107 protein-coding genes, 1 rRNA gene, 1 other RNA gene, 3 pseudogenes and 1 riboswitch (1 of these 113 running past the window's edge) are annotated in these 115,343 nt (G+C 51.3%); of the genes and pseudogenes, 85 read left to right on the forward strand and 27 right to left on the reverse strand.

All coding sequences use genetic code 11. From position 1 onward, the window contains the following. The first annotated feature begins 53 nt into the window (after positions 1-53). From EXW96_RS18935 to EXW96_RS18985, 11 genes are all read left to right on the forward strand, one after another. A complete protein-coding gene (locus tag EXW96_RS18935) occupies positions 54-1,112 on the forward strand; it encodes a TRAP transporter substrate-binding protein (protein WP_074729851.1) in 1,059 nt (352 codons plus the stop codon). 288 nt (positions 1,113-1,400) lie between these two features. Beyond that, a complete protein-coding gene (locus tag EXW96_RS18940; protein ID WP_171006010.1) occupies positions 1,401-2,333 on the forward strand; it encodes a U32 family peptidase in 933 nt (310 codons plus the stop codon). A gap of 36 nt (positions 2,334-2,369) precedes the next feature. Then, positions 2,370-3,155, forward strand: coding sequence for an IclR family transcriptional regulator (locus EXW96_RS18945; protein WP_054816995.1), 786 nt, complete (start codon positions 2,370-2,372; stop codon positions 3,153-3,155). 45 nt (positions 3,156-3,200) lie between these two features. Further along, positions 3,201-4,079 (forward strand): fumarylacetoacetate hydrolase family protein, encoded by an 879-nt coding sequence (locus EXW96_RS18950; RefSeq protein WP_054816996.1) that lies wholly within the window; start codon positions 3,201-3,203, stop codon positions 4,077-4,079. A gap of 19 nt (positions 4,080-4,098) precedes the next feature. After that, complete coding sequence (locus tag EXW96_RS18955) at positions 4,099-4,416, forward strand: UxaA family hydrolase (RefSeq protein ID WP_062410249.1); 318 nt, start codon at positions 4,099-4,101, stop codon at positions 4,414-4,416. Next, positions 4,400-5,575 carry a UxaA family hydrolase gene (locus tag EXW96_RS18960; RefSeq protein WP_054816998.1) on the forward strand — a complete coding sequence of 392 codons (1,176 nt, stop codon included), beginning with the start codon at positions 4,400-4,402 and terminating at the stop codon, positions 5,573-5,575. Before EXW96_RS18955 ends, EXW96_RS18960 begins: the two co-directional genes overlap by 17 nt. A 29-nt stretch (positions 5,576-5,604) precedes the next feature. Beyond that, complete coding sequence (gene gucD, locus EXW96_RS18965; protein WP_062410250.1) at positions 5,605-7,071, forward strand: alpha-ketoglutaric semialdehyde dehydrogenase GucD; 1,467 nt, start codon at positions 5,605-5,607, stop codon at positions 7,069-7,071. 231 nt (positions 7,072-7,302) lie between these two features. After that, positions 7,303-8,715: a glucuronate isomerase gene (gene uxaC / locus EXW96_RS18970; RefSeq protein WP_174351173.1), complete on the forward strand. Its 1,413-nt coding sequence runs from the start codon at positions 7,303-7,305 to the stop codon at positions 8,713-8,715. Positions 8,716-8,816: 101 nt separating this feature from the next. Further along, positions 8,817-10,499: a sigma 54-interacting transcriptional regulator gene (locus EXW96_RS18975; RefSeq protein ID WP_254777645.1), complete on the forward strand. Its 1,683-nt coding sequence runs from the start codon at positions 8,817-8,819 to the stop codon at positions 10,497-10,499. A 274-nt stretch (positions 10,500-10,773) separates the two neighbouring features. Further along, the gene (locus EXW96_RS18980; protein ID WP_082661036.1) at positions 10,774-12,042 is read left to right on the forward strand and encodes an MFS transporter; all 1,269 of its coding nucleotides are present in this window, start codon (positions 10,774-10,776) and stop codon (positions 12,040-12,042) included. A 73-nt stretch (positions 12,043-12,115) separates the two neighbouring features. After that, the gene (locus EXW96_RS18985) at positions 12,116-13,531 is read left to right on the forward strand and encodes an amidase (protein WP_174351174.1); all 1,416 of its coding nucleotides are present in this window, start codon (positions 12,116-12,118) and stop codon (positions 13,529-13,531) included. Positions 13,532-13,736: 205 nt separating this feature from the next. On the opposite strand, the gene EXW96_RS18990 is transcribed toward EXW96_RS18985, so the two are convergent. From EXW96_RS18990 to EXW96_RS19000, 3 genes are all read right to left on the reverse strand, one after another. Further along, the gene (locus EXW96_RS18990) at positions 13,737-15,116 is read right to left on the reverse strand and encodes a sugar phosphate nucleotidyltransferase (protein WP_174351175.1); all 1,380 of its coding nucleotides are present in this window, start codon (positions 15,114-15,116) and stop codon (positions 13,737-13,739) included. 131 nt (positions 15,117-15,247) lie between these two features. Further along, complete coding sequence (locus EXW96_RS18995) at positions 15,248-16,438, reverse strand: glycosyltransferase family 4 protein (RefSeq protein ID WP_174351176.1); 1,191 nt, start codon at positions 16,436-16,438, stop codon at positions 15,248-15,250. Next, complete coding sequence (locus tag EXW96_RS19000; RefSeq protein WP_174351177.1) at positions 16,435-17,259, reverse strand: DUF6492 family protein; 825 nt, start codon at positions 17,257-17,259, stop codon at positions 16,435-16,437. The genes EXW96_RS18995 and EXW96_RS19000 overlap by 4 nt, the downstream gene beginning before the upstream one ends. Positions 17,260-17,564: 305 nt before the next feature. Between EXW96_RS19000 and EXW96_RS19005 the strand changes: the two genes are divergently transcribed. The 6 genes from EXW96_RS19005 (at position 17,565) to EXW96_RS19030 (ending at position 22,839) form a co-directional block, all read left to right on the forward strand. Continuing rightward, entirely contained in the window at positions 17,565-18,584 is a 1,020-nt protein-coding gene (locus EXW96_RS19005) for a methionine ABC transporter ATP-binding protein (RefSeq protein WP_074729844.1), read from the forward strand. A gap of 25 nt (positions 18,585-18,609) precedes the next feature. After that, positions 18,610-19,239, forward strand: coding sequence for a methionine ABC transporter permease (locus EXW96_RS19010; RefSeq protein ID WP_054817054.1), 630 nt, complete (start codon positions 18,610-18,612; stop codon positions 19,237-19,239). A 33-nt stretch (positions 19,240-19,272) separates the two neighbouring features. Next, a complete protein-coding gene (locus tag EXW96_RS19015; RefSeq protein WP_062410258.1) occupies positions 19,273-20,124 on the forward strand; it encodes a MetQ/NlpA family ABC transporter substrate-binding protein in 852 nt (283 codons plus the stop codon). A 239-nt stretch (positions 20,125-20,363) separates the two neighbouring features. Continuing rightward, complete coding sequence (locus tag EXW96_RS28335) at positions 20,364-21,617, forward strand: ATP-binding protein (protein ID WP_309225163.1); 1,254 nt, start codon at positions 20,364-20,366, stop codon at positions 21,615-21,617. A gap of 221 nt (positions 21,618-21,838) precedes the next feature. Continuing rightward, the gene (locus tag EXW96_RS19025) at positions 21,839-22,372 is read left to right on the forward strand and encodes a YceI family protein (protein WP_054817004.1); all 534 of its coding nucleotides are present in this window, start codon (positions 21,839-21,841) and stop codon (positions 22,370-22,372) included. 266 nt (positions 22,373-22,638) lie between these two features. Then, the gene (locus tag EXW96_RS19030; RefSeq protein ID WP_054817005.1) at positions 22,639-22,839 is read left to right on the forward strand and encodes a cold-shock protein; all 201 of its coding nucleotides are present in this window, start codon (positions 22,639-22,641) and stop codon (positions 22,837-22,839) included. A gap of 126 nt (positions 22,840-22,965) precedes the next feature. On the opposite strand, the pseudogene EXW96_RS19035 reads toward EXW96_RS19030, so the two are convergent. Next, a pseudogene (locus EXW96_RS19035) lies at positions 22,966-24,398 on the reverse strand (catalase). A gap of 234 nt (positions 24,399-24,632) precedes the next feature. Here EXW96_RS19035 and EXW96_RS19040 point away from each other — a divergent pair. The 6 genes from EXW96_RS19040 (at position 24,633) to EXW96_RS19065 (ending at position 28,840) form a co-directional block, all read left to right on the forward strand. After that, on the forward strand, positions 24,633-25,460 hold the full coding sequence (locus EXW96_RS19040; RefSeq protein ID WP_174351179.1) for an electron transfer flavoprotein subunit beta/FixA family protein: 828 nt from the start codon (positions 24,633-24,635) through the stop codon (positions 25,458-25,460). Further along, a complete protein-coding gene (locus EXW96_RS19045; protein WP_054817006.1) occupies positions 25,460-26,494 on the forward strand; it encodes an electron transfer flavoprotein subunit alpha/FixB family protein in 1,035 nt (344 codons plus the stop codon). The genes EXW96_RS19040 and EXW96_RS19045 overlap by 1 nt, the downstream gene beginning before the upstream one ends. Then, positions 26,478-27,773: an FAD-dependent oxidoreductase gene (locus EXW96_RS19050; RefSeq protein ID WP_054817007.1), complete on the forward strand. Its 1,296-nt coding sequence runs from the start codon at positions 26,478-26,480 to the stop codon at positions 27,771-27,773. The genes EXW96_RS19045 and EXW96_RS19050 overlap by 17 nt, the downstream gene beginning before the upstream one ends. A 3-nt stretch (positions 27,774-27,776) precedes the next feature. Beyond that, positions 27,777-28,073 (forward strand): ferredoxin family protein, encoded by a 297-nt coding sequence (locus EXW96_RS19055; protein WP_062410263.1) that lies wholly within the window; start codon positions 27,777-27,779, stop codon positions 28,071-28,073. A gap of 5 nt (positions 28,074-28,078) precedes the next feature. After that, positions 28,079-28,267: a hypothetical protein gene (locus EXW96_RS19060; protein WP_054817008.1), complete on the forward strand. Its 189-nt coding sequence runs from the start codon at positions 28,079-28,081 to the stop codon at positions 28,265-28,267. A gap of 141 nt (positions 28,268-28,408) precedes the next feature. After that, on the forward strand, positions 28,409-28,840 hold the full coding sequence (locus EXW96_RS19065; protein WP_074728884.1) for an EamA family transporter: 432 nt from the start codon (positions 28,409-28,411) through the stop codon (positions 28,838-28,840). Between the two features lie 52 nt (positions 28,841-28,892). Here EXW96_RS19065 and EXW96_RS19070 read toward each other — a convergent pair whose 3' ends face one another. After that, positions 28,893-29,525, reverse strand: a complete 633-nt coding sequence (locus EXW96_RS19070) for a DsbA family oxidoreductase (RefSeq protein ID WP_217437424.1) — start codon at positions 29,523-29,525, stop codon at positions 28,893-28,895. 155 nt (positions 29,526-29,680) lie between these two features. Here EXW96_RS19070 and EXW96_RS19075 point away from each other — a divergent pair, with 155 nt between their 5' ends. From EXW96_RS19075 to EXW96_RS19145, 15 genes are all read left to right on the forward strand, one after another. Further along, positions 29,681-30,202, forward strand: a complete 522-nt coding sequence (locus tag EXW96_RS19075) for an RNA polymerase sigma factor (RefSeq protein ID WP_074728886.1) — start codon at positions 29,681-29,683, stop codon at positions 30,200-30,202. Further along, entirely contained in the window at positions 30,195-31,274 is a 1,080-nt protein-coding gene (locus EXW96_RS19080; protein WP_174351180.1) for an anti sigma factor C-terminal domain-containing protein, read from the forward strand. The genes EXW96_RS19075 and EXW96_RS19080 overlap by 8 nt, the downstream gene beginning before the upstream one ends. A 281-nt stretch (positions 31,275-31,555) precedes the next feature. After that, the gene (gene pdaA / locus EXW96_RS19085; protein ID WP_174351181.1) at positions 31,556-32,338 is read left to right on the forward strand and encodes a delta-lactam-biosynthetic de-N-acetylase; all 783 of its coding nucleotides are present in this window, start codon (positions 31,556-31,558) and stop codon (positions 32,336-32,338) included. Positions 32,339-32,522: 184 nt separating this feature from the next. Beyond that, positions 32,523-33,629 carry a Fe(3+) ABC transporter substrate-binding protein gene (locus EXW96_RS19090; RefSeq protein WP_373864990.1) on the forward strand — a complete coding sequence of 369 codons (1,107 nt, stop codon included), beginning with the start codon at positions 32,523-32,525 and terminating at the stop codon, positions 33,627-33,629. Positions 33,630-33,631: 2 nt separating this feature from the next. Continuing rightward, positions 33,632-35,284: an ABC transporter permease gene (locus EXW96_RS19095; protein WP_174351182.1), complete on the forward strand. Its 1,653-nt coding sequence runs from the start codon at positions 33,632-33,634 to the stop codon at positions 35,282-35,284. Then, positions 35,281-35,922 carry an ABC transporter ATP-binding protein gene (locus tag EXW96_RS19100; RefSeq protein ID WP_174351183.1) on the forward strand — a complete coding sequence of 214 codons (642 nt, stop codon included), beginning with the start codon at positions 35,281-35,283 and terminating at the stop codon, positions 35,920-35,922. The genes EXW96_RS19095 and EXW96_RS19100 overlap by 4 nt, the downstream gene beginning before the upstream one ends. A gap of 76 nt (positions 35,923-35,998) precedes the next feature. After that, positions 35,999-36,589 carry a TVP38/TMEM64 family protein gene (locus EXW96_RS19105; protein ID WP_137670999.1) on the forward strand — a complete coding sequence of 197 codons (591 nt, stop codon included), beginning with the start codon at positions 35,999-36,001 and terminating at the stop codon, positions 36,587-36,589. A gap of 174 nt (positions 36,590-36,763) precedes the next feature. Further along, the gene (locus EXW96_RS19110; protein ID WP_174351184.1) at positions 36,764-37,141 is read left to right on the forward strand and encodes a PH domain-containing protein; all 378 of its coding nucleotides are present in this window, start codon (positions 36,764-36,766) and stop codon (positions 37,139-37,141) included. 390 nt (positions 37,142-37,531) lie between these two features. Continuing rightward, positions 37,532-37,993, forward strand: coding sequence for an MFS transporter (locus EXW96_RS19115; RefSeq protein WP_174351185.1), 462 nt, complete (start codon positions 37,532-37,534; stop codon positions 37,991-37,993). Between the two features lie 68 nt (positions 37,994-38,061). Beyond that, the gene (locus tag EXW96_RS19120) at positions 38,062-39,048 is read left to right on the forward strand and encodes a sugar-binding protein (protein ID WP_174351186.1); all 987 of its coding nucleotides are present in this window, start codon (positions 38,062-38,064) and stop codon (positions 39,046-39,048) included. Beyond that, positions 39,045-40,544, forward strand: coding sequence for a sensor histidine kinase (locus tag EXW96_RS19125; protein WP_174351187.1), 1,500 nt, complete (start codon positions 39,045-39,047; stop codon positions 40,542-40,544). Before EXW96_RS19120 ends, EXW96_RS19125 begins: the two co-directional genes overlap by 4 nt. Next, a complete protein-coding gene (locus EXW96_RS19130) occupies positions 40,519-41,895 on the forward strand; it encodes a helix-turn-helix domain-containing protein (RefSeq protein ID WP_174351188.1) in 1,377 nt (458 codons plus the stop codon). The genes EXW96_RS19125 and EXW96_RS19130 overlap by 26 nt, the downstream gene beginning before the upstream one ends. 259 nt (positions 41,896-42,154) lie before the next feature. Further along, positions 42,155-43,477, forward strand: a complete 1,323-nt coding sequence (locus tag EXW96_RS19135; RefSeq protein ID WP_174351189.1) for an ABC transporter substrate-binding protein — start codon at positions 42,155-42,157, stop codon at positions 43,475-43,477. An 82-nt stretch (positions 43,478-43,559) separates the two neighbouring features. Continuing rightward, positions 43,560-44,483 carry a carbohydrate ABC transporter permease gene (locus EXW96_RS19140; protein WP_062410273.1) on the forward strand — a complete coding sequence of 308 codons (924 nt, stop codon included), beginning with the start codon at positions 43,560-43,562 and terminating at the stop codon, positions 44,481-44,483. Beyond that, positions 44,480-45,304 (forward strand): carbohydrate ABC transporter permease, encoded by an 825-nt coding sequence (locus EXW96_RS19145; protein ID WP_054817018.1) that lies wholly within the window; start codon positions 44,480-44,482, stop codon positions 45,302-45,304. The genes EXW96_RS19140 and EXW96_RS19145 overlap by 4 nt, the downstream gene beginning before the upstream one ends. 51 nt (positions 45,305-45,355) lie before the next feature. On the opposite strand, the gene EXW96_RS19150 is transcribed toward EXW96_RS19145, so the two are convergent. Further along, positions 45,356-47,047, reverse strand: coding sequence for a glutamine--tRNA ligase/YqeY domain fusion protein (locus EXW96_RS19150; RefSeq protein ID WP_074728933.1), 1,692 nt, complete (start codon positions 47,045-47,047; stop codon positions 45,356-45,358). A gap of 299 nt (positions 47,048-47,346) precedes the next feature. Here EXW96_RS19150 and EXW96_RS19155 point away from each other — a divergent pair, with 299 nt between their 5' ends. The 9 genes from EXW96_RS19155 (at position 47,347) to EXW96_RS19195 (ending at position 55,843) form a co-directional block, all read left to right on the forward strand. Next, entirely contained in the window at positions 47,347-48,192 is an 846-nt protein-coding gene (locus EXW96_RS19155; protein WP_062410274.1) for a DUF72 domain-containing protein, read from the forward strand. A 185-nt stretch (positions 48,193-48,377) separates the two neighbouring features. After that, positions 48,378-49,364 (forward strand): cation diffusion facilitator family transporter, encoded by a 987-nt coding sequence (locus EXW96_RS19160; RefSeq protein ID WP_062410275.1) that lies wholly within the window; start codon positions 48,378-48,380, stop codon positions 49,362-49,364. Between the two features lie 342 nt (positions 49,365-49,706). Further along, complete coding sequence (locus EXW96_RS19165) at positions 49,707-49,973, forward strand: hypothetical protein (protein ID WP_174351190.1); 267 nt, start codon at positions 49,707-49,709, stop codon at positions 49,971-49,973. A 387-nt stretch (positions 49,974-50,360) separates the two neighbouring features. Further along, positions 50,361-51,044 carry a serine/threonine protein kinase gene (locus EXW96_RS19170; RefSeq protein ID WP_217437425.1) on the forward strand — a complete coding sequence of 228 codons (684 nt, stop codon included), beginning with the start codon at positions 50,361-50,363 and terminating at the stop codon, positions 51,042-51,044. Between the two features lie 283 nt (positions 51,045-51,327). Continuing rightward, positions 51,328-51,768 carry a Dps family protein gene (locus EXW96_RS19175; protein ID WP_054817020.1) on the forward strand — a complete coding sequence of 147 codons (441 nt, stop codon included), beginning with the start codon at positions 51,328-51,330 and terminating at the stop codon, positions 51,766-51,768. Between the two features lie 97 nt (positions 51,769-51,865). After that, complete coding sequence (locus EXW96_RS19180) at positions 51,866-53,056, forward strand: PQQ-dependent sugar dehydrogenase (protein ID WP_174351191.1); 1,191 nt, start codon at positions 51,866-51,868, stop codon at positions 53,054-53,056. A 24-nt stretch (positions 53,057-53,080) separates the two neighbouring features. After that, a complete protein-coding gene (locus EXW96_RS19185) occupies positions 53,081-54,280 on the forward strand; it encodes a class I SAM-dependent methyltransferase (RefSeq protein WP_062410278.1) in 1,200 nt (399 codons plus the stop codon). A gap of 106 nt (positions 54,281-54,386) precedes the next feature. After that, a complete protein-coding gene (locus tag EXW96_RS19190) occupies positions 54,387-55,304 on the forward strand; it encodes a DMT family transporter (RefSeq protein ID WP_174351192.1) in 918 nt (305 codons plus the stop codon). After that, a complete protein-coding gene (locus EXW96_RS19195; protein WP_174351193.1) occupies positions 55,301-55,843 on the forward strand; it encodes a DNA-deoxyinosine glycosylase in 543 nt (180 codons plus the stop codon). Before EXW96_RS19190 ends, EXW96_RS19195 begins: the two co-directional genes overlap by 4 nt. Before the next feature lie 48 nt (positions 55,844-55,891). Here EXW96_RS19195 and EXW96_RS19200 read toward each other — a convergent pair whose 3' ends face one another. Further along, positions 55,892-56,041: a hypothetical protein gene (locus EXW96_RS19200; protein ID WP_174351194.1), complete on the reverse strand. Its 150-nt coding sequence runs from the start codon at positions 56,039-56,041 to the stop codon at positions 55,892-55,894. A 159-nt stretch (positions 56,042-56,200) separates the two neighbouring features. Between EXW96_RS19200 and EXW96_RS19205 the strand changes: the two genes are divergently transcribed. Beyond that, the gene (locus EXW96_RS19205) at positions 56,201-56,731 is read left to right on the forward strand and encodes a hypothetical protein (protein WP_174351195.1); all 531 of its coding nucleotides are present in this window, start codon (positions 56,201-56,203) and stop codon (positions 56,729-56,731) included. A 110-nt stretch (positions 56,732-56,841) separates the two neighbouring features. After that, complete coding sequence (locus tag EXW96_RS19210; protein WP_174351196.1) at positions 56,842-57,837, forward strand: hypothetical protein; 996 nt, start codon at positions 56,842-56,844, stop codon at positions 57,835-57,837. 184 nt (positions 57,838-58,021) lie between these two features. Here EXW96_RS19210 and EXW96_RS19215 read toward each other — a convergent pair whose 3' ends face one another. Both EXW96_RS19215 and EXW96_RS19220 read right to left on the reverse strand, forming a co-directional pair. Beyond that, entirely contained in the window at positions 58,022-58,198 is a 177-nt protein-coding gene (locus EXW96_RS19215; protein WP_171006006.1) for a hypothetical protein, read from the reverse strand. Continuing rightward, complete coding sequence (locus EXW96_RS19220; protein ID WP_249929662.1) at positions 58,191-58,358, reverse strand: hypothetical protein; 168 nt, start codon at positions 58,356-58,358, stop codon at positions 58,191-58,193. Before EXW96_RS19220 ends, EXW96_RS19215 begins: the two co-directional genes overlap by 8 nt. Before the next feature lie 153 nt (positions 58,359-58,511). On the opposite strand from EXW96_RS19220, the gene EXW96_RS19225 reads away from it, so the two are divergent. Further along, a complete protein-coding gene (locus EXW96_RS19225) occupies positions 58,512-59,867 on the forward strand; it encodes an MFS transporter (RefSeq protein ID WP_174351197.1) in 1,356 nt (451 codons plus the stop codon). Position 59,868: 1 nt separating this feature from the next. Here the strand turns inward: EXW96_RS19225 and EXW96_RS19230 are convergent, their stop codons facing one another. Continuing rightward, entirely contained in the window at positions 59,869-62,172 is a 2,304-nt protein-coding gene (locus tag EXW96_RS19230; protein ID WP_174351198.1) for a transglycosylase domain-containing protein, read from the reverse strand. Between the two features lie 178 nt (positions 62,173-62,350). Here EXW96_RS19230 and rluF point away from each other — a divergent pair, with 178 nt between their 5' ends. Then, the gene (gene rluF, locus EXW96_RS19235) at positions 62,351-63,055 is read left to right on the forward strand and encodes a 23S rRNA pseudouridine(2604) synthase RluF (RefSeq protein ID WP_054817023.1); all 705 of its coding nucleotides are present in this window, start codon (positions 62,351-62,353) and stop codon (positions 63,053-63,055) included. A gap of 268 nt (positions 63,056-63,323) precedes the next feature. On the opposite strand, the gene EXW96_RS19240 is transcribed toward rluF, so the two are convergent. Next, positions 63,324-64,214, reverse strand: coding sequence for an AraC family transcriptional regulator (locus tag EXW96_RS19240; RefSeq protein WP_054817024.1), 891 nt, complete (start codon positions 64,212-64,214; stop codon positions 63,324-63,326). Positions 64,215-64,544: 330 nt separating this feature from the next. Here EXW96_RS19240 and EXW96_RS19245 point away from each other — a divergent pair, with 330 nt between their 5' ends. The 3 genes from EXW96_RS19245 to EXW96_RS19255 are packed head-to-tail and all read left to right on the forward strand — an operon-like array spanning position 64,545 to position 68,371. After that, on the forward strand, positions 64,545-65,714 hold the full coding sequence (locus EXW96_RS19245; RefSeq protein ID WP_174351199.1) for a galactokinase: 1,170 nt from the start codon (positions 64,545-64,547) through the stop codon (positions 65,712-65,714). Positions 65,715-65,751: 37 nt separating this feature from the next. Next, positions 65,752-66,738: a UDP-glucose 4-epimerase GalE gene (gene galE, locus EXW96_RS19250; protein WP_174351200.1), complete on the forward strand. Its 987-nt coding sequence runs from the start codon at positions 65,752-65,754 to the stop codon at positions 66,736-66,738. Between the two features lie 43 nt (positions 66,739-66,781). Then, positions 66,782-68,371 (forward strand): UDP-glucose--hexose-1-phosphate uridylyltransferase, encoded by a 1,590-nt coding sequence (locus tag EXW96_RS19255; RefSeq protein WP_174351201.1) that lies wholly within the window; start codon positions 66,782-66,784, stop codon positions 68,369-68,371. A 67-nt stretch (positions 68,372-68,438) separates the two neighbouring features. Here the strand turns inward: EXW96_RS19255 and EXW96_RS19260 are convergent, their stop codons facing one another. The 5 genes from EXW96_RS19260 to EXW96_RS19280 form a co-directional block, all read right to left on the reverse strand. Beyond that, positions 68,439-69,524, reverse strand: a complete 1,086-nt coding sequence (locus tag EXW96_RS19260) for a sensor histidine kinase (protein WP_235594194.1) — start codon at positions 69,522-69,524, stop codon at positions 68,439-68,441. Between the two features lie 283 nt (positions 69,525-69,807). Beyond that, the gene (locus EXW96_RS19265) at positions 69,808-70,488 is read right to left on the reverse strand and encodes a response regulator transcription factor (RefSeq protein ID WP_174351202.1); all 681 of its coding nucleotides are present in this window, start codon (positions 70,486-70,488) and stop codon (positions 69,808-69,810) included. 2 nt (positions 70,489-70,490) lie between these two features. Beyond that, positions 70,491-71,342: a hypothetical protein gene (locus tag EXW96_RS19270; protein ID WP_174351203.1), complete on the reverse strand. Its 852-nt coding sequence runs from the start codon at positions 71,340-71,342 to the stop codon at positions 70,491-70,493. 194 nt (positions 71,343-71,536) lie between these two features. Then, positions 71,537-72,886 (reverse strand): DJ-1/PfpI family protein, encoded by a 1,350-nt coding sequence (locus tag EXW96_RS19275; RefSeq protein ID WP_174351204.1) that lies wholly within the window; start codon positions 72,884-72,886, stop codon positions 71,537-71,539. A gap of 102 nt (positions 72,887-72,988) precedes the next feature. Continuing rightward, on the reverse strand, positions 72,989-73,315 hold the full coding sequence (locus EXW96_RS19280) for a hypothetical protein (RefSeq protein ID WP_074728914.1): 327 nt from the start codon (positions 73,313-73,315) through the stop codon (positions 72,989-72,991). Between the two features lie 201 nt (positions 73,316-73,516). On the opposite strand from EXW96_RS19280, the gene EXW96_RS19285 reads away from it, so the two are divergent. Then, the gene (locus tag EXW96_RS19285) at positions 73,517-74,317 is read left to right on the forward strand and encodes a DUF2935 domain-containing protein (RefSeq protein ID WP_174351205.1); all 801 of its coding nucleotides are present in this window, start codon (positions 73,517-73,519) and stop codon (positions 74,315-74,317) included. A gap of 164 nt (positions 74,318-74,481) precedes the next feature. Here the strand turns inward: EXW96_RS19285 and EXW96_RS19290 are convergent, their stop codons facing one another. After that, on the reverse strand, positions 74,482-74,649 hold the full coding sequence (locus EXW96_RS19290) for a hypothetical protein (RefSeq protein WP_174351206.1): 168 nt from the start codon (positions 74,647-74,649) through the stop codon (positions 74,482-74,484). A gap of 289 nt (positions 74,650-74,938) precedes the next feature. Between EXW96_RS19290 and EXW96_RS19295 the strand changes: the two genes are divergently transcribed. Then, complete coding sequence (locus tag EXW96_RS19295; protein ID WP_174351207.1) at positions 74,939-75,913, forward strand: metallophosphoesterase family protein; 975 nt, start codon at positions 74,939-74,941, stop codon at positions 75,911-75,913. 59 nt (positions 75,914-75,972) lie between these two features. Here the strand turns inward: EXW96_RS19295 and EXW96_RS19300 are convergent, their stop codons facing one another. Together EXW96_RS19300 and EXW96_RS19305 are read right to left on the reverse strand one after the other, a co-directional pair. Further along, entirely contained in the window at positions 75,973-78,861 is a 2,889-nt protein-coding gene (locus tag EXW96_RS19300) for a DEAD/DEAH box helicase (protein WP_375256468.1), read from the reverse strand. Continuing rightward, a complete protein-coding gene (locus tag EXW96_RS19305; protein ID WP_174351209.1) occupies positions 78,858-80,456 on the reverse strand; it encodes a hypothetical protein in 1,599 nt (532 codons plus the stop codon). Before EXW96_RS19305 ends, EXW96_RS19300 begins: the two co-directional genes overlap by 4 nt. Positions 80,457-80,630: 174 nt before the next feature. Here EXW96_RS19305 and EXW96_RS19310 point away from each other — a divergent pair, with 174 nt between their 5' ends. Both EXW96_RS19310 and EXW96_RS19315 read left to right on the forward strand, forming a co-directional pair. Beyond that, positions 80,631-80,924: a hypothetical protein gene (locus EXW96_RS19310; RefSeq protein WP_054817031.1), complete on the forward strand. Its 294-nt coding sequence runs from the start codon at positions 80,631-80,633 to the stop codon at positions 80,922-80,924. A gap of 11 nt (positions 80,925-80,935) precedes the next feature. Continuing rightward, the gene (locus EXW96_RS19315) at positions 80,936-81,238 is read left to right on the forward strand and encodes a 4a-hydroxytetrahydrobiopterin dehydratase (RefSeq protein WP_174351210.1); all 303 of its coding nucleotides are present in this window, start codon (positions 80,936-80,938) and stop codon (positions 81,236-81,238) included. A gap of 18 nt (positions 81,239-81,256) precedes the next feature. On the opposite strand, the gene EXW96_RS19320 is transcribed toward EXW96_RS19315, so the two are convergent. Further along, complete coding sequence (locus EXW96_RS19320; protein WP_309225164.1) at positions 81,257-81,742, reverse strand: GNAT family N-acetyltransferase; 486 nt, start codon at positions 81,740-81,742, stop codon at positions 81,257-81,259. A gap of 80 nt (positions 81,743-81,822) precedes the next feature. On the opposite strand from EXW96_RS19320, the gene EXW96_RS19325 reads away from it, so the two are divergent. Continuing rightward, complete coding sequence (locus EXW96_RS19325; RefSeq protein WP_137670984.1) at positions 81,823-82,659, forward strand: sulfurtransferase; 837 nt, start codon at positions 81,823-81,825, stop codon at positions 82,657-82,659. Positions 82,660-82,791: 132 nt separating this feature from the next. Here the strand turns inward: EXW96_RS19325 and EXW96_RS19330 are convergent, their stop codons facing one another. The 4 genes from EXW96_RS19330 to EXW96_RS19345 form a co-directional block, all read right to left on the reverse strand. Then, the gene (locus EXW96_RS19330) at positions 82,792-83,595 is read right to left on the reverse strand and encodes a hypothetical protein (protein ID WP_054817034.1); all 804 of its coding nucleotides are present in this window, start codon (positions 83,593-83,595) and stop codon (positions 82,792-82,794) included. Between the two features lie 264 nt (positions 83,596-83,859). Beyond that, positions 83,860-84,333: a C40 family peptidase gene (locus EXW96_RS19335; RefSeq protein ID WP_054817035.1), complete on the reverse strand. Its 474-nt coding sequence runs from the start codon at positions 84,331-84,333 to the stop codon at positions 83,860-83,862. A gap of 4 nt (positions 84,334-84,337) precedes the next feature. Beyond that, positions 84,338-84,479: riboswitch (cyclic di-AMP (ydaO/yuaA leader) on the reverse strand. A gap of 179 nt (positions 84,480-84,658) precedes the next feature. After that, positions 84,659-85,471 carry a hypothetical protein gene (locus EXW96_RS19340; RefSeq protein WP_174351212.1) on the reverse strand — a complete coding sequence of 271 codons (813 nt, stop codon included), beginning with the start codon at positions 85,469-85,471 and terminating at the stop codon, positions 84,659-84,661. Between the two features lie 14 nt (positions 85,472-85,485). Beyond that, entirely contained in the window at positions 85,486-87,693 is a 2,208-nt protein-coding gene (locus EXW96_RS19345) for a M1 family metallopeptidase (protein ID WP_074728918.1), read from the reverse strand. A 206-nt stretch (positions 87,694-87,899) separates the two neighbouring features. Here EXW96_RS19345 and EXW96_RS19350 point away from each other — a divergent pair, with 206 nt between their 5' ends. The 6 genes and pseudogenes from EXW96_RS19350 to EXW96_RS19375 all read left to right on the forward strand — a co-directional run bounded on the left by EXW96_RS19350 (position 87,900) and on the right by EXW96_RS19375 (position 92,573). Then, positions 87,900-88,412 (forward strand): YwhD family protein, encoded by a 513-nt coding sequence (locus tag EXW96_RS19350; protein WP_062410301.1) that lies wholly within the window; start codon positions 87,900-87,902, stop codon positions 88,410-88,412. Between the two features lie 336 nt (positions 88,413-88,748). Further along, positions 88,749-89,150 (forward strand): annotated as a pseudogene (locus tag EXW96_RS19355) (group II intron maturase-specific domain-containing protein); the annotation flags it as partial. A gap of 198 nt (positions 89,151-89,348) precedes the next feature. Then, the gene (locus tag EXW96_RS19360; RefSeq protein ID WP_054817039.1) at positions 89,349-89,741 is read left to right on the forward strand and encodes a Fur family transcriptional regulator; all 393 of its coding nucleotides are present in this window, start codon (positions 89,349-89,351) and stop codon (positions 89,739-89,741) included. Then, on the forward strand, positions 89,720-90,508 hold the full coding sequence (locus EXW96_RS19365) for a winged helix-turn-helix domain-containing protein (protein WP_254611478.1): 789 nt from the start codon (positions 89,720-89,722) through the stop codon (positions 90,506-90,508). Before EXW96_RS19360 ends, EXW96_RS19365 begins: the two co-directional genes overlap by 22 nt. Positions 90,509-90,638: 130 nt before the next feature. After that, the gene (locus EXW96_RS19370) at positions 90,639-92,093 is read left to right on the forward strand and encodes a catalase (protein ID WP_054817041.1); all 1,455 of its coding nucleotides are present in this window, start codon (positions 90,639-90,641) and stop codon (positions 92,091-92,093) included. Between the two features lie 39 nt (positions 92,094-92,132). Continuing rightward, positions 92,133-92,573 (forward strand): Dps family protein, encoded by a 441-nt coding sequence (locus EXW96_RS19375; RefSeq protein ID WP_062410303.1) that lies wholly within the window; start codon positions 92,133-92,135, stop codon positions 92,571-92,573. Between the two features lie 173 nt (positions 92,574-92,746). Here EXW96_RS19375 and EXW96_RS19380 read toward each other — a convergent pair whose 3' ends face one another. Next, complete coding sequence (locus EXW96_RS19380; RefSeq protein WP_174351214.1) at positions 92,747-94,819, reverse strand: transglycosylase domain-containing protein; 2,073 nt, start codon at positions 94,817-94,819, stop codon at positions 92,747-92,749. 281 nt (positions 94,820-95,100) lie between these two features. Here EXW96_RS19380 and speE point away from each other — a divergent pair. Beyond that, positions 95,101-95,927: pseudogene (speE, locus tag EXW96_RS19385) on the forward strand (polyamine aminopropyltransferase). A 26-nt stretch (positions 95,928-95,953) separates the two neighbouring features. Next, the gene (speB, locus tag EXW96_RS19390) at positions 95,954-96,823 is read left to right on the forward strand and encodes an agmatinase (RefSeq protein WP_062410306.1); all 870 of its coding nucleotides are present in this window, start codon (positions 95,954-95,956) and stop codon (positions 96,821-96,823) included. An 88-nt stretch (positions 96,824-96,911) separates the two neighbouring features. Here speB and EXW96_RS19395 read toward each other — a convergent pair whose 3' ends face one another. Further along, positions 96,912-97,790 carry a metallophosphoesterase gene (locus tag EXW96_RS19395; protein WP_174351215.1) on the reverse strand — a complete coding sequence of 293 codons (879 nt, stop codon included), beginning with the start codon at positions 97,788-97,790 and terminating at the stop codon, positions 96,912-96,914. A 133-nt stretch (positions 97,791-97,923) separates the two neighbouring features. On the opposite strand from EXW96_RS19395, the gene EXW96_RS19400 reads away from it, so the two are divergent. Next, positions 97,924-98,427, forward strand: a complete 504-nt coding sequence (locus EXW96_RS19400) for a YwiB family protein (protein WP_174351216.1) — start codon at positions 97,924-97,926, stop codon at positions 98,425-98,427. Positions 98,428-98,431: 4 nt separating this feature from the next. Here EXW96_RS19400 and EXW96_RS19405 read toward each other — a convergent pair whose 3' ends face one another. Beyond that, positions 98,432-99,610 carry a S8 family peptidase gene (locus tag EXW96_RS19405; RefSeq protein ID WP_174351217.1) on the reverse strand — a complete coding sequence of 393 codons (1,179 nt, stop codon included), beginning with the start codon at positions 99,608-99,610 and terminating at the stop codon, positions 98,432-98,434. 469 nt (positions 99,611-100,079) lie between these two features. Here EXW96_RS19405 and rpoE point away from each other — a divergent pair, with 469 nt between their 5' ends. The 17 genes from rpoE to EXW96_RS19490 form a co-directional block, all read left to right on the forward strand. Then, a complete protein-coding gene (gene rpoE, locus EXW96_RS19410) occupies positions 100,080-100,664 on the forward strand; it encodes a DNA-directed RNA polymerase subunit delta (RefSeq protein WP_062410309.1) in 585 nt (194 codons plus the stop codon). Positions 100,665-100,831: 167 nt separating this feature from the next. Next, entirely contained in the window at positions 100,832-102,433 is a 1,602-nt protein-coding gene (locus EXW96_RS19415; RefSeq protein WP_054817042.1) for a CTP synthase, read from the forward strand. A 239-nt stretch (positions 102,434-102,672) separates the two neighbouring features. Next, entirely contained in the window at positions 102,673-103,065 is a 393-nt protein-coding gene (locus tag EXW96_RS19420) for a response regulator (RefSeq protein ID WP_054817043.1), read from the forward strand. Positions 103,066-103,370: 305 nt separating this feature from the next. Next, entirely contained in the window at positions 103,371-104,225 is an 855-nt protein-coding gene (fba, locus tag EXW96_RS19425) for a class II fructose-1,6-bisphosphate aldolase (RefSeq protein ID WP_054817044.1), read from the forward strand. 114 nt (positions 104,226-104,339) lie between these two features. Then, complete coding sequence (locus tag EXW96_RS19430) at positions 104,340-105,593, forward strand: UDP-N-acetylglucosamine 1-carboxyvinyltransferase (RefSeq protein ID WP_054817045.1); 1,254 nt, start codon at positions 104,340-104,342, stop codon at positions 105,591-105,593. A 91-nt stretch (positions 105,594-105,684) separates the two neighbouring features. Further along, positions 105,685-106,992, forward strand: coding sequence for a transcription termination factor Rho (gene rho, locus EXW96_RS19435; protein WP_054817046.1), 1,308 nt, complete (start codon positions 105,685-105,687; stop codon positions 106,990-106,992). Positions 106,993-107,004: 12 nt separating this feature from the next. Further along, positions 107,005-108,282: a radical SAM family protein gene (locus tag EXW96_RS19440; protein WP_062410310.1), complete on the forward strand. Its 1,278-nt coding sequence runs from the start codon at positions 107,005-107,007 to the stop codon at positions 108,280-108,282. A gap of 82 nt (positions 108,283-108,364) precedes the next feature. Then, positions 108,365-108,562 (forward strand): 50S ribosomal protein L31, encoded by a 198-nt coding sequence (rpmE, locus tag EXW96_RS19445; RefSeq protein ID WP_054817048.1) that lies wholly within the window; start codon positions 108,365-108,367, stop codon positions 108,560-108,562. An 87-nt stretch (positions 108,563-108,649) separates the two neighbouring features. Next, positions 108,650-109,045: a hypothetical protein gene (locus EXW96_RS19450; protein WP_174351218.1), complete on the forward strand. Its 396-nt coding sequence runs from the start codon at positions 108,650-108,652 to the stop codon at positions 109,043-109,045. Between the two features lie 48 nt (positions 109,046-109,093). Next, positions 109,094-109,357: signal recognition particle sRNA large type (gene ffs, locus EXW96_RS19455), an RNA gene on the forward strand. A gap of 276 nt (positions 109,358-109,633) precedes the next feature. Continuing rightward, positions 109,634-110,695: an ATP-binding protein gene (locus EXW96_RS19460; RefSeq protein ID WP_062410311.1), complete on the forward strand. Its 1,062-nt coding sequence runs from the start codon at positions 109,634-109,636 to the stop codon at positions 110,693-110,695. Positions 110,696-110,767: 72 nt separating this feature from the next. After that, the gene (dnaX, locus tag EXW96_RS19465) at positions 110,768-112,522 is read left to right on the forward strand and encodes a DNA polymerase III subunit gamma/tau (protein ID WP_174351219.1); all 1,755 of its coding nucleotides are present in this window, start codon (positions 110,768-110,770) and stop codon (positions 112,520-112,522) included. A gap of 28 nt (positions 112,523-112,550) precedes the next feature. Further along, the gene (locus tag EXW96_RS19470; RefSeq protein WP_062410313.1) at positions 112,551-112,862 is read left to right on the forward strand and encodes a YbaB/EbfC family nucleoid-associated protein; all 312 of its coding nucleotides are present in this window, start codon (positions 112,551-112,553) and stop codon (positions 112,860-112,862) included. 73 nt (positions 112,863-112,935) lie between these two features. Then, positions 112,936-113,535, forward strand: coding sequence for a recombination mediator RecR (gene recR, locus EXW96_RS19475; RefSeq protein WP_174351220.1), 600 nt, complete (start codon positions 112,936-112,938; stop codon positions 113,533-113,535). 150 nt (positions 113,536-113,685) lie between these two features. Further along, positions 113,686-113,973, forward strand: coding sequence for a DUF2508 family protein (locus tag EXW96_RS19480; RefSeq protein ID WP_062410315.1), 288 nt, complete (start codon positions 113,686-113,688; stop codon positions 113,971-113,973). Next, positions 113,970-114,236, forward strand: coding sequence for a pro-sigmaK processing inhibitor BofA family protein (locus tag EXW96_RS19485; RefSeq protein ID WP_054817050.1), 267 nt, complete (start codon positions 113,970-113,972; stop codon positions 114,234-114,236). Before EXW96_RS19480 ends, EXW96_RS19485 begins: the two co-directional genes overlap by 4 nt. A gap of 224 nt (positions 114,237-114,460) precedes the next feature. Beyond that, positions 114,461-115,343, forward strand: a 16S ribosomal RNA gene (locus EXW96_RS19490) (it continues 667 nt past the right edge of the window).

Here is a 115,343-nt window from a genome sequence, read left to right on the forward strand (position 1 = left end):
TTTCAATACACTTTTACGAATACCCACAAAAAATAAGAATGGGGGAATCAAACATGAATTGGTTCAAAAAAGCGATGATCGGCATTACACTGCCCAGCCTGCTTGTCGTTAGCGCCTGCGGCGGCGGGGGAACGGCGACCCAGGAAGCGGGCGGTCAGGCGGGGGGAGCACCGGCCAAACAAACGCGTACCCTCAAAGCGGGAATCGGTTTGAATGAGGATCATCCGCAGGGCCAAGGGCTTAAGAAATTTGCCGAGCTGGTGGAACAGAAGAGCGGTGGCAGCATGAAGGTGCAGACTTACTTTGCGGCTCAACTGGGCGATGATTTAAAAATGACGAATGCGTTAAAATCCGGAACGCAGGAGATCACCATTCCATCCACTTCACCGCTCACCTCGATGGTGAAAGAATTCGGCGTGTTTGACTATCCGTTCGTGTTTAATAACGAGCAAGAAGCGGATGCCGTGCTTGATGGACCCGTAGGGAAAAAATTACTCGATATGCTGCCGCAGCAGGGACTTATCGGATTAACTTATTGGGAGAACGGGTTCCGCAATTTGACCAACAGCAAGAGACCGGTTGCTGCGCCGGAGGATTTTCAGGGACTGAAGATCCGTACCCTTCAAAGTAAAGTGCATATCGAAGCATTTAGTGCTCTAGGGGCAAATCCGACACCGATGCCGTTCTCCGAAGTATTCAGCGCATTGGAGGGGAAAACCGTCGACGGCCAGGAAAATCCGCTGCCGACGATCGAATCCAACAAGTTCTATGAAGTGCAGAAATACTTGAGCTTGACGAATCACGTCTATACGCCGTTTGTATTTCTGGTCAGCAAGAAGTTCTGGGACGGTCTGACACCGGATGAACAAAAGATTTTGCAAGAAGCATCCATAGAAGCGGGTAAATTCCAACGTGAAAAGAACCGGGAGCAAAATAAGCAATCGCTGGAAAACCTGAAGTCTAAGGGCATAGAAGTAAATGAGGTGAAACCGGAAGACCGGGAGAAGATGCAGGAAATCGTCAAGCCTGTCCTCGATAAATTTTCCAAAGACTTAGGTGAAGCTTTGGTCAAAGAAATGTACGATGAAGTGAATAAAGTGCGCGGGAAATAAGACGCAACCCAAGTGATGATTCTTCTTAAGCAGCCGCCTTACTTGGGTAACGGCTGAAATGGAAGAGGCACCAATTATTTCAAGGATGGACATGGTCAAGGTGGGGGGAGCTGGAACAACGGTCTCCCCATCTGTATTGCTTCCCGAAACCAGGGACAACAACGGAAGGAATGGTCATGGGATCGGAACCGTCTTCCATGAATGCAACGCCGTTAAGCCACAGGCCGGGATCCATGGAAAGATGGTTTGGATAAGAACATGAATACGTTTATAAAGGAGATGCGACTCTTGCAAAAAACTCGTGATGTCATTGAACAGCTTGGGTTCCCGCGTGGTGACCTTCATGATCTGCCGTCCTCCACAAAGACATTTCCGGATGGCGCCCAATACCGGATTGAAATTCCCAGCGTGGAAGGGCCCGCTTCCTTTGAGGCGGTCATCGAAGCCTGCAAGCAATATGATGTGTTGATTCATCGCGTGTCTCAAGGCAGCGGCATCATGCTGCTGACGGATGACGAACTGAAGCAAATGGCAGAAATCGGCAAGCGCGAAAACTTGGAGGTCAGCTTGTTTGTAGGACCTCGCGGTACGTGGGATACCACTGCAATGCCTTGGGCGAGTGCCGGCAAGGTCATCGGTCTTCGCGTGGAAAGCATGGATCAGCTCGTTTATTCGATCGAGGATATCAAGCGTGCGTGCGATGCGGGCATTCGCGGCATTCTCGTAGCGGATGAAGGGCTGCTTTGGCTTGTCAATGAGTTCAAAAAGAAGGGCGAGCTGCCGGAAGATTTGGTCGTGAAAATTTCCGTGCAAATGGCGCAGGCGAACCCGGTTTCCATTAAACTGATCGAAAGCATAGGGGCGGATACCTACAACGTACCGACCGATCTTACCCTGGCCCGCCTTGCTGCGATTCGTCAGGCCGTTGATATTCCGATTGATATTTATGTTGAAGTTCCGGACGATATCGGCGGATTTATCCGGCATTACGAAATTCCGGAAATCATCCGTGTGGCTGCTCCCGTCTATATTAAGTTCGGATTGCGCAACTCGCCTAACATTTATCCTTCCGGCACCCATTTGGAGCAAACCTCGATTGCGCTGTGCAAAGAGCGCGTGAGACGCGCAAAAATCGGAACGGATATGATCAAACGGTACAGTCCTGAATTGCGAACATCGGAAAAAGGCGCCGCCGGCTTGGGTGTCCCTGTGAAGAAGTAAACAAATGAAAGGTTTCCGTAAAAAGGGTGAATAAACATGCCGATGATTCAAGCTGTAGAACGGGCACTTTTGATTTTGGATTTGTTCGATGAGTATGATACCGAGTTGAAAATCACTGAAATCAGCGACCGCATGGTTCTGCACAAGAGTACCGTTCATTCTCTCTTAAAAACGCTTCAGGTTCATCGCTATATTGAACAAAACCCCGAGAACGGAAAATACCGTTTGGGCATGAAGCTGCTCGAGAGAGGGACCATCGTCATGCATAATCTCGATATTCGGAACGTTGTAAGAAAGCACCTGATCCACTTATCGAACATCACGGGCCAGACGACGAATTTGGTCATTCTGGACGGCAAAGAGGGCGTGTACATCGATAAAGTCGAAGGTTCGAAGGCGATCATCCGTTATTCGCGTATCGGCAAACGAATTCCAATCCACTGCAGTGCGGTTGGCAAGGTGCTCGTCGCCTATAAAGAGCCGAAGGAGTTAAAGCAATTACTGAAAGGTTATGTTTACAGGCAGCATACCGCGAAAACCATTATGAGCGAATCTTATTTTATGCAAGAGCTTGAAAAGGTACGTGGACAGGGCTACTCCGTCGACAATGAAGAAAATGAGCCGGGAGTGCGCTGCATTGCCGTTCCGGTAAGGGATCATTCGGGGCAGGTGATCGCTGCGATCAGTATGTCAACGCTCGTTGCACGCGTGAGCGATGCGGAGTTGATGGAGCACGTACAATCCCTGCAGCAGGCTGCGGAGGAAATTTCAGAACAGATGGGATTCGGCATTCCTTCATTTCATGGCAAGGAAGTGCTCTAGGGATATGAAGGAGTTCACTATATACCAACTTGGGAGGCATATTTCATGCGTATAATTCGATTTTTAAATGAGTCTGATGTACCTACGGTTGCTGCTTTAACGGATGAGAATCAAGTGTTTGCGCTGCCGTATCAAGGATTTATAGAGCTGGTGGATGCCGCTAATGCACAGGGAACGACCCCGCTGAAGCTCGTTTTGCGTGAGATCGAAAACGGCAGCCCGCTGCCAACGGCGTTCGAGAACCTTCGTCTGCTGGTGCCGATTGAAGCCCCTGAAGTATGGGCATCCGGCGTCACCTATGCCCGGAGCAAGGAAGCGAGAAATTATGAGGCTACCGGCGGCAAGCTGGATTCAACGACGTTCTACGATAAAGTATACGATGCGGAGCGTCCGGAAATTTTCTTCAAATCGACTGCCGCAAGGACCGTGGGGCCCAATGACGATGTTTACCTGCGCAGCGATTCGAACTGGCAAATTCCGGAGACCGAGCTCGGCCTTGTCATTGACAGCAAAGGTACGATTCTCGGCTATACCGTCGGTAACGATATGAGCTGCCGTGACATCGAAGGGGAGAATCCGCTCTATCTTCCGCAGGCGAAGCTTTGGAAAAGATCGTGCTCCATCGGACCGTCGATCCGTTTGGCGGAAACGGTGGAGGATCCGTACAAGTTCGAAATTGCCTGCCGGATTTACCGTAACAATGAGAAGGTTGTAGATGGTACGGCAAGCACCGGGCAGTTAAAGAGAAAGCTCGAAGAGCTGGTTTCCTTCCTGATCAGAGATAATGAAATCTTTGACGGCACTATCCTTCTTACCGGAACCTGCATCGTCCCCCCCAATGAGTTCACGTTGCAGGATGGCGACCGCATTGAGAATGAAATCTCCGGTATCGGTGTACTGACGAACTTCGTAAAACGCCCATAAGCGGAGTGGAGGGATCGGAATGGAGCCGACACAGGCCAAATACAAGGTCATTATGATGAAGCCGCAGGACAACGTCGCTGTCGCTTTGGAGAATGTACCGGCTGGAGCGCTTCTTCAGGTCACATGTCAGGATAAGACCTTTGAAGTCGAGCTCAGGCAGGCGATCGAGTTCGGCCACAAATTCGCCGTCTTACCGATCAGCTCGGGTCAGGATATCCTCAAATACGGCGAGGTCATCGGCGTTGCCGTCAAAGATATTCAAGCCGGCGAGCATGTGCATGTGCATAACCTGGAAGGCAAACGAGGAAGAGGTGATAAGCTTGGCCAATCAACCTGAACCGACATTTTGGGGATACCGTCGTCCGGACGGACGTGTAGGCGTACGCAACCATGTGCTGATATTACCTACCATTACTTGTGCCACTCAAGCGGCGAAGCAAATTACGGAGCTTGTGCAGGGCACGGTATCCTTCATTCATCAGCATGGCTGCGCCCAGGTCGGCGTCGATTATGAACAAACCTTCCGAACCTACGTGGGCATGGGGACCAATCCTAACGTTTACGGCGTTGTCGTACTTGGACTGGGCTGCGAAACGCATCAAGCGCGCAGCGTTGCCGGTGAAATTGCCAAGAGCGGCAAGCCCGTCGAGCTTGTATCGATCCAGGACCACGGAGGCACCCTGTCTGCCATCGCCCAGGGCGCAAAAATCGCGGCACAAATGGTGCAGGACGCCTCTGAGCTCATGCGCGAGCCATTTCCGTTCAGCGAGCTTATCGTCGGTACCGAATGCGGCGGCTCAGACGCCTGTTCCGGCTTATCCGCGAACCCGGCGGTCGGATTCGTCAGCGACCGGATTGTCGATTGCGGAGGCACTTCGATTCTGGCGGAAACGACGGAACTGATCGGCGCCGAGCATTTGCTTGCGAATCGTGCCGTTGACGACAAAGTGGCGAAGCGGGTCTATGAAGTCATTCAGGCCATGGAAAACCGCGCCTTTACGATGGGCGTGGATATCCGTACCGGCAATCCGAGTCCGGGCAATATCCGCGGAGGGCTGAGCTCTCTTGAGGAAAAATCGCTCGGAGCGGCGAATAAAGCAGGAACCCGGCCGCTTCAGGAGCTGATCGATTATGCCGAGCGGCCGACCCGCAAGGGACTGGTTTGGATGGATACGCCAGGCCATGATATTGAGCAGTTAACAGGAATGGTCGCCGGCGGAGCGCAAATCGTGCTGTTTACTACGGGAAGAGGGACGCCAACAGGTTCTCCGATCGCACCAACGATCAAAATATCCACGAACTCGGCGATCTTCAATAAAATGCGCGAGAATATCGATATTAACGCAGGGACGATTATTGAAGGCACGGAAACGATCGACTCGGTCGGCCAGCGGATTATGGATCAAATTGCCAAGGTGTGCTCCGGAAAGCTGACCAAAGCGGAAATATTAAAGCAGCATGATTTCGGGATCTGGCGCATCGGACCTACATTCTAAATTTGTTATTCGGAAGGAGTAAATAGACCATGACCGTACAAACAGAAGCCAAAACCTATTTGAACTATATCGATGGAGAGTGGGTTGCCGCCTCCACGGGCAAGACGGACGCGAGCATTAACCCCGCGAACAAGCATGAAATTGTCGGCTACATTCAAAAATCCGGCAAAGAAGACCTGGATCGTGCCGTAGCTGCTGCGAAAAAGGCCTTCGCGCAGTGGAGAAAGCTGTCCGGCCCGGCGCGCGGAGAGTACCTGTATAAGATGGCGAATGCTTTGGAAAGACGCCTCGATGAAGTAGCGGAAACCATGACAAGGGAAATGGGCAAGACGTTCCCGGAAGCCAAGGGCGAAACCGCCCGCGGTATAGCGATTTTGCGTTATTATGCCGGTGAGGGCATGCGTAAGAACGGTGACGTTATCCCGTCTACGGATGCGGAAGCTTTGATGTTCACTACACGCGTTCCGCTTGGAGTTGTAGGCGTCATCACGCCTTGGAACTTCCCTGTGGCCATCCCGATTTGGAAAATGGCGCCGGCGCTCGTATATGGAAATACCGTAGTGCTCAAGCCGGCCCAGGAAACGGCTGTCACTGCGGCGAAAGTGATCGAGTGCATGGCGGAAGCAGGGCTGCCCGCAGGTGTCTTGAATCTGGTTACAGGCAACGGTTCCGTTATCGGTCAGGGCATTATCGATCACCCCGATATTAACGGCATTACCTTCACCGGTTCCGACAACGTGGGTAAATTGGTCGGACAGGGTGCGCTTGCACGCGGTGCCAAATATCAGCTGGAGATGGGCGGTAAAAACCCGGTCATCGTGGCGGCGGATGCGGATTTGGATCTTGCGGTGGATGCGACCGTCAGCGGAGGTCTTCGCTCTACCGGTCAAAAATGTACGGCCACCAGCCGTGTTATCGTTCAAAGCGCCGTATATGAGGAATTCAAACAAAAGCTTCTGGCCAAAGTGAAGGAAATCAAAGTCGGTCACGGGCTGCAAAGCGATACATGGATGGGCCCTTGCGCCAGCCAAAGCCAATTGGATACCGTTCTTTCTTATATTCAAAAAGGAAAGGAAGAAGGGGCCACTCTTCTTTACGGCGGCAGCCGACCTGAAGGAGAAGGCTTGGAGCATGGCTTCTATGTACAGCCAACGGTATTTGAGAACGTCAAGACTAACATGACCATCGCGCAGGAAGAAATTTTCGGACCTGTGCTTGCTTTGATCAAGGTAGATACCATTGAGGAAGCGATAGAGATCGCCAATGACGTGAAGTTCGGTCTCAGCGCGTCCATCTTTACCCGCGATATCGCGAACATGCTCAATTTCATCAAGGATATCGATGCGGGCCTCGTCCGTATCAATGCGGAAAGCGCGGGCGTAGAACTGCAGGCTCCGTTCGGCGGAATGAAACAATCGAGCTCCCATTCCCGTGAACAGGGTCAAGCGGCAATCGAATTTTTCACTTCCATCAAAACGGTATTTGTTAAACCATAAAAAGCTCTCATAGGTACAGCAATAGAGGACCGGGTTTGCGATTGAAAAGCGAATCCGGGCCTCTTTTTCTCATAGGTAAAGCCGTTTAGCTAAAGTCATTTGCAGCCCGAAGAGAAATCTCCCGAAAAAAAATGTTAACGTGAACAATTTTGTATTGTAATTGCGTGATAAAAGAAGTACTATTAAAGCACACGTGAACATTAATCTAAAAAGGGCAGAGGTGGAATGTTTATGAAAACATTTTTGGATGAAAATTTCTTGTTAAACAACGAAACGGCAGTCCATTTATACAATCATTATGCAAAAGAAATGCCGATTATCGACTATCACTGCCATTTGAGCCCTCAGGAAATATATGAGAACAAAACGTTTAAAAATATAACGGAAGTATGGTTGAACGGAGATCACTACAAATGGAGAGTTATGAGAGCTAACGGTATAGAAGAGAAGTATATTACCGGCGATGCTAGCGACTATGATAAATTCCTGGCGTGGGCCAAAACCGTACCGATGACGATTGGAAATCCGCTTTTCCAATGGTCCCATCTGGAGCTCCGGCGCTTTTTCGGCATCCATGACTTGATTAATGAAAAGAATGCGCCGTTGATTTGGGAGAAGGTAAACGCTCTGCTCCAAGGGGAAGGCTTCGGCGCAAGGGATCTGATTACCAAGTCCAATGTCAAAGTGGTTTGCACGACGGACGACCCAACCGATTCCCTGGAATATCATATCAAACTGAAGGAAGAGAACGATTTTGACGTGGCCGTACTGCCTGCTTTCCGGCCGGATAAGGGGCTGGAAATCAACCGGGCTACGTTTGTGCCTTGGATTGAGAAGCTTGGGCAAGTAACCGGACAGCCAATTTCCAGCTACGATCAATTTTTGGCAGCTCTCGATGCAAGGGCCAGATTTTTCCACAGCGTGGGCTGTATGGTTTCCGACCATGCGTTGGACTATGTAGCTTATGCCGAGACGACCAAAGAAGAAGCGGCAGAGATTTTTGCTTATGCCTTGCAGGGAAGAGCGGTTAGCTTAGAGGAAGAAAAAAAGTTTAAGACATATACATTGATTTTCTTGGGCAAAATTTATGCAGAGCTGGGCTGGGCCACTCAGTTCCACATTAATGCATCGAGAAACAACAACTCGCGGATGTTTGAGAAGCTGGGCCCGGACACAGGCTTCGATTCCATCAACGACAGCGCACTTGCTTATCCGTTAGGAAAATTGCTCGATGCTTTGGACAAAGAAAACGCCCTGCATAAAACGATCTTGTACTCTTTGAACCCTAAGGACAATTATGTGCTGGCCACGGTAATGGGAGCCTTCCAGAACGGCGGGATTCCAGGGAAAATGCAGCTGGGCTCCGCCTGGTGGTTCAACGATACGAAGGACGGCATGCTCGAGCAGATGAAAACGTTGGCTAACGTCGGACTGCTGAGCCGTTTTGTCGGGATGCTTACCGACTCCAGAAGCTTCTTGTCCTATACAAGGCATGAATACTTTAGACGATTGGTTTGCAACCTGATTGGCGAATGGGTTGAGAATGGAGAGGTTCCGAATGATATGGAGCTTCTGGGCAGCATTGTTCAAGGCATTTCCTATAATAATGCCAAGGACTATTTTAACTTCAAGATCAAGGCATAAATGGAATTATCCTGTTGAACAGGCCAACTCTCGCGGGTGGCCTGTTTCTTTGCATGGGATGAATATAACGAGGGATTGCCGTGTTTAGGGGGGAAGTTCTTGTGAAAGGTTTGGAGCAAGAAGCTTTAGATCTGCTGCCGTTTGGCATGATGTTTATGGATCGGGACAAGCGGATTGTACTTATGAATCGTTATGCCGCCGATCGCTTTTCACTTAAGTCTGACAAGGATATATTTTTGCAGGATGTACTCCAGGATTTGAGCATGGAGCCTTCCGATCCAAAAAGAAGTATGCAATTTAAGCTGGGGGATGAAGCGTTTGCCGCTCAGCGTTTTCCCTTTTTTCTACAGGGTCAAGGGGAAGGAGAAGTATTGGTTTTTCAGCGGGCGTCCGAGTTACAGGAGATCGTCGAGGAGCTGGATTTTTATAAAAATCTGAATTTCGATTTAAAGGCGATTTTTGATATTTCTTATGATGTGATTTATGTATCTGATGGCCAGGGGATTACCCTTAGGGTTAGTTCCGCGTGCGAAACGTTATGGGGCTACAAGGAAGAAGAACTGGTGGGAAAAAGCGTATATGAATTAGAAAGAGAGGGAGTGTATTACCCTTCCATTACCCGTCTCGTTCTGGAAAAGCAGGAACAGGTATCGATGATTCAAACGACCAAGACAGGCCGCCGCTTGAAGGTAGTCGGCACCCCGATTAAAGATGATGAGGGACGTATTATTCGTGTTGTCAATGCCTCCAGGGATATTACGGAGATTAGTCAGCTTCAAGCCGAGATTGAATTGCTTAAGCAATTAACGGAAAGCTACCGGAAAGAAATTATGGACCTGCGCTCCAAGAAGGAATTTGAGAAGGAAATGATCTACCGGAGCGAACAGATGAGAAAAGTGGTTTCTTTCTCGCAAAAGGTAGCCAAGGTGGATTCAAGCGTACTGCTGTTAGGTGAATCGGGAATCGGCAAAGAAGTGCTGGCTTCTTATATCCATAAATGGAGTCACCGTCATGAAGGACCGTTCATTACCGTTCATTGCGGGGCCATTCCGCCGCTGTTACTGGAGACCGAATTGTTTGGTGACGAGAGTGCGGCGGAAGTGAAACTAGGCTGCTTGGAAATGGCACATGAAGGAACCTTATTTTTGAATGAAGTGGATGAAATTCCACCGGCTCTGCAAGTGAAATTGCTTCGAGCCATCCAGGAAAAAAGGATTACGCGGATGGGAGGGAGCACTTCCGTTGAGATTAACGTAAGAATCATTTCCGCTACGGCACAGGACATCGAGCAGAAGGTACAGTCCGGACAATTCCGAAAAGATCTGTATTACCAGCTGAATGTTGTTCCCATTGCGATTCCTCCGCTGCGCGAGCGGAAAGAGGACGTTATTCCCTTAATCCTTTATTTCACAGACCAGTTAAACCGAAAATACGGGCTGAAGAAGAAATTTAATCCGCTCGTTTTAAAAAAAATGCAGGAATACGCTTGGCCGGGAAATGTCCGCGAACTGCAAAATATGACCGAAAGACTGTTTGTCACAACGGAGGACGAATGGATTCATGAGGAGCATTTGCCTGACCATGTGAACGTCAATGTCAGAGAACATAAAGGTATCCAGATTCATCAGATTATGCCCTTAAAGGATGCTGTTGAATTATTGGAAAAAGAATTGCTGCAATTGGCTCAAAAGCGGTATCATTCGACCACGAAAATCGCTGAAGTGTTAGGAGTAAATCAATCTACGATAAGCAGAAAGTTAAGTCGGTGGAAGGGAAAGCAATGAATTATGCATCTTTGCATATACGGTTATGCATTAATGCATAAAAAGAAGGAAGCGATGGATATGGCTAAATATCCTGAATTTATAAGCTTTCTACTAAAATGACTATGCGATGCTGCATAGTTATTTGTTTTTCAACCTATTGTTTAACTCCAAGAGCCTTGTTATAAATGAAAGGTAAAGCGACACTGGGCTTACGTCGAAAGCGTTTGCAGACCAATGTTGTTTAATAAGACAAGGAGTGAGAGGATTGAAGTACCGGTATTTGATTTTTAGCATGATCGTATTTATGACGGTTATTAACTACATTGACCGTGGAGCGATTTCGTACGCCCAAGCCGCGATTATCGCAGAATTCGGTCTTAATCCAAAGTCATGGGGTGAAATCCTGGGTTACTTTGGCTACGGTTACATGATCGGGGCGCTGTTCGGCGGGATGCTGGCCGATAAGAAGGGGCCGAAGTTTGTTTGGATTGCGGCGGGGCTGGCTTGGTCTGTTTTTGAGATTGGGACCGCTTATGCCGGTTATATCGGAATGACCCTTTTAGGCGGTTCCGCCATTGCCGGCTTTGCTCTGTTTCGGGTGTTGTTCGGTCTGTCCGAGGGGCCGCTTTTTTCTACCATCAATCGCACGATGGCCAACTGGGCCGCTCCCAAAGAAAGAGGATTTGCCGCTTCGCTCGGATTGCTCGGCTCGCCGCTGGGGGCTTTGCTGACAGCCCCGGTAGCTGTCGGATTGCTTTCCATTATGGACTGGAAAAAGATGTTCCTCGTTTTGGGTATCATCGGAATCATTTGGGTCGTGATTTGGATGAAGATGTTTACCGACAATCCGGAGGATCATCCGAAAGTATCCAAGGAGGAGTTGGCTGAAATCCGGTCCACCGACGGTTTGTTGAAAACCGAGCAGGTCGTAAATCAAGGACCGAAGGTACATGTCCCATGGTATCATTTCTTTAAAAGTCCGACGTTGGTCATGAACGCCATCGGATATTTCGCCTTCCAATACGTCAATTTCTTGATTTTGACCTGGACACCCAAGTATTTGCAGGACACCTTTGATTTTAAATTATCTTCTTTGTGGTATTTAGGGATGATCCCTTGGATCGGCGCCTGCGTCACCGTATTGCTCGGGGGGAAAATCTCCGACGCTCTTCGCCGGAAAACAGGCAGCTTGCGCATCGCCCGTTCCGGTTTGGCGGTTGTTTCCCTTCTTCTTACGGCGATCTGCTTTATGATGATTCCGACTGTAAACAGTGTAGGGGCCGTGCTTGCTCTGATGGCCATCGGGAATGCGTTTAACTTTTTGCCTAATTCCGTGTATTGGACCGTTATTATCGATACGGAACCTACCCGAGCGGGGACCTTTGGAGGAGTTACTCACTTTATCACGAATATAGCTACTATTGTCGCTCCTACGTTAACAGGTGTACTGGTTGCGTCAAGCGGGTATACGGCTATGTTTGTAGCGGCAGCCGTTGCAGCAGGAATAGGGATGGTGGCCATGATCTTTGTGAAACCCGGCAAAAGGGAAAAAACAGCTTAATCGACGAATATTTCACATTCCAAGGCAGCCCTCGACTACGGGGGTGCCAATCCAAGGTGAGAGGAGATTCCAAATGTCCGATTCTAATCTGTTAAAGCTCGATATCGCGACGCTTTCGAAGAAGCTTCGCAGCAAGGAAATATCTCCGAAAGACATTGTCACCCCATTGCTAAAAAGGATAGATGCCCTCAATCCGGTGCTCAATGCTTTCATTACGGTAACGGCAGAGGAGGCGCTTGTACAGGCCGAACAAGCTGAGGCCGAAATCGCGGCAGGTCAATACAGAGGACCGCTGCACGGAATTCCCGTCGGATTAAAGGATCTGATTTATACCAAAGGCATAAAAACCACCATGGGCTCCGCGATTTACAAAGATTTTATACCCGATGCGGATGCCAGTGTGGTCCGGAAGCTAAAGCAGGCCGGTGCCATTGTGATCGGAAAACTCAATACGCATGAATTTGCCTATGGACCTACGGGCGATATTTCTTATTTTGGCCCGGTGCGCAACCCCTATGATACGTCCAAAATGACCGGAGGGTCCAGCAGCGGCGCCGGTGCGGCCGTCGCTTCAGCACTCTGCTTCGGAGCTTTAGGAACCGATACCGGGGGCTCTATCCGGATTCCTTCTTCGGCATGCGGGATTGTCGGAATGAAGCCTACCTTTGGGAGAGTAAGCAAACACGGAGTATATCCGTTGGCCTACACGCTGGACCATATCGGACCGATGACACGGACCGTTCAGGATAATGCGGAGCTGCTAGGCATCTTGGCCGGTTACGATCCTGAGGACCCGTTTTCGGTGGAGCGAGCGGGAGAAGATTTTACCCGTTATATCGGGGAACCGATTCGAGGCAAGGTGATCGGTATTCCATCGACCTTCTATTACGACCTGATTGATGATGAAATCCGCGCCAAAATAGACGACGCCATCAATCTGTTGAGAACCCTGGGCGCAGAAATCCGAACGGTGGATATTCCGGTTCTGTCCGAAGTGTCATGGGCACAGCTGAAAACGATACAAAGCGAAGCTTATGCGGTTCACGAAGAGCACTTCAATTCTTCCGCGGAAAAATATCATCCGGAAGTGTTGGAACGGCTGCAGGTAAGCGCAGAAGCCAAGGGGTATGAATACGTGAAGGCTCAGGACATTCGCCGTCGCGCCCAGGAGTCCTTTCGTCATGTTTTCGAGGATGTGGATGTGCTGGTTACGCCAACCCTCCCCATCCTGCCTCCGAATATCGGACAGAAGGAAATCCGGATCAACGGACGGGACGAGCCGGTTCGTGCCTCCCTTCTCCGCTTAACAGGACCAACCAATTTGACGGGACTGCCCAGCCTTTCGGTTCCATGCGGTTTTTCAAAGACGGGCTTACCGATCGGGATGCAGTTCATCGGAAGGCCTTTCGATGAGGCGTCATTATATCAATTCGCTGCCGCTTTTGAAAAGGAAGCCGCCATCCCTGCATTACGATGGGAAATTAAATAAGCAGCCCGGGGGGATGCATTCATAAGGGCAGAGTAAGGTAAGCATGCCACTGAAAAAGCTTTGCAAGGCGGAGAATTTGTAGAAGTACGGCTAAACCAATGGAGAAGGGACCGCCCCGATGTCTATTTTAGACGGAGGAGCGGTCCCTTTGCTGTCTTTGATGATGTCCATTCCCTTTCGCTTAAAAGATTGTAGGGCCGGAAGGCTATGCGGGAGGTTCCCCCTTGTTGCCATACTCGATGGCCTTCTCCCAGGTTACTGCAACACGTGTGATATCTTCTTCATTAAGATCATTACCTATCTGTACTTCAATGAATACGAGCGGCGTAATGGCCTTCACTGTATGTTTGGCCCCGCAGGGGATTTGAATCACGTCGCCGGTTTCAATGGTGGAGAGCCGGCCCTCCAAAATCAGCTCACCGGATCCGGAAATGACGGTCCATACTTCTCTTCTTTTTTGGTGAGAATGATAGCTCATATTTTTGCCTGCATGCAGCTCGATCTTTTTAATCAGAGTTTCCGTTTCCTTTTCTGTTTTCGAGTAGTCCAATACCCGACAGGTTCCCCATCTTCTTTCATCATACATAGGCCGTCGCAGGATGCTATTGACTTGCTGCTTGATTCGATTGGCGTTGGTTTTACTGGCGACAAGAATACCATCGGCGCTTGCGGCTACAATAATATCGGATACATCGATCACATGAACGGGAAAGGAGAGCTCATTGACCAGTTGGGTATTCACAGAGTCATCTGACACCTGGCCTAAACCGACGACGCTGCTGCCAAGATGATTCGCTAATGTATCCCAGCTGCCCAAATCGTTCCAGGTCCCGCCGTAGGGGATCACTACCGTATGACCGGTTTTTTCCACAACTTCATGATCAAAGCTAAGCTCGGGCAATTGTTCATACCGATCAAGCCATTCCTCATATTCAACGGGCAGACCTCGGCTGCTTAAGTAAGAAAGCATAAACCGTAGGGAAAAGGCGAAAACACCGCAATTCCATAGAGCGTTCTTTTGAATCAGGAGGCTTGCATGGTTTGCATCCGGTTTCTCCACGAATTGGGCAACGGGATAGTATTCCGCCTTGTTTTGGATCTTCGGCACAATGTATCCATATTGACTGGAGGCGTGAGTAGGGGTGGTTCCAAGAAGGGCGAGATCTGCTTGGGATTGGCTGAGGATATGCGGCATCTGATGAAAAATATGGAAAAAGGACTCCTCAACGAATAAATCAACAGGAATAATACAGACGGTTTCATCTGCATCGGCATGCACTTTGGAATGAAAATAAGCTGCGGCTAAAGCGACTGCCGTGAAAGTTCCTCTTTTGTGAGGTTCGCTAATGATAGGAACGCGGTCGCCAATATGATTTATGGTAATTTCAATTTGGCTTTGATGAGTAACGATCGATGTGTATGGAAGCAATCCGGCTGACTCCAATTGTCTGCAAATCCTTTGGATCATGGATTCCTTGACCCCGTCTGGAGATTCCAGCAGCTTAAGAAATATCTTCGATCGGATTTCATTGGAGAGCGGCCAGAGTCTTTTCCCGGAACCGCCGGATAGCAAAACAATTCGCAAGACTATTCCTCCTTACAGGAAGCCTTTAGGATCTTCGTTGTTTTTTGAACAATAAAAAAAGTATACATTGTTTTCAGCGGTGCCGAAATCTTTTTTTAGCACAAGAAAACCTGCCTTATAATCGCGGTCGCTCATCCATGGACGAATAGACGTTTTCTTCTTATTCGGATCACCTTTTCGATAGCTTGTTTTAATGTGAATCCGGCACGGAGCCAAGATTGATTAAGCATATCCCTTCTGCCTTGCCTTCCCTTCTGTCTACAAAGACCCGGGTTTCGATACGCCAATCTCATTTGTCTTTTTAGGCTCTGAATATCCGCTTCCGCCCAGCGTTGTCCTTTTTGTGCGAACAAATGGCGGAAAGCAGGTGATATGGAGTGCCGGCTATTCATGCTGATCGCCGGAGGTCTAAGCTGATAACGGATGAAAAATGAATTTCCGGAATGCAAGAAGTCCATGTGTCCGCCCCATCCGGTAGCGATAACGGGAACACCGCTGGACAGCGATTCAAGAAAAGGTAAGCCTACGCCTTCCCCTCGGGAAGGCAATACAAAGACATTCCCCAGAGTATATATCCCTTTCATCTGATGCTGCCTCAGACGATGTGTGATAATGGAAACCGGAGCAGTTTTTTTGCGGATTCGAAGCATTTTTTTGTAATTGCGAATTTTATTTTTAATCCATTCTTCCTTTTCAACCCGGCTGTATCCATTCGTTTTGATTACTAAAGCGACTCGATCGGCGGAAGAAAACTCTTCCCAGTAGGCTCTTAATAAAGCCTCGGGATTTTTACGGTGTTGAAAACCAAATATGGAAACAAATATGAACCTTCCTGACAGCTGTTTTAACAGCAGCTTCTTATTCTTCGGCGTAAAAATATGGATATGCACTCCATGCGGGACAATAAATAGGGGTACCTTCACGCCGCTATTTCTCATGGCGACCTTATTATGAAGCGAAGGGACGAAAACGGCATCAAACTGATTGATATTAGGCAGCCAGCTACGCGGTATTTTGGTTGTTTCCCATACGGTATTCAAAATGATGTAATCGTAACGTTTTCTTTCCTTTTTCAGGTTAATGGTATTTGGCGGATAATGATATATTAAAACCTTGGGTTTGTTTTTGGCGTATGGCTTTTGTGCGAATTTCGCAAGCAGGGTATTTGTTCTGTTTGGTGTTCTGGTCAACTGATGCGTTTTCACATCCACTTTCACATCCACGCCTCGCCGCAGCAAAGCAAGAACATACTCTCTGCTTGCTATTCCAAGACCGCTGGCTCTACTTACAGGCCCTCTCCATACCACTTGATAAGCAGTCATTGTACCGGTCCCTTAGGTTTTCTTGAATACCACTTCCGCTTGTGGAAGGAGATGGACCTGAATTTCTTAGCCAGCTTCTTGATCTTGGACGGGGATAACTGTGAAGCATTCATATTTAAACTTTTATTCAAAGCCTTCTTAAGTATGAGACGGCCGGGGGATCTGGAATAGAGAAAGTTCCCATACGTTTCAAATTCGGAAAAAGCAAACGGTTTGGACTTGTCGCTCTGGCGTATAATCGCCCGGTACCAGCTTGTATGATGTCTGGCTTCAATAGCTTTCTTCAGCTTGGCAAGCTTTGATTTATCAAACAGCATATAGTGGGTGACAAATGAGACGGGCGAAGAGGCCTTGGTTCCCAATAGCTTTTTGTAGGTTTTGAAATATTCATTCTGGCTCCAATTTCGGCAGTAAAACACGGTTTTGCCACCGGTTCTAAACCTGTGGGGACGAATCAGTACCGTATCGGCATCGATGACCAAGTAAAATTTTTGGGAACCTAAGGAGTCGCCGCCGAGCTTTAATAGCTGCTGGTAAAGCCAGCCCGACTTATCCCATTTTCTGGAACGGTAATGAATATGCTTTTTGGTAATCGGCAGGACGGCAGTCTCATTGATAAATCGGCACCCTTTATGGCGGCATATGTTTTTGATTTTTTGGCTGTTTGGAGAAACGATCATAATGCTGCCTATAGGATGCTTTACATGCTTTCTGATGGCATCAATCACATAAGGGAGTGTACCCGAATCCTTCTCAATCGCCGGGATGAGCACATCGATTTTGGTTTTGCTTTTGGGCGGGTTCTGAGTTGGAAGTCCCATCTCTTCATCTCCATTTGCTTGATACTGTAGTAAATGATCTCCACTATAATATGTCTTTTTTAAGGGAATGGTTTGGGCAAAAGGGACGGCGTGAGGTATATATGGAAATGAAAGTGCCGCTTCTAGACAAAATATCCAATCCATATTTTATTGACAGGGTCTCATGCAAATAGTATGATTTATTCAATCTGAACCATTATACAATTACGGGTATGATCGACATGAACATAAGCGGAAGCGATGTACGTCGTATGGGTGACGCCTTTTTCGATCGAAAAAGGTGTTTTTGCTTGGGGGGGGACGATATGATTCAACTTATTGATTTGCATAAAGAGTATAAGACGAAAAAAGGAATGGTCCTCGGTGTCGATCATGTCAATTTAACCATCCGCAAAGGGGATATTTTCGGCATTGTCGGTTACAGCGGAGCCGGTAAAAGCTCGGTGCTCCGGTGTATCAACCTGCTGGAGAAGCCTACCTCGGGCAAAGTGGTGGTCGATGGCGTGGATCTGACGTCGCTTTCGAAGGAAGAGCTAAGAGTCGCCCGCCAAAAAATCGGGATGATCTTCCAGCACTTTCATTTGATCACCAGCAAAACGGTGTTCGAGAACGTGGCTTTCGCGCTTAAAGCTGCGGGGAAACCGCCATCTTTGATCGACAAGCGGGTCACCGAGCTCTTGCAGCTGGTAGGACTGGCTGACAAAGCGGAGCATTACCCGGCCCAGCTCAGCGGCGGCCAGAAGCAAAGGGTAGGTATAGCGCGGGCATTAGCCAATGATCCTCAGGTGCTGCTGTGCGACGAGCCGACCTCCGCTCTCGATCCGACCACAACCCAATCCATTTTGTCGCTGCTTCGCGATATCAATAAAACCTTAGGCCTGACCATCGTACTCATCACGCATGAAATGGAAGTGGTGAAGGATTTATGTCATCACGTCGCCATCATGCAGGACGGAAAAATTATTGAAGAAGGCTCGGTTTATGAGATTTTTGCCAATCCGGTTCAACCGTTGACCCGGGAATTTATTGCCAACACGCTGGAGTTCAAACTGCCCCGGAAATTATGGGACAAGCTCGATCCGGCCGGGAAAGTGGTCAAAGTATTATTTCGCGATGAAGCGGCTGAACAAGCGATTATTTATGACATGCTGAAAGCGAGCGGAATCAAGGCGAACATCCTGCATGGCAAGATTGAATATATCGGGGACAAGCCTCTGGGCACGTTTATAATGGAAGTGACAGGAGAACCCCTGGAGATCGACAACGCGCTGCAATATCTGGTGGATCGATCCTGCGGAGTGGAGGTGGTAGACCGTGTCGAGTAGCGAATTCCTTCAATTGTTGCCCGATATGCTCAAGGCCTTTTATGAGACCTTGTACATGGTCGGCATCTCGCTCGGCGTAGCCATCGTGTTGGGTATACCGATAGGAATACTGCTTTTTGTCAGTGACCGGGGATTGTTCTCCGAGAATCGTACGCTCAATGTGGTGGTAGGATTTGTGGCGAATATGATTCGTTCCATTCCGTTTTTGATCCTGCTCGTACTGCTCCTGCCGTTCACGCATTGGATTCTCGGGACGACCATCGGCCCGACAGCGGCGGCGGTTCCGTTATCGGTGGCGGCCATTCCTTTCTATGCACGGCTGGTAGAGGCATCGCTGCGGGAAGTAAACAAAGGCGTTATCGAGGCTGCGGTGGCGATGGGCGCGAAGCCGTGGCTTATTATCCGTGAAGTGCTGCTGCCCGAAGCCAAATCGGGAATTATTTCGGGATTGACGATCACGGCAATCAGCCTGATCGGCTTCTCCGCTATGGCCGGTACGGTCGGCGGTGGAGGGATTGGCGACCTGGCCATTCGTTTCGGGTATTACCGGTACGATAATCAAGTGTTGTTTACAACGGTTATTTTGCTGATCGTGTTAGTTCAAATCATTCAACATATCGGGGATTGGGCCGCACGTAAAGTAGATAAGCGTTGAGATAAATATGATTTCAAAGGGGGAAGGGAAACCATGAGAAAGCATGCTGTACTCATGATGATTCTGGCATTGGTTTTATCTTTGCTTGCAGGCTGCGGAACCAAAGATGCCGGGAGCGACAATGGCGCCGATGCGCCTAAGCAAGAGCAGAAAAAAGCATTAAAGATCGGAGCAACGGCCGGCCCTTACAGCGATATGGTCGGTAAAGCGATTAAGCCGATTATGGAAAGCAAAGGCTACACGATTGAAGTTGTGGAGTTTAACGATTACGTTCAGCCGAACAAGGCGCTTGCCAACGGCTCGATTGATGCCAACCTGTTCCAGCACATTATTTATTTGAAAAAATTCGCATCGGACAATGGTTTGGATCTCAAAGAAGTGATCAGTGTACCGACGGCTCCAATGGGACTGTATTCCAACAAGTTTAAATCGCTTGATGATATCAAAGAAGGCAGCACGTTAACGGTTGCCAACGATCCGGCCAACCTGGCCCGCACGCTGCTTATGCTTCAGGATATCGGATTGGTTACCATCAAAAAGGATGCCGATCCGTCGAAAATATCCGAAAAGGATATCGACCAAAACCCGAAGAAGCTTGTTATTAAACCGCTTGAAGCCGCTCAATTGCCGCGTACTGTAGATAGCGCCGATTTGGCTGCGGTACCGGGCAACTTTGCACTTGCCGCCAAGATGGATCTGACCGCTGCTTTGAAATTGGAGAACATGGCGGAAAACTACCGCAACGTACTGGTTGTGAATACGAAAGATGTCGAAACTCAATTCGCCCAAGATCTGAAAGCTGCGATTCAATCGCCGGAGTTTGAGAAAACGATCGACGAACAATTCAAAGGCTTCTCCAAGCCGGAATGGATGACAAAGAAGTAATAAAAATTAAGGCTCTCCGCTGAGGGGGCCTTATTTTTTGCCGTCGGGATGCGCAAAAATTTGGAAAATATGAATTTAAAAATCGACAATTTTTTTGTATAATGTTTGTAAATACATATTCAACCAGGTAGCGCTGTCTTTCCCATTCTTGTAGCTTTTTTTTTACAATGAGGTGCTGACATGAACGGAAATTCAATCATGCAATTAACAAAAAGTTACAAGTATCAAACGGCGGGCATATTTTATACTTTTACGATGATTTGCAGCATTATCTAAATAATGCGCTTTCATATATTGTCACCGGTCTGGAACACGATCATCATATTCTGTTTATTGACTCCGAAGAGAAAAATCGTCTGATTGAGGAGAAGCTGAAGCAGATTCTATCGAATGACAAACGGTGTAAGGTGCATTTTTATGACCGATGCGTTTTTTATGGGGTGCACGGAGATTTTAACAGTCAAACCATCGTGAATCAATTGGGTGAAATGCTGCAGCCTTTTTTGAATAAGCATATTTCTATACGAACGTGGGCCCATGTAGATTGGAAGGAACAAGAAGGTATTGCAGATTTGCTTGAGAAGTACGAAGTGATAGCTGACAGCAATGTTTACGGAATGGGATTGTTATCCGTCTGTGCCTATGATGCGAAAAGTGTACCTGCGTCACTTCTTATGAAGTTAATGAGAAGCCACGAGTACCTGATGACGGACAATGAACTGATTCGTTCCAATTTATATAAGAATACAGATGAAACGGTGATATTTCCTTCCCTTTCGGTTCAGTCCGAAATGCAATCCGAAATGGATTTATATAAGCAAAAGCTGGATTTTGTTCATGTGGTGTCCCACGAAGTCCGCAATCCGCTGACGATTATCAAAGCGTATGCTTCGATGGTGCTTAAATCGGAGTCTCATCTAAGTCCGGGCAGCATAGAAAAGATGAAATCGATTGCCGACTGCGTGGATATTATAGATAATGAAATTTCATATATCATCTATACGGAACAGATGTTATCAAACGACTTATTATGGAATAAAGAAATGATCCGGCTTTTGCCGAGTATACAAGAAGTCATCGATTTTATGAGTATTAAAGCGAGAACGCAAGAGATTCAGCTTGTTTATACACTGGATCTGAAAGGAAACGAGAAGCTTTTCAACAATACCATCGGCTTTAAATTAATATTGTCGAATTTATTGAGCAACGCGATAAAGTATAGTCATGAGCATTCCAAAGTCATATTCTCGGCCGTGAGTGACGGGAAGAAAGTAGTGATGAAGATTAAGGATCATGGTGTGGGCATGCATGAACACCAGCTTCAAAATTTGTTTCAAAAATACGGGAAATTCAATCAAGAAAAAAGCGGTCAAGGGATTGGTCTTTACATGGTAAAGAAGCTTCTGGATCATTTTGAAGGCACGATCCATATCCAGAGTACATACAATCAAGGTACGGAAGTAAGGGTTGAGCTGCCGTTAGCCGAATCATAAAGTCATGAGTGGGATCACTCTTTTACAGCCTGTAGACAGCATTCCTCACGGAATGGGATTCTACGGGCTGTTTTTTTATTTTACGCAGACAGAAAAAAAAATTTTGGGTAAATTTCCAAAATATTGATTGACAAAAGAAGGATAAAAGAATACAATTAATACTAACATACTAATAGTTAGATATTAACTATTAGTAAGTAAAAAATAGGGAGGTTGTTACAATGGCTAAAACAAAATGGATTGTCGACCCTACGCACAGCAGTATCGATTTTACGATCAGACACATGATGATTGCGAAGGTAAAGGGGACCTTCCATACCTTTGAAGCGAATATTGAAGCCGACCCCACAGATCTGACAACCGCTGACGTTCAATTTAGTATCGATTTAAGCAGTATTGACACCCGGAATGATGATCGTGATGCGCATTTGCGTACAGCTGATTTTTTTGATATCGAGAAGTATCCGAAACTGACCTTCCAATCTACCCAAATCACGAAAACAGGTGACGGGGAATACAATGTGACCGGCAATCTGAACCTTCATGGCGTCACTCGCCCTGAAACATTCTCCGTTACATTTGAGGGTCAGGGCAAAGATCCTTGGGGAAATGAGAAAGCCGGATTCAGCGGTCAAGGCAGCCTGAAGCGCAGCGACTACGGCTTAACCTGGAACGCGGCATTGGAAACAGGAGGCGTGCTCGTCGGAGACGAGGTTAAAGTTTCGATTGAGATTGAAGCGTCGAAACAAGCCTGACATGGATATATAAACAGCATGGCGGATCCCCTGTGAATCAAGGGCACCCTATCGGGTGTCTTTTCACATACCGGCGGGGAAAGGCCGATGGCCCAGACAGTTGCTTTTTGAAATAAACTGTGGTAAAGTTAGAGAAATTGGAAATTTGAAACCGCAATTCACATATTGAAAAGGGGATCATTTTGAAGATGGAACTTTTTTCAATATGTGAATTTTTTTTAAAGAAAAAAGGAACATGTTAAATTATCTATTGGAGGTTTTTCACAATGCAAACAGGTACAGTAAAATGGTTTAACGCAGAGAAAGGTTTTGGCTTTATCGAAGTTGAAGGGGGAAACGATGTATTCGTACATTTCAGCGCGATTCAAGGCGACGGCTTCAAGACGCTTGACGAAGGCCAACGCGTGGAATTCAACGTTGTACAAGGCAACCGCGGTCCTCAAGCCGAAAATGTTGTAAAGCTGTAAAGCACATACCGTCTTAGCCATAAGACAGCAACCAAAGGGATCGTCTCCAGAAAGGCGGTTCCTTTCGTGCTGTCATAAAGCGAAAGCCCTTATCGACAATGATAAGGGCTTCGTCTTTGCCGGGATTTAACCTAATCCCAGACCTTCTGCGATTCTCGCTCCGTAATCGGGGTCGGCTTTGCGGAAATGCCCGATTTGCCGCAGTTGAATCTCCGGTTTCACAGGCTTCATCGCAGTGACAATGTTGTCGATCAGATCCGCTTGTTCGCTCTCGCTCAATAAACGATACAAATCGCCAGCTTGCGTGTAATGATCATCGCGATCATACGGGTAGCTGTCGACCGCACCGGATACCGGCAGCGGCGGAGCTTTGGCTTCCGGAACCTCTTTCGGGCCGTTAAAGCTGTTGGGCTCGTAGTTGACCGAACTGCCGCCGTTGTCGTCGAATCTCATCGCCCCATCCCGCTGATAGTTGTCTGCAGGGCTTATCGGACGGTTTACCGGTAACAGATTATGGTTTGCTCCCACGCGGTACCGGTGCGCGTCGGAATAGGCAAACAGCCGGCCCTGCAGCATTTTGTCCGGGGAGAAACTGATACCGGGCACCACATTTCCAGGCGACAGCGTCGCTTGCTCCACTTCCGCGAAATAGTTTTTCGGATTCCGGTTCAATACGATGCGTCCGACCGGGATCAAAGGATAATCCTTCTGGGACCACACCTTGGTTACATCGAACGGGTCGAAACGGTACGTATCTGCATCCTGCAGAGGCATAATTTGAACGTACAGCGTCCAGGACGGATAATCCCCTTTTTCGATCGCTTCGAACAGATCCCGGGTTGCGTAATCCGGGTCCTCGCCGGCGATGCGGACGGCTTCCTCCCGGCGAAAATTCTGAATGCCCTGATCGGTCTTGAAATGGTATTTTACCCAGACGGCTTCGCCCTGCTCATTAATCCATTGGAACGTATGGCTGCCGAACATGTGCATATGACGATACGATTTGGGTGTGCCGCGGTTGGAGAACAAAATGGTCACTTGATGCAGCGATTCCGGGGAAAGAGACCAGAAATCCCAGATCGCGTTCGGGTCTTTAAGATTGGTTTGGGGATTGCGTTTCTGCGTATGGATAAAGTCCGGAAACTTCAGAGGATCGCGAATAAAAAAACAGGCGTATTGTTGCCGACCAGATCATAATTGCCGTCTTCGGTATAGAATTTGATAGCCGTACCGCGAGGATCGCGTTCGGTATCCGCGGCGCCTTTTTCGCCGGCGACCGTTGAGAAGCGGATGAAAACCGGTGTTTGCTTGCCAACCTCGGATAAAAATTTGGCCTTGGTCCACTGATTCACGGCATGCGTGACTTCAAAATAGCCGAAAGCGCCCGCGCCTTTCGCGTGGACGACCCGCTCCGGAATACGTTCGCGGTTAAAATGAGCCAACTTTTCGAGTAAGTGCACATCTTGGATCACTACAGGCCCGCGTTGGCCGGCCGTTTGCGAATTCTGATTATCCGCGACAGGGCTTCCACTGGATGTCGTTAACTTTTTTTTGCCCATATCATCAACCTCCTCTTCAAATGTCTAATAGATGTGTGATGGTCATGTTGTGCATATTCTGCACGGCGGTTCGAAATTGCTCGATCCATCAAGGCCGGCGAGCGTGTGGAGCCGGAAAGAACACTCACGGCGGGAAAAGCCCGGAGGAATGAGGAATCCCATGCATTTTATTTGTATTAGCCATATATACTGGATTATGACTACTTCCTAGGATGATAGGGCGGGTGATGCGCATTGCTTCATATTGTCGCTTGTATTAAACAGGTGCCGGATACGAAAATCATCAAGATGAATCCGAAGACCAATACCATGGATCGTGCCAGCGCGCCGGCGATCCTCAATCCCTATGACGCTCATGCGGTGGAGGAGGCGGTTCGGCTCAAGGCAAAGTACGGGGGAACGGTCTCGGTGCTGACCATGGGGCCGCCGCCGGCGGTGAAGGCGATTAAAAAATGCATCGAAATCGGAGCGGACGAGGGCTATATGATCTCCGACCGCGCGTTTGCCGGCGCCGATACGCTGGCGACCAGCTATGCGCTGACGAAAGCTTTGGACAAAATCGCCAAGCTCCGGCCGATCGACCTGATCCTGTGCGGTAAAATGACCATAGACGGAGACACGGGTCAAGTGGGTCCCGGGATTGCCAGGAGACTCGATATTCCCCCGCTCACCTCGGTCAAGAAGATCGTGGAGGTGCGGCGGGAACAAGGATATGTGATCGTACACCGTAAGCTGGAGGACGGCTATGAGGTTGTCCGATCGACATTGCCCTGTCTGCTTTCCGTGGAAAAAGAGATTAACGAAGTTCCTTATTCTCCGCTGCCTAACGTGCTTCGGGCGGCACGCTATCAACCGCAAATATGGTCTGTGGGCGATCTGGACGATGTTGACCGGACTCAGCTTGGATTAAAAGGGTCGCCGACGATTGTTTCCTCCGTGTGGGCGCCCCAAAAGCCCCAAGGGGGGACCATTCTGGAGGGTGGACCGAAGGAACAGGTGAAGGGATTGCTCGGCATTTTGATGGAAAAGAAAGAATTGTTCCAAGCAAGGGGTGAAGCTTGATGAGCTTCGAGGACTACCGGGGTGTCTGGGTGTATATCGAGGTGAAGGAAGGCCAGGTCGCTCCGGTTTCGCTTGAATTGTTGGGGGCGGGGAGAAGGCTGGCGGATAAACGGGGAACGGAGCTGGCCGGGGTCGTCATCGGCGAAGGCGTGAAGCCCTTGGCAGAAACGGTATTTGCATACGGTGCGGATACGCTCTATGTATACGATGACCCGATTTATAAGCATTACCGTACGGAACCGTACATGAAAGCCTTGCTCGCGTGCACGCAGAAGTACAAACCGGAAATTATTCTGTACGGCGCCACCTCGACCGGAAAGGATCTGGCGAGCGCGGTGGCTACGGATCTGCCTACGGGACTTACCGCCGATTCCACCATGCTGGATGTGGAAGAAGACACCGGCCTGCTGCTGGCCAGCCGTCCTGCCTTCGGGGGCAACATCATGGCGACAATATTGTGCAAGAAGTACCGGCCTCAAATGGCTACCGTTCGCCCGAAAGTTATGAAAGCGCTATTCCCGGAGCCTGGCCGAACGGGAACGCTGGTAGAAGAATCGATTCCGCTGCAGGAAGAAGAGGTTCGCACCAAAGTGTTGGAGATCGTTCGGGAAACAGCCCGCAGAGTGCGCATCGATGAAGCGGATATTGTGGTAGCCGGGGGAAAGGGAATGGGAGGACCCGCTGGATTTCAGCTGATACATAAGCTGGCCGAAGTTTTGGGAGCCGCCGTAGGGGCCAGCCGGGATGTGGTCGAAGCGGGATGGATCGGGCATCATCATCAAGTAGGGCAGACCGGTGTAACGGTCACGCCGAAAATCTACTTTGCCATAGGCATCTCAGGGGCCATCCAGCATATCGTGGGCATGCAAAATTCCGGATTAATCATAGCGATCAATAAGGATCCGAATGCTGCGATATTCCAGAACTGCCATTACGGGATTGTAGGCGATGCGTTCGAGATCTTGCCCCTGCTGATTGAAGAGTACACAACGGCCTTGGGTGGAAAGGAGGACGGGTATGTCCGAAAAATTTGAATGCATCGTCGTCGGCGCCGGCCCTGCGGGAATTGCCTGTGCCTATGAGCTGGCCAAGGCCGGAGTGAAGGTGCTGCTGTTGGAGCGAGGCGAATATCCGGGCTCGAAAAATGTGATGGGCGGCGTGCTGTACCGGCAGATGATGGAGGATGTCATCCCGGAATTTTATAAAGAAGCTCCGCTGGAGCGGCCTATCGTCGAGCAGCGGTTTATGATGATGGATAAGGAATCGGCCCTTACCTTCGGTTATAAAGGAATGGAATGGGGACAGGAGCCTTATAACAACTTTACCGTGCTTCGGGCCAAATTCGATCAATGGTTCGCTCAGAAGGCGGTGGATCAGGGCGCACTGCTCGTGAACGAGACGGTGGTGCTGGAATGCATCGTAGAGGACGGCCGCGTGGTGGGCGTGCGTACGGACCGTCCGGACGGGGACCTGTATGCGGATGTCGTGATCCTGGCGGACGGAGTGAACTCCTTGTTGGCGAAGTCGCTCGGGTTTCACAGAGAATTCAGGCCGGACGAAGTGGCGTTGGCTACCATGGAGATTATTAAGCTGGACCGCAAAATCATTGAAGACCGCTTTAACCTGGAGCAGGATCAAGGGTGTACCATCGAGCTGTTCGGCGATGCCACCAAAGGGATCCTGGGCACAGGATTTCTGTATACCAATAAAGATACGCTCAGCATAGGCGTCGGCACTTTACTCTCGGGACTCATCAAGCATAAAATAAAACCATACGAGCTGCTGGAATATGTCAAACATCATCCGATGATTCGTCCGTACCTCCAAGGGGGCGAACCCCAGGAATATTTGGCCCATCTGATCCCCGAAGGCGGTTATTATTCCATGCCTAAGGTTGTCGGAGACGGCGTCCTTGTCGTGGGTGATGCCGCACAGCTTGTCAATGCGATTCACCGGGAAGGATCGAACATGGCGATGACCTCCGGCCGTTTGGCTGCCGAAACGGTCGTGAAGGCCAAAGAAGAGGGAGATTATTCCGAGCGCGTGCTCGATCATTACCGCAAGCGGCTGATGGACAGCTTCGTCGGTCAGGATTTGAAAAAATATAAAGACGCCACTCACCATTTCGACCGCTTTCCCCAATATTTCGATCAATATATTCCCATGATGAATCGAGCGGCCAGCCAAATGTTTACCGTAGACGGTTCCTCCAAGAAAGAGAAGCAGAGGAAGATATGGAATGAGATCGGCCCGGTCAAAGAGAAGCTCAAAATCGCCCGCGACCTATACCGGGCATGGAAGGTGATGAAGTGAGTCATGAGTGAGCAGGCCAAAGCCGCAACGATAGAGGAGAAGCAGTATCTCCTTCGTTTTAACGCCGATACGAAATCTCATCTTCATGTGTTGAATGCGGAGGTTTGTTTAACCGATTGCCCCGATAAAATATGCACGATCTTCTGCCCTGCCGAAGTGTATAAATGGGAGGAGATCCGGATGCATGTCGGCTACGAGGGCTGTCACGAATGCGGCAGCTGCAGAATCGGCTGTCCTCATCAGAATATCAAATGGGAATACCCGAAAGGCGGCCACGGGATCGTCTTTCGATTGGGGTGAAGCCTATGTTTGAGATCGGCGATTGCGTTGTTTTTTCCCTGGACCGGGCAAGGGGCATTATTATGGAGGCGAACGATGATGTATACCACGTCGTGTGGGAGGATTTTTTCTCCAGCTGGGAGAAAGGCGAGCTGCTCTCCAAAATAGCTCTTAGGTTGGATGACGATCAAGGTGCAGATAGAAATCGTGAGTAAACATATGGAGTAAACCATAACCAGGTGCCCTTGCGGTGGTACCCGGTCACCGCTTTGCCGTTCAGCCGGTGTGCCTTAGTATGTTAATTCTTCTTGAAGCCAACCTAAGAGTACTACCATATTACTGCAAAGAGGGATCGTATGAGTTATTTATGGTTGGTTTTCGCTTTATTATCGGCCATAACCGCCGCGCTGGTCAGTATTTTCGGCAAGATCGGGCTGCAGTCGGTGGACGCCAACACGGCAACGGCGGTCAGGGCCGTCATTATGGCGGTATTTTTAGTGGCCGTGGTTGCGTTTCAAGGCAATATCGGTAAAATCCCGTCTCTTTTCGAAGACAAAAAAACGCTGCTGTTCATCGTGCTGAGCGGAGCCGCCGGTGCCGCTTCCTGGTTGTTTTATTTTTGGGCTTTAAAGCTCGGTAAAGTTTCGCAAGTCGCCCCGGTCGATAAATTAAGCGTGGTCATTGCGACGATAGCGGCCGTTGTGTTTCTGGGGGAACGCCTCAGCTGGATCAGCGGAATCGGCATAAGTCTCATTGCCATCGGCGTCATTCTGATCGCATTCAGCTGAAGGTATAATATAAGAAAAACAAAGGACACCCGCCCCGGTGTCCTTTGTCTGTCTATTCCGCTGCGACTTTCTCGAGTACTTTGATCAGCTCGGCGGGCGGGTAAGCTCCGGAGAGGGCGTACTTGTTATTGAATACAAAGAAAGGTACGCCGGTAACGCCGATTTGTCTGGCTGCTGTCTGGTCATGGGTTACCTTGTCGCTTCCTTTCCCTTGTTCGAGCTGTTCCCGCAGATGGACCGGATCATGACCGAGGGAAGCGGCGATGCCAAGCAGAATATCCAGCTGGGCTATGTCCTGGCCCTGTTCGAAGTAAGCGTTCATGATGGCATCGATCATAGCCTCCTGCTCGGAGGCGGGCAACAGGGCCGTCAGCCGGTGGGCCAGCTTGGTGTTCGGCATGCGGGTCACCTGATCGAAACGAAATGTCACCCCCACCGCTTCCCCCGCCTGGGTCACACGATCGGTCATTTGCTTCAAGGAAGCGGCATTGCCGCCCATTTTTCTGATCATAGCGTCCTGAAAGGGAAGTCCCTCGGCCGGCAGCGTCGAATCCAACTCAAAAGCCCTAAAATGGATCTCCACCTCGTCTTTAGGACCCCATGCAGCCAGAGCATCCTGTAAATTTTTCTTGCCGATTCGGCACCATGGACATACCATGTCGGAAAAGACATCGATTTGTATCATCTATATTTACCTCCAGTCAGTTACTTACTTTGTTATAGTATGATCGATTTGGCGGCGAAAGGCAACCATGGATCATTTACCATCGGATATTTTTGTTTTTATCTGTAACAAAAACAGAGATCAATCGTTATAACTCTTGCGAAAGGGGGAGAGGCATGCAGAAGGATTCGTTTACAGAGCTGTTCCGGATGTTTCAGCCCTCTCTCTATCGCTATTTATACCGCATGTGCGGGTCTAAAGAGGTGGCCGAAGAGCTGCTTCAGGAGACGTTTTATCGGGCCATGCTCTCGCTTCGGCTGGAGGATATGAGATTGGCCCGGGCCTGGTTATATAAAGTAGCCCGAAATCTGTTTATCGACTGGGTACGCAAGCGGAAGGGGGAGGCGGAGATGCTGCAGGCCATAGAGATTCACGCTTCCGGCACTAGCCCGATGCCTACTCCTGAAGAGGCTTTGCAGCTGAAGGAGCAGCGGAGAAAAATGACCGGGGTCATGCGTAAGCTGCCCGAGCATTACCGGACGATTCTTTATCTGAGGGAAATGGAAGGCTTCTCCTATCAGGAGCTGGCCGAGACTTTGGATCTCAGCATGAGTCAAGTCAAAGTCATGCTGCACCGCAGCAGGGATAAATTCAGGGAACTGGCGGATCAATGGGAAAGGGGAAATGGACATGAGTGAACAGCGCTTTACTAACGAAGAAAAGCTGCTGCATAACTGGGAATCCGATGCCAACGAACCGGATTCCCCGGCCTGGGATGAGAAAAAGTTCAAGCGCATGATCTGGCGCACCCGGTTTACCGTCGTAAGGAGCGTGGTCTCCACACTGCTGGGGATTTTCTTGCTGGTATGGATTTATATGATGCTCGTAACGAGTTATTATCACAGCAGCGGGAAAAGCGACCAATTTATCCGCTATGTCACTACCTTGGTAGAAACGCATGAACCGGGTTTAAAAGTGGAGAAAGGCGGTCATTGGAACGCAGAGCTGACGCCTTTTCTGACGAAAAAAGCCACGCTGAAGCTGTTTAAGCAGGTGGGTGAATGGCAGATCATCGCAGGGGAAGTTACGGCCACCCAAACGCTTTTCGGTGACGTAACCTATTCGATCAATGAAAATGTAACCTATTTAAGAACACCCAGCCGGTTTTCTTTCGCCGTCCCGCCCGATCTGATTGCCGGTGACCCCAGCCGCACACAAGCTCCCTCCAACCGTTCGGTTTGGGAGCAGCTCAAGCATATCGAGGACGGTTATGTAGCGGAGTTGGCTTTTTCCACGGCTGTGGGGATGGATCCCGAGGAGCTTCTCAAGCGGCTTTCCAACTATCAAGTGCGGGTTCTCAGCATGCCGGTTTATGCGGGAGAGCTGAAGGGAGATCTGAAGAATATTCCCCATTCGACCTCAAATGAACTCCATTTCGTGCCCCATCTTACGTTAAGGCCTTTTGTAAAGTATCAAGAAGAGGGAAACGGGATGAGCTGGGCCGGTTGGCTGGAGAATGCGGACACCCTCAAGCAATCCGTCGATCAAATGCTCAAAGATATCGAATGGCTGAGACAGGAGAGAAGCTACCGGGAGTCCGAAAACGACGGGAAGCGGTTGGACTACCTGAAAGAGAACGGAGTGAAAGTATATGGCGCCGTTGTTACAGGACCGGTGCGCGAGCTGGAGAAGCTGAAGCAGGAGCAGGGCCTGTTTTATTTTCAATTGGGAAGGATCGAAATTTGGAACTGGGAGGAACACACATCGTAACATAGGCCCATAGGTTAAATCCCCGTACACAAAGGCATCAAGTCTGGCGGTGTGTTATCGACACCTTTACATTTTTCCATATGTCAATAATTGCAATTTTACAGGACTTAAGTGCCAAGCAAGAGGGTTAACGGATGGGTATGCGGGGTGAAAACATATCCATTGGCCTGCTTATCTTTCCTTCTACAAGGAAACACATAACTTTCTGTTTTTTGTGGAACATTACCCCTTAGCCGATGACCGCATAAGAAAAACCATCGCCTAAGGAGTGAAATGGTTACATGAAACGTTATGTCTCTTTCCTCGCCGCATTCGTTGTGCTTTTGTGTTTGATTTTACCCCATTCGGCCGAAGCCAATGCGAACAAACCTTATCACTTCGGGTTTAAGAAGAGCAGGAACCATGAGCTTCCATCGATTCAGGAAGAGGGGTTCCGGTCCATTGTCCAGAAGCATGATGCCATTTTTTTGGGCGATACGAAGCAAAAGGAGCTTTATCTTACGTTTGATAACGGCTATGAGAACGGCTATACGAGCAGGATTTTGGATGTACTCAAGGAGAAGCAGGTACCGGCCATCTTCTTTGTGACGGGACATTATATTCAAGACCAGCCCGAGCTGTTGAAGCGAATGGTGCAGGAGGGCCACCTCATAGGCAATCATTCCTGGAGCCATCCCGACCTTACACAGGTATCCGACCAGAAGCTGAAGGAAGAACTGGATCGTGTCAAAACGAAAGTAGCGGAGCTGACCTCCCAAAAGGAAATGCCGTATTTGCGCCCGCCGCGGGGGGTTTTTAGCGAACGGATGCTTGCGGCCAGCAAAGGATACGGGTATACCAACGTGTTTTGGTCGATTGCTTATGAGGACTGGGATCCGAAGCTGCAAAGAGGATGGGCTTACGCATACGAAAGCATCATGTCGCAGCTGCATCCCGGTGCGGTCATCCTGCTTCACTCTGTATCGAAAGACAACGCGGAGGCGTTAGCCAAAATTATTGACGATGCCCGGAAGCAAGGATATGAATTCAAGAGCCTGGACCAGCTGCAGACGAAAAATTATTAATTTATCCGTAACCCTCACATCGATGTGGGGGTTTATTTTGTATTCATACCGAAATCTGCTTTTGATGGAACCGTTTGCGGTGACTATAAAATAATGGGTTGACAGTAGGGTTTATTCTTGCTAGAATCCAAGTTGCAAATAAATGATAATGATTATCAGTACCAACTTTAAAAAGGGGAGTGTAATGATGTTAAAGAAACACCGGAGATTCTTATCATCCGCAATAACGGCTATTCTGAGCGTCGGGCTTTTGGCAGGATGTGGAACGGCATCACAAGGCGGACAGCAAGCTGCGCAGCCGCAAGAGCCGAATAGCGGAGCTTCCGAATCGAAGACGGAACAAGTCGTCAATCTTTATACGGCAAGACATTATGAAGTGGACGACGTTCTTTATGCTCAATTTACGGAGAAAACCGGTATTAAAGTCAATGTCGTCAAAGGCAAGGCGGAAGAATTGATTGAACGGTTAAAGCGTGAGGGAGAGAGCACTTCCGCCGATTTGTTCATCACAGTGGACGGCGGAGTGCTGAATAACGCCAAGCTGAACGGAGTGCTGCAGCCTGTAAAGTCGGATGTCATTGAGGCTAATGTTCCTGCACAGCTCCGGGATAAAGACAACGAGTGGATCGGTCTGTCGACGCGGGCCCGTGTGATCGTATACTCCAAAGATCGGGTTAAACCGGAGCAGCTCTCTACATACGAAGATTTGGCTACCGATAAGTGGAAAGGAAAAGTGCTCGTGCGTTCCTCCACAAGCTTGTATAACCAATCGCTGCTTGCTTCCCTGATCGAGTTGAACGGGGAGCAGAAAGCGGAAGAGTGGGCTAAAGGCATCGTCGCTAACCTCGGCCGTGCGCCGGAAGGCGGGGACCGTGACCAAGCAAAAGCCATTGCTGCGGGAACCGGAGATGTAGCCATTATGAACACTTATTACTTTGGACAGATGCTGAACTCCAAAGATGCGGAAGAAGTGAAGGTTGCACAGCAGCTCGGCGTGTTCTTCCCTAACCAAAGCACGACCGGCACGCATCTGAATATCAGTGGAGTGGGTCTTGCAAAGCACAGCAAAAATAAAGAAAATGCCGTGAAGCTGATCGAGTTCTTGACCGATACGGAAGCGCAGGAACTGATGTCCAAGGAGAACTTTGAATTCCCGGTAAACCCCAAGGCGGAGAAACCGGAGCTTCTGAAATCTTGGGGAGAGTTTAAGGCCCAGCAAATTGACTTTGCCAAGCTGGGAGAACATAATAAAAAGGCAGTTGAGATTTCTAATAAAGTAGGTTGGAAATAAGAATGCGCTTTAGAACAGCTATACGCAATATAAAACAACATACAAACGGCTGGCTTTATGCCAGCCTTCTGGGGGCAGTGGTCGTTCTGCTGCCCATTTTTACTATATTCGTGTCGCTGTTCCAACCGCCAAACGAAAACTGGCAGCACATCAAGCAGTATTTACTGCAGGACTATGTGTTCCAGACCGTTTGGCTTGTGTTGTTTACTTGTCTGTTTACCGTGCTGCTCGGGGTAACGTTGGCTTGGCTGATCGCGGCTTATGATTTTCCGCTCAGACGCTTTTTTCGCTGGGCGCTTGTGCTGCCGCTGGCCGTTCCTCCGTACATTGCGGCATACACCTACAGCACGATGTTGAGCTATACCGGCATTGTCCAAACCACGCTGCGCAATGAATTCGGGGTGATGCCAAACCCGGAGTGGTTTGGCATCATGTCGATGAGAGGCGCCATTTTCATATTTACGATGTTCTTGTTTCCATACGTATACATGATTACCAGATCCTATCTGGAGCATCAGAGCGGCTCTTATATTGAGAATGCCGCTCTGCTCGGGAGAAAACCTTTTTCCATATTTCTCTTTATCGTGCTGCCGATTTCCCGGCCTGCCATCGTCGGCGGTGTCATACTTGTCGTATTCGAAGTGCTTAGCGATTATGGCGTATCGAGCTATTACGGTATCCAGACCATCTCCGTGGCGATATTTCAGACCTGGTTCGGAATGTACGATGTCGACTCTGCCGTCCGTCTGGCCGCATGGCTGATGGCGGGGGTTGTCGGGATATTCGTGGTGGAACGGCTGCTCCGCCATCAGCGGAGCTTCGCGGCTTCCACCAGTAAATCAAGACCGCTTACACCCAAGAAGCTGAAAGGTATCCGCGCTGCGGCTGCTTTCATGTTCTGCGGGCTTATGTTTGCGTGCTCCTGCCTTATCCCTGTCATTCAATTGATCGTATGGGCCGCCTGGAGCTATGACGATGTGCTTACCCCGGCTTTTTTCGAATTGACGTATAACACGATAGGCCTTGCTTTGACGGCCACGGCGATCATTATGGTGTTCTCGGTGATTACAGCCAATGTAGTTCGTCAGCAATCGAATGTGCTGACCTATGTGCTGGCCCGGTCGGTGACGTCCGGCTATTCCGTTCCCGGAGCGATTATTGCCATCGGCGTACTGGCGCTGTTTATCGGCCTTGATCAATGGCTGGCCCCGCTATATGCCCGCATGGGCCTGGGGAAAGCGCCGCTTGTGCTCAGCATGTCCTTGGTTATGCTGGTTGTCGCTTATGTGGTCCGCTTTATGGCCACCGGATACAATGCGGTCGAGGCCGGTTTTGAGAAGATCGGGATGAAATATACGGAAGCCTCAAGGCTGCTCGGCCTGGGGATGACGAAGACCTTTTTCAAGGTGGATGCCCCGCTGATCAAGGGCGCCTTGTTCAGCGGCGTTATTCTAACGTTCGTGGAAATTATGAAAGAATTACCGTTAGCCTTGCTGCTTAGACCGTTTAACTTTGAAACGCTGGCGACCAAGACCTATCAATACGCAAGCGACGAACGCATCTATGAAGCTTCCATACCCTCTTTGTTTATTATCGGTGTCAGTATGGTCTCTGTTATCGTATTTCATCAATTAGGGAAGAGGTTGAATTCATGAAGATCGTGAATATTGGTAAACTTTCATTTTCTTATTCCTCCAAACAGAAGCCAGTGATTGACCGCTTCTCCTTCGATATGGAAAAAGGGGAGATCGTCGGGATTTTGGGGCCTAGCGGGAGTGGAAAAAGTACGCTGCTGCGGCTTGTTGCCGGGTTGGAGTCGCCAACCGGCGGAAGCATTGCGATTTCCGGGCGTACCGTGGTGGACGATACCTCCTTCATACCTCCTGAAAAGCGCGGCGTCGGCATGGTGTTTCAGGATTATGCATTGTTTCCGCATATGACCGTAGCAGGCAACATCGAATTTGGCCTGCATCGTCTGTCGAAGAAAGAACGTGCAGAGCGGCTTGCAGAAATGCTGGAGCTGGTGCAGCTATCAGGCTTTGAGAAGCGTTATCCCCACGAATTAAGCGGGGGTCAGCAGCAGCGTGTAGCCTTGGCAAGGGCTCTTGCCCCGCGTCCTTCCATTCTTCTGATGGATGAACCGTTCAGCAACCTGGATGCAGACCTTAAAGTCTCTATCCGCAGCGAGCTTAGAGATATCCTGAGAAAAGCGGAGATGACCTGTTTGTTCGTAAGTCACGACCACCAGGACGTTGATGCGATTTGTGATCGTACGGTGATGATGGTTTCTTAATCAAGGGTTGCCCGTTGCATTAGACCAACGGGGATAGTATAGTTGTATTAACTATACTGAGGTGAAGCGACACGAGATGAATTGGATGGAGACGATTACAAGTTTGGATTGGCATGATGTGGAACATTGGCTAAAGCAATATGAAGCCTTAGGGCCGCTTCCCGGTATTCTAGCCCCTATGGCAGAATCCTTTCTCCCCGCTTTGCCTCTGGTGGCTATCTTGATTGCCAATGTGAATGCCTATGGATTAGGCGAAGGCGTATTGCTGTCCTGGATCGGAGTAGTGTGCGGAAGCATCAGCGTGTTTGCAATCTTCCGTAAATTTGGTGGCAGGCTTCGCGGTTGGATCGAGCGGAAGCATCCCAGGTCGGAGAAATTAGTGCATTGGCTGGAGCAGCACGGGTTTACCCCCATTTTCCTGCTCGCATGCTTCCCGTTTACACCATCCTCTCTTGTGAACATAATAGCGGGGCTCTCCAAGGTTCCCATGCATACCTTTGTCGTGGCTACGGCTTTGGGCAAAGGCGTCATGATCTTTCTCGTATCGTTTGCCGGCCATAATTTGGACAGCCTGCTCAAACATCCCCTGAAAATAGCGCTGATTTTTCTTGTGTTCTTTATCATTTGGCTGTTCGGGCGTAAGCTGGAATCCAAATATTTTAAATGAAAGCACCGCTCTCTTCTGAAGCTGTCTGTTCAGGGGAGGGCGTTTTTTGTTAGGGAACTAACTTCCAGCATAGCTGTGCGTTTGGTGTTTACAGTATGAACGCGCAAAATTAGAGGTAGCGGTCTTGACGGCGGCATGATAACCTGAAGGAAAACAGAGGCAGAGGTGAAAGGAATGGGATTTTTCGACGGGCTCATGGGGAACGCATCGGAATTGAATGCGGTTGATCTCCAGAAAGAATACGCAGGAATATTGGCCAAAGGCGAAACGATTGAGAAGGGGTATAAGGTCATACGCGATCTGTTCATTTTTACGAACAAACGTCTGATTCTGGTGGATAAGCAGGGCTTGACCGGAAGAAAGATGGAGTACCATTCCGTTCCTTATCGGAGCATCACGCACTTCAGCATTGAAACCGCGGGGAGCTTTGATCTGGATGCCGAACTGAAAATCTGGATTTCCGGGAATGCGACACCCATCCAGAAGCAGTTTAACAAGAGCTTGAATATCTATGAGCTGCAGAGCGTGTTGGCCGCTTACGTGCTGGATTAGACAATACGACGGGATCTAAAGCGATAGACAAAATGGGAATAATGATGGAAAGCCGGCAGCAGGGGGATTAAGGTTGCCATGATCGGGTGCCGCAACGATTCGTGCTAAAGCTCTGATGGCAGCTCATGCGTTCCGCCGCACCAAGTCAGAATAGGCCTGACGGGCCCTCGAACGAATGTTTGTTCCACGTGGAAAACGTAAAGGTCATACGAAAGGGGCATACCACCGGTGATCCGCAAAAAACGGTACTGTACATCCTTATTATCATCGCCTTTCTCGATATGTTCAGTCAGCTGCCCGTGATTAGTTCTTGGGCTCAGAGTCTCGGAGCAGATCCGTTCATGATCGGATTAGCCGTAGGCGTTTATTCGCTTACGAATATGATCGGTAATGCTGCCGCTCAAGGCGGACGCGCTCGCTCTCCGCGAGCAGGCTGCAGGGCTGCTGCTAAGCACCTTCGGCGTGGTGGCGATCGGCGTGTTCCTGCTGCCGACCAACCGGATATTCGACCGGGTACCGCCGCTTTCCACCTTGCTGGCCGGGGTGCTGACGATTGCCGCGGCCCTGCTTGGACTTTCACTGGCCGGCCGGGAGGAGAGCCTTTTCGCAGTTATGGCGATATACGGTATCGGCTTTGCCTTCATGTTTCCTTCCATGAACGCTCTTTTGACCGGTCACGTCCCCGAAGGAGATCGAGGGAAGGCCTTCGGGCTGGGGCCTGTTTCTGCACTTGACCCCCGGAACCAGCGAAGCTCCGCCTTCCGTCTTATCACGGGAAGAGCGGCCTGCAACGTGGAAAGAAGACCCCGCTGTTCCAGCCCGGCTGGACGACCTTTGCGGTTTCTCCTATAATGGGCTTACACGTAAAATGAAAGCGTTAGCATCACGACGGGCGCTTAGCAAAGGATAGGTGCTGAACCATGTCGCGTAACAAATGGGCGATCGGCGTGTACGCGCTGTTTATCGTATTTTTATTGCTGCTCTGGCAGTTCATTCAGACCAGCTTGTCCATTCAATCCGTTGTCGGACAAATGGAGAGCGGGGCGTCGGCTGAACGGTCGGGTCCGCATCTGGTGCTTATTTCACAAGAGCTGGACAATCCGTATTGGCGGACGGTGGAGAGGGGCGCCCGGGATGCGGCATCGAAGCTGGGGGCGGATATCGAATATATCGGGCCTTATCGCAACAACCCGCAGGAACAGAAAAATCTGCTCGAGAAGGTGATCGCAGCCAAGGCCGACGGCATCCTCGCGCAGGGCATGGCCGACAGCGATTATATCGGCTTGATTAATCGGGCAGTAGCTCACGGCATCCCGGTGGTGACGGTGGATACGGATGCGCCGGAAAGCGCCAGGCTTACATATGTCGGGACGGATAACTATCTATCCGGACGTTTGCTGGGTGAAGCGGTAGTCAAGACGGCAGGAACGCGGGGAGAGATCGGCGTCATCATCGGCAGTCAAGAAGCGGCCAATCAGCGCTTGAGGCTGGAGGGATTTCTTTCCGTCATCGAAGCTTACCCGGAGCTCAAGTTGGTGGAAGTCCGCGCATCCAATATCTCGCGGATTCAGGCGGCACAACAGGCGGAGGATCTGATGAGGAGCTATCCGAATTTAACGATCATGGCCGGAACGAGCGCGCTGGATGCGATCGGTATTCTACAGGCCAAAAAGAAGAGCGGCCGGGAAGGACTGCTCATTTTCGGTTTTGACGATTTGGAAGAAACGCAGCAGGCGATCAGGCGCGGTGATATTCAAGCGACGGTCGTACAGAAGCCGTATCGGATGGGGTACGACGCCGTGAAGCTGATGCTTGAGCATAAGCAGGGGGCTGCGTTGCCGCGGGAGCATTATACCGAAACGGGACTCTTAACTCGGGAGGATTTGGGCGGGGAGGATTCGCAATGAGTATCCGCCGAAAGCTGTTCGTCTTTATCCCGCTGATTGTTGTACTGATTAACTCGGTGTCTTTTTTCATCTTCCAAAGCGGCAAAACGGTTCAGGAAAGCTACAATCTCATGATGGAACGGATTTTATTATATAAGCAGGTCGCACAAGGAACGGAAGAAAATTTAAGCGCCCTGAGCTCTTACTTGATTGAGCCGAGCACGGGCAACCGGGATATCGTGGCCGATCGGAGAGAGCGCCTGCAGCAGCTGCAAGCGCTTCTGACGGCAAGCCGAAACGAGCTGAATCCGTTGGGGCTCACCAATTACACCAATTTGCTGGAAACCTTCATTCATCAGGAAACATCGGTTGTGCAATCTTTGGAAGGAGGGACGCTGTCCTCCTATGTTTCTCTTTATGAGCAGGCGGAGAAAACGGCCGGCTTTATCCAGCAGGAAGGGCAGCATCTGGTTGACTTGGAGCTTACCCATTACCAGCCCTATTACCAGAGTATTCTTAAACTTACGAATCATATCAACAGCCTGGGATTTGCGATCTTTCTCGTGGGAACCCTCTTGAGTATCTTGTTTGCCATCTGGCTGTCGCAAAGCATTACGGAGCCGATCGGCCGGCTGGTGCAGACGGCCAAGCAGATCTCGAGGGGAAACCTCAATGTGGAGCCGCCGGCATCGCAAACCGACGATGAGATCGGCATTCTGACCGGGACGTTTCGGCACATGCTGTACAATCTCAAGGAGCTGATCGCCCGGGATAAGGAGCGGCTGGAGATGGACCGGCTTGTCAAGGAATTGGAGATCAAGGCGCTGCAGAGCCAGATCAATCCGCATTTTTTGTTTAATACGCTGAACAGTTTGTCCAAGCTGGCGTTGATTGAGGGAGCGGACCGGACCAGCGATTTAATTGTGTCCGTATCCCATTTGCTCCGCTACAATTTGCGCAAGCTCGACCAGCCGGTAACCCTCCGGGACGAGGTAGAGCATGCAAAGGAGTATTTTACCATCCAAGGTTCAAGGTTTCGCGATAGAGTACGCTTTGTAACGGAGATTGAGGAGGCCGCGCTGGGCCAGCTGATTCCATGTCTAACGCTGCAGCCTCTTATTGAGAATGCGTTCGTGCACGGGATTGAGAATATGGAGGAAGGTGCGGAGATTGCCCTTCGCATTTGGACAATACCGTATCAACGCCAATTGATCGTACGGGTGGAGGATAACGGGGTCGGCATGCCGGAGGAGACCCGGATCGCGCTGATGCGGCAGGACGAGCAGCCGGTAAAAACCGCGGGGAGCATGTCGGGGGAACCGCCGACTGAGAAGAAGGCATCGACGGGCCTTGGAACGCATAATGTGTTTAAGCGGATCCGCCTTTTTTATGGCCGAGACGATTTGGTAAGCATTCTGGGGAATACAAGACAGGGACAGGGCACGGTGGTGGAGTTAAGGCTGCCTATGCTTACGGAGGAGGTTAAGCCGGATGTACAGATTGCTGATCGCCGATGATGAAGCGTTGGAACGCGAGGGGCTGGAGCTGATTGTAAAGCGCTTTATGCCGGACATATTCGATATCGCGCATGCGGAGAACGGACGGACAGCCATTCAACGGGCGGATGAAATCAGGCCTGATATTGTATTTATGGATATTAAGATGCCGGGCATTCAAGGTCTGGAGGCGATCAGGGAGATCAAATCGCGGCATCCGCAGGCAAAGTTCGTGCTCGTGACGGCGTACGATAATTTCGCTTATGCGAAAGAGGCGATCTCACTTGGTGTAAAGGAGTACCTCCTCAAACCGATGAGGCGGGATCAGATCGCAGATATTTTGGGGAAGCTGACGGAAGAAATCGCAGCAGAACACAAAAAGCGGGAGGAAGAGCTGCGCCTGAGCGAACGGGCGATGGAGTTCATACCGCTTGCAGAGAAGGAAATTGCGCTGTCCTTGATGCTCGATCCCTTGTATGACCACCATCTGGAACCTCTGTTTGGGCTGCTGGATTTGCGCGTGGTATGCGGATGCGCCTGCGTGATTTCGCTGCCGGTAAAGGAAGATGGGACGATCGATACTCCAGAGGGTATGAGCAGCGAGCAGCTGTATGAAGCGGTGCGGAGCCGGGCCAAAGCGACGGTGCCGCATGCTGTCGCCGGTCCTGTAGTGGGCAGATGGATCGCCTTGTTTCTTGTGAACGGGGATGAGAGCAAGCCGTTCTTCACCTTCCGTACCGAATCCCTGCAGTGGGGCAAGGAGCTGAGCAGCTTTATTACCGGGCAGCTAATGATCGGCGCCAGGCTCGGTCTGGGAACCGTAAAACCGGGTATCGAAGGTTTGCGCGTCTCGTTTAGGGAAGCGCTGTATGCGGCAGCTGCGGAAGGATCCGAGCGGCTGCAGCCGTTCGACCGGTTGCCCGAAGAGGCGGCCGGAGCGGCCAAGGGGTTGGAAGTCACCGTTTTTCCGCGAGGGGACGACATGAACCGGCAGCTGGACCAGCTTCAGGAGGAGAGGGGAAGGCGGGCCGGATCGGTATTGGACCGGGTGCTTGATTATATAAGGAAGCATTACCGGGAGGACATTTCATTGGAGCAGGCAGCCGATCATGCGGGTTTGAATCCATTTTACCTCAGCAAGCTGTTCAAGCTGCAGACGGGAGAGACGTTTATTGACCATATTACCCGTTTGCGGATCGGCAAGGCCAAGGAACTGCTCGCGGATGAACAGTACAGTTTAAAGGAAATCTGTTATCAGGTCGGCTATCATGACCCGAACTATTTTAGCCGCGCCTTCAAGAGAGCGACAGGGGTTTCCCCGTCGCAGTATCGGCAGCAAAAAGAGCTGTCGGCCGGCGCTGATCAAGCTTGACCAAATCAAAGCGGGATAAAGTCCATTTTCTATAGGGAAATGGATTTTTTTGCTGTAGTGCCAAAAAAATACTAGAAAATGAAAATTGATAGTTAGCGTTTTCATCCGGAATTAAAACAATCCAGATTCATGCCAAAGAAATGCTGGCTTTAACCGGTGTGTAAGCGGGGTCTCCTTGATATGATGTAAGCGCATACTATCGTGAAACTTCATATAGAGCGCTAAACGGTTTTAACTCAGATCAAAGGGGAGATTACAAATGAAAAGAAATACGGTAAAGGTTCTTTCCGTCTTGACAGCCGGTGGCCTGCTGCTTGCGGCCTGCAGCTCCGGAACGCCGAATCCGCAGGGACAGGAGACGCCGCCGAAGCCGTCCGAACCTGCCAAAACCGATGTAAAGAAGCAGGTGGAGATTTTCAGCTGGTGGACCGGAGCGGGCGAGGAAGCCGGACTGAAGGGGCTTATTCAGCTGTATAAGGAGAAAAACCCGGACATTGAAGTCATCAATGCCGCCGTCTCCGGCGGAGCGGGTACGAATGCCAAAGCCGTTTTGGCAAGCCGGATGCAGGGCGGAGATCCCCCGGGTACGTTCCAGGTTCATGGAGGCGCGGAGCTGAATGCCGGATGGGTCGCCGCAGGCAAAATGGAGCCGCTGAACGATCTGTTTGATCAGGAAGGCTGGAAGGATAAGTTTCCGAAGGAACTGATCGAGCTGGTCAGCAAAGACGGCCAAATTTACTCCGTTCCTGTGAATATTCACCGGGGCAACGTGCTCTTTTATAACAAAAAGGTGCTCGATCAGCATGGCCTGAAGGCTCCGACAACGTTCGAGGAGTTCTTCCGGGTCGCGGATACGCTCCAAGCCAAAGGGGTCACCCCGCTAGCGCTTGGAGATAAGGAGCCGTGGACGGCATCGCATCTTTTTGAGACGGTGCTTCTCGGCTCCCTCGGTCCCGACGGCTACAAGAAACTGTGGACCGGTGAACTGAGCTTTGAGGATGCATCGGTCAAGAAAGCCGCGGAAACCTTCAAAAAAATGATCGGTTACGTCAATAAAGACCATGCGGCGCGCAACTGGCAGGATGCAGCCCAGCTCGTAGCGAAGGGCGAGGCGGCCATGAACGTCATGGGCGACTGGGTGAAGGGGTACTTCACTACGGATCTCAAGCTGAAACCGAATGAGGATTTCGGGTGGACGCCCACACCGGATTCGGAGGGAAGCTTTATGGTCATCACGGATACGTTCGGGCTGCCGAAGGGTGTGAAGGATCCGGAATCGATCAAATCGTTCCTGAAGGTACTAGGGTCTGTCGAAGGGCAGGATGTGTTCAATCCGCTCAAAGGGTCCATTCCGGCGCGGATCGATGCGGATGTCACCAAATACGACGTGTACGGGCAACAAACGATTGAAGATTTCAAGACAAGCAAGCTGGCGCCGAGCATGGCTCACGGGTCCGCCGCTCCTGAGGGCTTCGTGACACAGGCCAATCAGGCCATGACGATTTTTGTTACGAGGGGCGATGTCGATCAATTTACGAAGTCGCTTCAGCAGGCTGCAGCCGCAAGCGGTATCAAAAAGTAACACGGAATTTACCCGGTGGCGCGGGCGGCGGCAAGACCGTTGTCCGGCTGTTCCGGGTCTGGTTTGGGGAGGTGAATGACAAATGAATACATCAGCCTCGGAGCGGTGGATCCCTGTGCTCATGATCCTGCCCTCAGCTATAGCCATTGCTGTGTTTGTATATGGTTTTATCGCATGGACCGGCTACGTTTCGTTTACCGATTGGAATACACTGGTGAAGAACCTGAGCTTCGCGGGGCTGAAAAACTATTCATTTTTGTTTCAGGATTTCCGGTTTCAGTCAGATTTGCGCAATACGCTGGCGTTTACGATCTTGTTTATTACGGCGACGATGGGCATCGGACTTTTGCTGGCTCTCCTGATCGATCAGAAAATCAAAGCGGAGGTGCTGTTCCGCAACATTTTCATTTTCCCAATGGCGCTGTCGTTTGTTGTTACCGGCGTTGTCTGGCAGTGGCTGCTCAACCCGTCCACGGGCTTGAACCTGATTTTGCAGTCGTTGGGCGTAACGAATGTGCCGGATTGGTATATCAGCACCAGGATCGTACCAGCGATTTCCATTGGACAAATCGAATTCGGCCTGCCGCTTGCGCTTATTGCCGTCGCCATTGCTACGGTCTGGCAGATGTCCGGATTCACGATGGCGATGTATTTGGCGGGGCTGCGCGCAATCCCGGACGACTTAAGGGAGGCGGCTCGGGTAGACGGGGCAAAGGAACGGGAAATCTGGTTTCAGATCATTCTGCCTCAATTGAAGCCGATTACGGTAAGCGTCATCATTATTCTAGGGCATATTTCGCTCAAAATCTTCGATCTCGTCTATGCGATGACCGGACCGGGCGCGATGTTCGTTACGGATGTGCCTGGCGTATATATGTTTGAGACGACGTTCCGGGGCAATCATTACGCCCAGGGCGCAGCCATATCGATGATTATGCTTGTGCTGGTGTCGCTGCTCATTGTACCTTACCTGATGGCCAGTATGCGAAAGGAGGAGTCGGCATGACGACCGCTCTGAACGCGAGACGCTGGGGGCTGTATATGCTGCTCGTTCTGCTGGCGCTCTTTTATCTGCTTCCGGTGTATGTGATGGTCACCACCAGCATCAAAGGAATGGACGAGATTACGCTCGACCAGATGTGGAAGCTTCCTTCCGGGGTTTACTTTGAGGGATATCGCGAAGCATTCAGCAAGCTGGCGCCGAATCTGTGGAACAGCCTGCTGCTCGCCGTGCCTGCCACGGTGCTCTCTGCACTGCTCGGAGCGCTGAACGGCTATGTGTTGAGCAAATGGAAGTTCCGCGGCAGCGACACATTGTTTACACTGATGCTGTTCGGGATGTTCATCCCGTATCAAAGTATTCTGATTCCGCTCATTCAATTTCTGCAGACGATCGGCCTGTACAACTCGATTCCCGGTCTGGTTTTGGTGCATGTCGTATACGGCCTGCCGATTTGTACACTCATCCTGAGGAACTTCTACGCGGGCATTCCGACCGAGCTCCTTGAAGCGGCTAAAATCGACGGCAACGGATTTTTCGGTATTTTCCGCTACATCATATTTCCGCTTTCCATTACAGGATTTGTGGTCGTTGGCATTTGGCAGTTCACCAACATCTGGAATGAGTTTCTGTTTGCAGTTTCGCTTACGACCCAAAAGCAGCAGCCGATCATGGTCGCTCTGCAGAATCTGTCCGGCAGTCAGGTGGTGCAGTGGAACGTCCAAATGGCCGGCGCACTTTTGGCCGCTCTGCCGACCCTGCTGGTTTACGTGTTTCTTGGCAAATATTTCATCCGCGGCTTACTCGCGGGATCAATCAAAGGCTAAAAGAGAAATGCCCGCAGAGCACTTGCTGCCTATGCTCTGCGGGCATTTTGCTTATTTCACCTGAAACGAGCTTTTCAGCGATACGATTCGGTTGAATACCAGCTTATCGGTTGTCGTATGTTTCGGGTCTACATTGAAGTAGCCGTGGCGGAACATCTGGAACTTATCATAAGGCTTCGCGTTTTTCATGTTGTCCTCCACATAACCGTGGAGGATCTCCAATGAATTCGGGTTCACCTTGTCAAGGAATGATTCGCTCTCTTCCATGTTGTCGTCGAGAATAAGCGGCTCATACAAACGGAATTCCGCCGGCTTAGCGCTTGTAGCCTCAACCCAGTGGATCGTCCCCTTCACCTTGCGGCCGGTAAACCCGCTGCCGCTTTTGGTCTCGGGATCGTAGGTACAGCGCAGCTCAACCACGTTGCCGTCGGCATCCTTGATCACTTCTTCGCACTTGATGAAGTAAGCGTGCTTCAGGCGTACTTCATTGCCGGGGAACAGACGGTGATACCCCTTCGGCGGCTCCTCCATGAAGTCGTCCCGCTCGATGTAAATCTCACGGGAGAACGGGATCTGGCGCGTCCCCATCGCTTCGTTCTCCGGGTTGATCTCTGCATCCAGCATCTCCACTTGACCTTCCGGATAGTTGGTGATGACGACTTTTAACGGCTGCAGCACGGCCATCGTGCGCGGCGCCTTCAGCTTCAGGTCCTCACGGATAAAATGCTCTAGCAGTTTATCGTCCACCACGCTGTTGTTCGTCTTGACCACGCCGACTTCGCGGCATAACTCACGAATCGCCTCCGGTGTATAACCTTTGCGGCGCAGGCCGGAAATCGTCGGCATCCGGGGGTCGTCCCAGCCGTCCACGAGCTTCTCGTCCACAAGCTGCTTGAGCTTTCTTTTGCTCATGACGGTATTGGTCAGATTCAACCGGCCGAATTCATATTGTTGAGGCACACATTCCATTTCACATTCACGGACGACCCAATCATACAAGGGGCGATGGTCGGCAAACTCCATTGTGCAGATGGAATGAGTGACGCCCTCGATCGCATCCTCCAGCGGATGGGCATAATCGTACATCGGATAAATGCACCACTTGTCACCGGTGTTGTGATGATGAGCGTGCGAAATCCGGTACAGCACCGGGTCCCTCATGTTGATATTCGGCGAGGCCATGTCGATTTTGGCGCGGAGCACCTTCTCGCCGTTCTGGAATTCGCCCTTGCGCATCCGCTCGAACAGGTCGAGATTTTCCTCCACGCTGCGGTTCCGGTACGGGCTTTCTTTGCCGGGCTCGGTGAGCGTGCCGCGGGTTTCGCGGATTTGCTCGGCCGTCAGGTCGCATACATACGCCTTGCCCTTACGGATCAGCAGGACGGCGCGATTGTACATTTCTTCGAAAAAATCGGAGGCGAAAAACAACTTCTCCCAGTCAAAGCCGAGCCACTTTACATCTTCTTTGATCGATTCGACATACTCCGTATCTTCCTTCAGCGGATTCGTATCGTCAAAGCGCAGATGCGTCCTGCCGCCGAATTCGTCCGCCAGCTCGAAATTCAAGCAGATCGATTTGGCGTGTCCGATATGCAGATAGCCGTTGGGCTCCGGAGGAAACCGGGTCACGATTTCTTTTACTCTCCCCGCCTTTAAGTCTTCGGCCATAATCGTTTTAATATAATTGGAGGATGAAGCAGATACAGGTTTTGTTGTTTCCACAGATATCAACCTTTCTAACATGAATAACTGCAAAAATCTATTAACATCTATAATACACAAAATGAACCGCAATTATAATGGTTTTTAAGCACGAATCTATGAATTTAGGGTGCGGCAGACATATAGGGCGGCGAATTTGTACAATGACTTCAGGCCTCCCGGCCTTTCTTGCACACGCGGCTTTTGCGGTAAAGCAGCCGTCAAAATGGTGTACCTGTATGGAAATGGACTCGTCTGCTTGGCTCATGGACCGGCTTCGCAAGCTTGTGACCCGGACAAGGACAAGATACAATAACGATAACGGATTTGGAGGTGAGCGAATGATTCGAATCGGACTTGCCGGCTGGGGGGATCATGATGAGCTTTACGAACGGAGTGTCGGGGCAAGGGATAAATTGAAGGTATACAGCCGTTATTTTTCCGTGGTGGAGGTGGACAGCTCCTTTTATGCCATACAGTCGGAAAGCACCTACGAACGGTGGGTAAACGATACCCCGTCCGATTTTTCGTTTGTTATCAAGGCCTATCAAGGCATGACCGGCCATCTTCGCGGTCCGAGCCGATTCTCCGACTCGAAGACGATGTTCGAAGCGTTCTGCAGCTCGATCCGTCCCGTGCAAGAGTCGGGCAAGCTGAAAGCGGTGCTGTTCCAGTATCCGCCATGGTTCGACTGCACGAGGATGAACGTGGAGCAGCTCCGGGAAACAAGAAAGCGGATGGATGACCTGCCCGTTGCTTTGGAATTCCGTCATCAAAGCTGGTTTTACGACGATATGAAGGAGAAAACCTTGTCCTTTATGGAGCGGGAGGGCTGGATTCACAGCATTTGTGACGAACCGCAGGCGGGGGTCGGATCTGTTCCGACCGTGTTGCATCCTACTGATCCGAATCTCACCATCGTCCGTATGCATGGCCGCAACGCAGAAGGCTGGAACCAGGGAGGCAGCCCCAATTGGCGGGAGGTGCGCTACTTATACCGGTACAATGAGGCGGAGCTGCTGGAGTGGAAAGGCCATTTGGAGCGGCTGCAGCAGCAGACGGCCGAGGTGTGCGTCATCTTCAACAACAACTCGGGAGGAGACGCGGCACACAATGCAGCCCAATTGATGAGACTGCTGGATCAGCCGACGAAACCGTTTGCGCCTCAGCAATTGGACTTGTTCTGAATCATTTCGCGCCTGACTCACCCCGTTGTCGCTGGATGCCGGACGCGAAATGTTACGATTGACAAATCAGGGAAGCAGATTCATAATGAACATATGAATAATTGTTCATATATAAGTAAAACAAACCCATGTTATGGCATATAATAATAGAACTTGCTGATTTGCGCAGTCAGGGGGAATGCATCTTGTCTCAATCAAGCAGTCATCATCACGGACACCATCACCAACACGATCACCATGACCACCACGGCCATCATCACCATCACCATCGTCATGATCATGCCCGCGATGGCAATAAGAAAGGGCTCATCCTCGCCTTGATCATTACCACGAGCATCATGCTTCTCGAGTTTTTCGGAGGGCTTGTGACGGGAAGTCTGGCGCTGCTCTCCGACGCCGGCCATATGCTGAGCGATGCGGGATCGCTGCTTCTCAGTCTGGTAGCGATCAGCTTTGCGGCGAGACCGGCCACCTCCGGCAAAACCTATGGCTTTTACCGGGTCGAGATTCTAGCGGCGCTGTTCAATGGCGTGACATTGTTCGTTATTGCCTTTTTTATTATACAAGAAGCCTATGGCCGATTTTTGGCCCCTCCTGAAATCGCCAGCGGATCGATGATGCTGATCGCCTCCGCGGGCCTGGCCGCCAACCTGCTGAGTGCCTGGGCCTTGATGCGTAAAGGCGACGTCCGCAACAACGTCAATCTGCGCAGCGCGTATCTGCACGTGATCGGAGACGCCTTGGGCTCTGTAGGCGCCATGGCCGCGGGGTTGGTGATGCTGCTGTTCGGCTGGTATGTAGCTGATCCGATCATCAGCGTGCTGGTCGCGCTGCTGATTTTGAAGAGCGCATGGGGAGTCATTCGGCATGCGGTTCACATTCTAATGGAAGGGGCGCCTGCCCGTTTGAATTCGAAAGAGGTACAAAAGACCTTGGAGACCATAGACGGCGTGATCGATGTGCACGACCTGCATATATGGACCATTACCTCCGGGCTGGATTCACTAAGCTGCCATCTGCGTATCGAGGACGGCCGGGACAGCCAGCACATTCTGCAAAGCGCGATACAAATCATTGCATCCCGATTCCATATTCATCATACGACCATACAAGTAGAGGCTTCAGGAATTCTTCATGAGAGATGCGAGTATGAAAAAGGGGGAGGCCACTGATGGCCCGTGAATTCGACGTCTTTGTGGTTGGTTAGGGTCAGGCATGACCTTTGAAAGGCCGGAGATCGCTCCACCGCCAAGACCAACCATGGCCTTTTTCCGTAAGCGGGTGATCTTATCGACGGGACCTTTTCTTAAGCCGTTCATTCCGGCATTCGCCGCATGCCGCCAAGGGTATATTTTTCAAGTACATACTTCCTCCTGACGAACCCTGCCCAACTTCGGGAAAAGGCTTCTTCATTCGCATAAATTTCACCGTTTCTTCCCACATTAACACCAACCCGATGCGACCGTTCCTTAAGACCCGGTTGCAGGAACTGAGGGAGAAAGGAGGACCCGCGAATGTCCCGTTACGATTCCAGCTTGCAGTCGCAAAATCCGATTTCGCAAGCACAAAACTCGGTGGAGAAGGCGCATAATGCCGTAAAGCAGGCAGAGTCGCATCCGTCCGGGCAGATGATTGAACAGGCCGAAACAGCCGTGGAGAAGGCGCAACGGTCGATCGAGCAGGCGTCGCTCAGCCATAATCAAGAGCCGGTACAGCTGGCCGCCGACATGCTGGCTGAGGATGAAAGCTCTTTGCACAGTTTGAAGCCAATAGAGGAGTAGCCGATGAAGCCGGGAACCGCCCGGCTTTTTCTTTTACTTCATGCTCATAGGTCAGCTGCGGTTATCTCTGATCCGGACGTATGTACCCATTACTTCCAGGTTGTGCGGATGGCCTGTACAAGCTTTGGCGGTATCGTGTGTTTCATCGCTTTTCCGGCACCTTCTATGCTACAATGACAGTAATTGGAATAGGCTGGAGTCCTGACGGGCACACCTTGTCTATATTAATCTCCGACGAAGCGTGTTGTCTTTTATGATTATTCTCCTGCGGATGGTCGAATTTCCAGCTGCTGCACGTGGGTCACGGAGGAGCAGCTCGCCGAACAGCCTCATGCCGCAGGGTATTTCGCTTCAAACTCGGAGTGAAAGGGAGACCAACATTCTGTTATGGCGGATCATCTAGCGAAACCGTCGGAAGAGGAAAAAGCTTGCGGGAAACGGCAGCGGTGGATCGAACTCGTCGAATCGGAGCTTTTGCCCGGGCTGACGCTGACCAGCGAGCAGCCGCACAATCCGGTTGTCGTCCACAGGTACCCGAAGCCGTGGCGGCTGGTCGGGGCGGGGAATTATGCAGGGGTGTTTGCGCACCCCTCATATCCTGACCGCGTGGTGAAGGTGTATGCACCGGGACGTGAAGGCCTGGAAGAGGAAGCGGAGGTGTACAGGCGGCTTGGAAAACATCCGGCGTTCTCCGAATGCTTACACGTGGGAGATGTCTATCTGGTGCTTCGCCGGTTGAGCGGCGTTACGCTGTATGATTGCGTCCGGCGCGCCATCCCGATTCCACGGCAGGTGATTGAAGATATCGACGACGCTTTGGCGTATGCCGTACAGAAGGGGCTCTATCCGCACGATGTCCACGGCAAGAATGTCATGATGAAAGACGGCCGGGGTATCGTGGTGGATGTCTCGGATTTTTTGCGCAAGGAGCCTTGTTCCATGTGGAACGACCTAAAAAAGGCATACGATCTGTTGTACATTCCGCCGCTTCGCCGGGTGCCGATTCCTGAATTCATATTAAACGCCGTCCGGATCGGATACCGGATGTGGAAAAAGCCGGCTCGTAATTAGGCGGACGAAACCGCGGCGGATTGGCCGCTTGTGAAATGACAATTTTCCTTTTTTGGCAGGAAAAACAAACTTGTCGGCGAAATGGTTAATGAGGCGCTGATACGGCATCCGTCAATGGACGGAAGACGGGTCATTCTAAAAAGCGGGGCCAAACGGTTCGTAACAACCGTATATGAAAGCCTGCTACATGAACATGCGGCGTTCCGCACAAGATAATACGTAGTACCGTTCGTAAGCATACCTTATGCTTGTGAAATTGAAAATTTCAAGGAGGATCCCCCCGATGTCCAAAAACTTAAACGAAGTGTTAAACACACAGATTGCGAACTGGAGCTTGCTGTATATCAAGCTGCACAATTACCATTGGTATGTCAAAGGCCCTCAGTTTTTCACGCTGCACGTAAAATTTGAGGAATTATATACCGAAGCTGCGCTGCATGTGGACAATCTGGCCGAGCGTCTGCTTGCGCTCAAGGGCCAGCCGGTAGCTACCATGCGTGAAATTTTGGAACTGGCGACCGTACACGAGGCAACGGGGAACGAGAATGCGGAGCAGATGGTCCGCGCTATCGCCAATGACTTCAACACGGTGGCCGCGGAGCTGAAGGAAGGAATGGCGATTGCCGAGGCGGCGGACGATGAAACGACAGGCGATATGCTGCTTGCCATTCACAGCTCGCTGGAAAAGCATACGTGGATGCTGGAATCGTTTTTGGGCAAATAAGGAGATCAAGCCAAGCGAACCTCTTCGGTCAGACGGGTTCGCTTTTTTGTGCTTCGTTTGGGTATAATGGAAACAAAAGGGATGGAGGGAAACTCATATGTTCGGACGATCATCGGTCATTTTCTTAGGATTAGCATGCGTGCTTGCTTTTAGCGGCTGCGATGCCGCCCGCCAAACCGCTCCTTCGCCGGTAAACGAAAATCCCGCTGCTCCAAACGATTCGGCATCATCTCCCATTCCGTATAAACAGGAAATTATCGCCACCGGATTGGATATCCCATGGGAGATTGAATTTGCACCGGACGGCCGTATCTTTTTTACGGAGCGCGGAGGTTCGTTGCGGCTGATCGATCAGGGAAAGCTCGTCGACGAGCCGGTGTTCCGCTTTGACGACAAGCTGTACACCCAAGGGGAAGCGGGACTGCTCGGACTTGCGCTGGACCCGAAATTTAACGAGAACCATTATATGTATGTCTATCACACGTACATGAATGGAAATCAACCGCTCAACCGGGTTGTCCGGCTGAAGGAGAGCGGAGGCAAAGCGACTCTCGACAAGGTGCTGCTGGACGGCATGCCGGGCAACCGGATTCATGACGGCGGACGCATTAAATTTGGGCCGGACGGATTACTATATGTGACGAACGGAGATGCTGCCTCCCCATCCGTGGCGCAGGATATTGGTGTACTCGCGGGCAAAATCCTCCGTATTCACCCTGACGGTTCAATTCCGGCGGACAATCCGTTCCCGGGCTCGCCGGTGTACAGTTTCGGTCACCGCAACCCGCAAGGTCTGGCGTGGCATCCGGAGACAGGACAGCTGTACAGCTCGGAGCACGGACAATCGGCGCACGATGAGATCAATCGGATTGAGCCGGGTGCCAATTACGGATGGCCATTGGTTCAAGGCGATGAAACCGAGGCAAAGCCGGACAACAACCATACGGACAAGGCAGGTCCCGGACCGCTGATGAAGCCCATACTGCACAGCCATACCGTCACTTGGGCGCCGTCAGGTATGACGTTTATCAGTCAAGGGCCTTGGAAAGGCCATTTGCTTGTTGCGAATCTTCGCGGCACGCAGGTGCTGCATGTGGTTCTGACGGAGGATGGCAAGGGCGTGCATGCCTCGGATGCTTTGCTCAAAGGGGAGTTTGGGCGCATTCGCACAGTAACCGAAGCGCCGGACGGTTCAATCTATATTTTGACCAATAACCGCGATGGCCGAGGGAATCCGAAGGACGACGATGATAAAATCGTTCGCTTCATTCCCGCTTTCAATAAATAAACGGATGAGGATTGTGACTTAACCATGCAAGAAGAGCTGTTGGAGCTAATCAAAAGATTGCTGGGTGAACGCTTGCTGATTCAAGCGACGCTCAGCCAGGTGCGCCGCCGCGACCCGAGCGGTAACGGGTGCACGAAGGTGACGGTCAAGCCGGTGGAGCTAAAAGGTGAGCTGAACTACCAGTTCAGCTCATTTTGCGGTCCGAAGGTGTTTCATGACAACCTGCGCCCGGAAGAAGCGGAAGCAAGGTTTGCCGAGCTGTTCGCGGAGCAATTCCGCCAAGGGCTTCTGCAGACCGGGGAGGCGGATTACCAGGTGCTGATCAGCAAAAAAGGCAAGACCGGCATTCTGAAGAAACCGCCGACCAAGCAAGCGGTCGCAGCCATCACCCATAACCGGAAAAAGAATTATGTCATCGAAGAAGGGGAGCCCGTTCCCTTTCTTGTCGAGCTTGGCATCATGAATGCAGAGGGAAAGGTGTTGGCGAAGAAATACGATAAATTCCGTCAAATCAACCGTTTTCTGGAGATGATTGCTGACGTACTGCCTCATCTGCCGCAAGGGAGGACCTTGCATATGGTGGACTTCGGCTGCGGCAAATCGTATTTGACCTTCGCTCTCTACCATTACTTGAAGGTGATGCAGGGGATCGATCTGCGGGTTGTTGGCCTGGATCTTAAAGAAGATGTCATCAGCAGCTGCAGCGCGCTTGCCCAACGGCTCAGCTATGACGGCTTGCGGTTTTTGGTAGGCGACATCGCCCAATATGACGGGCTGCAGCAGGTGGATATGGTGGTGACGCTGCATGCCTGCGATACGGCGACCGATGCGGCGCTGGAGAAGGCGGTCCGCTGGGGCGCTTCGGTGATTTTGTCGGTGCCCTGCTGCCAGCATGAGCTGTTCCGGCAGGTCCGCAGCGAGGTGCTGGGGCCGCTGCTTCAGCACGGAATCTTGAAGGAACGTTTCTCGGCGCTGGCTACGGATGCGATTCGCGCCAAGCTGCTGGAGCTTCTCGGCTACCGGACACAGCTGCTTGAGTTTATCGATATGGAACACACGCCGAAAAATATTCTCATTCGCGCGGTCCGCAGCGAGAAGCCGCTGCCGCCTGCGGAGCAGGCCAAGCTGGCGGAGAGCTATATCGCCTTCCGCAACTTTCTTCAGGCGGATCTTTATTTGGAGCGTGCGATGAAGCCGGAGCTGGCAGCCTTGCTGAAGTCATAGCCGGGTGGGCGGAGAAAAGGATCATCCGCTTCCGGCTGCTTGTGTTACAATAAGACAATCCTACAAAGCATTCATTCAAGAATGCATAAAATCGAGGTGCCGGGTTTTGGGGTATTTATTGCTGCTGCTGGCGACGCTGTCATGGAGCTTTGTCGGCATTTTGGTTAAATCAACGACCGGTTTTGTGGATAGTACAACCATTGCCTTTGCCCGGTTTGCGTTTGGCATTGTGTTTTTGGGAGGTCTGCTGCTCCTGAAGGACCGCGCCTTGAAGCTGAGATTTAACATGAAGTGGATATGGATCGGGGCGGCAGGGAAATGCTGCAATTATTTATTTGAAAATATCGCCTTATCGATCGGTTATTCTTACGGCAATATTCTGATCGGACCGATTCAGACGGTCATTTTGCTGGTGCTGTCGGCTTTCTGGTTTAAGGAACACGTATCGGTCAGAGGGTGGATCGCCGCGGCGCTTTGTATTGTCGGCGTCCTGCTGATCAGCTGGAACGGCCTCTCGTTATCCGAATTGCTCCAAGGCGGGATGGTGACCTCGCTGTTGTATGGGCTTGCTGCTCTCGGTACGGCGTTTCACGTGCTGAGCCAGAAGGTGCTGATCAAGGAGATGGATGCAGGGAATATGAATTTCTCCGTCTTTCTGGTGTGCACGGTTCTGCTGGCGCTTCCGCTGCCCTGGACCTTTTCCTGGTCAGGCGAATTCAGCGTTTACGGCCTGCTGGCTCTGGTGCTGCTTGGGGTCATTACAGGGCTTGGCTTCTATTGGTTCTCACTCGCGCTCAAGCTGGTTTCTTTCCCCATTGCGGTCATCGTCAGCAACAGCTGGGTGCTCTTTTCGATTTTGTGGGCCTATTTGTTTTACCATGATCCGATTACGATCTATGTGATCGGCGGCGGAGGACTTTTTGTCGCCGGGCTGGTGCTGCTGAATTTGCCTCTTCGTTCGGCGGTGGAACGCCAGATATCCAGGAAAATGGCGGGGCCAAGCGGAGGGGCGGATGTAAGATGAAGGAGACTAATCAGCCTCGGGGGCCGCTTTTGACGGGATTTCCCCCGGTGGCCGATGAACGGTGCCGAATCCTGATACTCGGTTCCATGCCGGGGAAGGCGTCGCTTGACGTGGGGCAGTATTACGGGCATCCGCGCAATCATTTTTGGAGGCTTCTCTATGCGCTGCTGGACGGTGGCGCCCCGGAGCCTTCTTATGAGGCCAGGATTCGGTTCGCTTTATCGCGCCGGGTGGCGCTTTGGGACGTGCTGCGGTCATGCGAGCGCCAAGGCAGTCTTGATGCGGCGATCCGTCGGCCGGAAGCTAACGATTTTGAACGTTTTTATCAGCGCTGCCCGTATATTCGATTTGTTTTCTTTAACGGGAGCGCTTCGGAGCAGTTGTATCGGCGTTATGTGAAGCCTGTGGAGAAGGACGCCGCGCTTCGGTGCTACAGGCTGCTGCCGTCGTCGAGTCCGGCCCGGGCAATGATGTTCAGCGCCAAGCTGGAGGCGTGGCAGCCGCTTCGGGAGGCTTGGTTAAGTGGAGCGGAAGGATAAAAGCAGGACGAACACCCGGATCGGCTATCCCACCCGGGTGTTCGACGCTTATTCTTTTTCTTTTTGCGTGGCGCCGATCAAATTTTTCGTGGTTTTGACGTTCTCTACCGTATCGTTCACAAATTCCATGCTTTGATTTTCTGCTTCCGTAGATGCCGTTCCCTCATAGTTGCCTTGATGCTTTTTGTTCTCCGACATGCGAGCGTCCTCCTTTCGCTTACCTGCTGCTGATTTCATGATTTAACGTGCTCCTCAATCTGGGAAAATATACTTCGGACCCGGTATCCCTTCCTTCCCGCATGGGAAAAAGGCTTCACGGGATACTAATCCGGGACTTCGGTAAGGAGGTAGAAGACAATGGCGCGCGATAACATCCGGGTGCCTTTCGGTTACGAGCCGCCTGATCCGCGGAATAAGGAACGAGGAAGTCTTTGGGTATACGATAGTTTCGAGGAATTTACGGAGCGGGATCTGGAGAAGGTTTGGGAGCTGGCCGACCGGCGAAACCTGGCCAAGACCGTATTTTACCCTCTTCATGAAGAGACGCTCCGCAGAATGGTCAAAGGCGCCTTTACGCCATACTATCGCAGGGTGGATGCGCTCCAGGCCTTGCTTGATGCCGCCGGGACCGATCTGGATTATGTGATCGAGCGGTTTGAAAACAAACGTAAAAAATACACTCCGGTCGACACAGCCTTCCGTTTCCTCGAAGATAAATACGATGGGCCTTTCTTCGTATATGTTACTGGCGACACGGCGAATTTGCTGGCCTCTTATGATTCATTCGAAGCCTGGATCAGAAAGCTCCGCCTCTTGATATCTGGTAAGGAAGTCGGAGGAATCCACCCGCGTTTGCTCCAGTACGAGCATCGCTGGGAATGGGTGTAAACGGATGGCCTGAAAATTGGCGGAACATGCGAACCTTATGGTGACTCTTCAACAATGACATCGAGCGGTAATGGGTTTTATGAGGCCATTTTGAAGCAGGAGGGGGAACCATGGGGGGAAGAAAAAAAATCGCATGGATGGTGATCGCCGGTTTGCTGATCATCAGCTTGATCAGCGGCGCGGCTTGGATCGGTGACCAGCCGGTTTCGGCGGAAATTTCGGAGCAGATCAAGGGCCAATTCGTTTGTCTGGACGAAGGAAACCGTAGAATCACTGTGGCCTATGAGGACATGGAGAGAACGTATCCGCTTGCAGCGGATGTGTGGGTATACCGGAATTCGCAAAAGGCGACGTTGGCGGAACTGAAGCAGGGCGATACACTGGACATCATCTTTAACAGTAAAAATCAAGCGGCTTATATCAAAGCGGCGGATCAAAGCACGGATGCAGAAGCGGCTCCTGCCGTGCCTGCTGATGCCGGTCCGGCTCCGTCCGCACAAGCAGCACCTTCGGTGGAAGCAGCTTCGCCTGCGGAAACAAAACCTGACAGTAGCGGGGGGGCTGCGCCTTCATCGGATGTGAACGCCGGTGTCTCTGCCGTGCCGCCGGCTGCTCAGCCTTCTGCAGGCAGCACACACGTTCCAATGGAGCAGGATCTCTATGCTTGGCCGTGGAAAGAGCTGGAGCTTGAACTGAAAAGCAAGGAGCTGGAGCTCAAGCTGGAGCACGAGCCGAAGGGCAAAGAAGCAGAAGCGGAACTGCAGATCAAAATGAAGGATCGCTCGGTGATCCGCATGAAAGGCGCGGAGGCAGAGCACGTGCTGTTGATGTTGATGCAGGGGCTGCCCGAGGATAAAGCCGCTTGGGAGCAGGCGCTGAAGCAGCGTTTAGCAGCGGAGTTCAAGCTGCGGGATGTCTCTTCCGCCAAATGGAAGCTGGATATTCAATGGAAAGACGATACCGGTGCCGTGAAAATCTCTCCGGCCGAACATCCGAAATCGGAGCTCAAAGGCAAAGGAAAGGAGAAGGAGCACAACAAGGGAAAAGGGCATGACAAAGACCGCGGCAAGCACGATGACGACGATGATGACCACGACGACGATTAAAAGGTCAACATGCCTTCATCAGACACGTAGAAGGATCTGACGCTGTTCCGTCAGGTCCTTTTTTTGGTACGCCCAGCATGGGCGTCATCTTTAGGGTGAGAGTCCCGAACGGGGGCTGGCGAGCGCCTACCGTAGCTGAGGGCAAGACCCTCTATGTCACGCCCCCTCCTACTCGATTGAATGATTACTCTTCGGGCGTACGGTCAAGATACAACCGAATGACCGAGGTGGAATCCCCATGCTCGATTTCCTCGCGGGAAGCTTTCTCCTCCAAAGGATCGTGAGTGTTTAAGCCCGGCGCAATGGTCGGTTCGTTATGTCTGTGTTCCGGCGTTATACGGGATTTGCGGCTTTCAGGCATGAGAATCTCCCTCTTCCGACTTGGAATAAGCGATCAGGGTAATGGCTTGTCCGGTCAGCCCGGAAAGCTTGGACTCGGCCTCCTGAATGATGCTGACCGTCTCCGATTCCGATGGTTTCGGCAAACGGGCGACTTGATAAGATTTGGTTTCGATTTTCATCGTCAAGCTCCTTCTATCGGCATTCGGATAATGTGAACTTTTCTTATCCTCTCCGATGGGAGAGTCATTCATGCATTGGTAGATCGGACCCGGGAGCTGTGATATATTGGAAGTACTGCAAAAATCGAAGGAACGGAAGGGTGGGGAAATCCGATGAGCCTCCAATGGAACCGCATGGCCGTGATGACCAGCATAGTGCTCGCCGTGCTGATTTCATCGATAGATACGACCATTATGAATACGACGATGCCGTTAATCGCCGAAGAGCTTGGAAATGTAAAGCTGTATGCGTGGAGCTTCGCTTCCTATATGATTATCTGTACGATCGTAACGCCGCTCAGCGGACGGATCTCCGATATATTCGGGAGGAAAAAAGTACTGGCCGTTGGGATCTTAATCTTTTTGGTAGGCTCCATCCTGTGCGGAATGGCATCCTCCATGCTGGAGTTGGTTCTGTACCGCGGCGTCCAAGGGCTGGGGGCCGGAGCGATGATTGCCTTTCCGGCTATCATTGCGGGCGATTTGTTCTCAGTGGAAGCGCGGGGCAAAATCCAGGCGCTTTTTACAGGGATGTGGGGATTATCGGCTGTATTGGCGCCCCTCCTGGGCAGTTTGTTTATCGAGCGATTAACATGGCGCTGGATTTTCTATATCAACATCCCGATTTGTCTGGCCTCTTTATTGCTGCTGATTCCATATCGGGAAGTATACCAGGCCCGCAAAAGCACAATCAATTATACAGGATCGCTTTTGTTCGGGTTGGGGATCGGACTTCTCCTTCTCAACACGGTGGTTGCGGAAGGCTATCTGCTGTATACCGTCCTGGGCCTGCTGTTCATGGCGCTTTTCATATGGAATGAGCGAAGGCATCCGTCCCCGATCGTACCGGTGGAGCTGATGCGAAACGGGACGGTAGCGTGGATGAATCTGAATGCCTTTTTGACCTGTGCAGCTTTATTCGGCGCTTCGAGCTACATTCCATATTATTTGCAGCACCAGGGATATTCGGTCTTTATGAGCGGGTTGGCGCTCATCGGCATGTCCGTTGGGTGGAGCCTCATGGGGGTGCCTGCAGGCAAATGGATACTGAAATTCGGCTACCGGCCGCTGCTCGTGATCGGGAATGCCCTTTTGGTTCTGTCGGGTCTGCTTTTGCTGTTTTTACCGGATCAGGGGGGCTTCTGGTTCGTTAATGGCGCCTTGCTGCTGCAGGGGATGGCCTTTGGCTTGCTGGTTACCGTTTCCGTCATCGGCTCCCAGCAGCTTGTCGATTCCCATCAGAAGGGAATTTCCACCTCGCTGCAGGTGTTTGCCCGTAATATCGGGACAGCGGCGGGAGTAACGATCATGGGGGCTCTCCTGACGAATGCTCCCGAATTTATGACCGGGATACACCGGCTGTTCCTTTATGGCTTCATTGTCGCGCTGGTCGCACTCGCTTCCACTCTTTTTCTGTTTATGAAGCACGAAAACAAAGGTATGCCTGCCAAAAAGCTCGGCGAACTCTAAGTTAATCGTCGTTCTTTCGATCTTTCCTTTCTTCCTTAGCTCTTCTTTCTTCGCGTTTGGGCTTGCGATCTTCTTCGTCACGGTACATATTTTGCCGCTTGGATGGCTTGGCTTGCAGTTGGGCTTGCTGTGCGGCAAGCACTTCATCCGGGACAGGGAACGGGGTGACCGGCACATCCTTTAACGCCCGGGTCATGATTTCACGAAAGAGCACCGCCGGCACCGCACCGCCCGAGGTCGTCAGGTAATGATTCTGATCGGTCTTGTCGTACCCGAGCCAGATCGCGGCGGTCAGCTCGGGTGTAAATCCTACGAACCAGGCATCTTTCGCCCCGTTGCCGCCAATCCTTGCAAATTCAGGGGTATCCGGCAGCTGGGTCGTGCCTGTCTTCCCCGCCGTGGGGCGTCCGTCAAGAAGCGCAGCCGCTTGGCCCGTTCCGACGGCTACGGCTTCCTGCAGAAGCTGCGTCATCGTATAAGCATGGACGGGAGCCGTGAGCATTGTCCTCTGCGGTACGGCTTCGACCAAGGGATGCCCGTCCTTGGTTGTGATCCGTGTGATGGCGTGGGCCCGTTCCATCACCCCTTGATTGGCGATGGCGCCGTAGGCCTGTGCCATCTGCAGGGGGGAGACGCCCGCGGACAGACCGCCGAGAGCCAGGCTCAAGTTGCGGTCTTTCTCCGGCAGGTCGATGCCGGCCCGGCGTACATAGTCCAGCCCCGCATCGATCCCGATTTCGTTCAGGAGCCAGACGGGAGGGATGTTCCACGAGCGCAGTACGGCCTCCCGCAATGTAACCTGCCCGCGCGTCTGTCCATCCCAGTTGCTGGGCCGGTAGCCTCCGATGTCGAGCCGGCCATCGTAAAGCAGCGAGTCGGGAGTGTACCCGCGTTCGAGCGCAGGGCCGTAAACAGCCAGCGGCTTGAACGTAGAGCCTGGCTGGCGCTTCAGCTTCGTAGCGCGGTTGAAGCCGCGGTATACCTGATCCCCGCGTGCCCCGACGATGGCCCGAATGCCGCCGGTACGATGATCGAGAACGACGACTCCGCTTTGAACAGGCCGATCCCCCGGATCTGCGGGAAACAGCGCATCGGTGCGATACACTTCTTCGGCAGCCTGCTGCACCTTCACATCCATTGTCGTATGAATGCGGAGTCCCAGCGTCAGTATTTGCTGCTCCGTGAAGCCGTACAGCCTCTCCGCTTCATCCATCACATAATCGACGAAGGAGGGATATCGTCCCTTGAGCGATTCTCCATTGTCGGGTTTGAGCGCAATCGGCTGATTGACGGTTTGCGCGTAAGTCGCTTCGTCAATGGTCCCCTGTTCCAGCATCAAGGAAAGAACCAGATTGCGGCGTTCCAAGGCTTTATCCGGATTTTTGACAGGCGAGTAGAGCGTCGGCGCCTTCGGCAGTCCGGCGAGCAGAGCCGATTCCGCCAGTGTCAGCTCTTTAACCGGCTTGCCGAAATATTGCCGGGCCGCTCCTTCCACGCCCCAGCGTCCTTCTCCATAATAGATGCTGTTTAAGTACAGCTCCAAGATTTCATCCTTGCTGTAGGCAAAATTGATTTTGATGGCGTAGCCCAATTCTTTCACTTTCCGGCTGAGCGTTTTATCCGAATCCAGGAACAGGTTTTTGGCCAGCTGCTGGGTAATCGTGCTGCCGCCTTCCTTCAGGGAGCCCGACTGCAGATCGCGGATCAGCGCCCTCCCGATCGACCAGAGGTCGAATCCCGCGTGTTCATAGAAACGGCGATCTTCCACGGCGATCACGGCGTTTTTCAGGTCTGCCGGAATCTCCGCAAGCGGCACAGGGATGATGCGCGAGGAGGAAAGCTGGGAAACCGGCTGTTCGCCGGCATCCATCACGAAGCTCGGCTCGGGAAGCGGATGCTCGAGCTTGCTGATGTCCAAGCCGCGAACCCACAATGCGAACAGACCGATGAAGGATGTACCGGCCAAAAACAGCAGCAGAGCACTCCACAGCAGCATCCGGCGCTTGACCCTCCACTTCCCGGATTTTGCGACTTTAGACGGTGCTTCTGTTTCCGGTCCAGCGATATCCGTCTTGTTCTGCTTTTGTTCCGGTTTCACGGCAGGTCCCTGGGAACTGCTAGCCCCCTGCGATTTTCCGGCTGTTTTGCCCCAAGCGGCACGTGCGGCCTGAAGCGCCTGCTTATGGCTCCTTTCAGGGGAACCGGACGGATTATGCCTCACACCGGATGGCTTTTGGAGGGAGGCCGACGGTGTGGATTCTTTAGGGTTCCGGCTCAACCAGCCATTTATCGGTGAACGTTTCATTCCATCTATACCCCTTTCTATCTCTGCTAACCTATTCGCAGCCACCCCCCTTTTTAAGCTGGTGGACGGGCTGAAAAACGGAAAACCGTGACACGGGTTTCGGAAATTTGATACGGGAAACCGGCATGATATAATAAAGCAATGAAAAATGCCAATGGTATGCGGAAGTAGGGTTTTCATGCGAATTAACAAGTTTATAAGCGAAACGGGTTTTTGTTCCCGTCGTGAAGTGGATAAATTGATCGAAGCGAAGCGCGTGACCATTAACGGCAAGCTGGCGGAGCTGGGAACTCAAGTAAACGAGGGCGATGAAGTACGGATTGACGGGAAAAGAGTGGGTGCTAAAAAGAAGCATGTGTACATCGCACTAAACAAGCCGGTGGGCATTACCAGTACGACGGAGCGGCATATCCGAGGCAATATCGTGGATTTCGTGGGGCATCGGGAGCGGATTTTTCCGATCGGGCGGCTCGATAAGGATTCCGAAGGGCTTATTTTGCTGACCAATGACGGGGATATCGTCAATAAAATATTGCGTTCGGAATACGAGCACGAAAAAGAATATATCGTTACGGTGGATAAGCCGATCACGCCGATGTTTGTTCAGGGCATGTCCGGCGGCGTCCGCATTCTCGGAACCGTGACTAAGCCGTGTCGGATCACACGTCTGGACGATCGTACGTTCCGCATTATTTTGACCCAAGGACTCAACCGGCAGATCAGGCGGATGTGCGCGGCTTTCGGATATGAGGTGCGAAAGCTGAAGAGGGTGCGTATCATGAATATCAAGCTTGGCGATTTGCCGTTAGGGCGGTGGCGCGACCTCAAGCCTGATGAGCTGGAAGCTTTGTTTCGTCAGATCGGGCATGAAGCTCATACGTGACGGATTCAGGCACCTGAATTTTGTAATCTGTCTTGGGAGGCAAGCGGCGACAAGACGCCGTTTACTTCCACGATGCGGCTCAACAAGCCGATTTCGAGTCCCGGAAGCGTTAGGTGCCGGGGCTCTTTTCAACAATAAAGATTTTTCCCCGGCCAGTGTCTTCTCACCTAAACCAGTTGTTGACGACCCCGACTAAATCCCCGTTTCCATAATTTACAATCTAAGATAAAATAAAATATAACATTGTCCAAGCCGGATGAATGGCCTGTCAACCTTGAGGTATCGGATGAAGCACCGCATTGCGGTATTCCGTAGGCGAAGCCTGATAATGCCGTTTAAACTGCTTGGAGAAATATAACGGATCCTGGAAGCCGACCGACGAGGCGATCTGTTCGACGGTAAGCTCCGGCCGTTCCCGAAGCAGGTGGCGCGCCTTATCCAGCCGCAGCCGCAGCAGAAACGTTACGGGGGTCAGCCCGGTATGCTTTTTGAACAACGTCGACAAATACGCGCGGTTGTAGCCCAGCGTTTCGGCCATCAGCTCGATGGTGATCGGCTCGGCATACTGGGCGGTCAAATATTGCAGCGCCTGTTGTACCGTCTGCTCTCCGCCCGTGGTTTGTCTGGGCATGCTCGTCTGCTGCGGACGAAGGGCTTCGGCGTACTCCGCGAACAGCAGATGAAGCAACCCGTTCGCCCGGAGATTGGCGCCGGCGCTGCGGGATTGAAAGGCAAGCTGAATCTGGCGATACAACGCGCCGATCTTTCGCCTGCGACCGGTATGGACGATGGGGGCAAGCGAGCTGAGGCCGATGTCCTGCAGCATCATGGACGCTTGGGGACCCTCAAAGGCAATCCAGCAATAATGCCAAGGCTCATCCCAATCCGCCGCGTAATGAATCAGCTGGCCTGGCTCGATCAGGAAGCTATCCCCTGCGCCGAGCTGATAGGTTCGTCCCATACAAGCATATGTTCCTTTCCCGGACAAGATGTGATGAATAAGATAATAGTCGACGACCTTCGGACCCGGTTTGTGCCCGGGCCTGGTTTGGCTGTTGCCGGAGAACAGCACCGTCAGCGGGCTGCCTTCCGTCGGAGTCTCCGGGTTCGAAACGACGTAATAGCTATAGGTCCGTTTGGCTGATGAGGAAACGGGCATTAGAAGGGCTACCTCCTTTGCTGTGGATTGAAATGTATCCGCAGTATGCAAACGATCCATGTTTGCATGGCGCACGGCGGAGCGTTCCGATCCGCTTCGGTCAAGCCGTTAGCGGAAAGGGGGGTACAACACGCTCAGGAACCTCTTATTTATGGTTACATTATACCATGTCATGGGCAGCGGACCCAGCAATAATCTAACATTTATCCATATCAAGCTTACATCCTTCCATAGTGTCGGCGGAAGCGTCCGCGTTATACTTGAGGCATAGATTGATCAGAACAACAATGGATTTTTCCAATATACTATGGTAAACGAGGTGAAGCCCTCATGACAGAAATCCAAGCATTGAAGGAGCAGTTCGTAAAGCTTTACGGGGCTGGAGATTCCCGTCCGATTCGGGTGTTTCATGCCCCGGGGCGCGTGAATCTGATCGGTGAGCATACGGATTACAACGGGGGCTGCGTATTGCCTGCGGCACTTACCTTCGGAACGACGATGCTGATTCGCAAGCGGGCCGACGGGCAAGTAGGTTTGGCTTCGATGAATTTCCCTCTCCGCAAACATATTTCCATTCAAGGTTTGGTATACAACCAGGAAGACGGCTGGATCAATTATCCCAAAGGGATTATTCGTGGGCTGCAAGAGAAGGGCGCAGCTGTCGGAGGGTATGATATCCTTTACAGCGGTGCGATTCCGAACGGGTCCGGCTTGTCTTCCTCGGCTTCCATCGAAGTGGTGACGGCTTACGGTCTGCTGTCCATGGAAGAACAGCCCGCGGACAAGGTGGACATTGCTCTTTTGTCGCAGAAGGCCGAAAATACGTTTGTTGGCGTGCAGTGCGGGATCATGGATCAATTCGCAGTGGCCATGGGGAAGAAGGATCACGCGATTCTGCTGATGTGCGATACGCTGGAATATCGGCATGTGCCTTTTGAAACCGGCGTCTATAGGCTGGTGATCGGCAACACCAATAAGAAACGCGGGCTCGTCGATTCCAAATATAACGAAAGGCGCGCCCAGTGTGAGCTGGCGGTACGTGATTTGCAAGCGCTGCATCCGGGACTAACGCTGCTCGGACAGCTGTCGTTGGAACAATTTGAGGAGGCCAAGCATCTCATTGAGGATGAAACCGTGAAGAAACGGGCACAGCACGTAGTGGAAGAAATCGACCGTGTGCAGCAGTCCATTAAGGTATTGGAACAAGGTGATTTGGAAGCGTTCGGGGGACTCATGACGGATTCCCATCGCTCCCTGCAAGACTTGTACGAGGTGACGGGCCCGGAGCTTGATACGATGGTGGAGTCGGCGCTTCAGGTTCCAGGCGTGCTCGGGTCGCGAATGACCGGTGCCGGCTTCGGAGGCTGTACCGTATCCCTTGTGCATCAGGACAGCGTAGAGCGGTTCATCGAAGAGGTCGGCCGCGAATATTTGAGAAAAACCGGCTTGCATCCGGACTTCTATGTATGTGACATTGGAGATGGAGTCAAGGAAATATAGAAGAGAGTCGCCCATGGGGAGACGGAAGGAGAGAAACATGGCTATTTTGGTTACTGGTGGAGCGGGCTACATCGGTTCGCATACGGTGGCGGAGCTGCTGGCAAAAGAAGAAGAGGTCGTGGTGGTCGATAATTTGCAGCAAGGGCATCGCGATGCGGTGCTCGGCGGAAAACTGTATGTGGGAGACATTCGTAATGCGGAGTTTTTGGATTCGGTATTTAGAGAAAATGACATTGATGCGGTGATTCACTTCGCAGCAAATTCGCTTGTCAGCGAAAGCATGCAGAAGCCTGGTAAATATTATCACAATAATGTTTACGGGACTTTATGCCTCCTGGAAAAAATGAACGAATATGGCGTGAAAAAAATCGTCTTTTCATCTACTGCAGCCACCTACGGAGAGCCGGAAAACATCCCGATTCTCGAAACCGATCGAACGCTTCCGACCAACACTTACGGGGAAACGAAGCTGGCGATGGAAAAAATGATGCATTGGTTCGATACGGCCCACGGGATCAAATATGTATCCCTGCGTTATTTTAATGCCGCAGGTGCGCATGAAGGGGGCCAAATCGGAGAGGACCACACGCCAGAGACGCATCTGATTCCGATTATTCTGCAGGTGGCGTTGGGTCAGCGGCCCCACATTTCCATCTTTGGTGATGACTATGCGACGCCCGACGGCACGTGCATCCGTGATTATATTCACGTCAGCGACCTGGCGGATGCGCATATCCTCGCGGTGGAGAAGCTGCGTCGGGGCGGGGAAAGCAGCGTATACAATCTCGGTAATGGCCGAGGCTTCTCTGTGAAGGAAGTTATCGATATCGCACGTGAAGTGACGGGGCACCCGATTCCTGCCGTCATGGAAGCGCGCCGCGCCGGAGATCCGGCCATTCTGGTCGCTTCCTCGGAACGTACGAAAGCCGAGCTGGGGTGGAAGCCGAAACGGGACATCCTTACGCAAATCATTGCCTCTGCGTGGACATGGCATCGGACACATCCGAACGGCTACGGCAAATAAGACTGGAAGTGGGGACCACAGCTTAGAAGGGGGAGGGATGACAATGGAGTACAACCAAACGGAAACGGGCTGCAGCACCTCCGATCGAAAGGCGGCTTACCTGGTGGAACGCTTGCTTCAGTTCGGATTGGCGCAGAAGCTGCTTGAGCCGCTGGATGTTTACGCGGCGCGCAACGGATTGCTCGATTTGCTTCGCATTGCCGAGCCTTATACGGGAGAGCTGAGGGAGCCTGCCGCAGACAGTCCTGCAGAGCTGCTTGAACCGCTGCTGGATTACGCGGCCGAAACGGGGATATTGGAAGAAAACCATACGACGCTGCGCGATTTAATGGATGCCCGTATCATGGGCCAGCTGATGCCGCGGCAGTCGGAGCTGGCAGAGCGGTTTTGGACTATAGCGAGGAGGGACGGAGTAGAGCGGGCGACGGACTTTTTCTATAAGCTGTGTATCGATTCCAACTATATTCGTATGGACCGGATCCGTAAAAATCTGTATTGGCTTGCACCGACGGAGTATGGAGACCTGGAAATCACCGTTAATCTCTCCAAGCCGGAGATGGACCCCAAAACCATCGCGATGCTCAAAAATGCCCCTCAAAGCCATTATCCCCGGTGCCTGCTCTGTGTAGAGAACGTGGGTTATGCGGGAAGGTTGAATCACCCTGCCAGGCAGAATTTGCGCGTTATTCCGCTTGAGCTGTTGGGTGAAACGTGGTATTTCCAATATTCGCCTTATGTATATTATCATGAGCACAGTATTATTTTCGACGGGTTGCACCGGCCGATGAAAATGACAAAGATGACCCTCGGGCGGCTGCTTGACTTCGTTGACCGGTTTCCACACTATTTTATCGGCTCGAATGCCGATCTGCCGATCGTGGGCGGATCGATTCTGAATCACGACCATTTTCAAGGCGGCCGTCACCGATTTCCGATGGAACGGGCGGAGGTGGAGGAAAGCTTCAGCCATCCGGACTTTGCAGGAGTGAAGCTCGGCATCGTCCATTGGCCCATGTCGGTCATCCGCCTCTCAAGCCGTGACCGGGAGCTTCTGCTGAAGCTTGCCGCTATGGTTTTGGAGCGCTGGAAGGAATATAGCGATCCCTCACAAGACATCAAAGCCTACTCCGAGCAAGAGGGGACGAAGGTGCCGCACAATACCGTGACTCCCATTGCCCGCAAAAATGCAAGCGGCGATTACGAGCTGGATCTTGTGCTGCGCAACAACCGAACCAGTGCGGAGCATCCGGAAGGTATTTTCCACCCGCATCGGGAACTGCATCATATTAAGAAGGAAAACATCGGCTTGATTGAGGTCATGGGTCTGGCGGTGCTGCCGGGACGTTTAAAGGACGAACTGGAACTGGCAGCAAGATTGCTGACCGGAGAGACAGCGTTGGACGAGCGGATGATGCTGGACCCCGGGCATCCGCTGCACAAGCATAAAGCTTGGCTGAAGGAACTGGTTGAACGCTACGGCACGGCATTGCCGGACGAGAAGGCTGCAGAAGTGCTTCGGAACGAAGTGGGCCGCAAATTTTTGAATGTGCTCCAGGATGCGGGCGTATATAAGCTGGATGCGCATGGCCGTCAAGGCTTCCGCCGTTTCCTGAGGCACTTGGGAGTCCAATAGGGAGGTTTGATGCCTGACCGCTCATGGAAACGGTCAGGATTTTTGCGTTTGTTATGTGAAAAAACGATCAACTTTTAATAGACTGTGGCAATGTAACCGTAAACGTTGAACCTGTTCCTGGTGCTCCTGATACTTGAATATCACCGGTATGAAGATCGATGATTTTTTTCACGATCGACAAACCGAGTCCGTTTCCCTTAACGGAAGGATCGCGGGATTTATCCACTTTATGGAACGGTTTAAAGATATCTGCACGTTCTTCCTCAGGAATCCCAATGCCATTATCGGTTATAGAGACAGTGATCAGATGATTATTCTTACCGGCTTCAATCCGAATCGTTCCACGGACGGGCGTGAATTTAATGCTATTATTCAGTAAATTGATCCACACCTGGTTGAGCTGATCTTCATCCGCTTGTACCGTAATAGCCTCTAATTGAACATCCATTTCAATGTCTTTGGCTGTCCATTGAGGCTCCAACGCAATGACGACCTTTCGAAGCTGCTCATCCAGTCGGTACGTACTTCGCTTCAACGGATGAAGTTCCTGCTGTAAATAGGATAGTTGAAGCAAATTTTGACTTAATCGCGATAATCTCTCGCATTCCTGTTCGATGATGGTCAAATAATGGATTCGGCTTTCCTCACTCAATTTCTTCTGCTTTAACGCTTTGCTAAAACCTGAAATCGAAGTTAAAGGCGATTGAATTTCATGCGAGACGTTGGATACGAAATCTTGCCGCATTTGATCCAGCTTCGCAAGCTCTTGTGCCATTTCAGTAAAGCTAACGCTCAAAGCACCAATTTCATCCTTCCGTTTTGTTTGCAGCTCAACATCGAACTTTCCTTTTGCCATAAGCTTTGTTGCTTCTGTCAAACGAAGAATCGGGTGGACGATATAACGGGCAGCGACGATAATAAGAAAACTCCCGAAAAACAAGATAATAATATACATGAGATGAATGGAATTCATGATCTCGTCTTCGATCGGATTCTTCTCCACGGTTACAAATAAACCGTAAGGCTCCCCATTGACCTGAAATGGAAGTCCGATGACCGGAAAATGAGGGACGTGTGCATTCTGGTGCTCACTGGTATCGATATGGCGGACGATATCGCCTGAAAGCACGCGTTCAATTTGAGCAGAATCCATTAGCAAGGATATCTTGTTTCTATCAAGGAGGGGGGTACCGTCCTTATTGTACAGTTGAAGAAGGTTACCCGAAAGGCCAGAAAGGCTTTGCATGAAAGGAATCAAATCGGCGGATGATGTTGTCTGGTAAGAATGTATGATCTTCTCCCCGTTCAGGATGAGCGTTTTTTCTATTAGCTTTTGAATGCGGCCTTCATACAAAAAGGACGAAACAACAAATGCCGTAACCAGGCTCAACATCACAATGCCGACAAAGACAAATACAACGCGGGTATAGAGCGATTTAATCTTTGTACACCTCCAGCCGATAACCCAAGCCGCGAATAGTCACAATGCGGAATTGAGACTCAAATTCGGCAAACCGTTCCCTTAGCCTCTTGATGTGAACATCTACCGTCCGTTCATCCCCTTCATAATCCACGCCCCAAATGTCCTCAATCAAATGTTCCCGCGTAAACAACTGCCCGGCATAGCTGCCCAGTTTGTAAAGCAGTTCAAATTCTTTCATCGGAATGGTGACGGTCCTCCCGCCGTTGTAGATCACCTGATAACTATTGCGGTCTAAAGAAACGTCACCCAATTGAATCACACTGGAAGTAGAAATACGATACCGCTTGAGCAGCGCCTTCACCCGAAGAACCAGCTCGACCGGGTCGAACGGTTTCGCCAAGTAATCATCCGTTCCAAGCATAAATCCTTTGATTCGATCTGCCGGCTGCCCCTTCGCGGTAACCATCAATATCGGTATATCCCCATATTCACGGAGCTTCCGGCATAGAACCCATCCATCCATTTTCGGCATCATAATATCCAAAATCACCAGGTCAACTCGATGATTTTCGGCATACTCCAACGCCTCCGCTCCGTTCGATTTTTCTACGAGCTCAAACCCCTCATCTTCCAAGTACAAACGTATCAATTCCCGGATGTGAGCTTCATCATCTACCACTAATATCCTTGGCAAATTTAATTCTCCCCTTTGATTTCTACCACAAAAGGAAATGCTCTTACTTTTCCATGTTGTTTAAACTCAGCCCATATTTTATAGATGCCCGGCTGCTTGAACTCTGTTTCAAAAACCGGATCCTCATGATTGGCCGGATGAACATGAAGAAACTTCTGTGCAGTTTCATCAAGAATGACAACATGCCCCATCGCTCCCAAATAAGGAGTTAAATTGGTTTTATCGAGATCAAATGCTAACGTTACAGGCTTATTGACATCAAAAGAACTCATATTCAGTGTTACGGTTTCTCCGTCGATATGCTGAGTAAGCGTATTGTCCGGCTTAAGCTCCTCGTTGTTCGTTGATCCGCTTGGAGTGCCGACTACAAACGGAATCGGTTCTGCATGAAATGCTAAATTTTTCGGTTTAATATCAATAAAGGCTTTATAAAATCCTTCAGGCAGCATATTTCCAATTCTAAACTCGCCATTGCCCGACTGTTCGGGGTGCACGTGATAATACTTCTGCAGACGTTCATCCACAATGATCAGATGAAGAAGCTTCTCATGATTTACTTCTAAATCGTTAACTGGGTTTCCTGCTTTATCTTTCAAAAAAATCTTTATTTCATTTTCATCAGATTGAACAAACGTAATTACCTCGCTATGATCCTCATGCTGTGAATGACTTCCATGTTCATGGCTGCTTCCATCCTCTTCGCCATGATTTTCATCGTTTTGATGCTCTTGCGCAGATACAGGCTTTGTATCATCAGCGATAAACTCATCATATATGGTAAAGCCACCTATCATGACTGCCACATAAAGAATTGACGTTATGACCCATTTATCAAATATGACCCATTTACCCATTTTAACCAACCCTCGCAATCATCATTTTGGTCAGTCCGTTGAATGAACTTACGCTATGGACACCATATTGTTTATGCGGAAACCTTTAATCGCGGCGGTAAAATGCCGTGGAAGTGAGGGGAATCCGATTTAGCAGTAGTGTGACTTTCCCCTCCATGCTTCCGCGAAAATTCAAAAAAAGGTGAAGGGCATTTCTATTTCTTCTTCATGATGAACCGTCTGTCAATATAAAAAGCTGCCAACACGGATATGACAACGGTCAAAAGCAGGTTCGCGTAAGTTTCAAGAGGAAACGGCTTGCCTTCAAGATGGATATCATTCGCACGATATTCCATTCGTTTCACCGCATGTCTGGCCGTTTGAAGGTCCTCTTGCCGGGCTAAATCTTCAAGTTGGACTTCGAACATAAATCGATCCGGGGAATCGCTATGGACGAGCTGAAGCTCCGTGGTCTTCCCTCTTTCGTTCCAGTTTTTAATATCCTCCGCAGCCAGCGATTTGGCTTGTGTTCCCGAAACGATCATTTTATCCAATTGCGGGGCATTCGACATCGTGTATCTGGATAGCAGGTTCAAACCGTGTTTCGTCACAATGGGGGCATCCGCGCTTGAAACGGAAAGGACCTTTGTCGTTCCGGTGTCTGAATAGATATCAAATACGGAAGCCAGTGCCATTTCCTCCATACCGTCATACAGCAGCACGCCTGCCTTTTTCTTGTTCCACTGAAAAGCGTTATTCAATACATAGGTTGCATAGCGCAGATCGATGTAAAATGGTTCGACCTTTGGATTTTGAAGGAAGTGATAAGAAGGATAATTCAATTCTTTCGCTATTTTGGCCGCCATCGGATCGCCCAGTTTTTGTGAGATGACATAGAGGACGGCATCGATTCCTGATGAAATCCCTGCTGAGGATATCACATGATCATCATTAGTAACATAACGCAGATCCCTTTTCCAGTTCACTTCAGGATATTTCTTTGAAAGAATCCACATCGTTTGCCAGTGAGATGCCGCTGACTTTCCATTTAATAATCCAGTAGCGGCGAGATTGTCCGCGCCCGCGCAAATGCTCAATAAAGTGGTTTCCTTGTGTTGTTGTATCCATTCACGGACGGGTTGATAGCTCTTTTGGTCAAGCATGGTCATGTAAGGGATCGCGATAATGTCAGGACTTTTACCCAGCAGTTCATCCATTTCTTTAAAAGAGTAGTGCGGCACCACATCCAAGCCGCCAGTCAGTGACTTCACCTGATTGTCCGCAGCAACGGCAAACACATTGTATGCGCCAGTCATAGAAAACAATTGATACGGAGTCATGAAATCCAATCCTTCCGTGGTTTCATTCCCCAGCAAGACGGCAACCGTAGGTTTATTGGGATCATATTCGGGTTGCTTTATTCCTTGCAAAGAAGGAACGGGCTCTTGGCGAACCGAACCGTAAAAATCTTTTTGAGAACGAAAATATCCGAACGCTCCGACCCCTCCCACAAACACAACGAAACTACATAAATAAACGACGAAACGCAATAATAACTTCTTCATTTGATTTCCTCCTCGATGATTAAGGCCTTTCATTTACAATACCGGAGTAGGGTATAACGACATGTAAAAACGACCGATTTGACATCACTCTTAGACAGAGGCTCACCATCCCATTTTAACCAACGTAACAATGACAAAAGTCATCGAAACCACGAAAGAAATGGATGTCATGACGATCATTTTTTTATTTTTCCATCCGTCTCTAACGATTTGATAAACCGACCAGAGCAAGGTTCCAAGTGTCAATACAATCATCGCACGCCGAAATAAAATCATGTCTTCCATGCTCAACATGGTGGTTGCGGATCCTCCAATAACCAGAAAGATGAGCGCATGAAACCAGTGTTGGGTAGCTAGAAAAGATATCACCACCGGCAAAAATACGGATACCTTCTTTCCCGGTTTCATCTTATTACAGCAAGCTTTCATTCATTTTTTCCTCCTGTTCATATTTTTAAATTAACTTCGCTATGGATGATACTATAAATCAGATTTGTGAACTCAATATGAACTGAGCCATAGAAATTAAGATCAGTCAATGCGGAAACGGACCGCATGAATCCATCATTTAAGAATACTTTCTTTCAAAGTCCATAATATTTAATCATTGAGTAAAATGGAGGTGTAACTATGTCCAATGGATTCGTTATGCGTTCTTTAGACGAAGTCCGGTTTTGGTCACGTATAATGAAGGAACATTCGCTTTTTCTGAAATTAGGGTTTCGTTGCGAGGACACCCAGTTAATACATGAGGCGAATCAGTTTTACGCGGTGTTTGAGGAAATTGAAAGAAGGTCAAACGCATTTACATCTGAAACAGACCCTGAAGTAATAAAAAGATTCAATGTAGAAGTGCACAATGCGGCTTCCCGCATATGGGCTTTTAAAAGAAAAGTGTTAGGATTAATTTTAAGCTGCCAACTTCCAGGAGCCAATAACTTTCCATTGTTGGTCGATCACATTAGTAGAGAAGCATTTTACTTTAGAAACCGATTGGAAGAACTGAATACGGGAAGATTAGACCCTTTACCAGATGCAATCATTAATGAAAATGTATTTTTCTTAAGGATAATGGCTGACCATGCAAAATTTATTGGACATTTACTGGACCCCTCTGAACGGCAGTTAGTTGAACAATCACGTAACTTTAGTCATGATTTCGACCAATTGCTCTTTCAAGCCAGAGATTTGGAATCCATGCGACCTCAATCCCAGACAGTTCCTTTACTAGACCAATTCCTTGATCAGAATCGAATTTCCGTTAAATCTCTTCGCGATTTTAAAAAGACTGCTAAAGAATTAATTGAGTCTTGTCGTATAAAGAGTATTATTCATCCCCTGCTGGCAGACCATGTATTTCGGGAAGCTGAGCGATTCCTTTTTATTATAGATATGTTAGAAAGTAGTTTGACAAAAACATCCGCGGGATAAAACATAAAGAGTAATCAACACGATTCAGAACGGGAGCAACCTGTTCGTGGAATTTCCCGGTTATTCGGACTACGGGCACCTTCCAGTCGTCGGCAAAGCCGGTCTGACTGTTCTTCGATTGAAGCTTTTGAAACGAACTTTAAGCTTAATGCTCATCCGAATGCTCATCCGGTATACTTTGTAGAAAGCGCTTGCGTAGATGAGTCAGAAGTGACTTCAACGATTTTCAGGTTATTGAAACAAAGGCTTAATCGCATCAGTGCAACTTCGGCCTGCTCACGAGTCATCGGTTCTCCAAGTATTTTACCTTTGTAGCTGATGGCGTAACGCATTCGTTAACCTCCATTATTGAACGGATCCCGGTTCTCCGGGATTTTGTTCTGGTTGACTCTACGTCATTATACGTAGGATTGGCGCAACAAGAATGCATCATCACGGTTGCGCTTCTTAAAACCGGCTTGTACATGTACATACCATCCGATCTGTCCGGATGCGCTCCGGTTCTTCTACATCCCAATCCATCCAATTATAACATGAGAAGTATAGATTAGGGTAATCGCCGGGGAAAATTGGCATATTAAATCCATATCCATTGGAATTATCGGCAGGAGAGTGGATGAATTGCATTTTCGATTTGCTTTAATGATCGGCACGGCGATTGCCGCGGGGCTCGCGCTCCATGCTGTGGAAGGGGCGGCTTTGATCCAGCCGCAGGAACGGATCATGACGTTCGCCGTTCTCAGCGACATCCATGTGCAGAACTGGGACAAACGTGCCCTGCAGACATTCGGACAAGCACTCGACGATCTTCACCATACCGTTCCCCAGGCTGAGGCGCTCATTATCAACGGGGATTTGGGCAATGGGAATCCGGAGGATTACCGTACACTTCGCCAAATGTTGGATAAGCATCCCCATCCGCGGCGGATTTTTTATACTATCGGCAATCATGAGTTTTACCGCATGTGGCATGATCGGCTGGGACGCTGGAGCCCGGACACATTCCCCAACGGGGAGACGGAAGCCGCTGCCAGCCAACGATTTTTGAGTTTTATCGGGGAGCCGAAAGTTTACTATGAACGGGAGGTTAGGGGCTTCCGGTTTCTTTTTCTTGGAACGGAGCGCTATAGACAGTCCGACCCGTCGGTGCAAGAAGATGCTTTTCTATCAGCCGCCCAGTTGCAATGGTTAGAAGCGAAATTAAAGGAAGCCGCCTCCGTCAGGAAACCGATATTCGTCTTCCTGCATCAACCCCTTCCGGATACCGTGTCCGGGAGCGGACGGGAAGGGAGCGGAAGAGGCGTAGTTCAGCATCGGAAGCTCAAGGCGCTGTTGTCTTCCTATCCTCAGGTGCTTCTGTTTTCGGGACATTCACACCGGGAACTGGCGCAGCCGCGTACCGTCGTGCGCGATCACTTTGTGATGGCGAACAGCTCCTCTGTCCGCGATCCGTCGCACGAAGCCGGACCCTACGCGCCTGAAGCGGGAAAGAGCGAAGGGCTCATCGTTGAAGTGTATCCGGATCGCGTATGTATCCGGGGCCGTGATTTCGGCCATCGGAGCTGGGTGCCGGAGGCGGTCTACACGGTTCAATGAAGTTGGGCTTGATGCAGCAGCTGAAGGGCGGAAGGACCGGCTGTCCGGTCCTTCCGGGTTTATTTTTCGACCCACTCACTGCGCAGCGAGAACAGATCCTTGAGATCCTCCGTCGATAACTCGGTGATCCACTGCTCCCCGCTGCCAACGATTTGCTGGCTGAGCTCCATCTTTTTATCGATCATCTCGTCAATGCGCTCCTCCAGCGTGCCCAGCGTGACGAATTTGTGCACCTGCACATGGCGGGTCTGGCCGATCCGGAAAGCCCGGTCGGTCGCTTGATTCTCTACCGCGGGGTTCCACCAACGGTCAAAGTGAAACACGTGGTTGGCGGCCGTGAGGTTGAGCCCTGTGCCTCCGGCTTTCAGCGAGAGCAGGAAAATGCCTGAATCCGGGGAGTCCGGCTCCGCTTCATTTTGGAATACCTCGATCATCCGGTCACGCTCCGCTTTGGAACTCCCGCCGTGCAGGAACGGGACCTTGCCGCCGAATTCTTCTTCGAACACCCGCTGCAGCAGCAGACCGCTCTCTACAAACTGGGTGAAGATAAGACATTTGTCCCCTTCCTGCCGCAGCTCCTGAACCATCTCCAGCAGCCTTTCGACTTTGTTGGAACGTCCGCGCCATGGCGACCGGGCCGACTCTTTGGCGAGCAATGCGGGATGGTTGCAGATTTGCTTCAGCTTGGTCAGGGCTGTTAAAATCATGCCCCGGCGTTGCATCGGCGAAAGCGTGTCGATGCGCTCGAACATGTCGCGAATGTAGTTTTCATAAAGCGTAGCTTGTTCCGTAGTAAGAGAGACATAGGTTTTATACTCGTATTTTTCCGGCAAATCAAGCTGAATCGAAGGATCCTTCTTCACCCGCCGCAAAAGGAACGGGCGGATGAGCCGCTGTACCTTAGCGATGAGCTCTTGATCCTGGGTCCGTTCGATGGCTCCGACATACCGCTGTGTAAAATCACGCAGCGTTCCAAGGTAACCGGGGTTCAAAAAATCAAAAATCGACCACAGCTCGGTCAGCCGGTTCTCGATGGGTGTACCGGTCAGAGCGATCCGGTGCTGTCCCGTCAGCTTGCGTATGGATGATGCCTGTTTCGTGTAGGCGTTCTTGATGTTCTGCGCCTCGTCCAGACATATGGATTCCCAATGCAAGGAGGAGAGCTCCGCTTCATCCAAGTGTGCCAGCGTATAAGTCGTCAGCACAAGATCGCTGCCGCGGCAGCTTTCGGCGAAACGTTCTCCCTTGGCGCGTCCCGGACCATAGTGCAGATGAACCCGCAGGTCGGGAGCGAAGCGCTGCAGCTCCTTCTGCCAGTTGCCTAGCACCGAGGTGGGGCAAATCAGCAGGGAGGGTGAAGGATCCGTCGTTCCCTCGCTCAGCCGTTTCTCCCGCAGAAGGAGCAGGTAGGTGATCATTTGAATCGTTTTGCCCAGCCCCATATCGTCGGCCAGGCATCCGCCCAGGCCGCATTCCCTCAAGAACATAAGCCACGAAATACCCTCGACCTGATAAGGCCTTAAGGTGCCGCGGAAGCTGTCGGGCGGCTCGGTGAGCGGCGGCCGCTTGGCATGATTCAGAAGATCGACCAGCTCCTGAAGCTGATCGTTGAGCTCGACCTCCATCTTCAAAGAGCGGTGGAATTGCTTGTCTTCCTCGCCGTCGCTCGTACCCAGCAGGTGCAGCTCCAGCACATCCCGAAAGGAAAGGCCCTGCTTCTTCTGCACCTGATGCATTACGCTTTGCAGCTGTGCGAGATGAACGGGATCGAGCTGTACCCACTGGCCGCGGATTTGCACCAGCCTGCGGTTTTGTTCCAGCAGCTCGCGAAATTCTTCTTCCGTCAGCTCGATGTCGCCCAGGGCGATTTTCCAGTCGAACTGCATAAGCTGATTGAGGCCGAACATCGGCTGGGGGCCGGTCCCCACCGACGACTTGATTTTCGCCTTGAGGCGGGGACGCCACTTGCGGATGCGCTCCCACCACGCCGGCAGGAATACGGAGTAGCCTGCCTCCACCAGACGAATGCTGCCATTCACTAGCAGTTCCCAGGCCTCGTCCGGCGTGAGCAGGCTGCGTATGCCTTCCTCGCCTTCGGCGAGAAAGGGGACCATGCGCCGCCACTTGGCGGCATCGCGAACGGCACGTCCGAGGTGTCTGCGCCAAGCCTCGGGCACACCGGCGGCCGCTTCCCCGTCCGTCTCCGCGGTGGCCCAAGCTTTGAGAACCGAAGGGTCCGCCTCGTACTGCACGTTTTGGTCCCCCCGGTCCTGCAGCACGACGCGCAGCGGCCAGGCGCCGCCGGCAGTTGCAGGCTCCTCAAGCTTCAGGCATGTTCGAAAAGGCGTGCCGTCAGACTGCCAGCCAATGGAGATGAGCCAATCCTCCTCGTCCATCCACAAATCGGCGGCCGATTTGCTGCGGGAGAGCAGAGGAAATGAGCGCTCCAGCCGCTCAAGATTTTGACGCATGACCCCGTCTGCTTCGATCCAGGCGGGAATGAGCTGGTCCATCCAAAGCTCCGCTGCGGGAGAGGCAGCCAGAGCGGCCGCTTCTTCATCCAGCAACAGCTTCCAGCCGAGCGTCCCGGCTTTCCACTTGGCAAAATCGGGCATAAAGCGGCCTTGCGTCAGCGCCTCTTTGACGGCCGGCGCCAGCCGCATCAGCTCTTCCAGCTCGCGGCTGTAGTTCAGCCGCTGATGCATAACGGTGCTTGGAGCGGCCAAATAGTCCAGCGCCTCCAGCGTCGGAAGCAGCACACCTTCCAGATTCATCCATTCGATGACCTCAATGAACGTGCCGTAGAAGGAAGGAGCATGCCAGGCAAACAACCAGTCCCGCAGGTCGTAAGCGTCGCAGATGCCGCCGTTGTGACGGGTACCCCACAGGAAGAATCCGCCCTGAGGCGCCCATCGCACATTTACGCTGATGCTTCCCGTATCGATCATGGTATCCATTTTCCTTTCCTCAACTCTTCTTGTAATGCGCGAAGGCGAGAGTATTTTACGGCCAGCCGGTAGATGTAATCCTCCCAATCGTTCAGACGGTCCAGCTTTTTATATAGATTGTTCAGTTTTTTGAGCAATTTGGTTGCGGACTTGTAAGCGGTGCGGTTCTTCCCGGCAATGCACCGTTCCACCGCTTGGTGATACAGCGGCAGCACCAGTGCCGGGTTCTGCTTCTCTACGGATTGCAGATCGACGGAGTACAGGTCATTCGGGGAAACGCGGTTGGCCAACTGCAAATCGATCCAGGCTTTATACCGCCGGCCCTTCAGCAGATATGCCGAATAGAAGTTGTACGTGCGCGGCAGCAGTGCTACCATGACGGACACCCATTCCGCATCGTCGGATTGCCGCCCTACGGCTTCCATCCAATACTGGCAAAACTGCCGTAATTCCTCCTGCTGGGCGCGCTGTACCACCGGCATCAGCCATCGCAGCCATGCCAGCATGCGTTCCCATGCCTGCTCTTTATGGCAGTGGTGCAAATAAAAGAAGAAATCCCGCGCCTCACGTTTGCTGAGCTGCTCCATCTGCCGCCTGGCGGCTTCGTCATCCCCCGCGATGACGGCAAAATGCGCGTCCGCCATCAGCAGCGCATCCTTACGCTTTGGCATCAGGTCCTTTGCTTGCAGCATATGCTGCAGTCGAGCCTGTTCCTCCGCGATCCATGAAGAGAGGTTTGCCATCCGCCACCAAACGCTGCGGTACACGGTGGGCCACGAAACAGGGGACTCCTTCCCGGACAGAGCGGACTCCGAAATCAGATGCAGCGTTTCTTTCCACTCCTCGGAATAGCTTTGCGTCAAGGCTTCCACATCCAGCGTCGGCGTAAGGCGGAGCAGCTCTTCCTGACACTTTCGTCCGATCGTTCTGCACCCGGTTTCAATATAGTAAGAAAGATACGATGCTTTCGTCTCTTGGTAAAACTGCTCGATCTTCCGCATGATGAACAGCAGCAAATGCAGATCATAGAGCTCCTTGAGGGGAGATTTCCAACCCTCGCCGTAGGGGGCAAGCTTTTCTTTGGCCGCGTTGTGGAACAGCTCGATCGAATGCTGCTGAGACAGCGAGAAGCCGTAAAACTGCTGGTCAAAAAAACGCTGCCATTGCACGGGGCTTTGTTCTTCTGTGGGTGGCTCAAGCCGATCCTGCTGACGTTTATCCGCCGTACGGCCGCCTGACCGGATCTGCTGCTGTCGGCTGCGAATCATAATGGCCTGCTTCAGCTGTTGAAGGAGAAGCTCGGGCCGCGCGTAAGAAGCATACAGAGTAAAGACGACCGCAGCAATATGCTCGCAGTTCCTGACGGTTGAACAACTGCATTCGCTTTTACTGAAATGGTCGATGTCGATGACGACCTCGCAATTTGGCTCGAGCACCAAGGCATGCACTTCCACGCCGTGCTTCAGCTCGAGTCCGGCCACACGGCCTTTGTGGAAATATTCCCATCCCCGCTCGAGCCGGTCCAGTTCAAAATCGCTCTGCAGATGCCTTGTCAGCTCGTGTATTCGATTTTTAGGGATCTGCAGCTTGAGCATGTTTCGCCCTCCGCCTGTTTTGTCTATCCTTATAGTGTATCAGATTTTGCATATGAATGCGTAGAAAATTGGTCGAGACCCGAGTTTTTGTTGGTCCGTCACTGGTTGCGGGCACAAGGGATTTGTGAGTACAATGAGGCAAAAGCGAATTTACCGCTGGAAGGACAGGTGGCCATGGGCATTAAATTCGGAAGGGAATACAACGACATCATCAATGATTTTACCGATGCACTGCGGGGAGTGGAAGGCTGCTGCGAATTTCTGGAGATGCCGGCGGACGATTGGGACGCCATGAGCGAGGAGGAACAGAAGGAATGCATGAAGACGTTGGCGGATGATCTGTTCTATGGACTGGGAGTAGAGGCGCAAATGAGCATAGGCGATTGTATGGTCACGCATGACCCCAAACGGCACTTGATCCGCATTGACCAAGGAGAAACGCTTACGACGGTCATCTATTTGGTATAGGAGGGATGGGCATGCACAGGAGATTAACGGAAGAGGAAGTGAAAGTCGGCCTGAACCGGACGGAAGGCTGGGCGTTGGAAGAGAACGGGAAATGGATCGCAAGGAAGTACCGCTTCGCGTCTTTCATGGACGGCATCGGGTTCGTGGATGAAGTGGCCCGGATTGCCGAGGAACTGAACCATCATCCGATGATTTCCATCGATTATCGGCTGGTGACGCTTCGCCTCACCTCGTGGAACGCCGGGGGACTGATGGAGCTTGACTTTACCAGCGCCCGGAGGTACGACGAAGCTTATGCGGGTTTTCGGAAATGAATCTGTTCTCATGCATCCTTATGCGGACCATACCATACAGTGGAACTCTTCCATGCCGGTAGGGGTCATCCGTTGGTAGGTGTCCGTAATGATAAAACCGGCGCGGGTATACACACGGATCGCTCTTTCATTCCAAGTCATCACTTCAAGGTCGATTTGATTTTGCGGAGACAACCGCTGGGCTTCCTGTACAATCGCTCTTACAAAATGAATTCCGTTGCCGCAGCCGCATAAATCGGGACGCATGCCCAGACCCAACCGGGTAACGCCCACCATAGGAAAAAACTGCACAAATCCGCTCAGCTCACCGCTTGCGTCCAGAACGGCACGGTACTGGTTCACTCGAATTTCAGCATCGGCGAATTCCTCTTGATCGGAAAGCATAAGCTCCCATGGCCGGAAATGGTAGGTATGGTATGGCGGAGGATAAACCCAACTGCAGATGTCGCGGCAGTGCGCCTCCGTGAGCGGGGCAATATAAAAAATCCGGGGCTCGTTGGGTATCACTTTCTTTTCAGCTTCTCCCTTCGGGTGTATACTGTTAATATACAGCATATCACCCCATTAAAGGAAGTGATTGGATCTTGAAGCATGTAGTCAGTCAAGAATGGTTGTTTGAGCACGGCATCCAAGACCATATCGTGATCGCGGACTGCCGCTTTATATTAGGCCAGCCTGAGGCCGGAAAACAAAGCTATGATATCGATCATATTTGCGGAGCGTTTTATTTTGATCTCGAACGTGATTTGTCCGGTCCAAAAGAGAAGCACGGAGGGCGCCATCCGCTTCCCGATCCCGGGGAGCTTGCCGCCAAGCTTGGCCGGGCGGGTATCCACGAGCATTCCGTCGTTGTCGCTTACGACGATCAAGGCGGTGCGATGGCCTCGCGGTTTTGGTGGTTGTTGAAATATCTTGGTCATGACGAAGTCTATATTTTGGATAAGGGCTACTCGGCATGGAAGGAAGCAGGGTATCCCGTAACGGAGGAGCTGCCTGTGGAGCAGCAGGCCGTATTCACGCCGAAGGTGCGCAGCGAGATGCTGGTGAATGTGGAGCAGGTGAAGGACCGGTTGAAGCGTCCAGGTACGGTGCTTGTGGATTCTCGCGAAGAGAAACGTTACCTTGGCCTCGAAGAAACGATCGATCCGGTGGCCGGACATATTCCGGGAGCGAAGCAGTATTTCTGGAAAGAAGGATTGCAAGCTTCAGGGGGATGGAAGGATGCTTCGGAGCAAAAGGCCAGGTTCGCAGACTTGCGCAACGCCGATGAGCTTATCGTCTATTGCGGCTCCGGTGTGACGGCGTGTCCGAACGTGCTGGCGCTTAGCGAGGCCGGATTCGACAATGTCAAGCTGTACGCAGGCAGCTGGAGCGATTGGATCAGCTATAAGGACAATCCGGTGGCGACAGGAAAAGAGTAGGAAATGGGGATTCCGTGTCAGACACGGTTGGAGGACTACGATCATTTGCCGTTGGCATGCTGATCCGGTCCTCCTTGTTATTTCATCCGGGGCTGTGTATGATACACCGGCACTCTCATCTTATACTTCCGATCAAAGCGTCCCTGTCAAAAGCTTTCGCCTTTTCTCTTCACGGTCCTTATCGCTGAGTTTGGGACATGTAAAGCAGTAATTCCCGCATGCTTTTTCCGTTTTGTAGTATAGGCAGCACGCGGCTTTCACCCGGAGTAAACGATCCGGATCAGCAGGAGACTCGACCATTTTAAAATTAAGATCCAGCAGATTGGTTTTTTTCTCGAAAATCCGGGGTCCGATGCGGTGTACCAGAACGGCAAAATCGTCCTTAATCCGGCTTCTCGTCTCTTCATCCTCCGCTTCCCCGATCATCACGTCAATCGTATAATACAGCCGGGTGACCAATTGGGCCCACAGCTGAGCCGTTGGAATGCCGGCGGCTTCGGAGACGGAGGCGATGAGAGGCTTCACCTGCCCGATATACCAATGATGAAAAATCGCACTCAGCCATTCTTCTCTGTTATCGGCAGGGCAGGGCGTGCCGACGCAGGAATCCGCTCTGAAAGCCAGCGCAGGACCATCGGAGTGATGGCGGAGCTGCAGCTCCAATTGATCCAGATGCAGGTTTAAGGCCGCTTGATGGCAAGAAACGGTATACTGCAGAGCAGAACAGACTTGAGCAACCCAAGCGATGAAAAACATGCCGCCTACGTCGATATGCGATCCCTTCAAAGCTTCCGTATAGATGCGAATAAACCGGGACATCTCCTCCGGTCTCAACAGGCTGCCCATATGGAATCGGTATTCTGCTCCGGCGATTCCGGTTTCGGATAGTCCAAACCGCTGTTCAAGCACTTGGTTGACCGGTTCCTGAAGAGTCATGATCCGGCGCTCCTTTCTGGCACATCAGGCGAATGATTTGGGGGACAGTCCCCGGTACCAATGAGAATTATAATCATTATCATTAGGGAAATCAATAGAAATCACAGCATTCGGAACAGATCGGATGCAGGAGGCTTCCGCATGGTTTCTGCAAAATAGAAAGCCCTGCAGGCTTGTCCGTCCGTTTCGTCCGTTTTTGCGAACGATCGGATCGGGCCAAACACTGAGGGCTTCCGAAGCTGCATTGCGAATCCGTTGACCAAATCAATTGGAGTCGGTCATGAGTTGTTTGTACTGCTCGTCCGACAAAATACGCCGGGCTGTCACATAACGATTGGCGTAGTAAGATTCGCTCATTTCAGTAATCGTAACGCCTTTGTTCGTAGCCGAGTGGTAGAACTTGCCGCCTCCCACATATACGCCGACATGAGAAATGCCTTTACCGTCGGTGTTGTAGAACACGAGGTCGCCGGGACGGAGCTGATCTGCGGCTACCCATTGGCCGGCTTGGGCTTGGCCTTTGGAGGAATGGGGAAGTTCTATACCGAACTTGTCGAACACCCAAGAAGTATAGCCGGAGCAATCAAAGCCGTTTGTCGTATTGCCTGCCCATTTGTAAGGCGAGCCTAAACCCGCGTTTACCGCTGCACTTAGTGGGGTTTCAGCAAATGCGCTGCCCACGGAAACACTGCAAAACATAGCTAACGAAAGTGCAAAACCTACAAGCTTCTTCTTCAAAAAAAGTTTCCCCTTCCGGTGCCTACGAGGTTAGCTGAAGGGTTCGGTTGAAGGTTCCCTATGATCACTGACGTTGTTTGTCGAGATCAATTCACCCGGTTATGGATCCCCCGTTTTCCTAAACAGAAATTCGGCAAAATTTTCTTTTTTTTGATTCCGGATAAACATATTCGAGAAAAACTGCACTTTTCCTTCTTTTGTAACAAAATTGACACATTCAAGCGGTTTAAATTGAAAATTTTGTTTAATTGAATCGGGGATATAACAACACAAAGATACCGGTCCATGGCGGACCGGTGCTTCTGCGGTCTTATTAGGATATCAGCTACGCTTTCTCCGTCCAAAGCGCATATTGTGTGCTGATGGCCCATACTTTAATAAACATTTGAACCAGCCGATAGGCTTGTAATCCGATCAGGGCCAGAAAGCCGGCCCAGAAAAACGAGGCCGCCATCACCGCGGCGGACACGGCCAAAGAGATTCCTGTTACGGATAAAGAAATCAGCATAATGGCGGGCAGATGGCGAATCACAAACAGCAGGGTGTAAATGGCCGACCTGCCATCGGTTTTTCCGATCTGAAGGAACAAAAAGACGAGCTGGAGCACAAACCAATAGGCGATGTAGCCGGCCAGCGCCGGCGCCAGCGCTTTCCCGAAGGAAATATATGAAGTCTGATGCCCGTACAGCTCTATTGTATAAGGAACCAGCCAGTAGAGCGGAGAGAGCAGCAGCGCCAGTTGGATGAAGTAGAGGCCGAAGAAGGGAAGAGACAGCTTTCGAATCCCCTCCACGAACCGGTAGCCTGCGTTCATGTCCCGATGTTGAAGCGAGTAATATACCCCCGCATTAAGCAGCGGATGCACCAGCATTCTTAATCCCAGGAGGCAGATGCCCCACCACAGAAACGGCTCCAGCAGGTCCGTCTTCATGATCTGAAAATGACCTTCGATCCAGAACAGCTGCGAAGCTGTGACGGGCAGGTCGCTCCCCGGATAACGATGGAGAAGGGGGAGGACGACAGATTGAATCAGCTTATACAGCGCGACGCCCCAGATGAGATTGTATATAAAGAGGGTAAAGACGGCAAAAGGCTGCTGCCAGGCCAAGGTCCAGCCTGCTTTGATCCGGTTCCACATATTCCTCGCTCACCTCACCATGCGACCCAGCCAAACAAGGTCTCCAAAATTTTCACAACACTTACGTTCCATCGCACCGACAGCTTCTTATCGACTTCCGTTTTCATAAAGCCGTTGATCCGCTTGTTCTCCAGCACGATAGAGTGCTCCGGGTCTATGGCCGCCCACGACAGCGGAGCCGTGTGATTCAGCTTCATGATGACTTCGCTGTCGGCGCCGTTCCATGTTTTATCGAGTTGTGTTCCATCGGCAAATTGAAAACGGACCGGGACATTTTGGTAGGTGCCTCCAAGCTTGCGCAGCTGCACGCTGTTCTCATAGTAGGTTTGGCCATTTTCTGTCACCTGCTGCACTTTGATGCCGGTTACGGCGTAGTCGACCATCATGCCGTTATAAACGTATTGATCAAAAAACGGCTGCCAACTGGTTTTCGTCACATCTTCTACGACTTGTTGAAAATCCGACGTAGTCGGGTGCTTGAATTTCCAGCGCTGGAAATACGTTCGCATGATCTTGTCCATGGTCTCTGCTCCGACCTGACGTTCCATGGCCTTCAGCACCAGCTTGGCGCGGGTATATACATTCTCGGCATAGTGATGGTGTCCGTCATAGCTCCAGGCATTCTTCAGCAGCGCCGCCGGATTGGTGATGTAGCTCGACTCCACGAGCAGATTCGGGCGAACGCCGTATTCCGCTTCCATTAACTTGTCTTCCACATAAGAGGTAAAGCCTTCGTCGAGCCACGCCTCTTCAAATTCATTGCTGGCGACCATGCCGTAAAAAAATTGGTGGCCGATTTCATGCACCACAACCCGTTCCAGCTCCAGACTCGGGTTCTCTTCGGCTGCTCCCCATGCGGTAATCAGCGTAGGGTATTCCATTCCTCCGGCTCCGTTGCCCTCCTCCGGCGGCACGACGATCGACAGCGTGTTGTAAGGATAACTGCCGTACCACTGAGAGTATCGGGCGAGCGCTTTTTTGGCGGCTGTCATATAACGGGCCTTCAGATGCTCATGCTTCGGATCCAGATACAGCTTGATGCGGACGCCGGGCAGATGAGGAGTGGCGTAGGGTTCTTCATGGTATATAAAATGCGGCGAAGCGGCCCAGGCAAAATCATGCACATCGTCGGAGTAAAACGAGTAGGTTTTCGTTTTGCCGTCATCGGAGACGGGTTTGGTCGGGAAGCCGGTGGCCGCTACCTTATAGGCGGAAGGCACCTTGATTCTAACGTCGAATATGCCAAAGTCCGCGTAAAACTCCGAATTCCCGTGATACTGGTGCAAATTCCAGCCCTCATCTGTCCGACCGCGGGTGCCTTTGGGCTCGTATACGGCGATTTTGGGAAACCACTGGCCGGCCATCACAAAATCGTTCGCATAGCCCATTCTGGCGAAAACCTGCGGCAGCTTCACGGAAAATTGGGTCAGCAGATCTACACTTCCGCCCGGCATGACGGGCTTTGGAAGCGGTACCCTGATCAGGGTGTTGTCGTCCTTGTTGCCGTCATCCGGCTGGACATACTCCATCCGGTCGATCAGCTCCATCTCGGCTCCGTCAAGCGTTCGAATGGAGCTGACCGTCATGCTGCCAAAGCTGTCTTCCTTGCGGACATCGTCCCGCAGCTTTCCGCCGGATTCCTTCATGAACGTCGTTTTCTTGGACTCGAACGCATTGGGATACAAGTGAAAATAAAGCTCCTGCACCGGGCGACTTCCCGGGTTTTTCCAAGTCATCGACGAGGTGCCTTTAATCAGCTTGCCATCGGCATCCAGTTCTACGTTGAGATGATACTCGACGATGCGGTTGGATAACGGCTTCGGCGCCGGTTTCTCTACAGGCTTGACCGGCAAGCTGGGCGGTGCGGGAGGAGGGGCCGCCGGTTCGTTCACTCGTCCGCTAACCGGCTCCGCATGTGCCGTCGGCAAAAAAATGCCCGTAGATGAGCCGTCCGCTTGTCCCCTGGCTTGAGGCCATGCCGGCGCCTCAACGATGGAGTGCCCCGCGGTTGACCTTATGGGCTTCAGGTTGAGCGGATCCACCCCCCCTTCAGCAGGGAACACGGCAGGGTAAGCGGCTTCGGCGGAAAGCTTCCAACCGGCGGAAGGAGTTCCCGACCGGAAGTCGGACGACAGCAGGGCATTCGTCAGCAGTGTGACACCGCAGGCGAAGATTGTAAGTAAGCCCCATGATACAAGGGGGCTGCCGATTCGTTTTTTCATCCATATTCACCCCGTTGACAAGCATCTACAGCATGTATATGTTTGTGGGACGAGGATTATTTCTGCCTTTTTTCCTTTACGGGTTTTTCCCGGGCATTTGCGTTTGGGAACGGAGCGGCTTCGATTTATTTACATGCTCCGGTACTTTGGCTACAATAATAACGAGTGAGATTGAACTTTGCGGAACTTTGAAATATAGGATAGGGATGGTGTGCCTTGTGGATATAAATGAAAAGAAAAAACTGCCTTCACTTAATATTGTCAGCAATAAGGAAACGAAGCACCGCGGCTTTGGCCAAGGCTCGATCGACCTGAGCCAATTATCCTGCGTCATTATTGACGAGGGAGAAGCCTATATCGATCAGGGGGCGCTGCATGCCAAGAGCAAAATAGAAAAAGGGATCAAGTTTACCACGAACAAGGATGAGGTTCCCAACGGACGCCCCTGCTGGATCGTTTGGGTGGCAGTGGATTTCAAGGAGGACGGCAAATACTATGCAGGGGTCACTTCCTGCGAGATGACGGTAGATCCGGAGGCGCGCAAAGGCTGGAAAGTGCTCGCCGATCATGTGAACCGGATGGATTATGCGCTAAAGCGCCGCATTATGCTCGATAATCTCGGGGAACGGGAAAAAGCCGCTCTCAAGAAGCTGATGATCGAGAACGACCCCGGCATGTGGGAACGATCCGAAGCGGAACTCAAAGAAGCGCTTGCGTAAAATTTGTACATTATGTGACGGTCATTGAACGGCCTGACATAACGATGTATACTAATGCCTAGTATATGCACCATATACTAGGACAGCAAAAAGGCAGACCTTTGGTCTGCCTTTTTGTGTTGTGTTACGCCCAGCATGGGCGTCATCTCTAGGGTGAAAGTCCCGAACGGGGGCTGGCGAGCGCCTACCGTTAGCCAAGGGCAAGGGCGTCCGCCGCGAGGCGGAATCTGAAGGAAGCCGGAGGCAAAAGCACGGGCCAAGGTACACGAACCCAATTTGAGGCAGTGTTAGTCGGATGAGCCTCCACACCAAGGCAAAATCCAAAGCCGCCAAGGTTTAGCCCCAAAGAGCATCTCCCGATTCAAGGAGAAGATTCGAGAACTGACGAACCGGACCCAGCCGATGTCGATGGAGGAACGCATCACGCGTCTAAACCGCTACCTCATGGGCTGGATAGGATACTTTCGCCTTGCTTCGGCGAAAACACACTGCCAGAACTTTGACCAGTGGATTCGCAGAAGACTCCGCATGTGCCTATGGAAACAGTGGAAACGGGTACGAACCCGTATCCGCGAACACCTGGCGCTCGGCGTGCCTGAATGGGCAGCTCTCATGATGGCTAATTCCCGCCGGGGTGCTTGGAAAATGTCCCGGAACACATACAACGCCCTCCCGGCTTCCTACTGGGAAGCAAGAGGGCTGAAAAGCTTACTTTCTCGTTATCTGGAACTTTGTTAACCTTCGGAACTGCCGTATGCGGACCCGCATGTACGGTGGTATGAGAGGACGGGGGTTAGCCGCCCTCTCCTACTCGATTTGCGCGGCTGCCGGCGGCCTTTCAGCACGGAAGATAACGTCCTTTGGTTGATTATTGGTTGACCAAGTCCAATATAAGATTTATACTAAATCTAAATATAAATAAAGGAATGAACCCCTATGAATAAAATCAATTTGACTGCACAGCGCAAAGCGGTTCTTGAGGCTGTCCAATATGACGATGGACACCCGACGGCCGCGGAGGTGATGGAGAGACTGAGAGAGCAAGGCCAGCAGTTCGCCTATGCTACGGTTTATAACTCCCTCAAGTATTTGACGGATGTAGGGCTGCTTCGCGAGCTTAAATTGGGAGAAGCGGCAAGCCGTTATGATGCAAGAGTGGACGATCACCATCATATTGTTTGCAAACAGTGCGGACGAGTGGACGAGGTACTGAGTCCGACGCCGGACGAATGGATTACGGCGGTGGAGAAAGCGACGAATTACAAAGTCAGCAATTCCCATGTTGTCTTTGAGGGGGTATGCGGTACATGCGCACAGCACAAAGTGTAAATCTGTTCCAAAATTTCGAGATTACGGATCAAAGCCGATTGCGGGAGGAGGATTCTTGGATGCTGGGGAACGTATGCACCCGTACGCAAAGAGTGATTGTCATCAGCCCGTTTCCGAATCGGTTGGGCGAACTGATTGGCAGGCTGGCTTCGGACTGCTTCGATATTCTGGTGTTCCACCGTTACGATCCCTTGATGATGAAGGAGCTTAACGTAAATACCATCATCTATGATTTGACGTCGTCTCAAGACGTGGAGCGGGACGCGCAGCACGCCGTTTCTTTATTTTCGCAATCGCTCCGGCAGCCCCGGCTTCTTTTTTTGGTGAACGGGCAGACGGCGGCAGATGCTTCAGCAGATTCGGCAGCCGAATTTATCAGCTGGCCTGCCGGCGATATCCGGGAAACCGTGCGGCGCATAAGCGAAGCGGTTCCGGAATCCGGGTTCACGCCCGACGTTTCCTCCGGCCGGAGTGTGTTCAAGGATTTGACGGTCGATTCCAGAAAAATGGCGGTTTACCGGGGGCAGGTACGGCTTGATTTGACGAAAACGGAATATGAGCTTCTGCAGCTTTTTCTTCAATCGGAGGGTGCGGTGCTTTCACGGGAAGATATTTTGAATCAGCTATGGGGGAGCTCGTATTTCGGCGGCAGCAACGTGGTTGACGTTCATGTGAAAAGCTTAAGGAAAAAGCTGGGCGACTCGGCTGGAGAAGCCAAGTACATCTCTACGGTAAGAGGTGTGGGGTACCGGTTGGCGGATGAGTGAGCGGCAGATTCGCCTTCATCATTTTTTCATGTAATTTTCATTTGAATATCATGATTTGGCGGTCAGCGCATGTTATGATCATATCAAGATTTAAACCAAGTCTAAATTTAAATACAAGGAGTTGCTTGATATGCATAACAGACTGACTACCAATCAAGGCGCGCCGGTAGGTGATAACCAGAATTCGAGAACAGCCGGACAACGGGGTCCGACACTGCTAGAGGACTACCATTTGCTCGAAAAGCTGGCTCACTTTGACCGCGAACGTATTCCGGAGCGTGTCGTTCATGCCCGCGGCGCAGGTGCTCACGGGGTATTCCGGACGGAGGCCAGCATGAAGGCGTACACGAAGGCTCACTTCCTGCAGGAGGTGGGGCAGGAGACGCCGGTGTTCGTCCGTTTTTCCACGGTTATCCACGGTACAGGCTCACCGGAAACGGCTCGCGACCCGCGTGGATTTGCCGTCAAGTTTTACACAGAGGAAGGCAATTATGATTTGGTAGGGAACCATCTGCCGGTGTTCTTTATCCGCGATGCGATTAAATTCCCGGACATGGTCCATTCCTTAAAGCCCGCCCCGGACACGAACGTTCAAGATCCGGAGAGGTATTGGGATTTTATGACCTTGTCTCCTGAGTCCACACATATGATGACCTGGGTGTTCTCCGACAACGGGACCCCGGCCAACTATCGGCAAATGAACGGCTTTGGCGTTCACGCCTTCAAGTGGGTGAATGCGGAAGGCAAGGTCATTTATGTTAAATATCATTGGAAGTCGCTTCAGGGTGTCGTGAATTTGTCGGCTGACGAGGCGCGCGAAGTGCAGGGCAGAGACTTTAACCACGCTACCCGGGATTTGTTCGATAACATTGAAAAGGGGAATTTCCCGCAGTGGGAGCTCCATGTTCAAATGATGCCGGTTGAGCATTTGGACCGCTTTGCGTTTGACCCGCTGGATGCGACGAAGGTATGGCCGGAGGATATGTACCCTCTGCACAAGGTCGGCACCATGACGTTGAACCGGAATCCGCAAAACTATTTTGCGGAGGTGGAGCAGTCCGCATTCGCTCCGAGCGCGCTGGTTCCCGGGATCGAGCCGTCGGAAGATAAGCTGCTTCAAGGCAGACTGTTCTCTTATCCGGATACCCAGCGGTACCGTCTGGGCGCCAATTATCTGCAAATTCCGGTCAATTGTCCGTACGCTCCGGTAAGAAATCATCAGCGCGACGGCTTCATGAACGTGAAGCAGGATCCGAGCCCGGTTAACTACGAGCCGAACAGCTTCGAGGAAAGTCCGAAGGAGGCTCCGGAGTATGTGGAAAGCCGTTCGCCGCTTTATGGTGTCGCAGGACGTCAGCGCATCGATAAAACGGACGATTTCACACAGGCGGGCGAACTTTACCGCAGCTTCTCCGATCAGGAGCGCGATCATTTGCTCAGCAATCTGGTCAATGATTTGAAGCAAACCAATGAAAAGATTCAACTCCGTGCCGTATGCAACTTCTTCCGCGCGGACCGGGAGTACGGCATGAGACTTGCGCAAGGACTGGGCCTCGACATCAGCGAATTTATGCCGAAAAACTAGCTTGGAAAAAATAAATCAAAAGAGGGGGAGAAAATAAGTATGCAGCTAACCTTACACGAAACGCTCAACAGACAAATCGCCAATTGGTCCGTCTTGTTCGTTAAGCTTCATAATTATCATTGGTATGTGAAGGGACAGCAATTTTTTACGCTTCATACCAAATTCGAAGAGCTCTATACGGAAGCGGCGGCACATGTGGATGCTCTCGCCGAACGTCTGCTGTCGCTCGGGGGCCTGCCCGTCGCCACAATGAAGGGCTGCCTGGAGCTGGCTTCCGTCGGGGACGCCACGGGCAAAGAGACTGCCGAACAGATGGTCAAATCGATCGTTGACGATTTTGAGACCATGGTCGGTGAGCTGAAAACGGGAATGAAGCTGGCCGAATCGGAAAAAGACGAAACGACCGGCGATCTGCTCCTCGGCATTCATTCCAGTCTTGAGAAGCATGTGTGGATGTTGAATTCGTTTTTGGGCAAATAAGAGACATGATTGGAGGAAGGGGCGCTTGACGCCCCTCTTTTTCAGCTTCGATGATGGTTCTACGTACGCTTTAGTGAGTTGAAGGCTGTATTGAGAGGCAATCCCCCAAGCGCTTCATGTCGTACTTGCGGCCGGCGTACGCAGCCCGCTTGCTTCCCATTCTGCTCCCGGTGCTAGCTGTTCCACCAACGCTTCAGGTCTTCCCACCACGTGCCGTTTTGTTTTCTTTTCGCCGGTTCGGAATTCTGGTCTCCGTCATTCCGGGCCGGCTGCTGCGTGCAGTATTCCGTTGGCTCCGTGCCTTGAACGAACGCTTCCATCCGTGAATCGGGACAGCTCTCGTTGGCCAGCTTGCCGGTCGCCGGATCGATGTAGACATTCACGACGCCTTCGGGGATCGGGAACAGCTTCGGGGGCACCGACTCCAGCGTCCGTTCCGTGAACTCGGCGAAGATCGGCGCCGCGAGGTGAGATTCGACCGCGCTGATGTTGCGGTCCTTATCATAGCCGACCCATACGGCCGTCGACAGCTCCGGCGTGTAGCCGACAAGCCATGCGTCCGTATTCGTCGTGCCGGTTTTGCCGGCAACGGGGCGCTTCAGCACGCTTGATACACGGCTGCCCGTGCCGCCTTGGTCGAAGACGCCCTCCATCAGCTTGGTCAGCACGTAGGTGTACGCGGGCTCAATGACCGTCTCCTGCTTTGGCGCGGCCTCATAGAGCACGCGTCCGCGCCGGTCTTCAATGCGCAGAATCGCTGTCGGCTCGACGCGAACGCCTTGCCCGGCCAAGATGCCGAAGGCTGAAGCCATTTCGAACGGGCTGACCGGAAAAGTGCCGAGCGCCAAAGACGGCATCGGCTTCATCGGACTTGTGATGCCCATCCGTCTTGCCATCTCAATGACGCGTTCGGGTCCTGTTTCCAACACCGTATGCACGGCAAAAATATTGTCTGATTTGGCAATCGCCGTACGCAAATCAATCCAGTCGAAGTATTTATTGCCAAAATTGCTGGGCGTGTAGGTTTGCCGTCCCTGATCGTAGGTGAATGTCGTCGGTTCGCTGAGATACCGGGTGACCGGTGAAAAATGCTTTTCCTTCAGCGCCGTTAAATACACGATCGGCTTGAAAGACGACCCCGGCTGCCGCGTATTCGCGAACACGCGGTTATATTGGTTCTCCCCGTAATTGCGCCCGCCGACCATCGCCTTGACATAACCGTTGCGGGGATCGATCGCGACAAGAGCCGTCTGAATCTCCGGGAAGTCCTTCAGCTGCTCCGTGACGACGTCTTCCGCAATCTTTTGCGCTTTCAGATCCAGGGATGTATAGATGCGAAGTCCGCTTTCCTCGAACTCTTTTTCCTCCATACCGAGCAATTCCGTGCCCAGCCTCCGCACATAGTCGTGAAAATAAGGCGCCGTCACAGGCTTTTTGTTTGCCAGCGGCAGGATGTTCAGCTTTTCCCGCGCCGCTTCATCCGCCTGCTTCTGCGTAATATAGCCGGCCTCGACCATGGTTTGCAGCACCGTTTTTTGCCGGTTCATCGCATTTTGCAAATCATAATAGGGGGAATAATAACGCGGGCCCTTCGGTATCCCTGCCAGCAGGGCGCTTTCGGCAAGGGACAGCTCGGATGCGTTCTTGCCGAAAAACAGCTGGGAAGCCGCTTGAATGCCGTATGTAGAGTGCCCGTAATAAATTTGGTTCAAATATTGCTCCAAAATTTGATCCTTGCTCATTTGAAGCTCCATTTGTACGGCATAGTAGGTTTCCTTGATTTTGCGCGTCCATGTTCTCTCATGTGTTAAATACAGGTTCCGCGCCAGCTGTTGGGTAATGGTGCCTGCTCCCTGGACCTTGGACATATGCTGCAGGTTTACCCAGGCGGCCCTGGCTATGCCTTTGGGATCGAAGCCGAAGTGGCCGTAAAAGTTCCGGTCCTCAATCGCCAGCGTCGCTTCAATTACCTTCGGGGACATCTCCTTCAGGGAAATCATCTGGCGGTTTTTGCTCCCGCCGTACGCTTCGATCATGGTGCCGTGCACATCGTACATTTCGGAAGCCATCGCCATTTTCGATACGGGAAGCGACTGCGAACGCATGAACAGTATGAGAACCAGCAAAGCGGCTGCGCTCAACATCAGACAAGTAAAAGAAAATGATATCCACTTCTTCAATCGTTTCCCCAAGCGTTCCAAGGGATCGGTTTCTGCGGTCGTCCGTTTACTCCGCTCTTCGCTCATGTCATTCGCTCCTTTCCCGGAAAATAAGTTCTATTATCCAGTATGGAAAAACATAGAAAACCCTATTCATGCGAATGTAACAGAAACGTTAAATTTTTTTAAAAATCGTTCGGATTCCCGGCGTTCGTATTTGCATTTTCGGGTAGATCCACTATAATACAATTTGACATGCAAGAGACCGGCTGAAACATACCAAAATAACAGTTGTCCGCCCGTCCTGCGGTTTCTCCATTGGGATGGAAGCCGATGAATATGCGCTTTTGCGAAAGGTGGAATTACATATGGAATTATGGTACACAGAAAAACAAACCGATAACTTCGGCATTACGGCAAAAATCAGCAAGACTCACGTTACGGAGAAAACGGATTTTCAAGATCTTGCGATGATCGAAACGGCCGAATGGGGCACGATGCTCGTGTTGGACGGAATGGTCATGACTACCGTGAAGGACGAGTTCGTTTATCATGAGATGGTGGCGCATCCGGCGCTCAATACGCATCCGAATCCGAAACATGTTCTGGTCGTCGGCGGCGGCGACGGCGGCGTCATCCGCGAAGTGCTGAAGCATCCGGAAGTGGAAAAAGCGGTTCTCGTTGAAATCGACGGCAAAGTCATCGAGTATTCCAAGAAGTATCTGCCTTCGATCGCCGGCGCACTGGACAACCCGCGCGTAGAAGTGATCGTGAACGACGGCTACATGCATATTCACGACCATAAGAACACCTATGATGTGATCATGGTGGACTCCACCGAGCCGGTTGGCCCGGCCGTATCGCTGTTTACACAAGGGTTTTATAAAGGAATTTACGATGCGCTCAAGGAAGACGGTATTTTTGTTGCGCAAACGGACAACCCTTGGTTCAAGGCGGACCTGATCCAAAGCGTCAATCGCGACGTAAAAGAGATTTTCCCGATTGTGCGCGTATACTGCGCCAATATTCCGACTTACCCGAGCGGCCTCTGGACGTTCACAATGGGCAGTAAAAATATGATCCGCTTGCTGTCGACGAAACGAAGATTCCGGAGATCGATACGAAATATTACACTCCGCGCCTGCATAAAGCGGCCTTCGCGCTCCCGAAGTTTGTGGAAGATTTAACGAAGTAACCGCCAAACCAAGGAGGTCTGAATCTATGAAACTCGATCAAAAATATTCCGGCAACGTCTTTATTCTCAGCTCGGACGACTATGCGGCGTCCCGGGCGGTCATCTACGGCATGCCGATGGATTATACGGTCAGTTTCCGTCCCGGTTCCCGGTTCGGCCCTTCGCGCATTCGCGAGGTGTCGATCGGTCTGGAGGAGTACAGTCCGTATTTGGATAAAAGCCTTGAAGATATCACTTATTTTGATGCGGGGGACCTCCTGCTTCCCTTCGGTAACGCGGGACGCAGCCTGGAGATCATCGGCGAGTATGTGCGCGGCCTGCTGGCTGACGGTAAATTTCCGCTTGGCCTCGGCGGCGAGCATCTCGTATCCTGGCCTGTCATCCGGGAAGTGTACGCCAAGTACCCGGATCTCGCTTTGATTCACATCGACGCCCATGCCGATCTGCGCGAGCAGTACGAAGGCGAGCCGCTGTCCCACTCAACGCCGATCCGCAAAGCGGCTGCACTGATGGGCGGCAGGAACATTTATCAGTTCGGCATCCGCTCGGGCTCCCGTGAGGAGTTCCGGTTCGGCCGCGAAAACATTAATTTCTACCCGTTCGAGGTGCTTGAGCCGCTGAAGAAAGTGCTGCCGGAGCTTGCCGGACGTCCTGTCTATTTGACGATCGACATTGATGTGCTGGATCCGATGTGCGCCCCGGGCACGGGAACCGCGGAAGCGGGCGGCATTACGTCGAAGGAGCTGCTTGCCGCGATTCACGCGATGGCCGCTTCGGAGCTGAATTTCGTCGGCGCCGACATCGTCGAGGTTGCCCCGGCTTACGATCCGACGGAGCAAACCCAGATCGTCGCCAGCAAGCTGATCCGCGAAATGCTGCTCGGCTTGGTGAAATAACATCCAGATGAATAAAACCGGTCTTTTCGTCTTACTTTCAGGCGAAGGGCCGGTTTTTTGTCTGATGTATGCTGGAGCCCCGGCCTGCTTAAGCTTGGCGCAGCGTGAGCACCGTAAGCTCCGGGCGGCACAGGAAGCGGATAGGGTGCTGAGAGACGCCGATGCCCCGGTTTACGTATAATTGCAGCTTGTGATCGCCGAGCGTGTATCCGCCGATCACATACTTCTTGCCGTACTTGGGGGTCACGACATGCCCCAGCAGCGGGATCCGTACTTGGCCGCCGTGGGTATGGCCCGACAGCTGTAAATCCACCTGGTGGTCAACGGCGACGTCGGCAAAGTCGGGGCAGTGCGCCAGCAGCATGACGAAGTCTTTCGGCTTGGCCAGGCGTGTCGCCTCTTTCACATCGGGTTTCCCCATCCACATGTCTTCTACGCCCGCGATCCACATCGTGCTTCCTCCGTGTTGTACGGCCGCCAAATCATTTCGAAGCATGCGGAATCCGCCCTCGGTCAGGAGCCCGGCTACTTCGGCGGATTCATTGAAATAATCATGGTTTCCGAGCACTGAAAACTTGCCGAGCGCCGCCTTCATGTTCACCAAGGCCTCCGCATAACGTACCCCGTCCTTGCCGATCTCGTAATCGACCAAATCGCCGGTGAAGCAGATGATATCAGGCTGGAGTCCGTTGATCGTTTCCGCCAGCCGGAACAGCTCATCCGCATCGTAATGGAAGCCCAGATGGACATCGCTGAATTGGACAATTCGGATGCCGTCCATTCCCTGAGGCAATCTCGGCAAAGACAGCGTGACTTTGTTCACTTCAAGCCAGCGGCGTTCGGCATATCGGGCATATCCATAGGCGGTCGGCGGTAGGGCTATGATACCTGCTGCCGTTAGGGCCGACTTCTTGAGGAATGTTCTTCGGGATAGTTTTCTTTTCGCCTTCCTTGTGCTCAAATCCATGAATGAACACATCCTCCGGGAATTATGGAATCAACATGCGAAAGCAGATACAAAAGTATCGCTTTAACCCTATTTGACGTAAAATAAACGGAGCAGGTTTCAAAAGCAGTAATTACGGGAGAGGATCGTTGAGATGACGGACAAGCACACATCGGCAACCCACAGGCGCCGGGTCGACATTATATTAGAAAGCTTTGCCGCGGGAGAACGCATCGTGCGGCGTATGGATGGGGACTTGTTTCTGAAAGGGGAACAGGTGTACGTTCGTTACGATGAACCGCACGAAGCGGAAATGGGCCGAACCGTTACTATGGTCAAGGCAGGACAAGGAGAGCTGCGCATCGTACGTCATGGCGATATCCGGCTTGAACAAACCTTTATCCCCGGGAAGCGGCATACAGGGTACTTGCAAACCCCGCAAGGCCGAATCGAACTGGAAACGGAAACCCTCAGTCTGGATGTACGGCAGGAAGGCCCGCCGGACAGCTTGGACGACATAAGCGCTCCGGGCGGTCCGCTGACCATTGCCTGGAGCTATAAGCTGTCTGTGATGGGCGAAGATGGCGGGGAATACCGTCTCTTGCTTCGTGCCGTACCGCAGAAGGATTCGGATCCCGGATCCGGCCGGGCCTGCTGACCTGTCAGGATGATTTGTCTACGGCCTGTACCGCGCGGAAGGCATGAATTTCTTTCACGCTGCTGATTTTTTTTCCGGATTTGATAATAAATCGGGCGTTTTTCCTTAAAATTCTCTTTACGGCGAGCGGCTTCAGTCCCGGTCGCCGCGCAAGCATGAGGGCGATCACGCCCGACACGTGCGAGGTCGCCATCGAAGTGCCGCTCAGCTCGTGGTATTTGCCTCGCGGCCAGGTGGAATAGATTTTCTCGCCGGGAGCATAAATATCAATTTGTTTGCCTACATTGCTAAAAGGTGCAATTCGTCCTTTGCGCGTTGTGGCGCCGACGGCAATAACCTGCCGAAGCCGCGCAGGGTAGTCGACTTCCGCTTGCTTGCCTTCGTTGCCTGAAGAGGCGACGATGATGACGCCCGCCCGGTAAGCGCTGAGGACGGCAGCCTCCAACGCTCTGCTGTACGTTTTCATGCCGAAGCTCATGTTAATCAGTTGAATGCCGTTCGAGACGCACCATTCAATCCCGCTGACAATGTCCGAGACGAAGGCACCCCCTTGGTGATCGAACGCTTTTACCGGATGAATGAGCGCGCCGGGCGCCACGCCGATCATTCCTTTGTTCTGGGTATAAGCGGCAATGGTTCCTGCGATATGCGTCCCATGGCCGTTATCGTCTATAGGAAGCAAATGGCGGTTCAAAATATTCACGCCCCGGGAGAGGCAATGGCGAAGATCGGGATGGGAATAATCCGCTCCGGTATCGATGATGCCGATGCGGACTCGTTCGCCCCGGGATTTCCTCCAGGTCTGGGGTGCGCGGATATGCTTTATTCCCCAAGGAATGACTGTTTTCTCGGCTGACCTGCCGCCTTCGGAGGGCGATAACGTTCTGGCCATAGACATATTCCAAAAGCTGTGTACTTTTGCGCGGTTGTCTTCTTCGACAAAATGGATAAAAGGAACGGAACTGAGCTTTTCCGTCGAACGCAAAGTACACGAGATACCGCGAATCAGCCTGAGCGGCTGAATGTGTCGAAGCAGGGGCAGGGATTTGCGCTGCCGGCTGATGAGCCGGGCAAAAGCAGCGTAATCGCGCCCATGAGCAAAGCGGATAATATGCCGCTTCTCGGCGTTCTTCGAATCGACCACCGCCTCATGAAGCCACGCAACAAATGCTGAAGGATTCATAATCTTCCTCCCCCCCCTTTAGCTGGCGAGCGTTCCTTAGTTATCGTATGTAGGAGGGTATACTCCCGTATGAGCGCATAACCTTATGCCAAATAAATAGGTTGTAGGCATGTGTCAAAGCGCATGGGGCTACATACGATATCAAGGGGGAGTGTCTGGTGTTCCCTCTTCTAGGGTCAGAGGAGCAAGGGAAGGCTCAAGAGTCCGGCTTTGGTCCTTTGGGGATACAGTCAGGAACGAAGGATTCCGCCTAATGGGCCGTCCGGCACAGGATCGGGTTACGGCATACGGCGTAATCCTTCGTTTCATTTCGCTAAAACCCCGTCAACCAGTTGCATTTTTGGATAAAATAAGGTTTACTAATTGAAGATAGTGGATATTGTAGTGATAAAGTTGCCGACTGTGAGCGGCCACGCTTCTCTGTAACAGTTGCAAGCGCATATAAATGTCGGAAAGGATGTGCCCCGAAATGAGTGCTCAGAACCTGCTTAAAATCGGTACGGAGCAAGCCAAGGAAATGCCTATGGTGGATCTCGCCTTTGAATTGCTGAAGGCGGCGAATACGCCGTTTTACTATCGGGATCTGATGATGGAAATCGCCAAAATAAAAGGTCTGTCCGATGACGAGGTAATGCAGGTCATCGCCCAGCTATATACCGAGATCAACATTGACGGTCGTTTTGCGTGTGTAGGCACCAACCTGTGGGGCCTGAAGCGTTGGTATCCCGTGGAGAAATCCGAGGATGCTGTGGGCAGCGGCAAACGTCCGCGCATCATTAACGATGAAGACGATGACTTGGATGATGAGGATTTGTTCGCTGAAGAAGAAGATACGTTTGCTGAAGAAGACTATGACAGCTACGATTCTCCTCGCGACGACTACGACTCGGAGGATGAGGTGGAGGAAGAGACCGAATTCTTCGAAGAAGAGGAGGCCGACGAAGAAGTCCTGGATGAAGTGGAACTCGATGAGGAAGTTTCCGATCTGGAGGATGACCTCGACGATCTGGAAGAAGATTTCGAAAGTGCAGACGACGATAAAAATGACAAATAATAGCTGCGCCTCCTTTCTCCTTGACAGGTTGACCCGATCAGAGTAAACTATTTTCTGGGCTTTGGATGAACATTACGGACCATGAGGTCCTTTTGGATAAAAGTGCCCCGCCGGAGCGGGGGCTTTTTCTTTTTTTTAGGCAAGCTAAACTTGGGAGGTATTACATAATGACAAAGTATATTTTCGTGACCGGAGGCGTTGTTTCTTCGCTTGGTAAAGGCATTACGGCGGCGTCGCTCGGAAGATTGCTCAAGAACCGCGGGCTAAAGGTCACGATTCAGAAATTCGATCCGTATATTAACGTCGACCCGGGAACAATGAGTCCTTATCAGCATGGGGAAGTATTCGTAACGGACGATGGTGCGGAGACAGACCTCGACCTTGGCCATTATGAACGTTTCATCGATATCAATCTGTCCAAGAACAGCAACGTCACGACAGGCAAAGTGTACTCCTCCGTCATCGCAAAAGAACGCCGCGGAGAATATTTGGGCGGCACGGTGCAAGTCATCCCTCACATCACAAACGAGATCAAGGAGCGGGTGTTCCGGGCCGGGCGCGAAGCTCAATCGGATGTAGTCATCACAGAGATCGGGGGTACGGTAGGCGATATCGAGAGCCTCCCGTTCCTCGAAGCCATTCGTCAAATAAAAAGCGACATCGGCCGGGATAACGTGATGTATATTCACGTCACACTGATTCCGTATCTGAAGGCGGCAGGAGAGGTCAAAACAAAGCCGACTCAGCACAGCGTAAAAGAACTCCGCGGCATCGGCATTCAACCTCAAGTTATCGTCTGCCGCACGGAGCACCCGCTGGCTGAAGACATGAAGCGGAAGCTGGCGTTGTTCTGTGATATCGACCCGGGCGCCGTTATCGAAGCGCGCGATGCAGAAACGTTATATGAGGTTCCGATGATGTTTCGCGAGCAGGGGCTTGACGACATCGTGGTGAATCATTTGAAGCTGTCCGCGAACGAGCCGGATATGACGGAATGGGAAAACCTGATCAAACGCGTTAAATCGCCTAAAGAAACGACCGAAATCGCCATTGTCGGTAAATACGTAGCGCTTCATGACGCTTATCTGAGCATTGTCGAGGCGCTGGGCCATGCCGGTATCGATTGCAACACCGAAGTGAAAATCCGCTGGGTGAATGCGGAAGAAGTGTACGACCACAACGTCGGCGAGCTGTTGGGCGGCGTTCAGGGAATTCTGGTTCCCGGCGGTTTTGGAGACCGCGGCATCGAGGGCAAAGTGACGGCGATTCGTTATGCCCGCGAGAACAAAATTCCGTTCTTCGGCATCTGTCTCGGCATGCAGGTGGCCGTCGTCGAGTATGCCCGTTCAGTGCTCAAGCTTGAGGGTGCGAACAGCTCGGAAATTCACCCTACGACGCCTTATCCGGTCATTGATCTGCTGCCTGAGCAGAAGGATATTGAGGATTTGGGCGGAACGATGCGGCTTGGATTGTATCCTTGCAAGCTCAAAGAAGGGTCGCTCGCGATGCGCTGCTATGGGGACGAGCTCGTATACGAACGTCATCGTCACCGGTACGAGTTTAATAATGAATACCGTGAAACGCTTGAAGCCGCAGGCCTGCATATTTCGGGAACCAGTCCTGACGGCCGCTTGGTGGAAATCATTGAATGTCCGGACCACCCTTGGTTTTTGGCGGTGCAGTTCCATCCGGAGTTTACTTCGAGACCGAACCGTCCGCAGCCGCTGTTTAAGCATTTTGTACAAGCGGCTTACACACACGGGCGATAATCTTGATATGTCGGGAGTGCCCTGCTTTCCGTAATAGATAGGCAGACAGCCGAATAACAGCCTTCGACTCGGCGAAACGGACGGAGGCTGTAATGTCTGCTTAATTTGTAAAACTTTTCAAAATTTTTTGGTGGAGACAGCAGGAATCGCGTTTCCGGTATAGAATATTTTGTTAGGTGTACAAATCAGGACGGAATTTCCCAAATGCATTGGGAAAACGAAAATGGGAGGGTACTCACTTGAAGAAGAAACTGCTCATCGTTGATGACCAGAATGGTATCCGTATATTGCTGATGGAGGTATTCAGCAGTGAAGGGTACGAGACATATCAGGCATCCAATGGTAAGTTGGCGCTTGAGATCGTAAGAAACGTGTCGCCCGATCTTGTTCTTTTGGATATGAAGATTCCCGGAATGGACGGTCTTGATATCTTGAAGCACATCAAGAGCATTGACGCTTCGATTAAAGTCATCATGATGACGGCTTACGGGGAGCTGGACATGATTAAAGAAGCTACTGATCTTGGAGCGATTATGCACTTTACGAAGCCGTTCGATATCGATGAGCTCCGTCAAGCCGTTAATCAGCATCTTCGTTCCTCGAATAACAGTTCATACGCCGTGGGATCCTGAAAAGGGTCTCTTTTTTTAAAATACAAGATTAGACAAGTCCACTGCGGTGGAAACTAAATCTGCAGGAATAGCTGCTCCAAACCTCGGATGTTTCTTCACCGAAAGCCTTCTTCCGTATGCCGATCATCGTATGGCCTATTGCTGATGTCACTGCGTTTGTTCCCGTTTTCATACCGTTCATATGCTGAGGGAGCCGGGTCACGGGATTCTCGTTTGTCCATTTGTATGGTATAATGGGCCAGTATGACTTTAGAACGGTATACAAGCCGGAAAGTTCAAATTATACTTAGAAGGAGAGAAATACTATGCCACTTGTTTCCATGAATGAATTTTTACCTAAAGCCAAGGCAAATAAATTTGCCGTAGGCCAGTTTAACATGAATAATCTGGAATTCGCTCAAGCGATTACGGAGGCGGCTGAAGAATTAAAATCGCCTTTCATTTTTGGCGTTTCCGAAGGCGCCCTGAAATATATGGGGATCGAATATACAGTGGCATTGGCTGAAGCTGCAGCGAAGAAATCGGGACTTCCCATCGCGCTGCATTTGGATCACGGCAGCAGCTTTGAAGTAGCCATGAAATGTATCCGTGCAGGCTTCAGCTCCGTTATGTTTGATGGTTCGCACTATTCATTTGAGGAAAATATTCGTTTGACCAAAGAAGTGGTGAAAGCAGCTCATGCGATGGGGGTATCCGTTGAAGGAGAGCTTGGGACCATCGGCGGTGTAGAAGACGATATCAGTGTGGATGAGGCTGACGCTGCTTTGGCTAAACCGGAAGAAGCGATCCGTTTTTACGAGGAAACCGGTGTCGATTGCCTGGCCATTGCCGTAGGTACGGCACACGGAATGTACGCGGGAGAGCCGAATATCCGCTTTGACATCATCGACAAGGTGGCGAGCGCGATTCCGGTACCGGTTGTACTGCACGGCGGCTCCGGCGTTCCGGATGAGATGATTCGCAAAGCCATTGCTGCAGGTGTAGGCAAGATCAATGTCAACACCGAGAATCAGGTGGCTTGTACGCAAACGATCCGCGAAGTGCTGAACAAAGACGCAAAAGTGTACGATCCTCGTAAATACCTCACTCCTGCTCGCAAGGCCATGGTTGAAGTGGTCAAATCCAAAATCCAGCTGTTCGGAAGTGCCAACCAAGCTTAAGGATACAGCGGGAAATACACTGGTTTAGGTGTGTTTCCCTTCTGTTTTTTTACCCTTATCAGTGTATTTGCTTGATCACCTTACATGTGGTGAAGTAGGAGGAAAAACAACGAAATGGAAAAACTGATGATTGCCGGCGGGCGCCCGCTGCGGGGAACGGTCCAAATCAGCGGAGCCAAGAATAGCGCGATCGCGCTTATACCGGCTGCCATTTTATCGGAATCCGCCGTAACGCTTGACAATTTGCCTGAATTGAGTGACGTTGCGATTTATACGGAGATTCTGGAGGAACTTGGCGCAACGGTCGACTGGAATCATGATAGAATGGTCATCGATCCAAGTCGGCTGATTTCCAGGCCGATGCCTAACGGTAATGTTAAAAAACTTAGAGCATCATATTATTTAATGGGAGCACTGTTGGGTCGATTTCGGGAAGCGACGATCGGCATGCCTGGGGGCTGTAATTTTGAACCGCGGCCAATCGACCAGCATATCAAAGGCTTTGAAGCATTGGGGGCATCGGTTACGAACGAAAATGGGGCTCTGCATATCAAGGCAAAGGAATTGCACGGAGCCAAAATATATCTGGATGTCGTCAGCGTAGGGGCGACGATCAATATCATGCTGGCGGCATCGCGTGCCAAAGGCGTTACAACGATTGAAAATGCGGCAAAAGAGCCTGAAATTATAGACGTAGCGACACTTTTGAACTCGATGGGAGCTAAAATCAAAGGCGCAGGGACCGAGACGATACGGATTGAAGGCGTGGATGCGCTTTACGGCTGCAGGCACTCCATTATTCCGGACCGGATTCAGGCGGGAACTTATATGATTGCCGCCGCTGCGACACGTGGCGACGTCATTGTGGACAACGTCATTCCTAAGCATTTGGAGGCCATTACGGCCAAATTGCAGGAGATGGGCGTGCATATTTACGAAATGGACGAATCGATTCGCGTCGTAGGACAGACGGATTATGAAAGTGTTGATGTCAAGGCGCTGGTATATCCGGGCTTTGCAACGGATCTTCAGTCTCCTATGAGCAGTCTGCTTACGCAAACCAAGGGTGTCAGCATTCTGACGGACTATGTGTACAGCAACCGATTCAAGCATATCCCTGAACTCCATCGCATGGGCGCGCGTATTAAAGTAGAAGGACGTTCGGCCATTATCGAAGGAGGCCCGCTTACGGCGGCCAAGGTGAAAGCGACCGATCTTCGCGCAGGAGCAGCGCTTGTGATCGCCGGGCTGATCGTTCCGGACGGCATTACAGAGATCACCGGCGTGGAGTATATCGATCGGGGCTACGATCATCTCGTGACCAATCTATCAAATCTGGGGGCCGAAGTTTGGCGGCAGCACGAATGAAGAAGCGGTATACTTTTCTTTCAAATTGGGTATGGCTATAATAGATCATTTGCAAAGTTTGAAAATTTAATAGTTTGGTGGTTGGATATGTATGGATATGCATCTGGCGCAATTGGAAGCGCTGAAGCTCACGGAATTATACAAGCTGGCTAAAAAGCATCAAATTCCGTATTACGGGCAGATGAAAAAAAAGGAACTTATTTTTGCGATTTTACGTGCTCAGGCCGAGCAAAGCGGCTTGATGTTTATGCAGGGCGTGCTGGACGTCCTACAGGAAGGGTTCGGATTTCTACGTCCGATCAACTATTTGCCCAGCAGTGAGGATATTTATATTTCCGCTTCTCAGATTCGCAGATTTGATCTTCGCTCCGGCGACATGGTTTCAGGGAAGTGCCGGCCTCCCAAAGAGAACGAACGGTATTTTGGTTTGCTGCACGTGGAAGCCGTGAACGGCGAGGATCCGGAAACAGCGGCGGAACGCCTTCACTTCCCGGCGTTGACACCTCTTTATCCGCAAAAGAGACTAATCTTGGAAACCTCCCCTACCAAACTTTCTACCCGATTGATGGATCTGTTAACTCCCGTAGGTTTTGGACAGCGGGGATTGATCGTTGCTCCTCCGAAAGCAGGAAAAACGCTGCTGCTTAAAGAAATTGCCAACAGCATCTCAACGAATCATCCGGATGTAGAGCTGTTCGTGCTTCTGATTGACGAGCGTCCAGAGGAAGTGACGGATATGCAGCGTTCGGTAAAAGGCGAAGTCATCGCATCTACGTTTGACGAGGTTCCGGAAAACCATATCAAGGTGGCCGAACTGGTGCTCGAGCGCGCCCAGAGGCTGGTAGAGCACAAGAAAGACGTTGTCATTCTGCTTGACAGCATTACGCGTCTGGCTCGCGCCTACAACCTTGTCGTTCCGCCGACAGGACGTACGCTTTCCGGGGGGATTGACCCCGGCGCATTCCACCGCCCGAAGCGTTTTTTCGGCGCTGCCCGCAACATCGAGGAAGGCGGCAGCCTGACCATTCTCGCTACTGCGCTTATTGAGACGGGTTCGCGCATGGATGACGTCATCTATGAAGAGTTTAAGGGGACCGGTAATTTGGAGCTGCACCTTGACCGTAAGCTGGCGGAACGTCGGATTTTCCCGGCGATCGACATTCGCCGCTCCGGAACGCGCCGCGAAGAGATGCTCCTGACCAAAGAGGAGCTTGATAAAGTGTGGGCGATCCGCAAAGGCATGAATGATTCCCACGATTATATTGAAGCTTTCTTTAAGCGGTTTGGCGAAACAAAAACAAATCAAGAGTTTCTGGAAACGCTGGAGCCTAACGGAGGCGGTCCTCAATCTGGCGGCAGTGGCGGTGCTTCCCGGCGGGTTAAGCATTCCGTCTCGTAGGAGGGTAGGTTCATGAATTTGGTTTATGCCGATCGTGATGGCAACGTCTACGATCATCCGGATTTTACGGGTCTTGGACGCAGCGGCGATACGGTGATGGAGATGCTGGAAGAAGAGCTCATTCCGCTGCCGGAAGGAGCCACCCTCGTCAGTTTGCCGGACACTCGCCCCATCGGCATCCACGTGCGAACGGGCGAAATGCAAATCGTCCCTGGAGAAGTATCGGCCGTCGGCGCTTTACTGCCGCAGGGCTTTACCCGTCTGCTGCTGCCCGGTTATGTGAAGGCGGATAAGAATAAGGTGCTTCCTTTGTTCGGCTATACCGCGGTCGTTTGGAAGGACGGCGGGTTTTATGTAGCGGCCGAGGCGAGTGACGATCCTGAGCGTTGGAATCCCCGGAATTGTGACCCGGACGAGCTGGAACTGCAAGTGCAGCGCATTCTGGGGCAGTATAAAGATAACCGGCTTTATCAGCACTTATCCAATTGTGCGCTCGGATACGAATGTTTAACGGCCTCGAACACGTTCCTGAATCGTTGGGAAGGCGCTGTTCCGGTCTCTTTCTCCTGTAATGCTGGCTGTTTCGGCTGTATTTCCGAACAGCCTGAGGACAGCGGCTTTCCTGCGCCTCAGACACGAATGAACTTCAAGCCTACCGTCGAGGAAATCATACAGGTGATGCTGGAGCATCTCAAAACTCCGGAGAGCATCATCAGCTTTGGGCAAGGTTGCGAAGGCGAACCGTCGACCCAGGCCAAAATGATTATCGAAGCGATCCGGGAAGTCCGGCGCCAAACGAGTACGGGTTTTATTAACATCAATACGAATGCCGGCCTGACGGATCATATCCGCGGTATTGTCGACGCGGGCCTGGATTTGATGAGGGTCAGCACGATCAGTGCTCTGGACGATCATTATAATGCTTATTACAAGCCCCGCGGCTACACGCTGAAAAACGTGGAAAAATCGCTTCGTTATGCGGCGGATCACGGGGTCGTCACTTCGATTAACTATTTGATTTTCCCGGGTGTGACGGATCGTGAGGAAGAGATGGAAGCCATGATCGATTTCGTGCGCCGAACCGGTCTGAAGCTGATCCAACTGCGGAATTTGAACATCGATCCGGAAAGCTATTTGGAGCTTATCCCGAAGCCGCGCGGTGAGCGTTACGGGATGAAGCAGATGCTGGATATTTTTCGGGAGGAGCTTCCCGGCGTCGTGCTCGGCTCCTATACGCATATCCCGCAGGAACTGGCTGACAAGCGTAAGAAACACTTGCAACACGGATAGCTCCATGGTATAATCCGATCATGTGTGCTAAAAGATAACTCTGATTCACATGGTGTTTCAGGGCAAAAGAGGTGAAAGAGTAATGAAAGAAGCTATTCATCCGACATACTATCAAACGACGGTTACTTGCGCATGCGGTAATACGTTTGAAACGGGATCCATCAAGCAAAACCTCCGTGTGGAGATTTGCTCCGCTTGCCATCCGTTCTTTACCGGTAAGCAGAAATTCGTGGATGCCGGCGGTCGCGTAGATAAATTCAAGAAGAAATACGGCATTTAATTTTTGTCAGATTCTATACAGCATGAAGCGTGCCTCCTGTGGCTATTCTAAGATTACGTATCTTAGTGCTGCAGGAGGTGTTTTTTTATGAAGAAAAGAATCTTTTTCCTTGCCGCGGTATGGCTGCTGGCGGTTTCTGTTGCGACGGCTTGCGGAGGAGCCGCCAATACTCGGCAGGAAGTGAGGACGCATAGCAGAGACGGTTTGCTGGGGATTACGGAAGTGAATCCTAACATGCCGTTAAGCAAGACCTACCGGACATACTCCGATGATGTTCGTGTGATGGAGGCTGCTATTAAAGAGCGGTTCCCGATGGTTACGAACACAACGATCACTCTTAATGGGCCTGTAGCCCATGTACTGCTCAATGTGCCTGCCGGAACAAGCGCGGAAGAAATTGCCCGGATCAAGCACGAGGCGCAGGCTGTTTTGGCCGCTGCCTCTCCGAGATACAATATAGATGCTGACGTTTCTGCCAAATAACTCCCTCCAGGTTGATATTTTTGATGGGATCGACTATACTTATCTATGCCGTGCTAGACGGGGAGGTAGCGGTGCCCTGTAACCCGCAATCCGCTGTAGCGGGGTCGAACGCCTAATCGCGGTATTGCGATGTGAGGGTTGGGTTTTAAAGTCGGTGTTGAGAGTCGGGTCCTTCGCAATGGATGCCCGTGAACCCGGTCAGGTCCGGAAGGAAGCAGCCGTAAGCGGGATGGTTCATGTGCCGAAGGGTGGCCTAACTTGAGTCGATGATAAAAATTCCACTTGGATCGTAATATCAAGGTAGGTGCACGGTTTTTCTTTTCTTAATGTACAGTAAAATACAGTGAACAAAGGAAATACACCGTATGGGAAGCCTCTTAGGCTTATCCATTCGGTGTTTTTTTGCGTCGGCCGCTCATTATTTTCTCCCCGGAATGCTCGAGTAAGAAGTTTTCTTAAAAAAGGGGAGGAAAATGAAAAAAATAGGAGAATTGTATACTAAAGTTAACTGGGCCGGCAAGAACGTACAAACCATACGGCGTTGTGCGATGGGCTTTCGTAGAGAAAAACAGGGGGGAGAGAATTGCGTTGCAGCATGAATTAAATTTGCTCCAGCGATTTGCGGGTACGTTCTTAAAAGATGTCAATTTGGGAGTTATGCTGATCAATACGGATTTTGAGCTTATTGATATTAGCGACATGGCCTGTCGTGTACTCGGTTTAGACAGAGAACAGGTTCTCCAGTTGCCAATGGAACAGGTGTTTGCTGATTTGCCGGCAGAACACCAACTGGTGCAAAGAAGCATTTTGGATGGCATGGTCGTACGCAATCACGCTCTGTCATGGACTAATAACCAGGAAAGGTACGAGCTGCTTGTCGATTCGAATGTGTTAAGAGATGAGGAAAGCCGGGTCGTAGGGGCTTACATCATTTTTAAAGACGTTACGAATCTTCGTTCCCTGGAGGAACAGGTACAGCGAAGCGACCGCTTGGCCATGATCGGCCAGATAGCAGCGGGTACCGCGCATGAAATCCGGAATCCGCTAACTTCCATTAAAGGGTTCCTTCAGGTTATTCGAAAAACGCTTCAGGATCAGGGGTTGGAGAAGGAAAGCGGTTATACGGAAGTGATGCTGCAGGAAATCAACCGGATTAATGAACTGGTCAACGAATTTTTGCTGCTGAGTAAACCGAAGAACGTTACATACGATAAGGTCGATGTGTCTCAAGTGCTGCGTGACATTTTGCCGATCATCAACAATGAAGCGATTTTGCACCGGGTTGTTGTACAGTACGAAGCCATGTACGACCTTCCTCTGGTTGTCGCCGATCGTGAAATGCTCAAGCAGGTGTTTCTTAACATATGCAAGAACGGAATCGAAGCTATGGGAGATGGAGGTTTTTTAACGATAACGGAAAAGGCGGATGTGGAGGAACGGAAAGTCAATATCATTATCCATGATACGGGTCCCGGAATTCCGATGTATGTGGTGGATAAAATATTCGATCCGTTTTTTACAACGAAAGTGGAAGGAACGGGTCTGGGTTTATCCGTCTGCCAGCGCATCATCCATGATATAGGGGGGCATATCCGAGTTTCCTCCAAAGGCTTCGGAACCACGTTTACCGTGAGCATTCCTTTCCCGTAAGGCTATGAACTTCAAACCTGCTCTTAAGTGTAGTATAATGGACTGAATAAACGAACATTTGGAGAGGGCAAGATGGCACATATCGCCTTATACCGAACATGGAGGCCCCAATCCTTTAAGGATATGGTAGGCCAGAAGCATATTGTCCAAACCTTACAAAATTCGCTTCGCGAAGGACGTTTCAGTCACGCTTATTTATTCAGCGGTCCCCGTGGGACGGGCAAGACCAGTGCGGCCAAAATATTGGCTAAAGCCGTTAACTGCCAGAACGGTCCGGCAGTGGAGCCTTGCAATCAATGTGAGGCCTGCCTACGGATTACCGAAGGAGCCGTAATGGATGTCGTGGAAATTGATGCGGCTTCCAACCGCGGGGTCGAGGAAATACGCGACATTCGCGATAAGGTAAAATATGCGCCTACCGAGGTACGTCAAAAGGTGTACATCATTGACGAGGTGCATATGCTGACTACAGAGGCTTTCAATGCGCTGCTCAAGACATTGGAAGAACCGCCCGGCCATGTGATGTTTATTTTGGCAACGACGGAACCGCATCGTATTCCTGCAACGATTATATCCCGCTGTCAGCGGTTTGATTTCCGCCGCGTAGCGCTTGATGAACAAGTGGAGCGTCTTCGCGAGGTTTGTTCGAACGAACAAATAGAGATCGATGAGGACGCGTTGGCATTCATTGCCCGGCTCTCCGATGGAGGCATGCGCGATGCGCTCAGTTTGTTGGACCAGATCATCGCTTTTTCCGGACAGCGGGTAAGTTACGAGGACGTGCTTTCCATTACGGGGGGGATGGCGTCCGATCAATTCGAGAAGCTCGTTACCGCCATTCAGGACAAAGACTTCGGCGCTGCGCTGCGATTGATCGATGACTTTATGCAAGAAGGCAAAAGTGCGGACAAGTGTATGGAAAACTTGATTTACTACTTCCGTGACTTGCTGATGGTGAAGATGGTGCCGGGGTCAGGGGCGGTCACGGAACGCATCGTGGATGTGAAGAGGTTTTCCGAGGTGGCTCAGCGGTTTACAAGCGAAAGTCTGATTGCCATGATCGATACGCTTAACTATTATCAGACGGAAATGAAATATTCCGTGCAGCCTCAGACGCTGCTTGAAGTGGCCGTAATGAAGCTTTGTACTCAGGTTGGCGGTCCGGTCGCGGGTTCCGCTTCCGTTGTGCAGGCTGCGCCTGAACGGCAAGACGGTCTGGTTGTCCAGTTAATGGGCCGCATTCAGCGGTTGGAAGACCAGCTTGCCCAACTGATGAAACAGGGAATCGCTCCTGCCGGAGGCAGTCCTGCGCCAAGCGGCAGAGCGGGATTAGGCGGCACTGGCCGACAAGCCTCTGCGCCGGCAGTAGTGAAGAAAATCGAAAAGCTGGATGCTTTCCTGCAAGGGAGAGAAGATGCCGCTTTCCGAGGCGTGCTGCAGCAGTGGAGTCAAGTGCTCGGTCGGGTGAAGGAGCTCAAAATTACCGTGCACGCTTGGCTGGTAGACGGGGAGCCGGTTTCCATCCATGACGGCCGATTGTTAGTCGCATTCAAAAGCGCCATGCATCGGGAAACGACGGAAAAGCCTGCGAACAAACAATTGATCGAGCAGGTCATGAATGAAGTGCTCGGCCAGCCGTACCGGCTTGTCACGGTGATGATGAAGGACTGGAAAGCCGCATCCGATCAGGCTGGGGGTGCCGAAGCGCCGAAAGAGGAGCTGCAGCTCGTTGCAGATGATGAACAATCCGGCGGCGGCAGGGAAGCATGGATTGATGAGGCCATACAATTGTTTGGCGAAGAATTGGTAAAAATAAAAGAAGACTAATATGTGAACGCGAGGAGTGTATTTCATAATGAACAATATGAACCAAATGATGAAGCAAGTGAAAAAAATGCAGGAGCAAATGCTGAAGGCCCAGGAAGAGCTGGCGAACAAAACGTTCGAGGGCACGGCCGGCGGCGGTGTGGTTAGCGTAACGGTCAACGGACATAAAAAGGTAACTTCCGTTGTGATCAAGCCGGAAGCTGTGGACCCGGACGATGTTGAAATGCTGCAGGATTTGGTGCTTGCCGCTACGAATGACGCCATGCTGAAAGCGGAAGAATCGGCCGGTAAAGAAATGTCCAAACTAACCGGCGGTCTGAACATTCCGGGATTATTCTAAACGGAGACCGGATCATCATTAGCCGCGCGAGGCTAAAGAGGCCTCTAAGTTTAACGTGTGAGGAGCTAATCGCTTGTTTTATCCCGAACCATTAGCCAAGCTGATCGATTCGTTCTCCCGGCTTCCGGGCGTCGGACCCAAGACGGCGGGGCGCCTGGCGTTTCATGTGCTGCGAATGAAGGAAGACGATGTCATCGATTTTGCCAAAGCACTCGTAAATGTCAAAAGGAATCTGCACTATTGTTCGGTCTGCTGCAATATTACCGACACGGATCCGTGCCGTATTTGTCAGGACAAGAGCCGCGACGCCTCAACGATTTGCGTGGTGCAGGAGCCCAAAGATTTGGTAGCCATGGAGCGGACGAAAGAGTACAACGGGTATTATCATGTTCTTCATGGAGCGATTTCGCCTATGGAAGGCATCGGGCCTGATGAGATCCGGATTGCCGATTTATTGAAACGCTTAAGCGATGAGCGTGTTCAGGAGCTTATTCTGGCCACGAATCCGAATATTGAAGGTGAAGCAACCGCAATGTACTTGTCTCGGCTGGTCCGTCCCTTTGGGCTGAAAGTGACACGAATTGCACACGGTCTGCCGGTCGGCGGGGATTTGGAGTATGCCGACGAAGTCACATTAACCAAAGCGCTTGAAGGGCGCAGGGAATTACTATGAAATAGATTGTTTCTCCAAGAGGTCCTGCCCGGGTTACGGCTGATTTGAGCCGCGTTGCCGGGGAGGGCTTTTTTTGGTTCTATTCGGGTTCTGTTCTTTATATGTATGTAATGTATGGGACGAACCTGGAGAAACCAAGGAGGCGGAGATATGAAACAGTGGATTTTGAAACTGTGGAAAAGAAAGGAGAGGAAAAGAGAAGACGCGATACAAAACGATAGGCTTTTGCTTGTACAGGAAATACGCAAAGCGCATCTGGAATGGGAAACGGCGCAGAAGCGGTTTGATTACGTTATAGAAAAGGAACAGATCGATTACGCTGTGTTTGCTTTGGAGACTGCCGAAAAAAGGTTTGAGATGCTAATCAGGCAAGCCAAAAATATGAGAATCTCACCGAATGAAGTATGGTCCAGCTTTGTATTGGAGGAGTCTTCATGAAGCCTTATATATTGTGGGGGGTTTTTCTCCTGTCCGGCGGGTTGCTTGGTTTCTTATTGATGAGAAATCGGTTTGCTTTTCAGTGGCTGGGCAAAATATGCCTGCATCTTGCTTTTGCTTGCATCATGTTGTATATTGTTAATCTGTTCAGTTCGTATACCCACCTGGAACTTCCGCTTAATACGGTAACTGTGGGTATGGTCAGCATTCTTGGGCTTCCGGGACTGGCTGTTCTTGCCGCTTTGAAGCTGTGGGTATTGTGAGACAGACGGAAATAATATTCCGCAAAAAAAAGCTTGCATTGAATTGGGCCGATATGATATATTAATCAAGTCGCCGCTAAATAAGGTGACAACAAACGACAAAAGATTTCAATCGATTTTGTCGAAAGAAATTGCCCTTTGAAAACTGAACAACGAGTGAGTGTAAAGATAGAGAATCGAGAGATTCTCGCCAGTAGTAGATGTATGAGCTAATCAGCTTTTCTTTGATGGAGAGTTTGATCCTGGCTCAGGACGAACGCTGGCGGCGTGCCTAATACATGCAAGTCGAGCGCTAGGGGTGCACCCTTACGGGAGCCCCCTGGAGCGGCGGACGGGTGAGTAACACGTAGGCAACCTGCCTGTAAGACCGGGATAACTACCGGAAACGGTAGCTAAGACCGGATAGGTGGTTTCTCCGCATGGAGGGATCAAGAAACACGGTGCAAGCTGTGGCTTACAGATGGGCCTGCGGCGCATTAGCTAGTTGGTGGGGTAACGGCTCACCAAGGCGACGATGCGTAGCCGACCTGAGAGGGTGATCGGCCACACTGGGACTGAGACACGGCCCAGACTCCTACGGGAGGCAGCAGTAGGGAATCTTCCGCAATGGACGCAAGTCTGACGGAGCAACGCCGCGTGAGTGAAGAAGGTTTTCGGATCGTAAAGCTCTGTTGCCAAGGAAGAACGCCTTGGGGAGTCACTGCCCTGAGGGTGACGGTACTTGAGAAGAAAGCCCCGGCTAACTACGTGCCAGCAGCCGCGGTAATACGTAGGGGGCAAGCGTTGTCCGGAATTATTGGGCGTAAAGCGCGCGCAGGCGGCCGCTTAAGTTTGGTGTATAAGCCCGGGGCTCAACCCCGGATCGCACCGAAAACTGGGTGGCTTGAGTGCAGGAGAGGAAAGCGGAATTCCACGTGTAGCGGTGAAATGCGTAGAGATGTGGAGGAACACCAGTGGCGAAGGCGGCTTTCTGGACTGTAACTGACGCTGAGGCGCGAAAGCGTGGGGAGCAAACAGGATTAGATACCCTGGTAGTCCACGCCGTAAACGATGAGTGCTAGGTGTTAGGGGTTTCGATACCCTTGGTGCCGAAGTCAACACAATAAG

Source organism: Paenibacillus sp. JMULE4 (assembly GCF_013337105.1).
Classification (GTDB): domain Bacteria; phylum Bacillota; class Bacilli; order Paenibacillales; family NBRC-103111; genus Paenibacillus_G; species Paenibacillus_G naphthalenovorans.

Bases quoted from the DNA above. Each gene is read 5' to 3' on its own strand.
- EXW96_RS18935 (WP_074729851.1), top strand. From the start codon at position 54: ATGAATTGGTTCAAAAAAGCGATGATCGGCATTACACTGCCCAGCCTG.
- EXW96_RS18945 (WP_054816995.1), top strand. From the start codon at position 2,370: ATGCCGATGATTCAAGCTGTAGAACGGGCACTTTTGATTTTGGATTTG.
- EXW96_RS18950 (WP_054816996.1), top strand. From the start codon at position 3,201: ATGCGTATAATTCGATTTTTAAATGAGTCTGATGTACCTACGGTTGCT.
- EXW96_RS18955 (WP_062410249.1), top strand. From the start codon at position 4,099: ATGGAGCCGACACAGGCCAAATACAAGGTCATTATGATGAAGCCGCAG.
- gucD (WP_062410250.1), top strand. From the start codon at position 5,605: ATGACCGTACAAACAGAAGCCAAAACCTATTTGAACTATATCGATGGA.
- uxaC (WP_174351173.1), top strand. From the start codon at position 7,303: ATGAAAACATTTTTGGATGAAAATTTCTTGTTAAACAACGAAACGGCA.
- EXW96_RS18980 (WP_082661036.1), top strand. From the start codon at position 10,774: ATGATCGTATTTATGACGGTTATTAACTACATTGACCGTGGAGCGATT.
- EXW96_RS18985 (WP_174351174.1), top strand. From the start codon at position 12,116: ATGTCCGATTCTAATCTGTTAAAGCTCGATATCGCGACGCTTTCGAAG.
- EXW96_RS18995 (WP_174351176.1), bottom strand. From the start codon at position 16,438: ATGACTGCTTATCAAGTGGTATGGAGAGGGCCTGTAAGTAGAGCCAGC.
- EXW96_RS19000 (WP_174351177.1), bottom strand. From the start codon at position 17,259: ATGGGACTTCCAACTCAGAACCCGCCCAAAAGCAAAACCAAAATCGAT.
- EXW96_RS19005 (WP_074729844.1), top strand. From the start codon at position 17,565: ATGATTCAACTTATTGATTTGCATAAAGAGTATAAGACGAAAAAAGGA.
- EXW96_RS19010 (WP_054817054.1), top strand. From the start codon at position 18,610: ATGCTCAAGGCCTTTTATGAGACCTTGTACATGGTCGGCATCTCGCTC.
- EXW96_RS19015 (WP_062410258.1), top strand. From the start codon at position 19,273: ATGAGAAAGCATGCTGTACTCATGATGATTCTGGCATTGGTTTTATCT.
- EXW96_RS19025 (WP_054817004.1), top strand. From the start codon at position 21,839: ATGGCTAAAACAAAATGGATTGTCGACCCTACGCACAGCAGTATCGAT.
- EXW96_RS19030 (WP_054817005.1), top strand. From the start codon at position 22,639: ATGCAAACAGGTACAGTAAAATGGTTTAACGCAGAGAAAGGTTTTGGC.
- EXW96_RS19045 (WP_054817006.1), top strand. From the start codon at position 25,460: ATGAGCTTCGAGGACTACCGGGGTGTCTGGGTGTATATCGAGGTGAAG.
- EXW96_RS19050 (WP_054817007.1), top strand. From the start codon at position 26,478: ATGTCCGAAAAATTTGAATGCATCGTCGTCGGCGCCGGCCCTGCGGGA.
- EXW96_RS19055 (WP_062410263.1), top strand. From the start codon at position 27,777: ATGAGTGAGCAGGCCAAAGCCGCAACGATAGAGGAGAAGCAGTATCTC.
- EXW96_RS19060 (WP_054817008.1), top strand. From the start codon at position 28,079: ATGTTTGAGATCGGCGATTGCGTTGTTTTTTCCCTGGACCGGGCAAGG.
- EXW96_RS19065 (WP_074728884.1), top strand. From the start codon at position 28,409: ATGAGTTATTTATGGTTGGTTTTCGCTTTATTATCGGCCATAACCGCC.
- EXW96_RS19070 (WP_217437424.1), bottom strand. From the start codon at position 29,525: ATGATACAAATCGATGTCTTTTCCGACATGGTATGTCCATGGTGCCGA.
- EXW96_RS19075 (WP_074728886.1), top strand. From the start codon at position 29,681: ATGCAGAAGGATTCGTTTACAGAGCTGTTCCGGATGTTTCAGCCCTCT.
- EXW96_RS19080 (WP_174351180.1), top strand. From the start codon at position 30,195: ATGAGTGAACAGCGCTTTACTAACGAAGAAAAGCTGCTGCATAACTGG.
- pdaA (WP_174351181.1), top strand. From the start codon at position 31,556: ATGAAACGTTATGTCTCTTTCCTCGCCGCATTCGTTGTGCTTTTGTGT.
- EXW96_RS19090 (WP_373864990.1), top strand. From the start codon at position 32,523: ATGATGTTAAAGAAACACCGGAGATTCTTATCATCCGCAATAACGGCT.
- EXW96_RS19095 (WP_174351182.1), top strand. From the start codon at position 33,632: ATGCGCTTTAGAACAGCTATACGCAATATAAAACAACATACAAACGGC.
- EXW96_RS19100 (WP_174351183.1), top strand. From the start codon at position 35,281: ATGAAGATCGTGAATATTGGTAAACTTTCATTTTCTTATTCCTCCAAA.
- EXW96_RS19105 (WP_137670999.1), top strand. From the start codon at position 35,999: ATGAATTGGATGGAGACGATTACAAGTTTGGATTGGCATGATGTGGAA.
- EXW96_RS19110 (WP_174351184.1), top strand. From the start codon at position 36,764: ATGGGATTTTTCGACGGGCTCATGGGGAACGCATCGGAATTGAATGCG.
- EXW96_RS19115 (WP_174351185.1), top strand. From the start codon at position 37,532: ATGCTGCCGCTCAAGGCGGACGCGCTCGCTCTCCGCGAGCAGGCTGCA.
- EXW96_RS19120 (WP_174351186.1), top strand. From the start codon at position 38,062: ATGTCGCGTAACAAATGGGCGATCGGCGTGTACGCGCTGTTTATCGTA.
- EXW96_RS19125 (WP_174351187.1), top strand. From the start codon at position 39,045: ATGAGTATCCGCCGAAAGCTGTTCGTCTTTATCCCGCTGATTGTTGTA.
- EXW96_RS19130 (WP_174351188.1), top strand. From the start codon at position 40,519: ATGTACAGATTGCTGATCGCCGATGATGAAGCGTTGGAACGCGAGGGG.
- EXW96_RS19135 (WP_174351189.1), top strand. From the start codon at position 42,155: ATGAAAAGAAATACGGTAAAGGTTCTTTCCGTCTTGACAGCCGGTGGC.
- EXW96_RS19140 (WP_062410273.1), top strand. From the start codon at position 43,560: ATGAATACATCAGCCTCGGAGCGGTGGATCCCTGTGCTCATGATCCTG.
- EXW96_RS19145 (WP_054817018.1), top strand. From the start codon at position 44,480: ATGACGACCGCTCTGAACGCGAGACGCTGGGGGCTGTATATGCTGCTC.
- EXW96_RS19150 (WP_074728933.1), bottom strand. From the start codon at position 47,047: ATGTTAGAAAGGTTGATATCTGTGGAAACAACAAAACCTGTATCTGCT.
- EXW96_RS19155 (WP_062410274.1), top strand. From the start codon at position 47,347: ATGATTCGAATCGGACTTGCCGGCTGGGGGGATCATGATGAGCTTTAC.
- EXW96_RS19165 (WP_174351190.1), top strand. From the start codon at position 49,707: ATGTCCCGTTACGATTCCAGCTTGCAGTCGCAAAATCCGATTTCGCAA.
- EXW96_RS19170 (WP_217437425.1), top strand. From the start codon at position 50,361: ATGGCGGATCATCTAGCGAAACCGTCGGAAGAGGAAAAAGCTTGCGGG.
- EXW96_RS19175 (WP_054817020.1), top strand. From the start codon at position 51,328: ATGTCCAAAAACTTAAACGAAGTGTTAAACACACAGATTGCGAACTGG.
- EXW96_RS19180 (WP_174351191.1), top strand. From the start codon at position 51,866: ATGTTCGGACGATCATCGGTCATTTTCTTAGGATTAGCATGCGTGCTT.
- EXW96_RS19185 (WP_062410278.1), top strand. From the start codon at position 53,081: ATGCAAGAAGAGCTGTTGGAGCTAATCAAAAGATTGCTGGGTGAACGC.
- EXW96_RS19195 (WP_174351193.1), top strand. From the start codon at position 55,301: ATGAAGGAGACTAATCAGCCTCGGGGGCCGCTTTTGACGGGATTTCCC.
- EXW96_RS19200 (WP_174351194.1), bottom strand. From the start codon at position 56,041: ATGTCGGAGAACAAAAAGCATCAAGGCAACTATGAGGGAACGGCATCT.
- EXW96_RS19205 (WP_174351195.1), top strand. From the start codon at position 56,201: ATGGCGCGCGATAACATCCGGGTGCCTTTCGGTTACGAGCCGCCTGAT.
- EXW96_RS19210 (WP_174351196.1), top strand. From the start codon at position 56,842: ATGGGGGGAAGAAAAAAAATCGCATGGATGGTGATCGCCGGTTTGCTG.
- EXW96_RS19215 (WP_171006006.1), bottom strand. From the start codon at position 58,198: ATGCCTGAAAGCCGCAAATCCCGTATAACGCCGGAACACAGACATAAC.
- EXW96_RS19220 (WP_249929662.1), bottom strand. From the start codon at position 58,358: ATGAAAATCGAAACCAAATCTTATCAAGTCGCCCGTTTGCCGAAACCA.
- EXW96_RS19225 (WP_174351197.1), top strand. From the start codon at position 58,512: ATGAGCCTCCAATGGAACCGCATGGCCGTGATGACCAGCATAGTGCTC.
- EXW96_RS19230 (WP_174351198.1), bottom strand. From the start codon at position 62,172: ATGAAACGTTCACCGATAAATGGCTGGTTGAGCCGGAACCCTAAAGAA.
- rluF (WP_054817023.1), top strand. From the start codon at position 62,351: ATGCGAATTAACAAGTTTATAAGCGAAACGGGTTTTTGTTCCCGTCGT.
- EXW96_RS19240 (WP_054817024.1), bottom strand. From the start codon at position 64,214: ATGCCCGTTTCCTCATCAGCCAAACGGACCTATAGCTATTACGTCGTT.
- EXW96_RS19245 (WP_174351199.1), top strand. From the start codon at position 64,545: ATGACAGAAATCCAAGCATTGAAGGAGCAGTTCGTAAAGCTTTACGGG.
- galE (WP_174351200.1), top strand. From the start codon at position 65,752: ATGGCTATTTTGGTTACTGGTGGAGCGGGCTACATCGGTTCGCATACG.
- EXW96_RS19255 (WP_174351201.1), top strand. From the start codon at position 66,782: ATGGAGTACAACCAAACGGAAACGGGCTGCAGCACCTCCGATCGAAAG.
- EXW96_RS19260 (WP_235594194.1), bottom strand. From the start codon at position 69,524: ATGGATTCTGCTCAAATTGAACGCGTGCTTTCAGGCGATATCGTCCGC.
- EXW96_RS19270 (WP_174351203.1), bottom strand. From the start codon at position 71,342: ATGGGTAAATGGGTCATATTTGATAAATGGGTCATAACGTCAATTCTT.
- EXW96_RS19275 (WP_174351204.1), bottom strand. From the start codon at position 72,886: ATGAAGAAGTTATTATTGCGTTTCGTCGTTTATTTATGTAGTTTCGTT.
- EXW96_RS19280 (WP_074728914.1), bottom strand. From the start codon at position 73,315: ATGAAAGCTTGCTGTAATAAGATGAAACCGGGAAAGAAGGTATCCGTA.
- EXW96_RS19285 (WP_174351205.1), top strand. From the start codon at position 73,517: ATGTCCAATGGATTCGTTATGCGTTCTTTAGACGAAGTCCGGTTTTGG.
- EXW96_RS19290 (WP_174351206.1), bottom strand. From the start codon at position 74,649: ATGCGTTACGCCATCAGCTACAAAGGTAAAATACTTGGAGAACCGATG.
- EXW96_RS19300 (WP_375256468.1), bottom strand. From the start codon at position 78,861: ATGATCGATACGGGAAGCATCAGCGTAAATGTGCGATGGGCGCCTCAG.
- EXW96_RS19305 (WP_174351209.1), bottom strand. From the start codon at position 80,456: ATGCTCAAGCTGCAGATCCCTAAAAATCGAATACACGAGCTGACAAGG.
- EXW96_RS19310 (WP_054817031.1), top strand. From the start codon at position 80,631: ATGGGCATTAAATTCGGAAGGGAATACAACGACATCATCAATGATTTT.
- EXW96_RS19315 (WP_174351210.1), top strand. From the start codon at position 80,936: ATGCACAGGAGATTAACGGAAGAGGAAGTGAAAGTCGGCCTGAACCGG.
- EXW96_RS19330 (WP_054817034.1), bottom strand. From the start codon at position 83,595: ATGACTCTTCAGGAACCGGTCAACCAAGTGCTTGAACAGCGGTTTGGA.
- EXW96_RS19340 (WP_174351212.1), bottom strand. From the start codon at position 85,471: ATGTGGAACCGGATCAAAGCAGGCTGGACCTTGGCCTGGCAGCAGCCT.
- EXW96_RS19345 (WP_074728918.1), bottom strand. From the start codon at position 87,693: ATGAAAAAACGAATCGGCAGCCCCCTTGTATCATGGGGCTTACTTACA.
- EXW96_RS19350 (WP_062410301.1), top strand. From the start codon at position 87,900: ATGGTGTGCCTTGTGGATATAAATGAAAAGAAAAAACTGCCTTCACTT.
- EXW96_RS19360 (WP_054817039.1), top strand. From the start codon at position 89,349: ATGAATAAAATCAATTTGACTGCACAGCGCAAAGCGGTTCTTGAGGCT.
- EXW96_RS19365 (WP_254611478.1), top strand. From the start codon at position 89,720: ATGCGCACAGCACAAAGTGTAAATCTGTTCCAAAATTTCGAGATTACG.
- EXW96_RS19370 (WP_054817041.1), top strand. From the start codon at position 90,639: ATGCATAACAGACTGACTACCAATCAAGGCGCGCCGGTAGGTGATAAC.
- EXW96_RS19375 (WP_062410303.1), top strand. From the start codon at position 92,133: ATGCAGCTAACCTTACACGAAACGCTCAACAGACAAATCGCCAATTGG.
- EXW96_RS19380 (WP_174351214.1), bottom strand. From the start codon at position 94,819: ATGAGCGAAGAGCGGAGTAAACGGACGACCGCAGAAACCGATCCCTTG.
- speB (WP_062410306.1), top strand. From the start codon at position 95,954: ATGAAACTCGATCAAAAATATTCCGGCAACGTCTTTATTCTCAGCTCG.
- EXW96_RS19395 (WP_174351215.1), bottom strand. From the start codon at position 97,790: ATGGATTTGAGCACAAGGAAGGCGAAAAGAAAACTATCCCGAAGAACA.
- EXW96_RS19400 (WP_174351216.1), top strand. From the start codon at position 97,924: ATGACGGACAAGCACACATCGGCAACCCACAGGCGCCGGGTCGACATT.
- EXW96_RS19405 (WP_174351217.1), bottom strand. From the start codon at position 99,610: ATGAATCCTTCAGCATTTGTTGCGTGGCTTCATGAGGCGGTGGTCGAT.
- rpoE (WP_062410309.1), top strand. From the start codon at position 100,080: ATGAGTGCTCAGAACCTGCTTAAAATCGGTACGGAGCAAGCCAAGGAA.
- EXW96_RS19415 (WP_054817042.1), top strand. From the start codon at position 100,832: ATGACAAAGTATATTTTCGTGACCGGAGGCGTTGTTTCTTCGCTTGGT.
- fba (WP_054817044.1), top strand. From the start codon at position 103,371: ATGCCACTTGTTTCCATGAATGAATTTTTACCTAAAGCCAAGGCAAAT.
- EXW96_RS19430 (WP_054817045.1), top strand. From the start codon at position 104,340: ATGGAAAAACTGATGATTGCCGGCGGGCGCCCGCTGCGGGGAACGGTC.
- rho (WP_054817046.1), top strand. From the start codon at position 105,685: ATGGATATGCATCTGGCGCAATTGGAAGCGCTGAAGCTCACGGAATTA.
- EXW96_RS19440 (WP_062410310.1), top strand. From the start codon at position 107,005: ATGAATTTGGTTTATGCCGATCGTGATGGCAACGTCTACGATCATCCG.
- rpmE (WP_054817048.1), top strand. From the start codon at position 108,365: ATGAAAGAAGCTATTCATCCGACATACTATCAAACGACGGTTACTTGC.
- EXW96_RS19450 (WP_174351218.1), top strand. From the start codon at position 108,650: ATGAAGAAAAGAATCTTTTTCCTTGCCGCGGTATGGCTGCTGGCGGTT.
- dnaX (WP_174351219.1), top strand. From the start codon at position 110,768: ATGGCACATATCGCCTTATACCGAACATGGAGGCCCCAATCCTTTAAG.
- EXW96_RS19470 (WP_062410313.1), top strand. From the start codon at position 112,551: ATGAACAATATGAACCAAATGATGAAGCAAGTGAAAAAAATGCAGGAG.
- EXW96_RS19480 (WP_062410315.1), top strand. From the start codon at position 113,686: ATGAAACAGTGGATTTTGAAACTGTGGAAAAGAAAGGAGAGGAAAAGA.
- EXW96_RS19485 (WP_054817050.1), top strand. From the start codon at position 113,970: ATGAAGCCTTATATATTGTGGGGGGTTTTTCTCCTGTCCGGCGGGTTG.